Genomic DNA, 99,610 nt, shown 5'->3' with positions numbered 1-99,610 from the left:
TCCCCTCCACCATGTTCAGGGGAAAGGGGTCACCGCATCCACCCACGGCAGGGGAAAAACGCCCCCCCCCCCCCCCCCCGGGGGGGGGGGCGGGGCCCCCGGACCGCCGTCCTCGGCGGAGAAGTATTGCTACGCGGCGCAGGAAGTGAACGTCGGGCTGGTCCTGGCGGCGTAGACGCTGGCGCCGCCGCTGTCATCGCTCTTGAGCGGCACGGTGACCGTGTCCTCGGCGTTCCACGCGAAGCCCTGCGCGTCGAACGTCCACTTGCCGGTGACCTTCGTCGCCAGTTCCGACAGCGCCACCCAGCCGTACTGAGCGGGCGGCACCGCCACGGTCAGGCTGTTGCCCAGATCCTGCGAGACGCTCATGGAGACCTTGCCGCTGACCGTGGTGCCGACCTCGACCTGAAGGCCCGGGTCGGACCCGCCGCCGAGCTTGGACGACAGGGAGAAGCCGATCTCGCTCGTCCACCCCGTCTGGGTGCTGAGCGAGAAGGTCCACGGTACCGAGGCTCCGGTGCCGTTGTACCAGACCGGTGAGACGCACACCTTCGGCAGCGGCGCGGCCGGGGCCTGGCGGGTCGCGACCCACGAACAGGTCGCGGTGTTCTTCGAGCACCGGGCTGCGGCGTAGTCGACGGCCATGTTCCACGCCGCCTTGTAGGAGTCGGCCGGGAGCGTCCACTGCTGGGCCGCCGAGCCGTTGCACCCGTGACTGTCGGTCCACGCGTCGTCGTACTGGGCGCCCAGCACCACGTCCAGGCAGGCGTTGTCGCCCTCGTGACGGATCATGAACGCGTTCTGCTTGGACCCGGCGACCGGCTGGAAGTACCACTTCTCGCCCGCGCGCCCGTCACAGGGCTGCTGCCGCGCGGGGAACCCCGCGTCGAGGCACTTGCCGGTGGTGTTGTTGACGATGCTGAACGAGGCGTCGGAGGCCCCGGAGCCGATGTGCCACGACTGGTCGTAGCCGGGCGCCGAGTTGGTGACGATGATGGAACCGTCCCCGGGGGTGCCGTTCTGCACATCCAGGCGGCGGCCGTTGCCGACGGACGTGAACGTCACCTGATCCAGCTCGGAGGCGGCGGTGCCCTGCCGGGGCGTGGCATCGGCGGAGGGTGCCGTAATTCCGAGTGCCATGCAGAACGCCGCCGCGACGACGGCTGTCAATCTTCGCGAAAACACGATGTGCCATGCTGCTGTGCTGGACACAGAAGTGATCCTCTCGTGATGCCCGAAGCGGCCCGGTGGTGTGGCCGACCGTCGAACGGTAAGTGGTCGACTCCATCGCGGTCAGAGAGATATGAAAGTCGCCGGTGAAATCCTTACGAATGGCAGTGCTCGGCGGGGAGTTCGGAAGCCCTTTTGGGCCCTCATGGCGCGATGGCGGTGTTTCGGCATCCGTTCACACCCGGGCCGACAGGGCCTCCACCAGCCGGGCGGCGGAGGTCCCCAGCCCGCGCGGCGGCCCGATCGGAAGCGGTCCGGCAGGGAGCGCGCCGTTCGAGAGCGACCTGCCCGAATGGGAACCGACCGGGACCGACCCGCCCGAAAGCGACCCGCCCGAAAGCGATCCGATCGGGGCCGACCCGAGACCGGCCGCCTCCTGCCGCCCGTAGCGCCTGCGCAGACTGGGCTCCTTGTAGCGGTCGACCTCCTCGTGCCAATTCTTGATCCCGCTCATCCAGTCCTTGAGGCCGTCCACGTACCCTTCCAATTCCTTGCCGACTTCCGGGCCGTAGTCCGCGCACAGCAGCGGGAGTTCCATGGCGATCAGATGCTCGAACTGCCGCATCCGGGAGTTGATCAGATCGATCACGATCGTCGTGGCCTGTTCCGTGGTGCAGTCGAAGAACTGCCGGATCACCAGCACCCCGTTATGGATCTCGCCCTCGAACTCGATCTCCTTCTGGAACGACGTGCAGTCATTGAGCAGGGTCGCGTAATCCATGGCCGCGGCTTCGAGGTTCTTGACCGTGGTGGTCGCGAAGAGCTCGGGCGGCACCTTGCCGCCCCGGCCCAGCTGCCCGAGCAGTACGGTCATGTCCGACCCGAACGTCTTGCGCCGCATCTCGATGTAGTCCACCGGATCGGGCACCCGGTGCACCTCGGCGTTGCTGAACTCCCACCACCAGCTGTCGATGAACTCGTCGCAGGCCAGGCGGAACCGCTCCCGGTCCGCCTGGCTCATCGACGCGGTCGTACGGACCCACAGGTCCGTCAGCGCCCGGGTCGAGGCGTCGACGGGCGGCGGCGCGGGCGAACCGTCCACCGGCATGCACTGGCGCGTCTGCTCCATGTACCGCCTCAGCCCCGCCGCGTCATGGGTCGCGTTGAACGCCGGGGTGTAGTCGTCGGCGTACGTGCCCCAGGCCAGCCACCTGGCGCTGGTGATCAGGTCCTCGACGGAGGCGTTCGGGTCGAGGCCCGCCGAACACAGGGCCAAGTCGCCGGATTCCAGCACTTCCTGGGTCCACCGGCCGTCTCCGGGTACACCGGCGGCCGGTACGGTCATGCCGGTCCGCCGCGCCCACTCGGTCAGGTCCCGGCGCGCCTGGTCCAGATGCGGGTTGAGCCGTAGGGCGTACGGCATGTGGAGGTCCGGAGTGGCGGTCGGGCCGACCCGCTCGTACGCGGGGAGGTGGAAGGAGCGCGCCCGGGTGCCCGCGCCCTGGGCCGGTGCCCTGGACACCCGGGCGGCGGCGGCCCCGATCCGGGTGGTGCCGATCCCGGAGGGCCCCGGCGGCGACCAGGCGCCCGCACTGTCGGCGGCGCCGTCGCCGCCGTTCATGTACCGGCTGGAGCGCAGATGCCATTCGTGGCCGCCGCTCTGCCAGTCCGTCAGCCCCTGCGCGTACGCCAGCACCTGCGCGCGGGCGACCGGGTCCAGGCCGTGCTCCTCGAAGAGCGGCGGCAGTTCGGTGAGGACCGTGTGCTCGAACTGGTGCAGCCGAGAGGTCAGCAGGTCGTTGACCGTGTCGGCGGCCCGCTGCGGGTCGTAGCCGAAGAACCGCTCCACGACGAGCACGCCGTTGCTCAGCTCACCCTCCTCGCTGACCTCCCGCTGGTACGAGAAGAGGTCGTTGCGCAGGTGCACCCCGTCCGAGAAGGCGTCCTTCAGCACCCGCAGCGGACGGCTGCGGGCCACCGCGTCGGGCACCTCCGTCCCGTTGGCGAACTCCACGAGGTCCGCCGACCACGGTGCGCCGCCGACCTTGCGGCGCATCTCGATGTACTCGACCGGGTTGGCCACCCGGCCCGCGTTGATGTTGTGCAGCTCCCACATCGATTCCTGGAGGAGGTTGAACGTCGACTCGAAGAATCGTTCCCTCCACTGCGGGGACATCTGCGGAGCGGTCCTGTCCCACAGGTCGGCGAGCCCGGCCTCGACCGGATTGGTCGGCTCCGGCATCGGGGAGCCGTCCCGGGGCATGAACAGCGGCAGCCTGTCCAGGTACGCCTTGGCGCGGGTGATGTCGCCGGTCCGCTTGAACGTCTCCAGGAAGTGGTCGTCGAAGAAGAACACCCACACATACCAGTCCGTGACGGTGTCCAGCGTCTCGGGCGCGGCGTCGGGGTGGGTGTAGGCGCACATCAGCGGGTAACCGTGGGCGTCCAGCTCCGCCTCGTCCCACACCCCCGAGCCCTCCAGCATCCCCATGCTCCGGGCCCACGGCGCGGCGTGTGCCTGAGCACGGGGCAGGCTGGGGTTGAGCCGGGCCTGGTACGGCATGTAGAAGTCGGGAAGTTCGAAGGGCTGCACGGTGCGTGGGCCTCCAGTGAGTGCACGGATGGGCGCTAGCGACCGTAGAAGCCCCGGTGGAATCGCCGCACCGTTCCGAACGGCAAACCACTCGTACGGGTGCTGTCCCGCGCGTCGCTCATCCGGTGCTCACCCGTCGCTCATGAGGGTCCGGGCCGGCCGGCATCGCCGTGGTGAAGGTCCGGCCCTCGGCCGGGCAGCAGCCCGGCCGAGGGCGACCGCCGCTCGACGGCCCGCCGCAGTCGGCGAGGCCCAGGCCCAGGACGGCGGTGACGACCGCCGCCGCGGTCGGCGCGGTTCTCCTCCGTATCGCCCTGGGAGGCGGGCGGCTACCTCACCGACGCGCACCTCACCGACGCGCACCTCGCCCACGCGCACTTCACGGGCGGGTGCGGAGCCCCGCGCGCCCGCCTCTTCGAAGACCGCCGCGCCGCTGGGCCACGTCGCTTAGGTCTCTCACGTCTCTCACGTCGCCTACGGCGCGACCCTGCGGTCGGCGCGCCCGGTGTGCAGGAACAGCGCGTGGCCGTCCCCGTCGTCGCCGACGAAGGAGTGGATCTGGTACATGCCGTGCCGGCGCGCGACGGCGATCAGGGAGTCCTTGCGCGCCGCCGCGAGCTCTATCCGCTCCGGCGGGCCGCCGAGTTGGGCGAAGATCCCCTTCGGGGTCCGCTCGGCCCATATCCGGCCCTCGGCATCCTGGCTGACCACCGTGTCGGCGACGCCCGAGGAGTACGTGCCGACGTACCGCGCGGCGTCGATCCGCGGCGCGTCGGGGGCCGGCACCGGCAGCGCGGGCGGCTCCACGTCGGCGAGTTCGCGCAGGACGCGCCCGACGATCTCCTCGTACACGCCGAGCGGTTCGCCGCCGTTGGTCAGCACCGCCACGGCGACGTTCTGGCCCGGTACGACGCGCAGGAACGCGGACTGGCCGATGGTGCCGCCGTCATGGCCGATGACGGTGCCGCCGGGCCAGTCGAAGACCTCCCAGCCGAGACCCCACTCGTCGCCCATGATTCCCAGGTACGGGACGTCCGTCTGGGGTTCGCGCATGGCCCGGGCGCTCTCGGCGCTGAGCACGCGCGCGCCGTCCGGGCCCACGCCGTCGGCCAGGTGCATCCGGGCGAAGGCCAGCAGATCGCGGGGGCGCATGGCGAGCATGGAGCCCGCGGGGGAGGTCGAGCGGGGGAGCGCCCACGCCGGCGCCGGCTCGAACGCGGCGTCCGGCGCGGTCTGGATGTGGCCCACCGCGGCCCGGTGCAGGATCGCCTCGTACGGGCCGGCAGCCGCGTGGGTGAGGCCGAGCGGGGCGAAGAGGTGGTCCCGCAGACAGGAGTCGTAGGACTTCTCGCGCAGTACCTCGACGATCCGGCCGAGCACGCAGTAGCCGGCGTTGTTGTACGAGAACCGCTCGCCCGGCGCGAACAACTGCGCCGCGTCGCCGAGCGTGGCGACGAACTTCTCCAGGCAGTCGTCGCCCACGCCGGTGTCGGTGAAGAGGTCGCCCTCGAACCCGCTGACGTGGCACATCAGCTGCCGGACGGTGATGGCGGCCGCGGCGGTGCCGTCGGCGAGCGCGAAGTCGGGCAGGTAGTCGCGCACGGGCGCGTCGAGTACCAGCTCTCCCTCGTCGACGAGTTGCATGGCCAGCGTCGCCGTCCAGACCTTGGTGACCGAACCTATCTGGAACACGGAGTCGGGCGTGGCCTCGACCGCGGTGCGCTTGCTGAGGACGCCCGCGGCGACGTCGATCACCGCGTCGCCGACGCTCACGGCGACGGCCGCTCCCGGCACGTGGTGCTCGTCGAGCAGGGCCGCCAGGCGTCCGTTCAACCAGGTGTGGAGGGCGTCGAGCCGCGGGTTCGCGCCCGCGCCGGACGGTGACGACGTCTGCGGTTCCGACGGTTCCTGTGACATGCGCATCCTTCGTTATTTGCGGGAATTGGTGTCTGTCCAGCGGCGGGGCCGGTGACCTGTCGGCAACGCTAGGCCGCAGGTCGGCGCGGCGATTCGGCCGCACGTACGAGGCGGCTGGCCGCGATCCGCCGCCCGGCACCAGTCCGGTGAGCGGGGGCAGCGGGGGCGTCGGTGGAGCGCCGTCCGAGGGCGCGGCCGGGGTCCGCCCGGTGGGTCGGCGGGGAGGTGGCGCGTGGCGACGGCCCCGCCGTCGGGCGTGTTGGCGGGCGCGTTGGCGAAGGACCGCGGGCCGCGACGCCGGACAGGTCAATCAGGTCGGGAGTCGTCTTCTTCGCCGTGGGGGCGCGCCAGGATGTCCCGCAGCAGCGCCGTGAGCAGGGCGGTCCGCCGGGGCAGTTCGGCCACCTCGACGTGTTCGTGGTCGGCGTGCGCGCCGCCGCCGACCGCGCCGAGGCCGTCCAGGGTGGGCGTGCCGACGCCCGCGGTGAAGTTGCCGTCCGACGCGCCGCCGACGGCGACCGCCGTGAGCGGCCCGACGCCCATCTCGCGGGCGAGCCGGACGGCGCGGACGAACAGTTCCTCCGACGCGGCGCCGGGCAGCGGCGGACGGTTGGGGCCGCCCGACACCTCGACGCCGGCGCCGTCGAGGACCGGCCGCAACGACCGCATCGCGCGGTCGACACGGGCCTGTTCGGCGGTATCGCGCACGCGGACGTCGACCGCGAACCGCCCCTGTGCGGCGACGGTGTTCGACGTGGTGCCCGCGGTGAGCAGGGTCGGTGTGACCGTGGTGCCGACCGCGGCGTCGCCGAACGCGGCGACGGCGAGGATCTGATGCGCCGCCTCGATGCTCGCGTTCACCCCGAGATGCGGTTCGAGCCCGGCGTGGGCCGCCCGGCCCCGCACCGCCACCTCGTACCGCGATACGCCCTTGCGCTCCGTCTTCAACGCCCCGCCGTCCGCCGACGCCTCCAGGACCAGCGCCGCGTCGCGGCCCCGGGCCTCCTCCTCGACCAGCGCACGGGACGAGGGCGACCCCAGCTCCTCGTCGCCGGTGATCAGCACCGTCACGCCGGCCGCGCCGCCGGTCGCCGCGCCGAGCGCGGCGACGGCGTGGAAGGCCATCACCACACCGGCCTTCATGTCGAAGCAGCCGGGGCCGCGCAGCAGCCCGTTCTCGATCCCGAACGGATGCGTGTCCAGCGAGCCGATGGGCCAGACCGTGTCGTGGTGCCCGAGGACCAGGACGCGGCGCGGCCCGTCGCCGAGCCGCCAGCGCAGATGGGTGCGCCCGTCGAGGACGATGCGCTCAGGGGCCGCCCCCAGGTGCGCTGTCCCCATCTCGGCCACCAGATCGGCGCTGTGCGCCACGGCCGCCAGGTCGGCGGACGGCGACTCGCGGCGCACCAGTGCCTCGATGTCGGCGAGGATGCGCGGCAGCGCCGCTTCGAAGCCGTGGGCGGAGACGGTGTGGCCGGAGGCGGCGGTGCGGGAGCCGGCGGGGTCAGAGGCGGCGGTGCGGGAGTCGGTGGCGTCGGAGGCGGTGGGGCCGGAACCGGTGGGGCGGGGGTCGGATACGTCCCGGCCGGAGCCGGATACGTCCGGGCGAGAGTCGTGAACGGCCATGTCAGCCCACCTTCGGCGTGGCGCGGACGCCGTAGTGGACGTACTGCTCACCGGTCTCCAGCGTGTAGAAGGTGACCGGGACCCAGGTCCGCGTGCCGGGCATCCGGAAGACGAATTTCCCGTCGTCGACCGGAATGAGCTCGGCCTCCCGGGTGGGCGACGTCTCGTACGCGGCCAGTGGCCCCGTCGTCGTATGACGCAGCATCAACTTGCCATCGGCGTAAGCGATATCGGCTCGTGCGCCGGTCCGCTCGTACACGCCGGCGTGCCGGGCGGCATCGACGGCGGGCGGCTGGTCGGCGGGGGCGAGCGGGGCGGGCACGCTCACGCCCGCGACATCGGCGAAGATCTCGTGGAACAGGTCCTGGTACAGGTCGCGGGCGTTGCCGCCGTTGGTCAGCAGGGTCACCGCGAGGCCCTGGCCGGGCAGTACGCGCAGGAACGCCGACTGGCCGATGGTGTTGCCGTCGTGCCCGTACACCGGCTGCCCGTCCCAGTCGAACCGTATCCAGCCCAGCCCCCAGGAGTCGCCCAGCGTGTCCCGGTCCGGCAGGTCGGCCTGATGGGCTGCCATCGCCGCCGCGCTCCGCGCGCTCAGCACGCGCTCGCCATCGGGGCCGAGGCCGCCCGTCAGATGCAGCCGGGCGAAGGCCAGCACGTCCGCGGTCGCCGCGGTGACCAGCCCCGCGGGCCCGGCCGAACGGGGCAGCCCCCACATCGGGGCGGGCGCGGGTTCCGCGTCGCCCTCGGCGACGTGCCCGACCGCGGCCCGCAGCAGCAGCGCCTCCTCCGGGAGGGTCACCGCACCGGTCAGGCCCAGCGGCGTGAAGAGCCGCTCGCGCAGCGCGCGGTCCCAGGTCAGGCCCGTCAGCTTCTCGATGACCCGCCCGGCCAGGCTGAACCCCGAGTTGCAGTACGAGAACGTCCCGCCGAGGGGATGGTTCTGCCGCGCCCCCTCCAGCAGTTCGGTGTAGCGCTCCAGGCAGTCGTCGCCGCGCCCGGTGTCGGTGAAGATGTCGCCGTCGATGCCGCTGGTGTGGGTGAGCAGATGCCGCATCGTCACCTGCTTGGCGACGCCGGGGTCCGCCAGCCGCAGCTCGGGCAGTACGTCGACGAGCGGGGCGTCCAGGTCCAGCTTGCCCTCGTCGACGAGTTGCATGACGACCGTCGCCGTCCAGACCTTGGTGATGGACCCGATCTGGAAGACCGAGTCGTCGGTGACACTGACGCCGGTGGCGGTGGACAGGACGCCATGGTGGGCCTGGAGCACCTCGTCACTCGGGGAGACGCCTGAGGAGCCGTCCGGGGAGCCGTCCGAGGAGCGGACCGAGGAGCCGATCGAAGAGGCATCCGAAGAAGCGTCCGAAGAAGCGTCTGACGAAGCGTCCGACGAGCCGCCGGCGGGGCCGAGCCGCAGAATGCCCAGAGCCGCGCCCGGCACCCGGTGCGCCGTGGCGAGTTCGGCGAGCCGCCGCTGCCAGTGGGCCGTGTCGAAGGGCGCCCTGCGCGGTCGCCCCGGCTCACCGGCGTACTGCTCCACCCAGTCCACGACGCGCTGATTGAAGTCCGCCCGGTGGGAGGGCGGCCCGTCCAGCGGGAACATGTGCGTGCCACCCGGATACAGCACCAACTCCGTGGGCACGCCCCGGGTGCGCAGCGCGTTGAACCACTGCTCGGCCTGCCCGACGGGACAGCGCTGATCCTCGGCCCCCTGCACGATCAGGGTCGGCGTGCGCACTTCCTCGACCCGGCTCAGGGGCGACTGCCGCGCGTAGTGCTCGCGCGAGTCCCACGGCCATCCGCCCAGCAGCGCCGCGCCCAGCGTGAACGCGGTGTCCGACGTACCGGCCATGCTGGTCAGATCGGTCACCACACCGCCCCCGACGGCCGCCGCGAACCTGTCGTCACGGCTGGTCAGATAGCAGGTCATGAACCCGCCGTAGCTGTACCCGGCGACGGCGAGCCGCCGCGGGTCGGCGATGCCCTCGGTGACGAGCTGGTCGATGGGCTCGGTGAGGTCCGCGGAGTCGGACAGCCCCCACCCGCCGAGCACGGCGGTGAAGAACTCCTCGCCGTAGCCGTCGCTGCCGCGCGGATTGAGCAGCAGCACCGTCCAGCCGCGCTCGGCGAGCACCTGGTGGTAGAGGTGGGCGGGGTCCGCCGCGCCGTGCCACGCGTTGTGCGGGCCGCCGTGCACGTCCAGGAGCAGCGGCGTGGGCCCGCTCCGTTCGGGGTCGCGCACCAGCCAGCCGTGCACCACCGTGCCGTCCGACACGGTGAACTCCCGCTCCTCACGCGTGAACAGGGCGGCGTCGGCCGTGCCGTGCCGGGTGCGCACGCGGGTCGCGCCGGAGGAGAGGTCGACGGTGGCGATCTCACCGTAGGAGTCGGCGGTGGCCAGGACGATCGCGACGGTGCCGCCCGCGGTGGACATGCCGATCACATGGAGCCTGCCACCGCCGACCACCCGGCGCGGCATGCCGCCGTCGAAGCCGGCGACGTACAGGTTATTGAAGCCGCGGTCCCGCAGGCAGACGAGCACCTGGCGCCCGTCGGCGGTGCGTTGGGGGAGCGCCCCGGCGTAGCCGGGCCCGCCGGGCATCACGTTGCGGTCCAGGCAGCCGGTGAGGTCGGCGGGCCCGGCGCTCCCGTCGCCGTCCACCGGTACCCGCAGCAGCCGGGCGTGCCCGACCGCCGTACCCGTCGACCCGACGACGAGCAGCGCCGCGCCGTCCGCCGTCCACGTCACCGCCGCCACCCGCCCGGTGGCCGAGCCGGCCAGCACCGGCTCGGCGCGGTGCGGGCCCACCTCGACGGTGTACGCCGCGCTGCTCAGCGACAGGTCGGAGTCGGCCCCGCGGGCCGCGGAGAAGGCCAGCCGGGTGCTGTCGGGCGACCAGGCGGGGGCGTCGGCATTCCAGTCGCCGTACGTGATCTGCCGGACCTCGCGATCGGCGAGGCGGACCGTGTGCAGGTGGGTGCGGACCGCCCGCAGCAGCCCCACGCCGTCCGCCTTGTAGTCCAAGCGCCGCGCGACGACCGGCCGCTTGGCGCGCAGGGCGCGGTCGGCGTCGCTCTCGCCGTTCACCGCGGCCGGGTCGACCGGCGCGGTGAACGCGAGCGAGCCGCCGTCCGGACTCCACACCGGGGCGCCCGCGCCCAGCGGCAGCGCCGTGATCCGCTCGGCCTCCCCGCCCGCCGCGGGCATCAGCCATATCTGCGCGGGCGCGTCGCCCCGGGAGCGCAGGAAGGCTATCCGGGTCCCGTCGGGCGACCAGGCGGGCGCGCGGTCCGCGGGGCCGTGGGTCAGCCGGCGTGGCTCGCCGCCGTCGGCGGCGGCGCCGACCTGCCACAGCGTCGTCACGTCGCGGTCGGCGTCGCGGTCGGCGGTGCGCAGTACGTACACGATCCGGTCGCCGTCCGGCGAGACGGCGGGCTGCTCGGGCAGCGCGAGGCCGTACAGGTCGTCGATGCGGTGGCGTGGGGTCACAGTGCGATACCTCCTGGGGCGGTAGGGGCGGGTGTGGTCCGGCCGGTCAGGCAGCGGGGCGTCCGAGGCGGTCGCGGAAGAGGCGCAGCACATTGCCGCCCAGCACGCGGGCGACGTCGTCATCGGCCCAGCCGCGCCCGAGCAGCGCCTCGGTCACCAGGGGCAGTCCGGCGGGCCCTTCGAGGCCGGGCAGGAACCGATCGGTACGGAAGCCTTCGATGATCGGGTCCGCGCAGCAGGGCGGGGTGGTGTCGGCCATCACCTCCTGCACGAAGTCCGGGCCGAGCCCGACATGGCCGACGCCGGCGACGTTCGCGAGGTGCTCGATGTGGTCGACCAGGCGGCCGAGGGTGAAGTCGCTCTCGTGCAGGAACGGCGCGAAGAAGTTCACGCACACCACGCCGCCGTTGGCGGCGGTCGCCTTCACCTGGTCGTCGGTGAGGTTGCGGTGGTGGTCGCGCAGCGCACGCGCCGAGGAGTGGGTGGCGATGACCGGCCGGGTCGCCAGCTCCAGCACGTGGCCGACACCGGCCGCGCCGAGGTGGCTGATGTCGAACATCATGCCGACGCGCTCCATCTCGGCGAGGGCGGCGACGCCCGCGCGGGTGAGCCGGCTCCCGGCCGCGTCCTCACCGCTGCCGTCGGCGAGCGCCGTACGCCCGAAGTGCGCGAGGGACGCGATCCGTACGCCGAGCCGGTAGAGGGTCTCCAGGAGTTCGACGTCCTCGCCGATGCCCGGCGCGCTCTCCAGGGCGAGTACGAGCGCGATCTTCCCGTCTTCCAGGGCGGCGTCCACCTCTGCGCCGTCGTAGCAGAGCCGGACCGCGTCGGCGTTGCCGGCTGCGAGGCGGTGTGCGGCCTCGATCATGCGCAGGGTGCGCCGCAGCGCTCCCTCGGGCCGGTACGCGTCGTCGACGAACACGGGCAGCACCTGTATGTTCACGCCGCCGGCCAGCAGTTGGGGCAGCCACTGCTCGCGGAAGAACGACGCCCACTGGTCGACGGGGCGGGCCGTCACGGCGCAGAGCAGGTCGTTGTGGGTGTCGGCGACGACGCTGCGGCGGTGCAGGTCGGCGGCGTGGCTGGGGGGTGTGGTCATATTCGGGCTCCATTGGGGGCGGGGTCGCCTGTCGGGGGTACGGGTCCTTCCGTTTCCGGCCGGGCGGCGGGTCGTTCGGCGCTCGACGGGGAGGACTTACCCGCTCCGGGGCGTTTGTGATCTTTGGCGCCCGCCGGGGAGGGCTGCCCGTTCTCGATCGGCCGGGGTCTCCGGTCTCCGGCGGGTCGGAGTCCCCGGCTTCCTGGCGGTCGGATTCTCCCGCGAGGTGGCCGGGTTCTCCCGCGAAGTGGCAAGCCGCCGGTGCAGATCGCTCGGCTCGGCGTCCACGGCCCCCGCGCACAAGAAGCGCGCGGCACCTGGTATTACAGCGCAGCCGACGGCCCGGCCCGCGTACGGGTGTACAGGACGTACGCGGGGCGGGCCGTAGCGGATGCTCGTATGCGGCCATGCGGCCATGCGGCCATGCGGCCATGCGGCCATGCGGCCGTGGACCTTCAGCGTTCGGCGTGCCCCGCCGTGGAGTTGGGGCCACTGTCCGCTCCGGCGGCGGCCTCGAAGGCCGGTACGTCGAGCACGTCAGCGTGCAAGGGAATGATGGAGCGCATCAGCACCTCGTGGCGTTCCGGGTCGCCGTCGGCGCACAGGTCGCCGAGGACGAGGAGGCGGTAGTCGCGATCGGCGGCGTCCCGCAGGGTCGACAGGACGACGCCGCTGGTGAAGACGCCGCCGAGCACCAGGGTGTCGATGCCCCGTGCGCGGAGCAGCGCGTCGAGCGGGGTGGTGCTGAAGGCGCTGACGCGGGTCTTGGTGACGGTGTGCGCCCGCCCGTCGGCCCGTAGCAGGTGGTGGACCTCCGTACCCGGCGTGCCCGCGGGCAGGGCGCCGGCCCGGGCCAGGGGGGCGAACGCCTTGTTGTGCGCGGGGACGGCGGCGTGGTCCTCCGGGGTGAAGGCGACGCGCACGTGAATCTCCTGGATGCCTGCCGACCGCGCGGCGCGCTGGGCGCGCAGGGCGCGCTCCACGAGCCGCTCCGACGAGGGGAGGGGCTCCAGCAGGGAGTGCTGGAAGTCCATGAGCAGCAACGCGGTCCGGTCGGCTGCCAAGGTGGGAGTTTCGCTGGGCAAGAGTTTCCTTCCTGAAGGATTCGGACTCCTTGTGCGCCGTAGCGGACTGGACCGGACCGGTGCGGGGTGGGCGTCCCGGCACGATTTACTACAGTGCTGGATAATCCAGTAGTGTAGTAAAGGTGATGAGCGATGACCAGCTCGACTGGCTGGACCCCGACGAACTGCGGACCTTCCGCGCCCTCAACCGTGCGTGGGAGGCGGTGACGGACCGGCTCGACCAGGACCTGGAGCGCGAACTCGGCTTGCCTCGCAGCTACTTCGACATCCTCTGGCGGCTGCGCCGCGCCCCGGGGCGAGCGCTGCGCATGAGCCGCCTGGCGGAGATCACCCGCTCCAAGGCCAGCCGGATCACGCACGCCGTCGGCCGCCTGGAGAAGGCCGGGCTGGTGCGCCGCGAGGTCCCCGAAGGCGACAAGCGCGGCTGGCTGGCCGTCCTGACCCCGGAAGGGCTGGAACGGGCGGAGCAGGCCGCGCCCGTCTACGCGCGCAGCGTCCGCGAGCACGTCCTCGCCCCGCTGGCCGGGGACCTGCGCGACCAGCTCACGACCATCGGCGAGACCCTTCTCGCCCATCTCGACCCAGAAGCGCTGCCCGGCGCCGAGGACAAGGAAAGGAGGGTCAATTGACGACCCAGCCACCTGCTCGTACTCAAACCGCCGCCGCCCCGACGGAAACACCGCCCGCGAGCCACGGACGACGCCTGCTTCAGGTGCAGGCGGTCGCCGGGCTCGGCGGCTTCCTCGCCGGCGTCAACACCTCCACCATGGACGTCGCCCTGCCCACCGTCAGCCGCCACTTCGGCGCTTCGGCCTCCGGCGCCTCCTGGACCCTGCTCTCCTACATGCTGGTCACCACCGTGCTGGTGTTCGTCTTCGGGCGGGTCGCCGACATGATCGGCCGGCGCCGCATGTACCTGGGCGGGATAGCCCTGCTCACCGTCGGCAGCCTGCTGTGCGGCCTGGCGCCCGGCATCGGCTGGCTGATCGTCTTCCGCTGCCTACAGGCTGTGGGGGCGGCGGCGCTGCTGTGCAACATCACCGCGCTGATCACCGACGCCTTCCCGGCGCGCAGACTGCCGACCGCGCTGGGGATCAACGCCACCGTCGCCGCCCTCGCCCAGGTGGTGGGCCCGGCCCTGGGCGGTGCGCTCGCCTCCGGCCTGGGCTGGCGCGCGGTGTTCTGGTTCAACGTGCCCGTCGGACTGCTGGGCCTCGTCTGGGCCCGCACGGTGCTGCCCGCCGGAGCGGCGCGCACGCGAGGGGAGTCCTTCGACTACCTCGGCGCCGTGCTGTCCACGCTCGGCCTCGGCGGCCTGATCCTGGCCCTGTCCGAGGGCGGAGCGCTGGGCTGGACCAGCCCGCCGGTCCTCGCCGGCGGCGCCCTCTTCCTCGTCTTCACCCCGCTCTTCCTCATGGTGCAGGCCCGGCGGCGGCAGCCGCTGCTGGACCTCGGCCTGTTCGCCGACCGCGCCCGCAGCCTGGCCTACCTCTCGTTGTTCCTGGTGGCGATGGCCTACTTCGCCGTGGTGCTGCTGATGTCGCTCTACCTCCAGGCCGCCGCCGGTATGGCCCCCTACCAGGCCGGGCTGCACATCCTGTACGTGGCCGCCGCCATGGCCGCCGCGGCCCCGGCCGCCGGCCGGCTCCGGGAACGCTTCAGCGCACGCGCCCTGTCCAGCACCGGCCTGGCGGTCTCGGCGGCAGGGTTGTTCGGTCTGTCCGCGGTGGTCGGCCCCGACATGAACGGCGCGGCCCTCGCGGGGTGCCTGCTGGCCGTGGGCGCCGGGGTGGGACTGTTCATGACCCCGAACACCGGCGCCATCATGGGCTCGGTACGGCCCGAACGGCGCGGCATCGCCAACGGCGTGCGCCAGACCGTACAGAACGCCGGGTACGCGGTCAGCACCGCCCTCTCCCTCGCGATCGTGACCGGCGGCCTGCCCGACCCCGTCAAGAAGGCCGCCTACGCCGGCACGGTCTCCGCGCTCTCCCCGCACACCCTGGAAGCCTTCACCACCGGCTACCGCTGGGCGCTCCTGACCCTCGCAGGCACCTGCGTCCTCGCCCTCATCGCGTCCCTCAGCCGCGGACGGGCCGCCTGACGCGGTTCCGCGAGAGCCGTCGGCCGGTGAACACGCGCACCGAGCCCGCCGGATCGCAGTCGCGGGCCGCGTCCCTGGCGGCGCGTGGTGGGCCGAAGGGGGGCGGGGTGTACGACCGGCCGTACGGCGAGCCGCGAGCCGCCGCGTGCGACCGCCACACTGTGTACCGGCCGGCGCGGTACGCCCGCAGGACGCCGGCGTGCGCGCCAGCCGTTAGCGCCAGCCGTTCGCGCAGGACAGCCGACGCGTCCTCGGACGCGGCCGCCACCGCCGCGTCCGGTACGGGCAGGACTTGGACGGCCCGCAGCACGTGCCCGGAGACGACCGGATCAAGGGACGCTGAATTTCACAGCGCGATCAGCCCGGCTTTCGTCGATGTGAACCCGCAGGAATCGAAATAGAAAGACTCCAGACCGTCGTCGAAGTCGACATGCAGCCACTCGCATTCGGCGGCCCGGGCCCCTTCCGCCGCCGCCGCGACGAGCGCGGTGCCAATGCCCCGTTTCTGCCCCGCACGGGCCACGACCGTATCGAGAATGAAGGCATGCACGCCGCCGTCCCAGGCGACGTTGACGAAACCGACGAGGCGCCCTTCCTCTCGTGCGCAGACCCAGCCCAGACTGTGCTGGTGGAGCTGCGTGAGCCAATCGGTCGCGAGAGGCGGGTGGTCGAAGCCCTCGGAGTGCAGCGCCTCGATCGACTCGTTGTCGACATCGCCGCGCCACTCATAGGTGATCGTCATGCCGCGATCGTAGCCTTCTGCGGGGGAGCCGAACGGGATGGCGAACGGGCCGGCGGCATCGGCTCGTTGCCCACGTCGTGCGACCCCGTCGCCTCGATCGCGCCCCGGTGCGCCGAGGGCTCCGTGTGCGACGTCACGGCGGCGTCGGGCGTTCCCCGCGTGTGGCGAACCCTCCGTCGGCTGAGTGCGGAGCCGACCGGATCGGGGCGGCCGAATCCAGCATCCTCGACCGCCGTGGTGACAGCCCCGGCGGCCTCGTCGAGTCCGCTCCCCGACGGCTTGTCCCGCGTCGCCTTGCGCGGCCCCCGCCCGGAGCGTCCGAGGTAGGGCCACACGAGCAGCGGGAACGCCGCCGATCGTCGATTCTTCCCCACTGAAGGCGACCACTCGGGCTGTGTGTGGCCCGCGGACGGCCCGCTCTTACCGAGCGTCCCGCCGCGACGCGGTCCCCTCCGCCGAAGCCGTGCCGGAGGAGTCGCGCGGGGCAGCCACGGAACGGACGCCCTCCCCGCCCGGCGCAGACGCCGCCGGGCGCTCGGCCGCGACAGCAGCCCGGTGGCGCAGCCGCTCCGCCGCCCACACCACGACCCCAGCCGCCGACAGCGCCGCGCCCAGCGCGCACACCCCGCCCCAGCCGGCCGCGCTCCACACCACGCTGGTCAGTGCCGAGCCGACCGCGCCGCCCACGAAGTAGCTCGTCATGTAGGCCGAGTTGAGGCGGTTGCGGGCCTCGGGGCGTACGGCGTAGACGAGATTCTGGTTGCTGATGTGCAGCGCCTGTACGGCGAGGTCCAGGACGATCACCCCGGCCAGCAGCGCGACCAGTGGCCAGGCGCCGCCGGACCCGCCCAGGGCCAAAAGCCCCCAGGACCCCAGCAGGAGGAACGCCGCGATGCCGGAGACGTGCTGGACCAGCCCCCGGTCCGCCAGCCGGCCCGCCGTCGAGGCGGCCAGCGAACCGGCCGCGCCGACCAGCCCCAGCAGCCCGATCGCCGCCTCCGACCAGCCGTAGGAGGGGCCGGAGAGCAGAAAGACCATCGCCGTCCACAACACGCTGAACGGCGCGAACGACAGCGCGCCCAGCGCGGCCCGCCACCGCAGCACGGGCTCGTCGGCGAACAGCCGCAGCGTGGAGCCGATCAGCGCCGGATACCTCAGCCCCGCGGAGGTGGGCAGCGAGGGCAGCCGCAGCCTCAGCAGGAGCGCCATCAGCAGCATCAGCGCGGCGTTGACCCAGTAGACCGTGCGCCAGCCGCCGAGGTCGGCGAGCAGCCCGGCCGCCGTACGGGCCAGCAGGATGCCCAGCAGCAGCCCCGTCATGACCGTGCCCACGGTCCGGCCGCGCTCGGCCGGCGGCGCCAGGCTCGCCGCGTACGGCACGACCACCTGGGCCGCGACCGAGGCCAGCCCGGTCAGCGCGGTGCCGATCAGCAGGAACGTGCCGTTGGGGGCGCTCGCGGTCACGGTCAGGAAGACCGCGGTGGCCGCGCACAGCCCCACCGCCAGCCGCCGCCGGTCCACCAGGTCCCCCAGGGGTACGAGCAGCAGCAGCCCCAGCCCGTACCCGACCTGCGCGACGGTGACCACCAGCGCCGCGGTCGACGGACTCAGCCCCAGGTCGCGTCCGATGACATGCAGCAGCGGCTGGGCGAAGTAGTTGCCCGCCACGGACAGGCCGGTGGCGACGGACATCAGCAGCAGCATGCCGCGCCCCAGCCCAGGCGGTCGATCCGGGCCGTGCTCCGTCTTTCCCACATGTCCTCCCTGGCACCACACGCATGAACGGCCACCGGCCCCGCCATGACGGCGGGGCCGGTGCGCATGGTCCACAGTGAGCCGTCCACCATCGATGAGTCCAACACATAGCTGTCATCTCATCGATCGCGTTCCGCGATCGATCGCTATGATCCCGCCATGGAGCTCCAGCAGATGCGCTACGTCGTCGCCGTCGCCGAGACCGGCGGCTTCACCCGCGCCGCCGAGCGCTGCCACGTGGTGCAGTCCGCGCTCAGCCACCAGATCGCCCGCCTGGAGAAGGAGCTCGGCTCCCGGCTCTTCGACCGTACGAGCCGCAGCGTGCGGCTGACGGCCGCGGGGGAGGCGTTCGTCCCCGTCGCCCGGCAGACCCTGGAAGCGGCCGAGCGGGCCCGCGCCGAGGTGGAGGCGGCGGCCGGCGAGGTGCGCGGCCGGCTCGCCGTCGGCGCGATCTCCACCGTCGCCGCCGTCGACCTGGCCAAGGAGCTGGGGAAGTTCCGCGCCCAGCACCCCAAGGTGCGGATCAGCATGCGGGTCGATATGAGCGAGGAGCTCATCGAACAGGTCCGGCAGGGCACCCTGGACATCGCGTTCGTGGGCGTGGTGCCCGGTGAGCGCATCAAGGGGGTGCGCGAAAAGTTGCTGGCGCACGGGGAGTTGGTGGCGGTGGTCTCGCCGGGCCACCCCCTCGCGAATCAGGAGAGGGTCGGTCTGCGGCGGCTGGCACGGGAGACGTTCGTGGACTACACGGCGGGCTCGGCGGCCCGCCGCCAGACCGAGGAGGCGTTCCTCGCCGCCGGGCTGCGGACCGAGGTGGCCTTCGAGGTGACCACCGTGGAACTGCTGGCCAAGCTGGTACGCGCGGGACTGGCGGTGGGCATGGTGCCCGAGGCCATCGCCTCCGACCTCACCGGGCTGCACATCCTGCGCGTATGGGGCGCTCCCGCGCGCACCGAACGGCTGGTGTGGAGCCGGCTGGGCCCCTCACCGCCCGCCACGGCGTTCCTGCGCGGACTCGGCGTGACCCCGGACGGGCAGTGGTCCCGGCCGGGGAGCGGCCAAGGGCGGGAGTGATCCCGGAAGGGGCGCCGCGCCCCCTCCGGGATCGCGCCGGATCAGCCGGCAGGCCGCGCGTCCGCTGCCTCCGGTTCCCTTGCCTCCGGTTCCCTCTCCGTACGGGACTGGGCCACCACCTGCGGCTGGGCGGCGGGGGCCGAATGGCCGCCCAGCCCGAGGCGTACGTGCAGGATCCGCGACAGGTCGTCGATGGTGCCGTTGCTGCGCAGCAGCTCCATGGGCGGGATGTCGACGCCGTACCGCTGGTGGACGGTGACCAGGATCTGGGCGGCCATGAGCGAGTCCATGCCGTAGTCGTCGAGCCTGCGGTAGTGGTCCAGCTGATCGGCCTCCGTGCGCAGCACCTCGGCGAGCAGACCGGCGAGGGCGGTCCGGAGGTACTCCAGCGCGTCGTCCGCGTTCATGGCGGCGAGTCGGGCCATCAGCTCGTCCCGGCTCAGTGCGTCGCCGGCCCCGGCGGGGGCGAGGTCCCGCAGCCGGGGCGCGGCCATCTGCGGGATCAGGGCGGGCAGCCGGCCCCAGTCGACCCGCAGGACCGAGGCCACATCGGCACCGGAGGTGAGCAGGGGGGCCGCCGCGGCGAATGAGTCCGCCGCGGTCGTCGGCTTGATGCCCATCTGCTCCATGCCGTCGCCCAGTTCGTTGCGGGCGACGTACCCGGTGTCGGCGATGGGCCCCCAGCCGATGGCCAGCGCCGCCTCCCCCCGCTGCCGGCGCCGGCGGGCCAGTGCCTCCAGATAGAGGTTGGCGCCCACGTAGGGGGCCTGCTTGATGTTGCCGACGACGGCGGTGCCCGAGGAGTGCAGCAGGAACAGGCCGAGTTCGGCGCCGCTCTCCTTCGCCACGGACTCCAGGACCTGGGCGCCCGCCATCTTGGGCGCGAGCGCGGCGCGGATCCGGTCGGGGGTCAGCTCGCTCAGGGACGCGTCGTCGAGGTGCATCGCCGCGTGCGCGATCCCGCGCAGCGGCCGGCCCGCCGCCTCCAGCTCCGCCAGGACGGCGCGCACCGCCTCCGGGTCGGTGGCGTCCGCGGCGTGCACGCTGACCTGCGCGCCGCGTTCGGCCAGAAGCGCGGCCGTACGGGCTGCCTCCGGGGCCCGCTCGCCGCGTCGGCTCACCAGGGCGAGGTGCCGGGCGCCGAGGTCGGCCAGCCAGCACGCGGTGGCCGCGCCGAACCCGCCGGTGCCGCCGGTGACCAGGTAGCTGCCCTCGGGGTCGAGCCGGGGCGCGGCCGGGCGTTCCTCGATGAGCAGTGGTTCGTCCAGCGGGTCGTAGGTGATGACGACCTTGCCCAGGTGGCGGGAGTGCTGGAGGAGCGCGAAGGCCTCGGCGACGCGGGCGGCGGGGAAGACGGTATACGGGACCTTGACGTTTTCGCCCCCACTGGCCAGTTCCCCCATTTTCGCGCGCATGCGCGGGAAGCAGTGGTCCGGGACCTGCGAGACGTCGGCGCCGAAGAAGGCGATGTTCTTGGTGAACGGCCGCAGCAGCAACGGCTTGTTCTCGTAGAAGTCGCGCTTGCCCAGCTCCACGAAGCGGCCGCCCGACCGCAGGAGTTCCAGGCTGCGGGCCATGGCCTCCCCGGCGAGGGAGTTGAGCACCACGTCCACGCCCTGCCCGCCGGTGATGTCGCGGGCCTGCTCGGCGAAGTCCAGGGTTCGCGAGTCCAGGACGTGTTCGACGCCCAGGCTCCGCAGGAACGTGCGCTTGAGGTCGCTGCCCGCCGTCGCGATCACCCGTGCCTTCTTGTGCGTCGCGTAGCCGACCGCGGCCAGGCCCACCCCGCCCGCCGCGCCGTGGATCAGCACGGTCTCCCCGGGCTGCAGCCGTGCGAGCTCGCCCAGGCCGTAATGGACGGTACTGATCGCGATGGGGGAGGCCGCGGCCTCGGCGAAGGACACCGAGTCGGCCAGGCGCCACATCTTGGCCGACTGCAACACGGCGTGGCTGGCGCACGCGGAGTACGCCATGCCCACGACCCGGTCACCGGGCGCGTAATCGGTCACGCCGGGGCCGCAGGCCAGGACCACGCCCGCGCACTCCAGGCCGGCCCCGGCCGAGTCCGCGGCGCTTTCGAACACTTCGGCGGGCAGGAGGCCGACCGCCTTCATGATGTCGCGGTAGTTGAGGGCGCTGGCGCGTACGTCCACCAGCACCTCGCCCGGTCCCGGCGGGGCCGGGGCGGGCGTCTCCTCCCACACCAGCTGGTAGGAGAGCCCCGGTTGGCGGACGCGCAGCGCGAACGGGGTGTCTCCGGCGGGCCGGGCGCTCGCGGGACGGGGCCGCTCCCGGGGGACGAAGCGGTCGGACGCGGTGAGGACGATCTCGTCCTCGTCGCCGGCCGCGAGCATCTCCCGGGCCAGCCGCAGGGCATCGGCCGCCGGGGCGCCGCGGCGCAGACTCACCCGGCGGCCCACGAGGCCGGGGTGCTCATTGGCCAGGGTGCGGGCGACGCCCCAGATGGCCGCGTCCTCGGGGTGGGTGATCTCCTCCAGCGCCGGCAGGGCCCCGCAGGGGCGGGTGACCAGCCACAGTTCGGCGTGGGCGCCTTCGGGCAGCCGCTCGTGGGCGGTGGCGAGGGCGCCGAGAGCGACGGCGCGGCGAGTGGCCACGGCGACGGTCCCGTCGGGCCCGGCGGCCTCCTCGCCCCCGAGAAGGACGGTGACGACGACCGTCTGCGCGGGCTTCGCGCCCGTGACCGCCTCCGTGAGCAGCGCCTCCCATCCCTCGGGCCGGTCGGCCAGCGGAACCGTACGAACCGCTCCCGCACCACACGTCTCCAGCGTCTCGCCGAGCGCCTGGGCCAGGGGCAGTTCGCTCTCCCGCTCAGTGGCGATGAGGTAAGTGCCGGCGCTGTCCGCCGCGGGCAGGAGCGCCTCCGGTGCCTCCGGTGCCTCCGGTGCGTCGGGGGCGGCGGCGAGGAAGACGGACCACTGGTCGCGGACCGGCGGCTCGTCGTCACCCGTCAGCGCCACCGAGGCGAAGCCGCACTCCGTGAGCAGTCGCGGCCACGCGTCCCGGGGCAGCAGGAGGGAGTCGGGGCGCAGCTCGTGGTCGGTGTGGGCGTAGAAGCTGTCCAGGGCGCCGAACACGGGGGCCAGCACCTCCGCGTCATGCGCCTCGAACGCCAGCAACTGCCCGCCGGGTGCCAGCAGGGAGCGCACCCGGTGCAGCGACTCCCGCAGGTCGGCGGCGGTGTGCAGCGCGTTCGAGGCCACGACGAGGTCGAATCCGCCTGCGGTCAGCCCCTGCTCCGCCGGGTCCTGGTCCAGATCGAAGGCGGCGTACTCGATGAAGTCGTACGCGGCGAAGTGGGTTTCGGCCCGGGTGAGGAAGTAGGTGGAGACGTCGGTGAACGTGTAGTGGGTGCGGTCGGCCGGCAGCAGAGGCAGCAGGGCCGCCGTCATACCGCCCGTACCGGCGCCGACTTCCAGCACCCGCAGCGTACGGTCCGCGGGCCAGGCGCCGGCCACCTGCTCCATCAGCGCCTGCGCCAGCCGGTTGTGGAACCGGCAGAGCGGCGCCACGTCGTAGTACTGCTCCAGCATGCGCGCCGTGGAGTCGGAGACCGTCGCCACCGCGGCGTCCTCGCCGCCGTGGCAGGAGTCCGCCAGGGTCTGGAGCTGCCGGGCGGCGAGGGCGGCGGCGGCGCCGGAGGACGGATGGCGGCCGACGAAGTCGGCCAGGAGCGACTGCGACGGCGCGGCCGGTACGCACAGCCGCCACCGGTCGTCCTCCGCCCGCCAGACGCCCTGCCGCTCCAGGAACGGTCCGAGCAGCGCGAAGAGGCGTTCGTGCTGTGCCGGAAGGCCCCGGGCGATCAAGTCCTCGACGGCGAAGGGCTTGTCCGTGTCGTCGAGCAGCGCGGCGATCAGCTCTCCGTACCGCGCGGCGGTGTACCGGTGCAGGCTCTCGACGGCCTCGCCGTAGCCCGTGCCGTGCCACGCGGCGCGCAAGCGCTTGATCCGCCGGTCCGCCCGTTCCACGAGCTCCGCCGGGGCGGGCAGCGGTACGGGCGTGCGGGGCAGTTCCTTGAGCGGGGCCGCCCGCAGCACGGTCTCCATGACGCCTACCTGGGTGACCTGGCTGATCTGTAGCCGGCGCAGCCGGCAGCCCTCCAGTTCCGCGGCGACGGCGCCGTCGTCGTCGGTGATGAGGATGTCCCAGCACACCTCCTCGTCGGTACGGCCGCGTTCGCGTACGAGCATGAGGCCGTGCGGCGCCGGGGTCTTCCACACCCGGAGCGCGGCGATCGTCGACGGGAGGTAGGGGCGCCCGGCGGCGATCCGGTCCAGCAGGAGGGCCACCCCGGTCTGGAGCGCGCCGTCCAGCAGGGCGGGGTGGACCGTGTAGGGGTCGCCGGGCGCGTCGTGCCGGTAGGCGGCCAGCGCGGTCCCCGGCCCGCGCCACATCTCCTCCAGCACCCGGAACGCCGGTCCGTAGCACAGGCTGACGGCGTCGCAGGCGCCGTAGAACCGCTCCGCCGTCAGCGGCTCGGGGCAGTCCCGGCGGGCCCGGCCGACATCGAGCGGCGCGGGTTGCGGGCGCAGTTGGGCGCGGACGCGCGCGCGGGCGTGGGGCCGCGGTTGCTCGGAGTTCTCGGTGGTACTGGTCAGGCAGAACGTTCCGTCGTCGGGGTTCAAGGACGTCTGTACGCTCGTGCCGCCCGCGTCGGGCCAGGGTACCACCAGCGCGTTGCTGATGTCCATGTGCTGGACCTCGACCGCCGTGTCCAGCACCGACCGCCCCGCGGCCAGGGCCATCTCCAGATAGGCGGTGGCGGGCATGACGACGGAGCCGCCCACCCGGTGACCGCTGAGCCACGGCGCCAGCACGGGCTCGATGGTCCCCTGCCATACGGGCTGGGGGGCGGGCAGCCGCTCGCCGAGCAGCGGGTGCCGCAGCACGCCGTCGCCGCTGGAGCGCACCCAGGACTGCGGGGTGCCCTTCCAGTGCCGCTGCCGCTGCCACGGGTAGGCGGGCAGGTCCACCACCCGGCCGGGCGCCGGCAGCAGGCGCGACCAGTCGAACTCCGCGCCTGCGGCCAGCAGCGCCGCGCACGTGGTGTCGAGCGCGTGCACGGCGTCCGCCGCGCGCCGCATGGTGGGCAGTACCGCTACGTGCTCGGTGGGGCGGCCCGCGACGACGCGGCGCAGCGAGCCGCGCAGCACCGGGTGCGGGCCGATCTCCAGCAGGATGTCGGCGCCGTCGTCCAGGGCGCGTTCGACGGCGGCGGCGAAGCGCACCGGCCGGCGCACGTTGTGCCACCAGTACCGCGCGTCCAGCTCCGGGCCCAGGACGCGGTCCGCGGTGACGGTGGAGTACATCGGCAGGGCCGCGACGGACGGCTCCAGACCGGCCAGCGCCTCGGTGAGGGCCTCGCGCCGCCCGTCCATGGCCCTGCTGTGGAAGGCGTAGTCCAGACCGAGGTCGCGGAAGAACACCTCCCGCCGGGTCAGTTCCTCGCCGAGAGCGGCGAGGGCCCCGGCGTCGCCCGACACGGTCACCTCCCGGTCGCTGCCCACCGCCGCGATCTCCAGCAGTTCGCCGTACGGAGCCAGCAGCGCCCGCGTCTCGTCCGCGCCCAGGCCCACGGCCGCCATCCGGCCCTGGCCGGCGGTGGGGGCCTGCGCCGCGCCGCGCTCCGCGACGACCCGCGCGGTCTGGGCCAGGGTGAGCGCTCCGGCGAGGTGCGCGGCGGCGACCTCGCCGACGCTGTGGCCCACGACCATGGCCGGTTCGATGCCCTTGGCGCGGAGCGCGGCGGAGATGCCCAACTGCACGGCGCACAGCAGTGGCTGCGCGACCTCGGTGGCCGCCAGCCGCCAGTCGTCGGGGGGAGAGGCCAGGCAGTCGGCCACCGACCAGCCGAGCCGGGGCGTCAGGTGCGCGTCGAACTCCTCGACCGCGGCATGGAAGGCCGGGTCGTGGGCCAGGAGGTCGGCGCCCATGCCGGCCCACTGGGAGCCGTTGCCGCACAGGACGAACGCGACCCGCCCGCTGCGCACCTCCTGCGCACGGGCGCCGACGGGGCCGCCGGGCTCGGGGCACGGCGGTGTCCGCTCGGCGTCGGCCAGTTCGGCGAAGGCCCGGGACGCCTCGCCCGGGGTGCGGGCCAGCACCAGGGCCCGGTGCTCGTGCCGGCCGCGCCGTCGGCACGTGGTGTGGGCGACGTCGTAGAACTCCTCCTCGGGCACGTCGGCGAGATGCTCCGCGAAGGCGGCCGCGGCCTCGGCGAGGGCCTTCTCGTCGCGCGCCGAGACCAGCACCGGCAGCGGCGCTTCCGGCCGGCGGCCGGGGTCCGCGGGGGCCGGCGCCGGGGCGCCGGCGACGATGGCGTGCGCGTTGGCGCCGCCGAAGCCGAAGGAGTTGACCCCCACCACCGGCCGCCGGCCGGCGGCGACGGGCCGGGGCGTGGTGGTGAGCTCCAGGCCCAGCCCCGCGAAGTCGATGTGCGGGCTGGGGTCGTCGGCGTGCAGGGTGGCGGGGATGGCCCCGTGCCGCAGGACCAGCAGTGCCTTGCAGAGCCCGGCCATGCCGGACGCCGGCTCCAGGTGGCCGAGGTTGCTCTTGACCGATCCGAAGGGCAGGTCCCCGGTGATGCGGCGGGTGCCCAGGGCCCGGCCGATGGCCAGCGCCTCCAGCGGGTCGCCGGCCGGGGTGCCCGTACCGTGCGCCTCGAAGTACACCAGATCGTCGGGGTCGACCCCGGCCCGCGCGTACACCTCCCGGAGCAGGTCCTCCTGGGCCCGCTCATTGGGCAGCGCGATGCCCAGGGTCCGGCCGTCGCTGTTGGCCCCGGTGCCCAGGATCACTCCGTGCACCCGGTCGCCGTCGGCCAGCGCCGCGTCCAGCGGCTTGAGGATCACCACCCCGCCGCCCTCGGCGCGTACGAAGCCGTCGGCCTGCGCGGAGAAGGGCGCCGGCACTCCCCGTACCGACAGCATCGACGCCTGGGAGAAGCCCACGTAGTGGTACGGGGAGATCAGCAGGTTCGCGCCGCCGCACACGGCGACCCGGCTGGTGCCGTCCCACAGCGTGTGGCACGCGCGGTCCAGGGCGATGAGCGACGACGAGCAGGCCGTGTCCACGGCCATGCTCGGCCCCCGCAGGTCGAAGGCGTACGAGAGGCGGTTGGCGGCCAGCGCCGAGGCCCCGCCGGACATCGTGTACGGGCCGATGGACCGTTCCGCCATCAACTGCAGCGCACCGTATGAGGCGTCGGAGATCCCGACGTACACGGCGGTGTCCGAACCGGCCAGCCGCCGGGGGGCGATGGCCGCGTCGTCCAGCGCCTCCGCGGCGAGTTCCAGCAGCAGCCGGTGCTGCGGGTCCATCTGCTCCGCCTCGGCGGGCGAGATCCCGAAGTAGGAGGCGTCGAAGGAGGCGACGTCCGCGAGGAATCCGCCGGCGGCCGTGTAGCTCTTGCCCGGCCGCGGCACGCCGGTGTCGACGAAACGGTCCGCCTCGAACCGGTCGGGCGGCGCCTCGCCGACCAGGTCGCGCCCTTCCTCCAGCGCCGACCACAGCGCGCGGAGCGAGTTGACCCCGCCGGGCAGTCGGCAGGCGGCCCCGACCACGGCGATGGGCGGGTGGGTCGCCGTGTTGCTCTGCTGCATCGATCCTCTTCTCGTCGGCGGAGGACGGCCGCGCGCCACTGTCAGGCGACGCACCGTAGTGGCAGATTGCTGTCAAGAGCGGTGGAAGTCGCCCATCAGGGTCGAATGTCGCTGGAATCAATGAAAAGGGTGAAATGGGCGTGCATTGTCGCCTTCACTCGTCGGAGTGGTTCCGCGAACGCCCTGCCGGACGTGCCACGCCCGGTCCCCGGCGCCGGGTACGGGACCCCGGTAGCCCGGTGCCGGAGCGGGCCCCGTAGCCGCGGTGATCGGATCGGCCGGTGTATGCCGCCCCGGGGCGGCGCCGAGGCAGGAACTCGCAGAGGGAGCGCGCTGTGTCAGTCGTCATCACAGGAGCAAGTGGATTCCTGGGCAGCCGCGTCCTGCGGCGCCTGCTCGCCGAGGAGACCCGAGAGCCCGTCACCGTGCTCGGCCGCGGTGCCCTGAACGGTCTGCGCGAGCGCGTCGAGGCAGCCGTCGCCTGGCTCGACGGCCCGCCCGTCGAACCAGACGCGTGGCAGCGCGTGCGATACGTCGGCGCCGACCTGACCCGGCCGACGCTGGGCCTGACGCCCCAGGAGCTCGCCGAAGTCGCCGCCGATGTCACCCAGCTGTGGCATTGCGCAGCGCAACTCAACCTTGCGGGCGACCAGTCGGAACTGTTCAGCACCAACGTCCGCGGCACCCGGGCCGTCCTGGACCTGCTCGACCGGGCCCCGGACGCCCACCTCGTGTACGTGAGCACCGCCTTTGTCGCCGGCAGACGGGACACGGGCCACATCATGGAGGACGACCTCAGCGACGCCGACGGCTTCCGTACCCGGTACGAGGAGACGAAATACACCGCCGAGCGCATGATCCGCGCCTGGACCGCGGCGAAGGGCCGCCGCGCCACCGTCGCCCGCCCCAGCCTGCTGGTGGCCGACCGCTCCACCCCCGCCGGGCTTCCCGCGCAGCCGCTGGACTACATGGCCCGGCTCGTCGACGACACCCTCCGCCCCCGCACCGGCCCGATCCCCGAACTCCCCGTGCGCGGCGGCATCCTGCCCCTGCGGCTCCAGGGCGATCCGCACGGCACCATGAACCTCCTCCAGGCCGACTACGCCGCCGAGGCCCTGATCCGCGTGGCCGCCGCCGGCCGCGCCCGGACGGGCATCGGCGTACGTACCGTGCACGTCACCCACCCCCGAGAAATCGCCTTCTCCACGGCCCGCGAAGCCTTGTGCAACCTCCACCGCGGCCTGCGCCTCGCCATGATCCCAACGGTGCGCAACCCCTCCCGCCACGAGGCCCTCGCCATCGAACACGCCGGACACCTCCTCGACTTCAGCGCGCAGCAGCGCACCTACGACCGGACCCATCTGCGCGAGGACGTGGGCGACCTGCCCGACCCGCCGGAGGTGGACGCGGCGTATCTCACCCGCGCCTTCGACCGAGCCGGCGCGCACCCCCGGGCGGCGGTATAGCGCTGGGGCCACGGTGCGGCGGGGGATCCTCCGTCGCGAGCGAGCCGAGGAGGAGCAGTGGCTCGGTGAGATCGAGGGCATCGACCTGACCCTGGCCTTCGTCCGCCCAAGCATGCCGACGCGGCCCGCCTCACGCGCCGAACCCCCGTCGGCCTCAGCATCCCAACCGTCCCATCCCCGAACCGATGACGACCAGAGGTGATCGGGTGCCGGCGGTGATACGCCCGAAAGGCGAAGGTCACGGCGTGAGTGAATAAGGGCATGCTCTTCGACTTCACGCACGACCACGACGGTGAACGGCTCAGCGGTGTATACGGCGGTGATCCCTCCGGGGGCACCGCCGTGGTGCTGCATGGCGCGGGCAACAGCAGCATGGAGCGACTGCTCCCGCTGGTGCGGGAGTTCGTGGCCCACGGCTGCCGAGGGGTCGCCTTCGACTTCTCCGGGCACGGCGAAAGCACCGGAAAGCTCGGCGAGTTGAGCCTGCGGCGACGGTTCGAGCAGGCCGTCGCGGTGATCGACGCGTATGGCGGGGCGGATGGGCGGACGGCCCCCTGTGGGAGCGGGCCGTCGATGTGATCCGCCGCGATCCGCCGCCGTACGACGGCTGCTTCCTGCACCGCGACTTCCACCCCGGGAACGTACTCTTCACGGGAGCCGGCCCCAAGTTGCGGATCACCGGTGTCGTGGACTGGGTCGAGACCTCGTGGGGACCTGCCGACCTGGACGTGGCGCACTGCTCGACCGCGCTCGCGCTGCTGCACGGGCCGGCGTACGGGCTGGACTTCCGTGAGCGGTACGAGGCACACGGCGGCCGCGGCCTCGCCGACAACCCCGACCACCTGTACTGGCGGCTGCTCGACGCCCTGCACTACTGCCCCGACGCGGCGAAGATGGCCGGGCCGTGGCGTGAACTGGGCCGGGACGATCTGACCTCCGATGTGCTGGCAGAACGGCTGGAGGCGTACGTGGACGGACTGCTGCAGCGATACGGCTGACCGACCGTGGAGCACTCGTCTGACACCGGAGCCTCCGATTGCGCTCGGTCACTCCTACGGCGGGTCTGTGATCACTGGGCTCCGCGGGGCGGGGCACCTGGTCTATCCGGCGGCCTTCGTGCCCGGGCCTCCCGACACCTACGCACACCAGGCCGACTGACGCGCAGACTTCACTACGCACCGTGCTCAATAAGCGCCGGCCCCAGCTCGGGCTGCTGCCGAGTCACCGGTCAGGGGCCCGGGTCCGCGCGTCGTCGCGGATGACGTGGCCCACCTCTATCGATCCTTCCGCAATCGCGGCGGTCGTGTACCTCGGTCGCGGCGGAGACGATATCCCTCATCCCTAAAACTATCTTGACACGTTTCTGACATGCGCGGCTTACGGTCGAAGCGTGCCGCGGCACCGGTCAACAGCACGGTCGACGAGCTGCCCCCTTTGGATCGAGACATCCGGATGGAGACATCATTTTGCGGACAAGTAGATGGCTGGCGCTGGCTGCCGTTGCCGGGCTGGCCCTGACAGCGACGGGTGAAGGCACAGCCGGCGCTGCAACGGATATGACTCAGCGGGCCTTGGTGGGAAACACGCCCCTGTGGACCGCGTCGGCTGAGCACCTCGGGCATGCGGACTCGGGTGGGACTCTCAAAGTAAACATACTGTTGGCCGGCCAGGATCCCGCAGGGCTGGCCCGTCATGCTCAAGAGGTTTCGGATCCGCACAGTCCCTCCTACCGGCATTTCCTGACCGCACAGCAAGCTCTTGACCGGTATGGGACCAGCCATGCGCAATGGGAACGGGTCACGACGTGGGCGCGTGCCGCGGGCCTGAAGGCTACGGTCAGCGGACCTCACTCGATTTCCGTGCGGGGAAACACAAGCCGGATTGAGGCAGCATTTGGCACCCGCATCGACGAGTACCGCGTCGACGGGCGTACGGTGCGGGCGCCCGCCCGTTCTGTCAGTGTTCCGCATTCCCTCGCAGGCGACGTCTTCGGAATAACCGGACTGGACACGAGGCAGCAAGCACACCCTATGAGTGCTCACAAGAACGCCTCTTCCGCAACCGACAGCAAATGCTCGTCGTTCTACGGGGAAAAACAAGCGGCCAACCTCCCGCAGGCTTACGGGCGGACCGTCTCATGGGAACCGTGCGGCTACACGCCGGCGCAGATACGCAGCGCCTACGGCATCAAGGGGACTGGGCTCACCGGCAAGGGCGCCAAGGTCGCGATTCTCGCCTCCCTGGTCTCTCCCACCCTTCTGGCGGACGCCAACACCTACGCCGCTCACCACGGTGAGCAGCCCTTCGCCCCGGACCAGCTGACACTGCGCCTGCCGCCGGGCGCGCCTCAGATCGTGGGTGACGACGAAGGGGCGATGGATCTCGAAGCGGTGCATGCCGTCGCTCCGGACGCCGCGGTCACCTTCGATGTCGGGACAGGCGACGTGACCGGTAACGCGGTGCTGGACGCGCTGACCGACGTCGTCGACCACCGGCTCGCCGATGTGCTGACGAGCTCCTATGTGGAGGGCGTTCTGCCCGGTGGACAGCAGGGTGAGGACCCGGTGGATCCGGCGATTGTGAAGGCGACCGAGCAGTCCCTCCAGCAGGCCGCCGTTGAAGGCATCAGTACGAACTTCTCATCGGGCGACGGCGGCGGGTCCCACCACGGCGACGCTTCCTCCCATGAGGCTCCGCAACTGGAATATCCCAGTTCCAGCCCCTGGACCACCGCTGTCGGCGGGACGAGTCTGGCTATCGGGGCCAAGAACGAGTATGAGTGGGAGACCGGTTGGGAGAGTGACGCTTCGACACTGGCCGCCGACGGTAAGTCCTGGGCTCAGCCTTTGCCCGGAACCTTCTCGGCCGGTGCAGGCGGCGGTGTGAGTACTGTTTTCCCCCAGCCTGCTTACCAGCGCAATGTCGTACCTGCCGCGCTGAGCTCACCGGGCGGCAAGAAACCGATGCGGACCATGCCCGACATAGCTGCTGTGGGCGACTTCCATACCGGCATCCGCGTCGGCGTGTCACACCCGTCCGCTACCGGCCAAAAGCCCGAGTACCGCGAACAATCCGACGGAGGAACAAGTCTGTCATGTCCCCTCATCGCCGGCATGGAGGCTCTGGCCGTCCAAGCGGGAGGCGGCACATCTCTGGGTTTTGCGAATCCGGCTCTCTACGCTCTGCAGGGGACGGGGGCCTACCATGACGTCACCGACCACCCCAGTGGGGCGCACGAGAAAGAATCCTACGCTGCGGAGATGGTGAAGCCTCGAACGCAAGAAAAGTACACTCAGCTGTTTACTGTCGGACAGGCGGCCGACTCGGGTCTGGTATCAGGCACCGGTTATGACACGGTCACCGGTCTGGGCTCGCCGACAGGAAACTTCTTCAAAGCCCTGGCAGGTAAGTAACGCACATAAAGTTGTACGCGCGTGAAAACAGGGCCTCTTGGTAACTCGCGGTTGTCAATTCCAGCGAGCGGCAAGAGGCCCTGTGCCTCCATCTGGCGTGTGAGCTGCACCGAGTTTCGCAGAGTCGGCGATCTTGTTTCAGCCCGGATCCACCGGCTTGATTCCGGAGTGATCGTCTCGGGGGCGTGGAGGCCGCGTCGGGGCGGTGCGGGATGAGCAGCACCGCCCGCCCGGCCACCTGCGCCGATACCGGAGCGACAGCCTCGGCATCGGCCTGGACCTGCTCGGCCAGGCGGTTCAACACCCGCTCTGGGAGCGCCAGTTCGCCCCGCTCCCCCGCTCGACCGCTCGGCCGTTGGAGGGCGACCCATCGGCCGACTCCGCGTCTGCGCAGCGCTCGTACGACGAAGAAAGCGGAGGCAGGCCACTGACGGCGAACCTCCCGTACCCGGACGAGCAGCCGCCTTTGGGGCCCTGAGCAGTGGGCCCGGCCGTGACACGGACGTCTTCACGCCGGTTGGAGGGGCGCACGCCCGCCGTGGGCCCGCGCACCGGCGGCGGGTCCACGGCGGCCGCCGACGGTCAGAAGGGTGTCAGGGTGAGAGTGATCGCTGTCGGCGCCGTGTCCTGAATGTACGAGGCGAAGCCCGCGACGTCGTCGAAGGCGAAGCCGTACGCCTTGCCGTCGGTGGTGGCCGCGTGCATCGCCTTGGCGTAGTGGTTGGTCGTACGCGCCCGGTAGAACTTGGCCGGGTCGGTGGTGGGCTGAGCGGGCGTGTCGTGCAGGGTGGTGCGGTTGAAGCCTGCGCCGAGGACGGCGGCGACCGGCCCGGTCCGCCCGTCGTTGGGCGCGGCCAACGTGCCGTCGCAGAAGAGCACGTCACGGGTGGTGGGCTTGGCGAAGGAGACGGCGGCGGGGCCGTTGAAGGCGAACTTCCCGCCGCTCACTCGACCGGTGAACTTACCGGCGTCGGTGGTGACCTTGAGGTCCTTGGACGCGTACGCGTTCCACACCTCGTCGATGTAGGGGGCGAAGTAGTCCTTGGCGAACAGGCCGGCGTCCAGGCCGTGGCCGGGGGCGATGACGCGCAGGTCACCGCCGACGATCAGCGGCGCGAACGCGTCGACGGCGGCGAGGTCGGCGAAGACCTTGGAGCGGGCGCCGGCCTTGAGGGTGCCGGTCGTCTGGTCCTTGGCGCCGTTGAGGCGGATGGCGAGCGGGACGCTGAACATGTCCACCATGGTGGTGTTGCAGAACATGCCGCCCGCGTTGAAAGTGAACTCGGCGCAGTCGTGCATGATTTTGTAGTTCGGATCACCGGAGACCCACCCGGCCGGGTATTGCAGGGCGGGCTTTCCCGCCCCGTCCTTGACGACCTTGAGCTTGAGCTTGGAGCCGAGGGAGACGTAGATACGGCCGGACATCTGAGGCAGCGTCAGCTTGGTGTCCCCGCCACCGCTGAGCGGGATGGCGTAGTCGGTCCAGCCGTCGGGCCCGTTGTCGGCGAGCTGTACGGGCGCGATCTTGCCGTCCCTGGTGACTCGGACCTGCCGGTTGTCTTGATTGCCGACTATGTAGACCCATATCGACGAATTGCCGAACTTTCCCGTCTTGTTGATGATCGAGAGAGGCAGGGATCCGGCCCCCTGCGGGGCGCCTATGGCGCGTGGGCCTCCGAGGGCGAAGCTGGTTCCGGCAGCGGCGACGGTGGCCGCGGCCCCTCCGAGCAACTTCCTGCGGCTGAGATGCATGCTCATAAAGTGGCGCTCCTCGGCGAAGTGGGGGGCTCGACCCCTGACCGACGGGCCGGGAGGCCGAGAGCCCGAGAAACAAGGCACTACAGAAGCTAGCGCGCGGGACCCGTGTTGCGGGAGGTGCTGTCAGGCGATCTTGCTTCGGATCTCCACTGGGTCCGAGGCGGCCCCGACCGTTGGCCCTGACATGTTCCGCTGTATGAAGATATTGGTGATCGGGGCTACAAGAACGATCGGTAGCGCTGTCGTCGGCGCGCTGAAGGCTTCTCATCAGGAGGCCAAGGCTTCTCGCAGAGGGCCGGTGGCCGCATCTGCCCGGCGCCCGCGACCTGGTCGCCGCGTTGAGCAAAGCGACGCCGCGCTTGAACCCCAAGTGCTGCGGCGACGGGGCGGCGCTGACGGCGCGTGGCCAGGTCGTTCCAGCACGTCCTGAGCGTGCTGTACCGAGTCACCCGTCCGGCTCGCGTGGGAAAGGCCCTTGAACTCGGCAAGGTGTGAAGGATGGCGCCATGAATCACTCCACCCGAGCCGTCGCTACCACGCTCGTCTCCCTCGCCCTGGCGACCGTGGGCATGGCCACTACCGCCTCAGCCTCCCCGTCGGCGGGCGGTTCCTCCGCCCCTGCGGGCTCTGCCTGGTGCTGCAACTCTGCGCAGGTCCCCAGCAGCGCGAATGTGCGGAAGGCCGGCGAGCTGGTCGGCGAAGAACTGAAAGATGTTCCGGAAGGCGTGATCGGATTCAACTGCGACCCGGCCGCCGCGACAGGTTCCGTGCAAGGGACGCCTTGCGGAGGGCAGCCGGTGGAGTGCACCGGAGACAATAAATACAACGGCGTGATCGTCCTGGGCTGTCGCCCGATCAGCCTGGAGGACTAAAGCATTTCGGCGGACGCCGGGTGCCCTTCACCGCCGGTCGGTGGTGAAGGGCACCCTTTTCGTGCCGGTGGCCGCAGGAGCGGGCGGTCAGGCGGCCAAGTCCACTGCTCCACGTGCCTTGGCGAGTGACCAGGCGTGACGGCCCACGTCATCGAACCGGAAGCAAGATGGCGGTGCCGCCGCCAAAACCCATTCCAGCCTCCCCGACGCGAGCGGAGCCCGCCCTGGTGACAGTGGTCACGGTCAGTGGTCACGGTCAGGCGCTGACTGCCTCGACCGACCACAGGCCGCCTGCCGCGTCGGTCAGGCCGACCGGCGATTGTCAGTACCTGCTGGCAGGATCACCGGCATGACGCCATTGCTTCTCACCGACATCGAACGAGCCGTTCGCAGCAGTTGGAGTGCCGAGACGTGCACGCCTGAGTTCCGGTCGCGCTGGAGCGCGGACAACCCGGCGCGGGATCAGTGCGGTGTGACCGCCATGGTGCTCAATGACCTGCTGGGAGGCGAACTGCTCCGGGGAGAGGTCCACGTCAATGGAGAGCGTGTGGACTACCACTGGTGGAACCGCCTCGGCGTGGGCATGGGCCCGGGTTGGGAGGTCGATCTCACCCGCGAGCAGTTCGGGCCGGAGGAGACCGTCACCGAGGGCACCGTCGTACCCCGTCCGCCCGAGAGCGAGTGGCGCAGGCTCCGTGAGGAGTACGAGCTCCTCCGCGAACGGGTCGTGGAGAAGCTCGGAACCTGACACGCGGTCCGATCCCGGCGGGTCGATCAAGACCGCTTCACGGGCAGGGACCCGAGGAAGTCGCGTACGTGCCGCAGCCACGTCATGCGGCCGGCCTCGTTCAGGAGATGGCCCGCGCCGGGCAGTTCGATCAGTTGGGCGTCCGGAATGTCGGCCGCCAGACGGTACGAGCTCTCGGGCAGCACCAACCGGTCGCCGGTAGGCGCCATCACCAGAGTGGGGGCGGACAGGTTCCCGAGATCCGCCCGGACATCGACGCGGGACACCAGGTCGAAGTGGTCCACCATCCCGGGCGGCAGCTCGGCCCGGGTCTGGGCCACCTCGGCATCGAGGTCGGCCGGTGCGATGCTCGCCAACTCCGCCGGCGGCATGCACGACAGGCGGGCGAACCGGGCCACTTCGTCCCACCGGCCCGCACCGGCCAGGGCCTTGATCAGCTGGGCGCCCAGCGCCAGTACCGGATCCGCGACGGGGAACCCGGCGGTCAGGACGAGCGCCGTGACCCGCTCGGGATGCCGGGTCGCGACCCGTATGGCCACGGCGCTGCCCAGCGACTCGCCGAGCACGGTGAACGACTCCTGCCCCGCCGCGACGGCGGAGACGACGAGTTGGTCGGCGAGTCCGTCCAGGTCCAAGGGCTCGGTGGCCACCGGGGTGCCGCCCGCCCCTGGGTAGTGGGGACCGATGAGCGTGTGGTCACGGGCGAGATCGTCGAGTACGAGGCCGAAGTTGCCGTGGACGCCCCCGCCGGCGCCGTGGGCGAGCAGCAGCGCGGGGCTGCCGCCCTGCACGATGACGTCGAGGTGCGGGGTGGGAAGCACGTGCTCAGCGTTCGTGTCGGCGAAGGTCATGTCGACGAAGCTAAACTCCGACATCAATGTCAGAGTCAAGTCGCGAGCCGGGAGGCAGGCCACATGCGGATGAAGGAGATGGTCCGGCGCACGGGGGTCCATGAACGGCTGCTGCGCTACTACGAGCAGCAAGGGCTGCTGGCCCCGGATCGGCTGCCGAGCGGTTACCGCGTCTACAGCGAGCCGGACGTGGAGACGGTGCGCCGCATCCGCTGCCTGCTGGCCGCGGGGCTCCCGACCTCTCTGATCGTGCGGGTTCTGCCCTGCGTCCGCGCGGACGACGACCAGCCCGTCCCCACCTGCCCGGATCTCGTCGCCCAGCTGCGGCACGAAAGCGAGCGGATCACCCGCAGCATCGACGAACTGCGGGCATCCCGCACGATGCTCGACTCCGTCATCTCCGCCGCGCCCCCTCAGAGCGCCGAGGAACCGCGGTCGACCTGGCCCGGCCCTGATGCGACCGCGGCACGATAGCCCGCGGAACCCCACAGGGCCTCCTTGTCATACAGACGCCATGCAGACGTCACACAGACGCCGAGGCTCGGGCGTGTGGGGTGTCGGAGCGGTGTTCAGCGGTCCGCCGAGGCGGCCGCTATAAGATCCGGTTCAGCTCGTCCTCGTCTCCGTCCGACTCCACGCACCGCCCGTCGAGCGTGGTGAGGCCGTGGACGGGGTAGCGCTTACCTCGCCAGGTTCACCGACCGTACGTCAGGCTCACCGTCCATGACCGCCAGGTCCGCAGACCACACTGATCGGACCCCGATATCCCACAGAACGACTCCATGGCCAAGAACAGCACCTCCTCGACCACCGCCCCCGACACCGCGTGGCTGGCGTGCGGGCGCCACCTCGGGCCCGAGCCCGAGCAGGACGCCCGGCGCAACCTGATCGCCCTCAAGGCGGCCGGGGTGCTCGACGGCTTCCTGGACCTCGACCCCGTCGAGGCGGCCCGCTCCACCGTCCTGCACCCGCGGGACGAGTCCGCCGACCCCGGCCCCGCGGCCCGCCGCCTCTTCGAGGCCCGCTGGCGCGTGGCCGACGACGTCACCGTACGCGCGCAGCTGACCACGTACGATCCCGAGGCCCGCCGCAAGAAGGGCGAGGGCGTCACCTGGGTCCTCGCCGCCGAGGCGGAACGGGCGTGGGACGCGCACTGGCCCTCGCCCGCCACCATGTTCTGGCCCGACAGCGACCGTGTCCCCTGGGACTACGACATAGTGCCGGACGTGCGCCTGCGGACGGCGAACCACCTGCCGAAGGACGACGACGAGCTGCGCCGCCGACTGCGGGACTGCACCCGGCAGAGCTGGTACATCCACGTCGTGGTGCACGAGGCGATGACGCCGGACGCGAGGGGGCAGCAGCCGGTCTCCACGTTCCTGCCGCCGAGCCTGCGGCACCGGGTGGTCGAGCACCGGGGCACGCCGGAGCAGGCGCAGATCGCCGACTTCGCGATGAAGCGGGAGCTGAGCGTGCGGATGCCGCGCGGCGGCGCCGTCGTCCTGCCCGCGGCGGAGCAGGACCCGGGCGGCGACGCGGAGCGTTTCACGGTGCGCAACGTCTTCCTGGACGGCTCGGAACCGACCGAACTCCTCGACCGGATCAAGGAGTTCGCGGCGCTGCCCCGGCCTCTGCCGGCCGACGCCGAGCGGGCCCTGAACCGGCTGCGCCAGGGCTGGCACCTGCTCACCCCGGACGAGGAACTGGTCCATGCCCAGGGCCTGGTCACCAAGTACGCCGAGGCGCTCGACGCCATGACGAACTCCCGCGATCTGTACCAGGAGGCGGCCGAGGCGGCGCAGGCCGCGCTGGCCGAGTCGAGCGGCGGCGACGGTGCGCCCCGGCCGTCCGTACTGGGTCCGGTCAAGACGGACGGCTCACCGCTCGGCGCCCTCACGAAGGCGTTCGGCCGCTTCCGCAACCCGAAAGATTGACGTGCTCCGGGCAGGCGGGCCGGCCCGACGTGGGTCGGCCCGCCTTTCGTACGCACGGGAGTCGTACGCGCGGGAGCTGTCCGATTCAGCCGTCACCCGGCTCTGGGCGCTGGGCGGCAATCGGGGTCCGCCTCAGAATCCGGCGGGCGTGGAGGCCGGAATGACGCAGCAGTCCACACCCTCTCGCGAGGTCGAACGCCTCAGGAGCGGCACCGATGCTCAGCGCCGCCAGCGGATGTCCGCGCGGCCCGAACACGGGGGTGGCCGCGGCAGTGATGCCCAGTGGGGATTCGCGCTCATCGAGGGCGATGCCACGCCGTCGAATCCGTGCCAGTTCGGTGTCGAGGGCCGACTGCACGGCGAGTGGAGCGGGGCCGTTCCGCGGGCTGAGCGCCGGCGTGAACTGCGCCGGAGGGTACGCCAGTAGAGCCTTGCCGGCGGCGCTGTCGAGCAGCGGCGCCGGCGTTTCGAGCCGCCCGATCATGGAGGTGTACTGCTCGCTGTGGACCAGCTCGATGAAGCGCACGGTATCCCCGCTCTGCACGCCGAGACCGACCAGATACCGCGTCTTCTCGTACAGGGAGAGCAGCAGCGGCTTCAGTGCGTGTCTGAGGAACTTGGCGTGCTGCTCCTCCTTGGGGACGGCCAACTGGCGGATCGCGTCCCCCAGTCGGTAGTACTCGCCGTCCCGGCTCACCATGCCCAGGTCGTGGAGGTCCGCCAACAGCCGGTGGACCGTGGACTTGGCCAAGCCGGTGAGCTGCACGACCTGGGAGAGCGTAGCGGATTCGCCGCTTACCCGGATGGCTTTGAGAATGATCAGTAATCGGTTGGCGAGCCGCCCGCCATTGGCCGTGCCAGGGGTCGATAGCGGCGGCATTTCGTGTTTGCACGCGTGTTTGTGCACCAGTGAGAAACCTCCCTTTCCTGTGTCACATCGCGGGGATTCGCCCGGCGGGCTGTGTTTGGAGGGGCTTCCTCTCCATCAAGCGCCACCCATCCCACGCGCGGTAGGCAGGTGAAGGCCCTTGAGCGTGAATGTGTTGAACGCTCGTGAGCTTGCGCGTCCGTCCGCTCACGTGCTTGAGGGGGATCCGGTCGGAGGTCGCCCGTCCGCCGCTGAGGGGGCATGGAGACGGCGGTTCCCCGACGGCGCTCCCCGGCGGCGGGGCATCGAGCCGTCGACCGTTACGGGGACCGCTTCGACATCGTCCTCGTCGACCTCGGAACCCACCACTTCCCCGCCGAGTCGCCCGAGGCCACCGCCAAGCTCCTCGCCGAGGTGGCGATCCGGTAGCGAGCGGCGCCCACCGGTGGGACCGGCGCCCTCCCGCGCGGGTGGTACCGCGTTCGGGACGCGCGCCCCGGGGCCGGTATGCGGATTACGGTCAGGGCTGATCGCGAAGTGATCTCGCGCGAAACCGGTGACGCGCCATATGCCGCGGCCTGTCGGCCTGTCGGCCTGTCGGCCTGTCGGCCGACCCGTCAGCGGCGGCGTCGGGCGTTGAGCCGGGCGGCCTGGCGCGTCAGGTGGTCGCGCTCGGCGAGGTTGGGCGCCTTCGCGGCCGCCTCGGCGTACAGCCGTGCCGCCGTCGCCGGGTCGCCGTCGCGTTCATGGAGGTAGGCGGCCACCGCGGTGTGGCGGGGCAGCGAGCCGTCCAGCGTCGCGAGCGCCGCCAGGCCGGCGCGCGGCCCGTCGGCCTCGCCCACGGCCACCGCGCGGTTGAGCCGGACGACCGGGCTGTCGGTCAGGAGCGCGAGCTCGTCGTACCACTCGACGATCTGCACCCAGTCGGTCTCCTCGGCGGTGGGCGCGTCGGCGTGGAGCGCCGCGATGGCGGCCTGGGCCTGGTATTCGCCCAGCCGGTCGCGGGCGAGGGCCGCTTGCAGGACCTCGACGCCCTCGGCGATCGACTTGGTGTCCCACCGGCCGCGATCCTGCTCGGCGAGCGGCACCAGGCTGCCGTCCGGCGCGGTCCGGGCCGTACGCCGGGCGTGGTGCAGCAGCATGAGGGCGAGCAGCCCCGCCACCTCGGGGTGGTCGACCGCGGCGGCGAGCTGCCGGGTGAGCCGGATGGCCTCGGCGGCGAGGTCGACGTCACCGGAGTAGCCCTCGTTGAAGACCAGGTAGAGGACGCGCAGCACGGTGGCGACGTCCCCGGGCCGGTCGAACCGCACACCGGAGACGGTGCGCTTGGCCCGGCTGATCCGCTGTGCCATGGTCGCCTCGGGCACCAGGTACGCCTGGGCGATCTGGCGGGTGGTCAGCCCGCCGACGGCGCGCAGCGTGAGTGCGGTCGCGGACGCCGCCGTCAGCGACGGGTGGGCGCACAGGAAGTAGAGCTGGAGCGTGTCGTCCACCGCGGGCGCCGGCCCGGGCGCCGGTTCCTCGTCGACGAGGCCCTCACGCCGGCGGCGGCCGGCGTCCGCCCTGGTCGCGTCGAGGAACCGGCGCCAGGCCACGGTGACCAGCCAGCCCTTCGGGTCCCGCGGAGGGTCGGCCGGCCAGACGCGCACCGCCTCGATGAGCGCGTCCTGCACGGCGTCCTCGGCCGCCGCGAAACCGGCTCCGCGGCGGACGAGGATTCCGAGCACGCCCGGGGTGAGGTTCCGCAGCAGAACCTCGTCCATCTCGGGGGTCACTCCGTGATGCAGGGCGACGCGGTCAGGAACGGGCGGACCTCCAGCCACTCGTGGATCGGCTTCCCGCCCGCCCCAGGAGCGGCCGACAGCTCCCCGGCCAGCTCGGTGGCGCGCTCGTAACTGTCGACGTCGATCACCATCCAGCCGGCGATGAGGTCCTTGGTCTCGGCGAACGGGCCGTCGGTGACCGGCGGGCGGCCCTCGCCGTCGTACCGGACGAACGTCCCCTCGGGGGCGAGCGCCTGGCTGTCGACGAACTCGCCGCTCCCCTCCAGCCGGGCCGCGAAGTCGTTCATGTACCGCATGTGAGCCGAGATCTCCTCCGGGGTCCACTGGTCCATGGGCACGTCGTTGACCGCGGTCGGGGCGCCGCGGTAGTGCTTGAGCAGCAGGTACTTGGCCATCGTGGATCTCCTCGATGTCGGTGCGACCCATTGTGGCGGCGTTGTGGTCGCGTTGTGGTCGCGTTCACTACGGGGACGGAGCCGGTCACGGATTCTCGACATCATCGGCCGAATCTTTTTTCCGGGCCTCGCTCGCACCGGCGTCCGGCGGTCGTCGAGTGGTCGATCGGCCCGCCGGTCCGGTCCGGTACGCGGCACGGCGGCGGTCTGAGGGCCGCGGTGTGGAGCCGGGCGGTGCGGTCAGAGCCTGTGTCCTACCCCTGGTCGAATCGGCGAGCAGCGCTGACAGCTTCTCCGCCTCCTCGGTCAGAGACTGCCACACGGCCCTGCCCATCTCGTGGAAGGCGGGCGGCTCCAGCACGCCGCCGGAAGAACGGTCGCGCGCCGCACTCGGGCGGGCCTGCCCGTCCCTGATCCGTACGGCCCGGCCCCAGCCCGGCACCGCCGCTCGTACGGGCACCGGCACGGCCGCGCCCCTATGCGCGGGTGACCTCGACCGGCAGTGTCTTGAGGCCGTTGACGAAGTTGGAGCGGATGTGGCGGGGCTCGGCCGTGAGGCGGATGTCCGAGAGCCGGGGGAGGAGTTCCTCGAACATGACGCGCAGTTCCAGGCGGGCCAGCGAGCTGCCGAGGCAGAAGTGCGGGCCGCCCTTGCCGTAGGTGAGGTGGTCGTTGGGGGCGCGGGTGACGTCGAAGCGGTAAGGGGCGTCGAAGACGGCCTCGTCGCGGTTGCCCGAGGCGAACCAGAGCACGACCTTCTCGCCTTCGGCTATCCGCCTGCCGCCCAGCTCGGTGTCGCGGGTGGCGGTGCGCCGGAAGTGGTAGACGGGGGAGGACCAGCGCAGGAACTCCTCGACGGCGCCCGGCATCAGCGACGGGTCCTGACGCAGCTTCTCCCGCTGCTCCGGGTGGTTGATCAAGGCGAGCATGGCGTGCGAGATGGCGTGCCGGGTGGTCTCGTTGCCCGCGACGACCAGCAGCAGGAAGTAGTTGTCGAAGTCCTGCGCCGACAGGGGCACCCCGTCGGACGGCGGCTGGTTGACGAGTCGGCTCACCAGGTCGTCGCCGTCGGCCCCGCTGCGCCGCGCCGCCAGCTCCCGCCCGTACGCGAAGACCTCCAGCGCCGCGGGGCTGCGGAAGGGCAGATCGCGGTAGCGCTCGCTCGCCTCGGTGCCGAGCAGGACATCCGCGTAGTCGGGGTCGGTGTTGCCGATGATGCGGTTGCCCCAGTCGATGAGCCGCTGGGTGTCGTGCTCGGGGACGTCGAGCATGCGGGCGAGGACGTTGATGGGGAAGTCGGCCGCGATGTCCTGGACGAAGTCGAAGCGGTCCTTGGCGAGCGCCGCGTCGAGGGTCCGCGCGGTCAGCCCGCGCAGGAACACCTCGTACGTGGCGACGGAGCGCGGGGTGAACTGCCGCTGAAGCAGCCGCCGCATGGCCCGGTGGCGCGAGCCGTCGGTCTCCAGGAGGGAGCGACGGCTCTCCCGGTGCTCCTCGTCGACCTCTTCGAGATTGGTGAACCGAGTGGAGGTGAACGTCCCGGGGTCGCTGCCGGCGCGCACGATGTCGGCGTGCCGGGTGACGGCCCAGAAGCCGCTGTTGGGCGCGGGCTCCGGCTGCCAGTGGACGGGGTCCTCACGGCGCAGCGTGTCGAACATCCGCCAGGGCAGCTCGCCGTCGGTGAAGTTGTCGTGGTCGGCGAGGTCGACCGCGTCGAGGGGGAGCGGTTCGGGTGCGGTGGACGTGACGGTCATGGAGAGCTGTCCTTCGGAGCGGGCGGGCGGGCGGCGGTCCGTGCTGATCGGCCGTCACAGGAGGAGGGCGTACTCCTTGAACTCCCAGTCGGTGACGTACCGCTGGAACCGCTCGATCTCATTGCGCTTGTACGCGAGGAAGGAGCGGGTGAACTCGGCCCCCAGCACCTCGGTCAGGTCCGTGTCCTCCTCCAGCGCGTCCAGCGCCGCGCCGAGCGTGCCCGGCAGCCGCGCCGCGGCGCCTTCCCGGTAGCCGTAGCCGCACAGCGGCTCGGGCGGCTCCCGCTTCTCCCGCAGGCCGAGCCCCACGGCGGCGAGGGTGCCCGCGACGGCGAGGTAGGGGTTGGCCGTGGCGTCGCCGAGGCGTAGTTCCAGGCGGGTGCCGGGGCCGCGCTCCGGCGGTATGCGCACCATCGCGCTGCGGTTGTCCAGCCCCCAGTCGATCAGCCACGGGGCGAGGGTGTCGGGGCCGAAGCGCTTGTAGGAGTTGACGGTCGGGTTCAGCAGCGCGGTGAGCGCGGGCGCGTGGGTGAGGACGCCGGCGATCGCGTGCCGCGCGATGGCGGACAGGCCGTGCGCATCGTCCTCGCTTGAGCCCTTGCTTGAGCCCTTGCTTGAGCCCTCGAAGACATTGCGTCCGTCCGCGTCCACCATCGACAGGTGCAGATGGAAACCGGAACCGCCCTCCGCGTTGAAGGGCCTGGCCATGAAGGTCGCCAGCCGCCCCTCCGTGCGCGCGATCTCCTTGACGGCCGACTTGAAGCGGAACGCGCGGTCGGCCGCGTCGAGCGCCGCCGAGTGGTCGAGGTTGATCTCGAACTGGCCGCTGCCGAACTCGCGGTTCCCGGCCGTCGCGCCGATCTCCAGCTCCCTCAAGCGCCGCAGGGTGCGCAGCAGATGGCCGTCGGGGTCGCCGCGCAGCCCCGCGCTGTAGACGTTGCCCGGCGCCTGCCCGTACGGCGACCAGCCGGTGGCCGAGCCCTCGTCGCGTTCGCACAGGTAGTACTCCAGCTCGGGGCCGATCACGGCGTGCGGCTCCTCTCCGGTCCGCTCGATGACGCCGCGCAGCAGGTCGCGCGGGGACTCGGTGGCCGCCTTCCCGGTCGCCGGGTCCAGGGCGTCGCCCAGGCACCAGGCGACGCCGGGCTCCCAGGGCAGCGCGTGCAGGGTGTCCAGGTCGGGCCGGACCGAGATGTCCGGCATCCCCGCCGACAGGCCCCCCGGCATGGGAACGACGTCGCTCTGGGGGCTGGTGTGGTAGACCGCGCGGCAGAAGGTCAGACCGTGGCGCACGGCGGCCGGCAGGTGGTCGACGAGGACGTCGCGGGCACGGTCGGCGCCCAGCAGATCGGGGTAGACGACGCGCACCACGTCGATGTTCTGTGCTCGCAGCGCCGTGACGGCCTGACGGGCCTGTTCGCCGTGTGCGGGGCTCTCTTCGCTCACCCTGTCCAGCCTTCCTGCGGGGCTCGTTCGCGGGCTCACTCGGCAAGTCGTTTGGGGTCGAACAATATGAAGGGGCCGAGTGCCGCGCAAGGGGTCGCGGCGAATCGGCGGTGATCCGGGCCCGCTCGTGACAACTCGGGGTCGAGGCCATAACGTACGGGCCCAAACGATGAATCCGGCGAGGAAGTGAGGAGTCCGCTGTGCCCACCGTGCCGACCGTCCGAGGATTCTTTCCGCCCAAGACCGCCACGGGGCGGGCGTCGCTGATCCCGGCCCCGCCCTGGTACTACTCGGGCGACCTGCTCACCATCGAATACCGCACCGATCCCGCGCGGGTCCGCGAACTCCTCCCCCCGCCGCTCGTCCCCGCCGCCGAGGACCCGGGCGCCGTCGCGCTGATCTGGGCCGACTGGCAGTCCTGCGGCGCGGGGAAGGAGGAGCTGCTCGACCCGGTGCGCAGCCAGTACAAGGAGTGCTTCGCGGTCGTACGCTGCGGCTACCGGGGCCGTACGTACTCGCGCTGCGTCCACATCTGGGTCGACAAGGACTTCGCGCTCGCCCGCGGAATCCATCAGGGCTACCCGAAAAAGCTCGGCTCCATCCAGCTGACCAGGCCCCATCCGTACGGCCCCGCGCCCCGCGTCGAGCCCGGAGCCGTCTTCGGCGCGACGCTCGCGGCGGGGGACCGGCGGCTGGCCCAGGCGGTCGCCACCCTGCGCGAACCGTCGGCGACGGGCGGCTTCGTGAACGGCCATCCGATGGCCCACCACCGCTGGATGCCCTCGATCGACGGAACGGGGCTCGCCCTCGATGAACTCGTCGAGAGCGGGGCCGCGTCCTTCGAGGGCGGCCAGGCGTGGGCGGCCGACGCGGAGCTGGAACTCTTCGAGTCGCCCACGGAGGAGCTGGCGGCCCTCGCCGTCGAGGAGCCGATCGGGGCCTACTACCGCCAGGTGGGGGTGTGCTGGGACGGGGGGACGGTACTGGAGCGGGGCACGGGTAAGGGAGCGGGTATGGCTACGGGTACAGGCGTGGGCCGAACTCCGCGGCGATGACGCCCGTCAGCATGGCGGCGCCCGCCTTGGACGCGGCGTACGCGCCCGCGCCCGCGGCGGCGCGCAGCCCGGCGACGGAGCCCACCGTGACGAACGCGCCCCGCGCGGCGGCGAGATGGGGGAGGGCCGCGCGTGCGAGCAGGAAGACGGCGGTGAGGTTGGTGCGCAGCGTGGCGTCCCAGTCCTCGTCGCTGAGTTCGAGCAGGCCGCCGGGGCGCATCACACCGGCGTTGGCGACCACGCCGTCCAGCCGGCCGTGGTCCCGCACCACGGCCGCGACCAGCTCGTCGACTTCGCTCCGTACGGTCACGTCGGCGACGTAGGGCGTCGCGCCGCACGCGTCCGCGACCTCGCGCAGCGCACCGGCGCGCCGGGCGCACACGGCGACGCGGGCCCCTTCGTCCGTACCGCGCGCGGCGACGGCCGCGCCGATCCCGCTGCTGGCCCCGGCCACGAGCAGTACGGGCCGATGGGGCTCGGTGGGCTGGTTCATGGGGAACTCCCTTTCGCGAGAAGGCGGTTCAGGGTTGATCAGGCGGGTGCGCCGGGGAGGGGCGGAGAAGGCGGTATCGGACAGCGGGGGAGAACGGGACCCCGGCAACGGGGCGGGTTATCGTTTGAGTCCGTAAGGGTCGCGAACGGCAACGGTCGTACAGGAGCGGACGGAATCCGGCAGGGGCCTGCCGGAGGCCCGGCGGGGGTTCGCGGGAGGCGGCGAGAGATGCGGGAGAACACGACGTGACGGTGCACCGTTCCATCCGGGAGACCGAGAAGGCCGTACAGGCCAAGCTGGGCGACACGCCGGTACGGCACGAACAGATGGTCGCGGTGGCGAACATCTACCGCGCCGCCGCGGCGGTGCGCCAGCACTTCGAGAACTCCGTACTGCGGGGGGCCGAACTGACCTGGACCTCGTTCGTCGTGCTGTGGGTCGTATGGATCTGGGGCGAGATGGAGACCCGCCACGTGGCGGAGGAGGCGGGCATCTCCAAGGGCACCCTGACGGGGGTGGCCCGCACGCTCCAGAACCGGGGCCTGCTCGAACGCGGCGGCCACCCCTCGGACGGGCGCCTGGTGCTGCTGCGGCTGACGGACAAGGGCGAGGAGCTGATGGCCGAGGTCTTCCCCGCCTTCAACGCGGAGGAGGTCTTCGTCGCCGACCGGCTGACCGACAAGGAGTGCGGGACGCTGGCCGATCTGCTGCGCAAGATCGTGACGCAGACGGAGGAGTACGGGGAGGAGCGGCGGCTCACCCTCCTCGACGGCGCCGACCCCCGCCCGCGGCGCAGCGGACGCCGCCCTTCCCGGAGCTGAGCCGCCCGGCTCCGTTCCCGGCCCGTCACCGGAGCCCGGACCGCCCGTCAGGAGCGCCCCGTCACCGGAGCCCGGACCGCCCGTCAGGAGCCGCGGCCCGCTCCGGCGTCCACCAGGGCGTCGAACAGGCCCTGCTGGGCGGGGTCGCGGCGGGCCGTGTCCTCGGGGTGCCACTGGACCGCCGCGAACCACGCGCGGCGGTCCGGCAGTTCGAGGGCCTCGACGATGCCGTCCTCGGCGCGCCCGGTGACCGCGAGCCCCTCGCCCAGCCGGTCCGCGCACTGGTGGTGGTAGCACGACACCTCCACTTCCCGGGCGCTCCCGGCCCCCATCGACGGTTCCACACCCGCCGACGGCTCCACCGCCGTCGCCGCCGCCGGTCCCGCGGGTCCCGTCGGCTCCATCGCGGCCGCGACCGCCGAGCCCGCCGCGAGCGCGACGCGGTGGACGCGATGCCGGTGGTCGGCCCGTTCGCCGCCCATGTCCTGGCGCAGCGTCCCGCCCAGGGCGACGTTGACGACCTGGAGCCCGCGGCAGACGGCCAGCAGCGGCAGCCCGCTCGACAGCGCGTGCCGCGCGACCGCGAGGTCGAACGCGTCCTGCTCCGCGTCGACGTCGTAGACCCTGTCGTGGACCTCGGCGCCGGTGTCGTAGAGCCGCGGTGCCACATCGCCGCCGCCCGGCAGCAGCACGCCGTCGCAGCGGGCCAGCCGCCCGGCGGCCTCCTCCGGCGGGCCGGGATGCATCATGAACGGCTCGCCGCCCGCGCGCAGTACGGCCGCCGACAGCGCCCGCGCGGTCACCACGGCCCCGTAGCGCAGCGCCGAGGCCGTGGCGGAGAAGCGCTGGGGGAGCGCGATAAGAGGTCGGGCGGCGCCGCGCGCGCCGGTCACCACTGGATCCAGACCGTCTTGAGCTCGGTGTACTTCTCCAGCGCGTGTACGGACTTGTCGCGCCCGTTGCCCGACTGCTTGTAGCCGCCGAAAGGGACGGAGAGGTCGCCCTCCTCGTAGCAGTTGACCCAGACCGTGCCCGCGCGCAGGGCGCGCGAGAGGCGGTGGGCGGTGCCGAGGCCGGCGGTCCACACGCCCGCGGCGAGGCCGTACTCGGTGTCGTTGGCCAGGGCCACCGCCTCCTCCTCCGTGTCGAAGGTGAGGACGGACAGCACGGGGCCGAAGATCTCCTCCCGCGCGAGCCGCATGCCGGAGGTCACCCGGTCGAAGACCGTCGGCTCCAGATAGCTGCCGCCCGGTACGCGCTCCAGCCGGCCGCCGCCGGTGCGCAGCCGGGCGCCCGCCTCCCGGCCCGCCCGTACATGGCCGAGTACCGCGTCGGCGCGGGCCTCGCCCGCCACCGCGCCCATCTCCGTCGCCGGGTCCAGCGGGTCTCCGACGCGCAGCGCGCGGGCGCGCTCGACCACGGTGTCCACGACCCGCTCCGCCACCGAGGAGTGCACGAGCAGCCGGGAGGGCGCCGTGCACATCTCGCCCTGGTTGAAGAAGATCCCCCAGGCCGCCGTGGCGGCCGCGGTCCGCAGGTCGGGGGCGTCGGGCAGCACGATGTTCGGCGACTTGCCGCCCAGTTCGAGCCAGACGCGTTTGAGGTTGGAGTCGGCGGCGTAGCGCGGGAAGTGGCGTCCCACGGCCGTCGATCCGGTGAAGGCGAGGACGTCCACGTCCGGGTGGAGCCCGAGCGCGCGCCCCGCCAGGGGGCCGTCGCCCGCGACCACGTTGAGCACGCCCGGCGGCAGCCCCGACTCGTCCGCGAGCCGGCCGAGGAGCAGCGCGGACAGGGGCGTCAGCTCGGACGGCTTGAGTACGGCCGTACAGCCGGCGGCGAGCGCGGGGGCGAGCTTCCAGGAGGCCAGCGAGAGCGGGAAGTTCCAGGGCACGACCGCGCCGACGACGCCGGAGGGTTCGCGCGTGACGAGCGCGAGAGCGCCGGGGTCCGTGTGCGGGGACTCGTCGCGCAGCTTGTCCGCGAGCTGCCCGTACCAGCGGAACGCGGCGATGACGGCGTGCAGTTCGACGCCGTACGCCTCGCTGATCGGTTTGCCGTTCTCCAAGCTGACCGCGAGGGCGAGCTCTGCCCGGTGCTCCTCGATCAGGTCGGCGAGCCGGAGCAGGGCCCGGCCGCGCTCGGCCGGGGAGAGGCGGGGCCAGGGGCCCGTGTCGAAGACGCGGCGGGCGGCGTGGACCGCGCGGCCGACCTCCTCTTCGCCGGCGTCCGCGACGACCGCCAGCTCACGGCCGTCGCGCGGGGACAGGACGCGGAAGGACGCGCCCGAGCCGTCCTCGTCCGCGCCCGCGATGCGGTGGCGGGTGGGCGGCGCCCACCGGTCCGCCCGGCGCAGCCACGCGCCGTGGTCGATGTCGCGGTAGTCGCCGTGGTCGACGCCGCGGTCGTGGTCCTTGTCGCTGTCCGGCATAGGCGTGTCTCCCGTGTCTCCCGTGTCTCCTGCGTCGGATGGGTCGGCGGTCTCGGCTGAACCGGAGGTGCCTGCGGTGCCCGAGGGGTCGGCGTGGACACCCCCGACAAGATGTTTGGGGCCAAATGATAGCCCGGGGGCGCCGCCGGGGAAGAGGGTTGACCGCCTGGAACGAGGTCGCCTATTTTGTTTGGCCTCAAACGAATTGGAGGCTGCGATGGCTCGCCCCGCGCCCGCACCAGGACCCCCGGCGCATCAGGCGGCCCCGGCGCCGTCGGAGCACCGGGACCGCCCGCCCACCGCCACGGTGGCCGGCGTCACCGTCGACACCCGCCACTGGATCGGCGGCGAACGCCTCGCCTCCGCCGCCACGTTCACTGACCGCTCGCCCATCGACGGGACGCCGCTCGCCGAGATCGCCCGAGGCGGCGCCGCGGAGGCCCGGGCGGCCGTCGCCGCCGCCCGCGCCGCCTTCCCCGGCTGGGCCGCGACGCCGCACCCGGAACGCGCCCGGCTGCTGCACGCCGTCGCGGACGGCATCGAGGCGCGCCTGGAAGACCTCGCCGCCGTCGAGACGGCCGACAACGGCGCGCTGCTCCGCTCCCACCGGCGCGGCGTCATGCCCCGCGCCGCGCACAACCTCCGCTTCTTCGCCGACCGCCTGCTCGCCCTCGGCCACGACGACTTCGCGACCCGCGGCCACACCAACCACGTGACCTGGGACCCGGCCGGCCCCGCCGCGCTCATCACGCCCTGGAACGCGCCGCTGATGCTGGCCACCTGGAAGATCGGCCCCGCGCTGGCCGCCGGCGACCCGGTGATCCTCAAGCCCGCCGAGTGGACCCCGCTCACCGCCTCGCTCCTCGCGGACATCGCCGCCGAGGCAGGGCTGCCCCCGGGGGTCCTCAACGTCCTCCAGGGGTACGGCGACGAGGCCGGCGAACCCCTCGTCTCCGACGCGGGCGTGCGCCGCATCAGCTTCACCGGGTCCGTGCCCACGGCGCGCCGGATCGCCCGGGCGGCGGCCGAGCACCTGGTGCCCACCAGCTTCGAACTCGGCGGCAAGTCCCCGCTGCTCGTCTTCGCGGACGCCGACCTCGACCTCGCCGCCGACCTCGCCGTCGAGCAGTACGACAACGCGGGCCAGGTATGTCTGGCCGCGACCCGGCTGCTCGTCGAGGACTCCGTACGGGACGCCTTCCTGGAGCGCTTCCTGAACCGGGCCCGCGCCCTCGTCCAGGGGGACCCGCGCGAGGACTCCACCGGCATCGGCCCCACCATCCACCCCCGCCACCTGGAGCGGGTCGACGGCTTCGTCCGACGCGCGCTGGCGGACGGCGCCACCGCACTCCTCGGCGGCGGCCCGCACACCGAGCTGACCGGCCGCATGGGCGGCACCTACTACCGGCCGACGCTGCTGGCCGATGTCGCGCAGGACTCGGAGATCGTGCAGGAGGAGGTCTTCGGGCCCGTGCTCACCCTTCAGACCTTCTCCACCGAGGACGAGGCCGTGGCCCTCGCCAACGGCACCCGGTACGGACTGGCCGCCACCCTCGCCACCGGGGACCGCGAGCGCGCGGCCCGCGTCGGCGCGCGGCTCGTCGCCGGCACGGTCTGGACCAACTGCTTCTTCGTCCGCGACCTCGCCGCGCCCTTCGGCGGCTCCCGCGAGTCCGGCATGGGACGCGAGGGCGGCGACTGGAGCTTCGACTTCTACTGCGACCTCAAGAACACCGTCACCGCGCCGACGGGATGGCAGCACCATGGGTGAGATCGTCGGGGCCGGCCTCCTCGCCCACGTCCCCACCATCGTCCTGCCCGGAGCGAGCCGGCGGGAGCTGAACGCCGGCCGCGAGGTCAGCCTGGTGCCGGGGCTGCGCAGGCTGCGCCGGAACGTCTTCGAGACCCCCGGCTACGACACCGTCGTCGTCCTCGACTCGCACTGGGCGACCACCGTCGAGTTCGTCATCGCCGCGCAGTCCCGCAGGGCCGGGCTGTTCACCTCCGAGGAACTGCCGCGCGGCATGTCCCGCATGCCCTACGACTTCCCCGGCGACCCCGAACTCGCCCGCTCCACCGCCGCGTTCGCCTCGAAGCGCGGCACCTGGATCACCCCGGTCGACGACCCGTACCTGCCGATCCACTACGCCACCGTCAACCTGTGGACGTACCTGGGGCGGGGGCTGCCCGACAAACGGTGGATCTCCGTCGGGGTGTGCCAGACCGGGGACGCCGAGGACCACCTCCGGCTCGGCCGCGCGCTCGCCGACGGCATCGCCGCGCTGCCGGACCGCAAGGTGCTGCTGATCGCCTCCGGCGCGCTCTCCCACACCTTCTGGCCCCTGCGCGAACTGCGCGACCACGAGGCGAGCGACCCCGTGCACCTGCGCACCCCCCAGGCGCGCGCCGCCGACGAGGAGCGGATCGGATGGCTGCTGCGCGGCGACCACGCGCGCGTGCTGCGCACCATGCCGGAGTTCGCCGCCCACCGGCCCGAGGCGGGCTTCGGGCACTACCTGATGATGGCGGGCGCCCTGGGCGAGGAGCGCCTGACCGCGCCCGCGCGCGCCTACAGCGCGTACGAGAACTCGATCGGTACGGGACAGGTCCACCTGTGGTTCGACCGCCCGGCCGGCGGCTGGACCGGCTAGCCCGGTCCGGCGGACCGCTAGCCCGGTCCGGCGGACCGCGTGTCCTGGCAGGGGCGCCCCGCGGGGGCGCCTCTCGATCCCTTGAACCCCCGAGGAGGACCAACCGAGATGAGCGACACCCGTGAGCACCGCCGCATCCTGCTGGACGGCGCCGCCGTCCAGGTCGCGAGGGAAGGCGGTGAACTCGTCGCGGGCGACGGCCGCCGCGTGAAGGCGGCCGACGCACGGCACCTGCCGCCCGTACAGCCCTCGAAGGTGATCGCGGTGCACCTCAACCACCGCAGCAGGGTGGAGGAGTTCCGGATCTCCCTGCCGTCCGCGCCCACGTACTTCCACAAGCCGGTCTCCGCGCTCAACGCGCACGGGGGCGCGGTGGTGCGCCCCGAGGGCTGCCGGTACCTCAACTACGAGGGCGAGATCGCGCTCGTCATCGGCCGCGTCTGCCGCAACGTCGCGCCGCGCGACGCCGGGGAGTACATCGCCGGGTACACCGTCGCGAACGACTACGGCCTGCACGACTTCCGTGACACGGACGCCGGTTCGATGCTCCGGGTCAAGGGCTCCGACACGCTCTGCCCGCTGGGCCCCGGGCTGGTCACGGGGTGGGACTTCCACGGCAAGTACCTGCGTACGTACGTCAACGGGCAGCTGGTGCAGGACGGTTCGACCGACGAGATGACGTGGGACATGGACTATCTCGTCGCCGACATCGCCCGTACCATCACCCTCGTCCCCGGCGACGTCCTCCTCACGGGGACGCCCGCGAACTCGCGCCCTGTGGAGCCGGGCGACGTCGTGGAGGTCGAGGCGGAGGGCCTGGGGCGGCTGACCAACCACATCGTGACGGGCCCGACGCCCGTACGGGAGGACTGCGGGGCGCAGCCGACCGCCTCGGAGGAGGTCCGCTCCACGGCCTTCGGCGGCGACTGGGAACACCGCGGCGTCCGCCCGCCCCGCCGCTCCTGAAGCGCTCCGGGCAGGGGCGTGCCCGTGGGTCAGGTCCGGGCCGGCCCGGGCGGCGCCGCCGCGGCCTCTCCGGGCGCGGCCGGCGTGCTGGAGACGGCCGTGGCGGCGAACAGCTCGGAGACCCGCCGCCCCTCCACCGCGCTCTGCGGGAAGAGGTACGCGCAGGCGATGTATATCGCGAGGTTGAGGGCCATGCCCACGACGCCCGAGGTGAGGCCGTCCAGCCAGGGGATGGACGTGGGGTAGGCCGCTGAGAGCCCCGCGGCGGTGCAGAAGCCGGCCACGGTTCCGGCGACCGCGCCGATCCGGTTGCCGCGCTGCCAGAAGAGGCCCAGGAACTGCGGCACGGCGAGCTGCACCACCCCCTGGTACGCCATGATCGACAGCGTGATGAGGTTGCTGAGCCCGATGTTGGCGACCAGCGCCGAGGCCGCCGTGTAGACGGCGATGGAGATCTTCGCCGCCAGCAGCCGCCCCTTGTCGTTCATCGGCCGGTACACCGACACCAGGTCGTTGGAGATGAGCGTCCCCACCGACTGGAGCACCCCGTCGGCCATGCCGATCTGCGCGGCCAGGACGCACAAGGCGATCGCGATGATGATCCACGGGCCGCCGATGTGCTGGGCCAGGGTGAACAGGGCGCGGTCGGGGTTGTCGGAGACGCCGGGCAGCGTCCCGGACAGCAGCGCGACGGTCAGCAGCAGCCCGGCGAAGACGAGGGAGCAGGGCATGACGAACACGGCGGAGCGCTTGACGCTCCGCACCCCGTCCGCCGTGAACAGCCGGACGAACATCCCCGACAGGCACCAGCCCCCCACCGCGCCCGTGAAGGTCAGCGCGAAGAGGTAGAGTCCGCCGCTGCCGCCGCCGTCCATGGGCAGCGACAGCCGCTCGACGGGCAGCCGGTCGAAGCCGTGGCCGTTGACGGCCAGATAGATGATGAGCCCCAGGAGCAGGGCCGAGCCGAAGACATACGCGATGATGCCCTGGTAGAAGTCCGTGACGACGACTCCGCGCATGCCCATGCGCACCGTCCAGAACTGCCGCGCCACGAGGACCAGCACGCCCGCGAGCACCGACTGCGAGTAACTGAGGTGCCCGAAGGAGATGTAGTAGAAGATCAGCCCCATGGCCTGCATCCCGAGCACGGTCATCGGGAAGTTGACCAGGACCTGGATGAGCGCGGGCACGGTGCGCGACGCCGTTCCGCCGTAGCGCAGCCCGAACAGGTCGGACTGGGTGCGCAGCCCGTTCAGCTCCCCCCACATCCACACCCGCCGGGACATCAGATACATCAGCAGGTAGGCGAACAGCCCGTAGACCAGCAGATGGAAGCCGATCACGCCGCTGCGCGCGGCCAGGCCGGCGTCGGCGATGAAGACCGAACCGGGGAACCAGGTGTTGAGGACCGACATGGTCTGATAGCCGCTGCCGAAGCTGCGCCCGCCCACGGCGTAATCGGTGAAGTCGGCGTCGCGCCGGCGGTGCATGTACAGCGTGAGGAGCACTCCGGCGAAGAAGAGCACCACCATGCTGTAGCCGAGGAACACATTCACTGGGGGCGAACCCCTCTCAGGTCCGAGGAGGTGTCGGTCGAAGCCGCGGTCAGTCGATCTCGCCGCGGGCCGCCTCGACGCAGTACAGCGCGATGACGCCGGCCGAGACGTGCGCGCCGATGGCGAGGAAGTACCAGAAGGACAGCGGGATTCCGCTCTGGAACGCGGGATCGCCCGCGACCCAGTACACCGGCGGCGCCAGCGCGACTACGGCGTCGAGCGCGAACCAGGAACCGAAGATCGCCCACTTCCGCCGCGGGGAGAGGGTGAGGGCCCAGCGGGCGAACCGCCGTGCGAGCGGCCCCTTCCGGAACGGCCGCGGCGGCCCCTCACCCGTGCCGCCGGGCGCCGCGCCGCCGGGCGTCAGGTCACCGGGCATCATGGACGATCTCCCCGTCGAAGACCGTCATCGCCACCGGCATCGCCGCGATCTCGTGCGGGTCCGCGTGTGCGAGATCGCCGTCCACCACGCAGATGTCGGCCGCCTTGCCGGGCTCCAGCGACCCCTTCCAGCTCTCCGCGAAGTCCTGCCACGCGGCGTTCGAGGTGTACGCGCGGATCGCGGTCTCCAGGTCGACGCACTGCTCGGGGCCGCTGCGCCGCCCGCTCGCCTTCGACTCCCGCAGCATCATCGACGCCACGCCCCGGCGCCAGTCGGGGTAGGTGATGGGCGCGTCCGAGCTGGCGGTGACCGGGATGCCGGCCTCCGCGGCACTGCGTACGGGCCACTGGTAGGCGGAGCGCTCGGGCCCCACGATCCCGTCCATCAGATCGGCGATGGCGTCCTTGACCCCGGGGTTCATATTGATGCCCCAGCCGCGCTCGGCCAGCGTGGCCAGGGAGCGGGGCGAGGCGAAGTCGCCGTGGATGACGTAGTGGCGCGGGTCGGGGCGCGGGGCGCCGGTCTGCGCCGCCTCGAAGGCGTCGACGACCGCGTCGATGCCGTGGTCCCCGGTGATGTGCACGCCGAGCTGGTGGCCCTCCGTGTGGGCGTAGCGCACGATCGCGTCCAGCTCGTCGACGCGCTGCGCGTCGTTGTGGCCGTGCAGGCAGAGGCCGCCGTACCCGCCGCCCACGTACTCCTCGTGCATCCAGGCGGTGCGGCTCGGCGGGATGCCGTCGGCGAACAGCTTGACGCCGAGTACGCGCAGCCGTCGGGGATCGGCCCCCGCGCACACCCCTTCGAGCCGGGCCATCCGCTCGGGCAGGTGCCGGGCCGCGCCGCCCATCTCCAGGGGGAGCAGCAGCACGCTCACGCGCGCCCGGAGTTCACCGGCCGCCTCCAGGCGCGCGTACATCCGGAGCGTCCCGGTGTCCGCGACCCCGAGGAAGAGCGAGGTGCCGCCGGGGCCGAGGCCCGGCTCGGTGAAGCTGGTGATGCCCTCGGCGTGGCAGACCGCGACGGCGGAGCGGATGGCGGCCTCGCGGGCGGCGTCGTCCATCAGCGGGACCACGGCGTTCACCAGGTCCTGCGCGCCCTCGCGCAGGATGCCCGTGGGGGCGCCGTCGGCGTCGGCCTCGATGACGCCGCCGGGCGGTATCTCGGTGGTGCCGGTGATGCCCGCGGCCTCCAGGGCGCGGGAGTTGAGCCAGGAGGTGTGCCCGGAGAACTCGTACAGGAGCACCGGGTGCTCCCGCGAGACCTCGTCCAGGTCCTGGCGCCGCGGGGTGCGGCCCGGCTCGGCCAGGCACTCCTTCAGATAGCCCACGTCCCAGCCGTTGCCGAATATCCAGCCACCGAGCGGTAGTTGAGCGGCCTTGAGGCGTACGGCCTCGCGGATGTCGGCGATCGACGAGACGGCGGGCGAGGCCACGTCGAGGGCGAGCGGCGGCCGGGTGGCGCCGAAGGCGGCGGCGTGCAGGTGCGAGTCGTTGATCCCGGGGAGTGCGGTGCGCCCTTCGAGGTCGATGACCTCGGTGCCGGGCCCGACGAGTGCGCGGATCTCGTCGTCGCTCCCGGTCGCCGCGATCAGGCCGTCGCGCACGGCGACGGCCTGCGTGGTGCGGAACGCGGCGTCGACGGTCAGCACCGTGCCGTTGACCAGCACGAGGTCGGCGGCGTGAGGCATGGATGACCTCCCTCCATTTCGTTTGGGCCCAAACATAAGCCCGGGAGCTGTCCCCGGCGCAAGGGTGCTGCACGAATTCCCGGCCCCCGCACTGCCGCCGTGCCCCGTGCCGCTACCGCGTCACCCGGCGAGCCGCTCCACCCGCCGCATCACCTCGCGGCAGAAGTCCCCGACCCCGTCCGGGTCGTCCGTGAACTGCGACGGCTTGATGCAGAACGTCGTGAAGCCCTGCTCCATCTGCTCCGGTACGGCCTCCAGCGCCCGTTCAAGACCGGCCACCGACGTCCCGTCGGGGAAGACGGCGCGCGTGCCGCCGACCATCTCCAGTTCGGACATGTCCCGACCGGCCTCCGCCATCGCCGCGCGCAGCTTCTCCAGCTCGGCCGGCGCGGGGCGCCCCAGCGGGTTGAAGCCGTGCCCGTACGCCACGAGGCGCCGCAGGACCGCGCTGTGCAGTGTCGAGCCGCCGAACCACAGCTCGGGGCCGCCCGCGCGGTATGGCTTCGGCTCCAGCCAGGCGTCGCGGAAGCGGTAGTGCTCGCCCTCGAAGGCGGCGGGGCCGGGCCGCCAGAGCAGCTTCCAGGCGGCGAGGTGCTCGTCGAGCAGCCTGCCCCGCCGGGCGAAGGGGACCTGGAGCGCGGCGTACTCGTCCTCGCTCCAGCTCACCGTCGGAAGCACGACGAGCCGCCCCTTGCTCAGCAGGTCGAGCGTGGCCAACTCCTTGGCCAGCAGCAGCGGGTGGCGCAGCGGCGCGAGTACGGCCGCGGCGGCGAGCCGGATCCGCTCGGTGACGGCGGCCATGGCGGCGAGCAGGACGACGGAGCTGGGCCACGGTGTGTCCGGGGCCTGGTTGCCCGGCAGGGCGTACTCGCGCGGGTTGGGCATCGGGCCCCCGGCCCCCGCGTCCGGGCCGAGCACGATGTGCTCGCTGAGTATGACCGAGTCGAACCCGGCGTCCTCCGCCTCGCGGGCCCAGCGCACCATGGCGTCCAGGTCGCAACGGCCGCCGGTCATGGTCCAGTTCTCGGTCAGTACGAGCGTCATACGGGGGTGGGGCTTGGACATCCGGGCTCCCGACTGCGTTCGAGGTATTGTTTGGCCTCAAACGTTAAGCCGGTCCGGCGTCCTCCTCAAGAGCCGTGCCGGATCCGGGCCCCGCCCCATGCGGAACAGGGCGACCCGGCCGTCTTCTCGTGATTCAGCGGACGCGGTCCAACGGCTGCCGGCTGCCCTCGCGCAGCAGACCGGCCGCCTGCCGGGCGGCGGGCACGCAGGTGGCGATCTTCCCGCCGAACAGCGCGACGGTCCGCTCGTCGAGCCGCCGCACCAGCGTCGGGCGGTCGTCGGTGGTCTCCACATGGGGGAGGACGGCCCGCACCGTGAAGTACGAGCCCAGGTGCGCCGCTTCGGCGAAGCCGGTCACGAACCGGCGGGCGAAGCGCTGGAAGTCGGGGAAGCGGGTCACCTGGGGGCGGCGGACCAGCCCGGCGTTCACATACCGCATGAGCGGGCCGGGGATGAGCGGGTACGGTCCGACCGTCGTCGCGTGGATGGCGTGATCGACGTTGCCCAGCAGGAAGTCGCGGGTGCCGGCGACCTGGTCCAGGCACATGAAGGGGCCGTCCATGACGACCAGGCTGTGGCCGAGGTACATGGACGGGAGCGCCACCAGCGGCTTCTCGCATACCTCGAACTGGTACTCCGGCATGGCGGAGACGGGCCCGGGGTGCATGGCGTTGATCGAGGAGTAGGTGGCCAGCACCACGTGGTCGAACTCCCGCAGCGCGCGCCGGTCCGCCCGGGTCCGCAGCCGCACCTCGACGCCCGCGGCGGTCAGCTTGGCCGCGCACAGCCGGCGCAGTTCGTCGATGTCGATATGGGACTCCGCGATGCGCACCGACAGTTCGACCGAGGACCTCCGCAGGAACGGCGGGTACTCCTCGCGGTACGGCAGCCCGACGCGGTCGCAGAAGGCGAGGTACCGCTCCGCGGTCACCAGGCTGTTCCTGCTGGCGATGGCCACGTAGTGGGCGGATCCGTCGTGGATGGCCGCACCGTACTCGGCCTTGAAGGCGCCGAAGGCCCGCAGCACCGCGGCGACGGTGTCCATCCCCCGCGGGTAGTGGTAACCGCGGTGCAGCCGCCGCTGGTTGGCCCTGCTCGCCGACGACAGCAAGGTGGGGGACTGCTCGAAGAGCACCACGGAATATCCCGCCCGGGCCAACTCCACCGCCGTGGTCGAACCGAATATCCCGCCGCCCACCACTGCGACGCGCTCAGCCTGCACCATGCTCCTCCGAATCCTTCGTGAAGCGGTCTGCGCGGCGGCAAGGGTATTTCTGCCCGGTGGCGCTCTCCGGAAAACGGCGCCCGCCGTCATCACGGGCATCGCCGCGGAAAGGCCGATGGGAGTGCGACGGCGGCCGACTCCGCAGGAGTAGACTACAAAGAGCCAAGTGGCGCAAGGCTCTTGCAGTGCATCGGAATTATTTCGGAGAGAGCCGGCGGCACTGCCGAGGAAGGTGTCCGCATGTCCCAGCCCGTGCAGATCGTCGAGTACGACCCGCGATGGCCGGTGATTTTCGGACGGCTGGCCGCCGTTATCCGCAATGGGCTGGGCCCACTGCTCCTGCGTATCGAGCATGTCGGGAGCACGGCGGTCCCCGGCCTGCCGGCCAAACCCATTGTGGACATGGACGCGGTCATCCCCGCCGGAGCGGATCCGGCGGCAGCCATCGCGGCCTTGCGGCCCTTGGGGTACACGCACGAGGGCGACTTGGGCATTTCCGGCCGGGAGGCATTCGCCGCTCCCGAGGGAACGGCCGCGCACCATCTGTACGTCTGTGCGGCCGACAGTCCGGAGCTCGCCCGCCACGTGGCCTTCCGTGACTTCCTGCGCGCGCATCCGGACAGCGTGCGGCGCTATGGCGAACTCAAGCGGGAGCTGGCGTCCCGGCACCGCGACGACCGGTCCGCGTATACCGAGGGCAAGTCCGCGTTCATCGGGAACGTCCTGGTCCGGGCGGACGAAGAGGCCCGTCGGTCGGTCGGCCAAGGCTGACGACGCCGCCCTGGACGCGCCCGCGCGGGCCCCTGCCGAGTCCGTTCGCGCACCCCCGTGCCCCGGTGGACCCGCACCGGACCCGGCCCGTCCGATGGCCGGAAGTCGCTTGTGCTGATCCACTGGCGGTGCCTTAATTGAGTGGTGCCACGCCCATGTATGACTCAATGACTGATACATGCGTTCGATTGAGGAACACCAGTAAGGAACACCAGAGGCAAACCTCCACCGAGGGGAGTTGCAGGTGGCGCTGGTCGGCGTCAGTTGTCTCGCGCACGACGCGGGATTGGCTGTCCTCAGGGACGGCCGAATCGTATTCGCCTCGCACAGCGAGAGGTACAGCCGAAAGAAGAACGACCCCCTTCTCAACGGCGCTCTGCTCGACGACGCACTGCGGTACGCCGATGAGATCGAGGGCATTGTCTACTACGAACGCCCTTTACTGAAAAGGCTGCGCCAGGTATCGGCGCGGAACTGGTCCGCAGCCCTGACGGTGAGCCCCAAGCGCTATTTCGAACGCTTCCCGGCGCTGCGCGGGAAGCCGGTGCACTTCGTCTCCCATCATAAGTCGCACGCCGCGGGCGCCTATTTCACCTCGCCGTTCACCGACGCCGCGGTGGTCGTGGTCGACGCCATCGGGGAATGGGACACACTGACCGTCTGGCACGCACGCGGCCGCCGTCTGCGGAAAGTGCATTCCGTCCGCTACCCGCACAGCCTCGGACTCTTCTACTCGGCCCTCACCCAGCGGGCCGGACTCAAGCCGAATGAGGAGGAGTACATCCTCATGGGCATGGCGGGCTACGGAACCCCCCGCCACCGCGCGCTCCTCGAAACCGAGCTGCTGGCCGGCCGTGAACCGCCGGACTTCGCGCTGAAGCGGAGCCTGCACCGGGGGCTCGGCCCGCGCTGGCACCCGGAACTCACCCACCCGCCCGACCTGGCGAGCAGCGCCCAGGCCGTACTGGAGGACGTGCTCACCGGCCTGTTCCGCTGGGTCGCACGGAACGTTCCGTCCCGGAACCTCGTCTACACCGGCGGCGTCGCGCTGAACTGCCTCTTCAACGGACGGCTCGCGGGCATGGGGCTGTTCGACGACATCTGGATCCCGCCCAACCCCGGGGACGCCGGCTCGGCGGTGGGGGCGCTGGCCGCCCACAGCCGCGAGTTCCTCCCGTGGGAGGGGCCCTACCTCGGACACGACATCCGGCGGGAGACCGATCCCGCCCGGATCGTGGACGCCCTGCTCAGCGGAACCGTCGCCGGACTGGCCAACGGGCGCGCGGAGTACGGCCCGAGAGCCCTCGGCAACCGCAGCCTGCTCGCGGACCCGCGGGACCCGGCCACCAAGGACCGGGTCAACGCGATCAAGAAGCGGCAGCGCTACCGGCCGTTCGCGCCCGTGGTCCTCGCCGAGTACGCCGACAAGCTCTTCGAGATGCCCGTGGCCGAGGCCCCGTACATGCAGTACGTGGTGGCGTGCCGGGAGCCCGGAACGTACCCGGCGGTGTGCCACGTGGACGGGACCAGCCGCGTCCAGACCCTGCGCCGCGAACAGAACCCCCTGCTCCACGAGGTGATCTCACGCTTCCACCAGCGCACCGGCTGCCCGATGCTGCTCAATACAAGCCTCAACATCCGGGGCCAACCACTGGTCAACACCTGGCAGGACGCTCAGGACTTCGCCAGGAAGTACCAGGTGCCGGTTTTTTGACGTGCGGTCCGATGTGCGCGGAAGGGCGGTGGGAAAGTGTACGTCTACGCCAATGGCTGCTCCATGACCTACGGATCGGAGCTCGCCGACGACCCGGCCACGAGGGTGTGCCGGGACCATGAGTACCGCTGGCGCTACAGCTGGCCGGGGCGGCTGCACGCCTCGCTCGACGCCGACGGCAGCTACAACGACGCGATGCCCAGCGGGTCCAACGACCGCGTCGTACGGACGTCCATCGACTTCGTCGCGCGCTGGCTGAAGGAGGGCCTGCCGCCGCGGGCGCTGCTGGTCGTCGTGGGGTGGACGCACCCCGCCCGGCGCGAGTTCCACGTCGCGGGCGACTACCGGCAGATCGTCCCCCACCACGCGTACGACATCAGGGCGCTGGACCGGCTCGTATCGGCGTACCGGAAGACGGCCGACTGCCCCGACGAGGCCGAGCAGCGCTACGCCACCCAGGTCGCCTCACTGCACGCCTTCCTGGAACAGCACGGCATCGCGCACGCGTTCTTCAACGGCATCGTGGCCCCCGGGCTGCCCCGGCACCTGCACGGTACGTGCGTACAGGAAACCCTCACGGGCGCGCCCTTCGCCCCTCACGATCCGGCCGAGCCGACCATGGCCGACTTCCTGCGCCGGCGGCCTCACACGGTCAACGTCCAGCACCCCAACGAGAGCGGCCACCGGCTCTGGGCGGAGTCGCTGGCCGCTCACATCGGCTCCGCCGGGTTCGGGACCGCGGGGTTCGGGACCGCCGGGTTCGGGACCGCGGGGTTCGAGGACGTCGGCCACGCACGGCTCGCCGCCGCCGGACTGCCCGTGCTGGGCGGCGCCCGAGCGCTGAGACGGCACGACAGGAAGGGCGCCGAGCGGATCGGGAGATTCGTGCGGGCCCGCCGCACCCAGTCGCGCGTCCGGCGCTCCGACCGGTCCGACCCCTACATCTACCCCTGACCCCCGGGGCAGCCCCCGCGACCGGAGGAGCGACCTTTGACGACACCCGACACGCCTGCCAGCGGCCGGGTCCCCTTCAACGACCTGGGACGGACGGCCCTCATGGACACCCTCCGCGCCGCCGTCGACGAGGCCGTCACCGCGGGGGACTTCATCCACGGCCGTGCCGTCGACGCCTTCGAGCGGCGGTTCGCCGCATACAACGGCACCGCCCACTGCGTCGGCACGTCCTCGGGGACCAGCGCCCTCCAGTGCGCCCTGGCCGCCGTCGGCTGCGGCCCCGGCGACGAGGTCGTGACCGTCTCGGCCACCTTCGTCGCCACCGCGGCCGCGATCGTGCACACCGGCGCCGCACCGGTCTTCGCGGACATCGACCCGGCCACCCGTACCGTCCGGCCGGACCAGGTGAGAGCGGCGATCACCCCGCGGACCCGGGCCATCGTCCCCGTCCACCTCTACGGTCACCCGGCCGACCCGCGGGAACTGGCCGCGATCGGCGCCGAGCACGGCATCCCGGTCGTCGCCGACGCCTCCCACGCGCACGGGGCCACCTGGGAGGGCCGGCCGGCCGCGGCGTACGCGGACGTGAGCTGCTTCAGCTTCTACCCGTCGAAGAACCTCGGCGCCTTCGGCGACGCGGGAGCGCTGGTCACCGACGACGACGCCATCGCCCGGCGCGCCCGGGCGCTGCGCGACCACGGCCGGGAGGACGGCGAGGTCGTCGCGGTCGGCCACAACTGGCGGTTGGACACCCTCCAGGCCGCAGTGCTCGGGGCCAAGCTCCCGCACCTCGACGAGTGGACCGCCTCGCGGCGGCGGGCCGCGGCCGGGTACCGGCGGCTCCTCGACGACACCGGCCTCGCGCTTCCGGCCGTATCCGCGGAAGCCGGTCACGCGTACCATCTGTACGTCGTCCGGCACCCCGAACGCGACGCGCTGCGGGCCGAGTTGGCGCGGAACGGCATCGACGCGCGCGTCCACTACCCGCGGCCGGTGCACCACCTGCGGCCGTTCCGCGCCTTCCGGACCGCGCCGGAGGGGCTGCCGGAGACCGAGGCGCTGGCCCGGGAGTGCCTGTCCCTTCCCCTGTTCCCCGGCCTCACCGACGAGGACGCCGACGCGGTGGCGCGGGCCGTACGGGCGGCCCTGCGCACCGTGGGCGGACGTGCCGCCGCGAGCACCGCCCCGGCGGGCACGGCGAGCACCGCCCCGGCGGCGGACACCGCAAGCACCGAACCAGCAGACGGGGCCGCTCCGGCCCGCCACCGACCGACCGAGACAGCAAGGAACTGACGGCCATGCCTGCTCTGCGCGTCCTCGTGATCTGGCCACCCCAGGTCCTCAGTTACTTCAACGCCGGCCATCACAACCTGCTCTACAGCGTGGCCGACTATCTGCGCCGCCGGCCCGAGGTCGACCAGGTGGACACCCTCGACGCCTCCGTGGAATCCCGTACGTGGAAGGAGGTCGGCGACCTTCTGCACCAGGGCGGCTACGACGTGGTGGCGGTCACCAACGACCTGGACGGGGTGGACGGGCTGACCCGCTTCCTCACCTACGCCCGCCAACTGGCCCCCCAGGCGCGGCTGGTGACGTTCGGTCGGCTCAGCGGCATGCTTCCGCAGATGTTCACCAACTTCGACCTGGACGCGATCGTCGGCTCGGGCGACTACGAGCCGGGGGTGGCGGAGTTCGTCCGCGCCGTGGGCGAAGGCGCGCCGACGGCCGGCGCCCTGCCCGGGGTCTGGCTGCGCACGGACGGCGAGTGGAGCGCGCCCGCCAAGCCCGGCGCCGTGCTCTCCGCCCAGGACTGGGTGATGCCCGACGTCTCCGAGATCCCGTACCACGCCTACGACTGGCTGTACCGGGACGACCAGAACAAGTTCTGCGGCATTCCGGGCCGCCGGGAACTGGTGGTCCCGGCGGCCCGGGGCTGCCCCGTCGGCTGCGACTACTGCGAGGTCCCCGCGGTCTTCGGCAAACCGGACCGGCGCGCCACGGTGGAGCAGGTGGTGCGGTACATCGAGGAGTCCTTCGCCGCGCTCCCCTTCGAGTACGTCGCCTTCTACGCGCCGACGTTCACCCTCAACCGGTCCTGGACCAGAGAGCTCTGCGAGCGTCTGGTGGAGCGGGGCGCCCGGTACCCGTGGAAGTGCGCGACCACGGTGCACCACCTGGACGAGGAGCTGGTGGCCCTGATGGGCCGCAGCGGGTGCGTACGGATCAGCGTGGGAGTGGAGACCCTGGCGGAATCCGGACACGCCGCCCTGCCACGGCTGAAGCGGAAGGGCGAGGACGCCGTCGAGGCGCTCTCGGCCTGGTGCGAGCGCGCCGGCGTCGAGCTGAACTGCTTCGTCATCGTCGGACTGCCGGGCACCTCCGTCGCCGACGCGGAAGCGGCCATCGCCGGGGTCCGGGCCGTCGGCGGACGCGTACGGCCCACCATGTACAGCCCGCACGAACAACTGCACCCGGGGATGTCCGTGGACGCCCTCTCGCTGCACAACCGGCAGATCCTGCCCGACGACACCTTCACCGACCCGGCCGAGCGGCAACGGGCCTATGACATCGTCTTCGGCCGCGAACGCCGCCTGACGCGCGTCGGCGAGCAGGTGGGGGAGCGGCGCGGCACCGCCCCGGCGGCGGGGTCCCGGTCATGACGGCGCGGACTCCGGAGCGCTCGCTGCGGGACTGGTTCCCGACCCAGGCCGCCGTATGGGCCCTCGACGCCCGTAGCCGGAACCACGTCGCCGGTCAGCTCAACCTCAAGAGCTGCGAGCTGCTGCACCCCGCGGTGGCGCGGTGGCACGCGAGCCAGCTCGGCGGCCTCGCGCCCGCCACCGCCGTCGAGTACCCCCTGACCGGCCCGGCCCGCGACGCCGTCGCCGCCCACTTCGGACAGGATCCGGCGCGCGTCCTGCTCACCCCGGGCTCCGACCACGCCATCAACCTGGTCTGCGAGGCACTGGCCGCCCCGGCCGGACGCCTGGTCGTCGCCCGCCCGCACTTCGACAGCTGGACCCGGTGCGCCGCCCGCCTCGGCTTCCGCCTCGACGGCGTCGACATGCCGCACCGGGCGCCGATGGCCGCCACCGCGCTGACCGAACGGCTACTGTCCGGGCCGCCGGCGGTACTGGTGATCACCCAGCCCGACAGCATCACCGGCCGGCTCCACACCCGGGAGCAGCTGACCGAGGCGGTGGCGGCGGCCCACCATCACGGCAGCGTCGTCGTGGTCGACACCTGCTACCTGGCCTACGCCGACGACGGGGAGGCCACCCTCCAGGGCCTGGAGGCGTGGGACAACGTCCTGCGGATCAACAGCTTCTCCAAGAGCCACGGCCTCGCCGGCGCCCGGGTCGGCGCGGTAATGGCTCAGGCGTCGATCATCGACTACCTGGCCCGATGGGCGCCCGACGGCATGCTCTCCCACATGAGCCTGGCGCTGCTGGAGCGCGCCCTGGCCGAGCCCGAGGTCTTCCGCACGGCGCGCGCCGAGGTGCGGACGGCGAGAGCGGCGCTGGCCCGCGCCGTCGAACAGGCGCTCCCGGGCTGGTCGGCCCGTGCCACCCAGGCGAACTTCGTGGCCTTCGACGCGGAACCCGACGATGCCGCGCGGGTGCACGCGGCGCTGCTCGCGGACGGCATCCGGACCAGACTGCTCAACGGGGAGACCGGCTTCTCCGGCGGGCTGCGCGTCGCCACTCCGAGCCTCGCCGCCGTCCGCCGGGTGACGGACGTCCTGGCCGGCCTGCCGACCCCGGCGAGGAGCTGAGATGACCTTGCTCGACCTCACGGCCATCGGCTCCGCGCCGCTGTCGACGGAGCCCTACCCGTACGCCGTGCTGCACGACAGCTTCGCCGGCCACCAGGACGCCCTGGTCGAGGAGTTCCCCACCGAGGGCTTCCACTACGACGTACGGGACTCCGCCGAGGCGGGCGGCAAGCGCTACCGGACGTACAACTACCAGCTCGTCAGGTTCGGGGCGCCGGACCGGCGGAACATCGGCAGGCTCTCCCCGCGCTGGAGACTGCTCCTCGACGACCTGACGAGCACCGCCTACCGCACCGCCGTCAGCGCCGCGACCGGCACCGACCTCGCCGGGACCGTACTGGACATCCGGTTGGTCCGCTACGCGGACAGCTGCTGGATCGAACCCCACGTCGACCGCCCCGACAAGGTGGTCACCCATCTGTTCTACCTCAACGAGGAGTGGCACCCGCGGTGGTCCGGCGCGCTGCGGGTGCTGCGCTCCGCCGACATCGACGACTGGAGCCAGGAGGTGTACCCCCACGCCGGGACCTCGGTGCTGATGGTCCGCACGGACCGCGCCTGGCACGCGGTCCCACCGGTCACCGGCGCCGGCCCGCACGACAGGAAGACGCTGCTGGTGCACTTCGCCCGGCCCGCCGAAGCCGCCGCGGACACCGGGCAGCGATGAGATGCCCAACATCGTGATCGTGGGCATCTGCGGCGCGGGGAAGTCGACCCTGGCCCGAGCGCTCGCGCGGCGGCTGGGCCTGCGCCACATCGAAGTCGACGCGCTGCGGCACGGCCCGCGGTGGGGCGTACGGGCGTCCTTCGCGCACGACGTCACCGCGCTCACCGCGGCGGACGGCTGGGTCGCCGACTCGACCGCCTACCCGGAAGTGCTGCCCCGGCTGTGGGCCCGGGCGGACACCGCGATCTGGCTGGAGCTGAGCCGGGGCGTGGTGCTGGGCCGGGTACTGCGCCGCACCGCGCGGCGGCTGCTGACGCGGCAGACGCTGTGGGCCGGCAACCGCGAGACCTGGCCGGGCGTGCTGAGCCGCCGGCACCCGGCGGTGAAGGTGCTGCTCGACTTCCGCGACCGCCGGGAGAAGGAGAGGCGGATGCTGGCCGCGTTCGACGGCACCGTGGTGCGGCTGCGCACACCGGCCGAGGTCACGGCGTACCTGGCCGGGGTGCGGGCGCAAGCCCCGGGGGAAGAGCACAGGGGGAGCGATGTTCTTGGTGGTCGCTGACGAGTCGGCCCACGAGCGGGGCCTGCCGGGCGTGCGGGTGGTGACGGACGACCGGGTGACGGTGCTCGGCCGGACCGGACACGACCTCCTCCTCTTCGACGGAGTGCTCCACCCGGACAGCGGCATGACCCCCGCACGGCTTCTGCGGATGCTGCGCGGCGCCGCCGACACGGGCACCGCCGCCGACTGGGCCCCGGTCAAGGGCAGTTACGCCGGCGCGTACCTGCGCGCGGAGCCGGGCGGTACCCGGGTGCTGGCCTTCAACGACCACCTGGGCGTCGCCGACCTGTACTCCTGGACCGACGGCCCGGACCGGATGGCGCGCGGCTTCGCCGTCGGCAACGACTTCACCGAGCTGCTGACCCGGATCCCCGCCTCCGCCCGGCGTCTGGACGAGCGGGCGGCGGACGCCTTCCGCGTGCTCGGAGCCACGGTGAACGGACGTACCTTCGCCCGGGGGGTCCGCCGCCAGCCGCCGGGCACACTGCTGTCCTTCGGCGGCGCGATGGTGCGCAGGGCACGCAGCTGGCGGTACCGCTTCGAGCCGGCGGCACGGGACATGGACGAGGCCCTGGACAGGTGCTGGCAGCTGATCGAACAGGCCGGGCGGCGGATCGGGGCGTGCGCACCACGGGGCGGGCCCGCGCTGCTGGGGGTCAGCGGGGGGCACGACTCGCGCGTCACCGGCGCCGCCTGCGTCACCGCCGGCATGGAGCTGACCGGCTACTTCTTCGGCGAGCGGCGCAGCACCGCGGGGCGGTCGGCCGGCCACGTCGCCCGGGCCCTCGGCGTCCCGCTCGACTTCCCCGGCCGCAACCGCGAACTGCCCCGGTACTTCGCCGCCTCGCTGCACCACCGGCCGATGGCGGACCTGGAGTGGTGCAAGTACCTGCCCGGACGGGACGCCCTCGTCGCGGACTCCCGCGCGCTGCTGTCCGGCAGGCTCGGCGACCACCTCTTCAGCGACAAGGGGCACCAGCCCGAGGACGGCCCGCAGGACGACCACCAGATCGCCGCCGGGCTCTTCCACGAACTCGCCAAGGAGGAGGCGAGCGCGGCCGCCGCCGAGCGGATCGTCGACGACATCACCCAGGAGCTGTCGGGGCTGGGCGGTTCGGGCGTCCAGCGCAGGCGCGGCTTCAACTTCCAGAGCATGAGCATGTCCGTCAAACAGGGCGGACTGTTCCACGCCCTCGGGGAGATCCCCCACTACTCGGTATTCGAGGACATCGACGTGTTCGAGTCCGCGCTGGACCTGCCCAACGCCTGGCGCGTCGGCAACCGCTTCTACGACACCCTCCTGGAGCGCAAGCGGCCGCGGCTCGCCCGGAACCGGATCGACGCCCCGACGACCAACGAGCACAAGCCGATCGAGCGCTGGCTGCGCGGCAACGCGGAATTCGCCGACCAGGCGGGGCGGCTCCTCGACCTCGCCGAGGACATGGCGCTGCACGGGCGCAGACAGACCTTCGGCCAGGCGCTCGACGCGATGCTCGCGGGCCGGGCGACGCGCAACGAGATCCATCGGTACTTCCGGCGGGCCACCGTCAAGGCGTATGAGCGCACGCACGGATAGCCCCGCCGGGCGGGCGCGAGGCCGCGCCGGACCGGCCCGCCGCGGACACCGCCCGGCCCCGCCGCCGGTCCGGCCGGGCGCGCAGACCACGGAAGCGGTCCGCGGCGTCGGCCCCGCACCACCAACGAGCCCGATGGCGCAGAGCCGGTCCGGGCACCGCACGAGACGGAGCACGTATGAGCCAGGAGAAGCCGCGTCAGCCCTCCGCCGTCGCGGAGGCATGAGCGTGTCCAGCCCACCGTCCCGGACCGCGACGGGTTCCCGGGTCGTCCCCGGCGCGCCGAACGCCCGGGACCTCGCGGGCCTGCGCGCCGATGCCGGGCTGCGCGTGCGGCCCGGCCTGCTGTACCGCGGGGCCGGGGCCGCCGTCGGCCCGCTGACCGACCGCGCCGGCCTGCGCGTCGTCGTCGACCTGCGGGACGGCCGCGAGAGCGGCGGCGAGAAGCCGCCCCCGGGCGTCACCGTGCTGTCCCGGCCGCTGGTCGCGGACCGGTCGGCGATCAAGTCCGGCGGTACGCCCCAGCCCTCCCACTACCTCGCCTACTACCGCCAGTTGGCCCGGCCGGCCGCGCCCACCGCCGCCGAACTCGTCGGCCTGCTCGCCGAGCCGGACCGCCTGCCGCTCCTGGTCTGCTGCTCGGCCGGCAAGGACCGCACCTCCGTGGTGTGCGCGCTCGCCCTGCGCGCGGTGGGCGTACGTACGGCGGACCTCGCCCGCGATCACGCCCTGACCGGCCGGCTGTTCCGCAGGGACCCGGCCGCGACGCGGCTGCTGCCGTGGGCGCGCGGCCTGGCCCCGTACGAACTGGCCGCGCGCACCGCCACCCCCAGCCGCGTCCTGTGGGCGCTGCTGGCCGGTCTGGAGCACGAACACGGTTCGGTCCGGCGGTTCCTCATGGACCACGGACTGCGGCCGGACACCGTGCGCCGCGCCCGCCACGTCCTCCTCGGCGATCCCCGCGCGGCCGCCACCGGCGGCGGCCCACCCCGACCCGACAGCGACAGGAGCTGACGTGACCCCACCCCGCGCCCGGCGCGGCTACCTCACCCACGCCTTCAACCACGACGGCGCCGACTACCTGCGCATGGCCTACTGCCTCGCGCTGTCGCTCCGCCTGACGCAGTCCGCCGTCACCGGGCTGAGCGTCATCGTGCCGAGCTCCCAGCCCATGCCGGACCGCTACCGACGCGCCTTCGACCACGTCATCGCGATCCCGGACGTCCGGCCGGACTTCGTCGACAAGTCCTGGCGGGTGGACAACTACGTGCGGATGTACGACCTCAACCCGTATGAGGAAGCCGTCACCGTCGACGCCGACACCCTCTTCTTCGACGACGTGTCCCCCTGGTGGGAGGTGATGGCGTCGGCGGACCTCGTCGGCGGGACCGCGGTCACCTACCGAGGGGAGCCGATCACGCACAACCCCCTGCGCAAGGAGCTGTACCGGATCGGCCTGCCCGACCTGCACAACGGCTTCTGCTACTTCCGGCGCGGACCGGTCGCCGAGCGGCTGTTCGCCACCATGTCGGGCTATCTGGAGGACTGGGCCGGAACCTGCGACCGGCATTTCGGCAACCCCCAGGTGCCGTTCTCCTCCGACTCCGCCTTCCTGCTGGCCATCCGGGACACCGGCCTCGAAGACATCGCCGCCGGCCCCCGCCCCGGCACCCCGCATTTCGTGCACATGAAGGCATGCGTCCAGGGCTGGCCCGGGGTGCCGGAATCGGCGCGCGAATGGCGCCCCTACGTCAGCCACACCTTCGACGACCGGCTCCGGCTGCGGATCGACGGAGTCCGTATCGGCGCACCCCTCCACTACCACGTACGGGACTTCGTCACCGACGAACTGCTGCTGGCGTACGAGAGCGCGGTGGAGGCCCGGCATGGCGCCGCCCGGGGCTGACGCGCGGGCCGCGGGCCCGCGACACCGCCCGCCCGCATGCCTCCCCGCCGCCACACAGCTACCCACCGGCACGCACACCGATACGCACACCAGCAAGCCCGCCAACGAGGAGGTCGGACCGTGCAGCTCCGGGCCAGGTCTTTCGACGAGTTCGCCGAGGAATACGAGCGTCCGCACAGCCTGGCCGGTGACCCGGTCGGCGAGTGGCCGGCCGGGCGCCCTCCCGCGCGCGGGGGCAGCGCCCTCGCCGCGGCCGGGCCGGCCGTCTCCGCTGCGCGGACGGCGGTGAACCGATGACGCTGTTGAAGAAGTTCCCCGCCGACTTCCTGGTCTCGGAGAGCATGGTGCTGCCCACCAGCGGCCCCGACGCCGAAAGCACCCCCTACCACTATGTGCGGCTGCGCAAGCGCGGCTACACCACTTTCGAGGCGATCGACGCGCTCTCCGCCTTCTGCGGCCGGGACGCGCGCGAGATCGGTTACGCGGGCCTCAAGGACGAGGACGCGATCACCGACCAACTGGTGTCCCTCGCAGGCGCATTGGCGCCCGAACGTATCGAGCAGTTCAACACCGCGCACGGCGCGGGAGAACACCAGCAGGGCCACCCGCCGTTCCTGATGCTGCGTCACCACGGTTACGGACCACTGGCGCTCGGGGTGGGGGAGCTGGACGGCAACAGCTTCCACATCGTGGTGCGCCATCTGGACCAGGCACAGGCCGAACTGCTCCAGGGCATCCGCGGCCGGCGCAGCCTGTACTTCGTCAACTACTACGACACCCAGCGCTTCGGCGTGCCCACGGGCCCCAAGCGCACCCACCTGATCGGCCAGGCGCTCCTCGACGGCGACCACGGGCGGGCCCTGGAACTGGTCAGTGAGTCCGGCTCCCCCGAGGCGGACGCCGCGGGGCGGTTCACCGGCCCCGCCGCCGAGTTCTTCTCCGCGCTGGACCAGCGCCGGGTCGCCTTCTTCCTCTCCTCCCACGCCTCCTTCGCCTGGAACCGCCAGGTGGGCGACCTGGTGCGGGACCGCTGCGCCGACGCCGTGGCCTGGGAGGAGCGCGACGGCATCCCGTATCTCTTTCCCACCACGGCCGACGGGGTCCTGGCGGTCCTGCGGGACGGCCTCGGCCTGCGCTACGACAGCTGGCGCTGGCGGGACGGGCGGATGGCCTCGTCCGCCTCGGCCCGGCCGGCCGCCGTGCAGACGCAGATCCGCGTCGGGGAGGTCACCGAGGACGAGAGCGCCCAGGGGGCGTGGAAGTGCGTGCTCAAGTTCTTCCTCGGCTCCGGCTGCTACGGCACCACCGCGGTCAGCCAGTTCTTCCACCAGCTCCAAGCGGCCGCGCGGTGAGCGCCGGTCCTCCGTCCGAGCTGCTGGTGCGGGGTGGGCGCGAACTGAGCGGAGAGGTCCGGGTACCGGGGTTCAAGCACGCGTTCGTCACCGTCCTGGCCGGCGCGCTCACCGGACGCTCGGTGGTGACGATCGAGAACTGCCCCGCCATCGAGGAGACCAGGGTGCTGCTCGCGCTGGCGCGATCCCTCGGGGCCGAGGCGCACAGCGACGGGCGCACGGTGCGGGTCGACCCCTCGGGCCTGACCGGGCGGACACTGGACCCGCGGCTGGTCGACCGCATCCACGGCGCCGTCTACCTGCTGCCCGCCCTGCTGGCCCGCTCCGGCCGGGTGCACTTGCCGGCCGCCGGAGGCTGCCGCATCGGCGACGAGAGCGCCGGCGCTCGTCCGGTGCGCCAGTACGCCGAAGTGCTCCAGCGGTTCGGCGCCGAGGTCACCGTCGGCCCCGACGGCTCCCTGACCGTACGCGCCGACCGGCTGACCGCCTGCGAACTGGATCTGCGCGACTGGACGACCGACCGGGGGCTGCGCAGCGGTCCGCTGTACTCGGGGGCGACCAAGATGGCGATCCTCACCGCGGCCTCGGCGCGGGGCACCACCCGGCTGCGGCACCCCTACCCGAAACCCGACGTCACCGAGTTGGTCCGGCTGATCGACGCCACCGGCCGCCCCACGAGCTGCACGCCCGAGGGCGATCTGCTGATCGAGGGCCGGCCGGACGGCGGGCACGGCCGTTCCGTGCGGCACGTGCTGGTCAGCGATCTGATCACGGTGGTCACCTGGGCCACGGCCGCCGCCCTGACCAAGAGCACGATCCGACTGACCGGGCTGACACCGGACCGCCTGGCGGCGGGCCTGGCACCGGAGATCGACGTCGCCCGCGACATGGGTCTGGACTGGCGGCCCACCGCCGACACCCTGGAACTGACCGGCGAACCGCCGAGCGCCCCCGTCGACGTCACGGTCGCCTCGCACGGCATCTACAGCGACAGCCAGCCCTTCTTCATGCTCCTGGCGACGCTCGCCCCGGGCGTCTCGCACCTGAGGGAAACCGTGTGGCGCCGCCGCTTCACACACGTGCCGGAACTCCGGCGGCTCGGCGCGGACATCGAGGTGACCGACGCCCGGGCCCGGGTGGGCGGCGGGCGCCCGCCCAGCCGTCCGGACCAGTCCGTGACGGGCGGCGACCTCCGCGCCGCCGCCGCCCTGCTGCTCGCCGCCCTCGCGGTGCCCGGCCCGGTCCGGGTGGGCGGGGCCGGCCATCTCGTGCGCGGCTACGAGGACTTGGTCACCGACCTCGTACAACTGGGGGCGGACGTCCGGCCCGCGGTCTGAAGGGCGGCCGGTGCGCATCCCCGCTCGGGTGCGCACCGGCCGCGCCGAGAGCCCCGGAGACGGCCTCCCCTGTCAGCCCCGCGTGAGCAGCACCGGCAGGGAGCGCGGACTGTTGCTGACGATGGAGGGCAGCGGGACCAGCTCCTCGGCCGGCACCGCGAGCGCGAGCCCGGGGAAGCGGTCGAAGAGGGCGGGCAGGGCGATCTCGACCTCCAGGCGGCCCAGTGCGGCGCCGAGGCAGAAGTGCGGGCCGTGGCCGAAGGCCAGGTGCCGGGAGGAGTCGCGGCTGATGTCGAAGCGCTCGGCGTCCGGGCCGTGCAGGACCTCGTCGCGCCCGGTCGCCCCGTAGGCGGCGAGGATGGCGTCCCCCTTGGGGATCACCACACCGCCGACCTCGATGTCCTCCAGCGCGAACCGGAGCGGGAAACGGCCCACGGGCGCGTCCCAGCGGAGGGTCTCCTCGGTCACCGCGCTCCACGGCCGCGCACCGCCGCGGGCCAGGGCCAGCTGGTCGGGGTGGGTCAGCAGCGCGCGCACGGCGTTGGTGATCAGATTGAGCGTGGTGTTGTGCCCCGCCACGAACATCAGCAACAGGGTGCCGATCAGCTCCTCCTCGGTCAGCCGGTCGCCCGCCTCCCGGGCGGCGATCAGATCGCTCGTCAGGTCGTCGCCCGGCTTCTCGCGCTTGGCGGCGATCAGGGAGCCGAGCCCCGCGTAGATCGCGCGCTGGACCTCCAGAACCCCCGCACGGTCCATGGTGGTGTCCGTCATGACGGCGGACAGCCCGTGGAGCTCCTCGCGGCGGTCCTCGGGTATGCCGAGCAGCTCGCAGATCACGCTGATCGGCAAGGGATAGGAGAACCTCTCCCGCAGGTCCACCGGCCCGGGTACGTCCGAGACCAGCCCGTCGAGGAGGTCCTCGGTGATCCGGCCGATGCGCGGCCGCAGCGCTTCGATGCGGCGGGCCGTGAAGCCCTGGGCCACGAGCCCGCGCAGCCGGCGATGGGCCGCCCCGTCGGTGGCGGTCATGGCCCGGACCGACACGAAGCTCAGCATCGGCCAGCTCTCGGGCACCTCGCCCCGCGCCCACGCGGCCCAGTGGTGCAGGTCCTTGACGACGCGCGGGTCGCCCAAGAGGCGCTGCAACTCCTCGTGGCGGGTGATCGCCCACGCCGTGACACCGTCCGGCAGCTCCACCTCCACCGCGGCTCCGAGCGCCCTCAGCCGCGCGTTCTCCCCATGCTGGTCGACGCCCTCCGGAGAGAGGCGAACGGGAACGCGGTGCGCCTGCCGGGTCTTACCCATGAGATCTCCCCCTTGGAACGGAGCCCGGGGGCCGCACGATCGGCTCCGGGAGAGCCGTGGCGCGGCCCCCGGGCCGGTCGTCAGCCTCCGGACGGCATCATCACTTTGAGGTGGTACGAACAGCTTCCGGTGTGGGCCATCTGGCACAGGCCCACAGCCGGATCGAGCGCGGTCGGCATGTCCATGGCCTGCAACCAGCCGGTGAGGCGTTCCCCGGGTCCGCAGTGGTAGACCTTGTCGATACCGGCCTTCTTCACGCCCTTGTAGGCGAAGCACACGCTGACGTTCATGGTGTGCACGTCGCCCTCGATGGTCTCCTCCGCCTCGAACAGCGAGCCGAGATAGAGGTCCACGGCGGTGGTGAAGAGCGTCCGGTACTGCTCGACGCTCTCGACCTTGGTGATGCCGAGGCTGCGCATGAGCCGCCGCATCTCCTGGCGGCCGAACTCGCGGACGACCTGGATATTGGCCTCATTGGCGCTGTCGATCCCGCCGGCCTGCGCCGTCTGGTAGTACCAGAGGCCGTCGGTGGCCATCCACGACCGCCGCAGAAGATCCTCTCGCTCCGTGGCGGTCAGGGGGGCCGGGTCCTGGGGGGCTGCGGTCATCGTCCTACTCCAAGATGGCTTGGTCGGTGGTGACGGCCGGCTCCGTGCCCGGAGCGGCCGAGGCCCACTGCTGGTAGACGGCCTGAACTCCGTGCCGCAGCAGCTTCCCACTCGACGTGCGCGGCAGCCGGCCCTTCTGCACGAGGACGACTTCCCGGGGGGCGATGCCCAATTCGCTGGAGACCGCATACCGTACGTGCGCGACGAGTTCGGACCGAGCGTAAGTCTCCGACTGCGTGGTTTCCACCATGACGACCAGACCGTCACCGTCCGCGAAGGGTACGGCCGCGGCCAGAACGCCGTGATTCGTCACCCCCGGCAGCCTGCCGACGACCGACTCGATGTCGTGGGCGTAGTAGTTCTGCCCGAAGACAATGATCATTTCCTTCTTGCGGCCGGCGACGTACAGTTCGCCGTCCTTGCGGAAGGCGAGGTCGCCCGTGGACACCCAGCCGCCGTCGTGGACGGTGGCCCGGGTGGCCGGCTCGTTGGCCTCGTAGCCGCGCATCACCGAGGCGCCGCGGATGTGGATCTCGCCCACCGCGGCCTCCGAGTGCAGCACGCCGCCGCCCTCGCCCACGAGCCGGACCTCCGTGCCCGCCACCGGCGCCCCCACCGAGGCGATCTCCCGGCAGAGCCCGCTGTCGCGGTCGCCGAACTCCACGATCCCCTCGCCGAGTGTGTCGCGCCGCACCCAGATGGTCCGCACCTCCCGTGCGATGGGCGGGAAGGTGACCGCGAGCGAGCCCTCCGCGAGCCCGTAGACCGGCAGGAACGCCGTCGGCCGGAAGCCGGCCGGAGCGAAGTGCGCGGCGAACCGCCGCATCAGCTCGGCGTCCACCGGCTCGGCGCCGTTGAGCGCCAGACGCCAGGAGGACAGGTCGAGTTCGCGTACGGCCTCGGCCGGGACCTTGCGCAGGGCGTGCAGATAACCGGAGTTGGGCGCGGCGCTGATGGTCGCCCGGTGGCGGCTGATGACGCGCAGCCACCGGCCGGGGTCGCGCAGGAAGTCCTCCGGCGGCATCAACAGCGCGTCGGCGCCGGCCAGCACCGCCGACAGCAGCGTTCCGATCAGCCCCATGTCGTGGAACAGCGGCAGCCAACTGCAGCCCACGTCCGCGTCGGTGAGGTCGATCCCCTTGGTGATCGCCTCCACGTTCGCCAGCAGGTTGGCGTGGCTGAGCACCACGCCCTTGGGGTCCTCGCTGGTGCCCGAGGTGTACTGGACCAGCGCCGGAGCGTCCGGGGTGATATCGGCATAGACCGCGGACGAGGCCGGTACGGTCGCGATGTCGAGGACGCCGAACTCGGGTAACTCCGTGCCGCCGCCGCCCAGCACCGGCCCCAGAAGGCTCCCCAGCGTCTCGTCGGTGAGCACGAACCGGACCTTCGACTGGCGCATCGCGATGACGATGCGCCGCATATGGATCTCCAGCGACGCGAATCTGGCCGGGGGCGGCACCGGTACCGGCACCGCTCCCGCCGCGAGCACGCCGAACAGCGCGCGGGCGAAGTCGATCGAGGTGGGCAGCGCGATGGCCACCCGCTCACCCGGTCGGACGCCGCGCTCCAGCAGACCGCACGCCACCCGGCCCGCCTGGGCGTAGAGCTCGTCGAAACCGACGCGCTCCCGCTCCTCGTCCCCGCGGAACAGGCGTATGCCGTGCCCGGTGCCGCGCTCCGCCACGTCCCTGAGCGCCGTCGTGAGGGTCACGTGGCGGCGCCTTGCTTGCAGAGACTCTCGACCAGGTCCTGGAATTCGCCGATGGTCTGCAGCCGGAAGGTGGCGTCGTCGTCCATCTCGATGTCGAATGCCTTCTCCGTCTCCAGAATGATTTGCAGGATGCGCATCGAGTCGACGTTCGGCAGGGCCCGGAAGTGCCGGTCCGCGGTGAGATCGCCCTCCGGCACGGACAGCTGCTCACTGATGATGGCGCAGACGCGCGTACGGACGTCCATGATGATCAATCCCCCTGTGGCGCAGGCCCGTTGGCGGAGCGCAGCACCTTGATGAGTTCTGCTGGAATGCGCTCGGAGTTCTGTCCGAGCACGTCGTCGGTCAGTAGATAGAACGTGCCGTCCGCCACGGCGACGGGCTCCCCGTCACCCGTTTCGATCCGGCCGGAGGCCCGTACCGAGACCTCGTCGCGCTTGACGACCTCGGCCCAGGCGCGGTACTCCGTGTCGGTCTCCACCGGCCGCGCGTAGCGGATCCGCAGACCGGTGGTGAAGGCCGACACGCCTCCGGAGCGGTACACCGCCTGGGCCAGCGTCTCGTCCAGGATCGAGGCGACGATGCCGCCGTGGACGACCCCGGGAAACGACTCGTAGTCGACCCCGAGCTTGACCCGCGTGGTGAAGACGTCACCGTGGCGTTCGAAATCCAGATGCAGTCCGATGGGATTTCCCGGGGCGCAGCCGAAGCAATTGGATTGGGCTTCTGTAGTCGTGGACTCGGGCATACCGGCTCCTCTCGTCAATTCCTGTGGTCGTGTGGCGGATCGACGAGAAGAATCGGATCGGAACGTACTGATGTCCGCTGTTCATTTCCCCCGTCGGACCTTTCTGGCACGCGGACGCCCGCCAGCCGGACCGGAGCCCGGGGGTTCCCCGACGGCTCCGGCCCCGTGCGGGACGGCGCGGTGGCGCGGACCGGTGGCAACCGGCATCACACAGGCCGGAAGCGGGCCGCGCCGGTGGCATGCGTCGTCGGCCGCGGCGCCGGATCGGCGCAGATGACCGGACGTACGCGGCTAGATGAGCGTGCGCAGCTTCCGCTTGATGTCCGTCGACGTCTCGATGGTGTCGTCCTCGGCCAGTCGGCGGACCATCGACAGCACCTTCTCGTCGGCGGCGTCCGTCGCCCCCGCCTCGACCGCCTCGATCCGCCGGATGCCGCCCGCGGAGGTCGAGTGCGGGTAGAAGTGGCCGGCCGGGTGCTTGAGGCCCTGGCTGCGGTCGGCCAGCCAGATGTAGGCCATCTTCAGGGCCGCGACCTGGCTCTCCTTGCTGCCGTCGCACAGCTCCTGGGAGAAGACGTAGAACGCCCGGGCGTGCCGGGACTCGTCACGGCCGAGCAGCTTCCACACGCGCTTGATGACGGGCTCGGTGGTGTCCGCCGCGAGCGCCTTGTACAGCTCGGCCGCGCGGCACTCGGAGATGATGTTCATCATGAGCGTGCCGGCGCGGGTGTCGCCGATGGGATACGGCTCCCGCTTGTACAGCGCGTGCTTGGAACGCACCTTCACGCCCAGCCGGTCGAGGCACCGGGCCTGTACGAGCGAGTGCCGGGCCTCCTCGGCGCCCCACATCAGCGCCCAGGAGGAGAAGCTGGTCTCGCCCTCCCACTCCCGCAGGAAGTTGTGGGCGCCGGGGAGGGTGCCGAATTCGATGATCGCGGCTTCCGTGAGGAAGTCGATCTCCTCTTCGTCGAGCATCTCCGGCTGCATCCGGTCGAGATCGAGCTCTTTCCAGTCCCACCGAGTGGTCTCGAACCAGTCGAAGATCTTGTTGTACGTCATGTCCAGGTAGTAGTCCGTGTAGTTCTCGTCCTGGACCAGCGAGTGGTATGCGCGCATACCGATCTCGGCCTTGTCGGTGAATCCGTAACCGGCGAAGTCCGACGGAGCGAGGATGTCCTCGACGTCCAGCGCTTCGGCCCAGCCCGGTACGCGCCCGCCCGCGCTCTCTCCTACGACGTACACACGGGTCTTGGCGAACTCCTTGTGGTCGCGCAGTTTCCGTACGGCGTCCGGAGCGGAGGATCCGCTGCCGCCGACGAAGACCGCCGCGAGGACGTCCCCTTCGCCGAGCTCGTGCAGATAGCGCTCGAAGACATCCGGCCGGGGCCGGTCGAGATCGATCTCGCCGAACCTGGCCAGGGACAGCTGGCCTTCCGGCCGGATGTCGGGCAGACAGTCGACGTAGGCTATTCGGGTGTGCTTGCGGTTCATGAGGCTTCCCCCTTGACCTCGGATGACAGGTTTCTTTGCGCGCGCAGTAATTGAGCTCTACGCGGAGTTCGGAGTTTTGCGCGGAGTTCGGGATGGCACGTTCCGTCGGCGCGGAACCGGCGACATTCCCACGGCCGTCAGTGCTCCCAGGAGCATGAACACGCCGATGGCGATCCAGGCGTGCCCGAAGGCCCGCTGGGTCTCGTCGTAGGTTTTCGGGGAGCCCAGCAGCGTCACCAGCAGGCTGATACCCAGCACGCTGCCGATTTGCCGGCTCATGTTGACCACCGCGCTGCCGGTGGAGAAACGCTCCTGTGGCAGATCGGAGGTGGCCGTGGACAGAATGGTCGGTAGAGCGAGCCCGACTCCTATTCCCCCAACGAGCCACCCGGGCAGAAGAGTTCCCGCGTAATCGGGTTCCCGAGCGAGTTGTTGCCACATCATCAGCACGCCGCCGGCGCACAGGAGGCAGCCCGCGGTGGCGAGCCGGCCGGCCGGTATCCGGTGGGCCAGCTTGCTCGCCGCGATCGCCCCCAGGGGCACCATGAGCGGGCCGGGCGCGATGCCCAGGCCCGTACGCAGGGCGGAATAGCCCCAGACGTTCTGCATCCACAGGATCGCGCAGAGCAGGTTCGCCGCGAACGCGGCGCTGAAGACGATCGCCGTCGCGTTGGACCAGGCGAATACCGGCACCCGCAGCAACGCCGGTTCGATCAACGGTGCGGCGTGGCGCCGGGAGCGCAGCCAGAAGCCCGCGACGCCCAGGGCCGCGACCGCCAGGAGAACGGACACGGGCGCCGCGGACCAGTCGTTGATCTTCACCAGGCCCAGGGCCAGCAGCCCGACGGAGACCGTCAGTATGCCCGCGCCCGTCAGATCCGGGATCTTCGAAGGCGTCTCGTCCCGGGAGGACGGCAGGCGGCGGGCCGCCAGCACGAGGGTCAGCAGCCCGATCGGCAGATTCACCAGGAACACCCAGCGCCATGACGCGGTCACCAGCAGACCGCCGAAGACGGGCCCCGCGGCCGCGGCGAGCGCCGCGCTGGCCGACCAGATGCGCACCGCGCCCGAGCGCCGCTCGGGCGGGAAGACCGACAGCAGCAGCCCGAGGCTGGCCGGGGTCAGGGCCGCGGCTCCCACGGCCTGCAGCACCCGGCAGGCGACCAGCATCCACAGCGAGTTCGAGGCGGCGCAGGCGCCGGAAGCGACCGTGAAGAGCGCGACGCCGAGCAGGAACCCCTCTTTGCGCCCGTACCGGTCGGCGAGCCGGCCCAGAGGGACCAGCAACGCGGCGAAAATGATCGCGTATCCGTTGAGAATCCAGGAGAGATTCGACAGTGACTCACCCTGGAAGTCACGTCCGATGTCATCAAATGCAACGTTGACGATGAAAAGATCCAGACCTGCCATGAACGCTGCGATCGAAAGGATCGATAAAAGTAGGCGGGATTGACCCGGCGTCAGCATGGCAGGGATGGTAGTTGACCGGGAAGTAAGATCACAACGTTTTCGTTTAGAACGGTACTTCGAGATTAGCGGAGGCGTGTATTCACCGCTGCCGCCGTCAAGCGGGAGAGTCGGTCGAATGTACTTCGAGATTTGCGGAACCGGAAGGGAGCGCGTCGGCGCGGCGCCGTGGCGCACGGCCGCGCCGGGGCCGGCCCTCCCCGGCGGGGCCCAGGGCGCCGGCGGGCGAGGTCGTGCGGGACGGCCCTCACCTGCGGGGTGTTGCCGGTGCGCAGCGGGGAGGCGGCTTCGCCGCAGGCGGCGTGACGGGTCAAGGGGAGGCGGTCCGCGACGCTCCGGCGTCCGCGCGTACCACGATCTTGCGGTACGGGCCCGAGCCCGGGACGGCGGCCGGCCTGGGCGCCGCGCCCGAGCCGTACGGTCGTCGGCCGAGCCCCGCCGAGGTGCGCCGGGCGCCGCTACAGGTTGACGCCGCCGGAGACGTCGACCTTGGTGCCGGTGATCCAGCGGGCGTCGTCGGAGGCCAGGAAGGCCACCGCGTCGGCGATGTCCGCTACTTGACCGACCCGGCCGAGCGCGGTCCGGCTGATGGTGCGCTCCAGGTGCGCCGGGTCGGCCAGCGCGTCGGCGGTCATGTCGGTGTGTGTGAAGCCGACCGCGACGGCGTTGACGGTGATTCCGCGGGGGCCGAGGTGCTTGGCCAGGGTGCGGCTGAACACATCGAGCGCGCCCTTGGTGAGCGGATAGCCGATGCTGCCTCCCGACGAGGCCACCCGGGTCGAGACGGACGAGATGTTGATGATCCGTCCGCCCTCGCGCATCCGCGGCAGCAGCCGCTGGGTCAGAAAGAACGGCGCCTTGACATTGACCGCGATCATCTGGTCGAACTCTTCGGGGGTGAGAACCTCGATCGGCCGCCCCATGAAATTGAGGCCCGCATTGTGCACGAGGATATCGATCGCCGATTCCCCCCGCGCGCCCATTCCTTCGTCCAGCCCCGCCACGAGCTTCTCCACATCCCCGGCGCCGCCCAGTTCGGCGCCCACGGTGAATGCCCGGCCGCCGTCCGCCACGATGCTCGCGACGGTCTCCTCGGCCGCCGCCTTGTTGGTGCCGTAGTGCACCGCGACCAGCGCGCCGTCCCGGGCCAGGCGTTCGGCGATACCCCGCCCGATTCCCCGGCTGCCGCCGGTGACCAGGGCGACCTTTCCACAGAGATCTTTCATGCGTTCACCGTAGTCCGGTGAAGAGAGGTCAGAAAGAACTGATAAAGCAACCCTGGGTTGCTCCGGACGTCAATCCATCAGCGGGTTCGGATCAATGGATTCCACCTGGCGCAACTCTCGATTCACCCCGGCGTACGCGTCGAATGCCGTGGCCGGACGTCCGAACCACCGCCCAGGGCGAGGACGCACGCGTGCCGGCGGCCTCCCGCAGGCCGTCTCGATGTCACGCCGCAAGGCGGGGCGTGAAGGCCCGCCCTCACCCCGGGCGCAACTCGGCCCCGCGGTCGGCGACCTCGCGGCGCAGGGCGTCCCGCACAGCCCGTACCGCCGGGTGGGTGACCGCCTCCCGGCGCACGGCCAGCGTGATCGGCAGCCGGATATCGACCTCGTGGGGCAACAGCCGTCGCAGCTGCGAACGGTGGGTGAGAAAGGCCGGCAGTACGCCGATGCCGGCTCCCAGGCGGGCGGCTTCGAGCTGGGCGAAGACGTTCGTGGAGGAGAACGCGGGGGTGATTCCCGGCAGATGGCGCTCGATATCGAGATCGCCGACCTGGAGCATCGACTCGATGTAGAAGATCAGCGTGTGGTCGCGCAGCTCGGCGGCCGACTCGGGAGCCCCGTACCGGGCCAGGTACTCGTCGCTGGCATACAGCCCCAGCGTGTAGTCGGTGAGGTGCTCGGTCACCAGGCGGTTGCCCGCGGGCCTGCCGATGGCCAGAGCGAGATCGAAGCCTGCCGGGTGGAGGGTCAACTGGCGTGTCGCCGTGATGAGTTCGACTTCCAGGTCGGGGTGGTGCCGACGGACCCGAGCCAGGGCGGGGGTGGCGATGACGGTGCCGAAAGCATCGGGTGCGCTCACCCGCACGGTGCCGTGCAGCGAGGGCGAGTCCTGGCCGGACACCGCCTCGGCGACGCGGGCGAGCGCGTCCTCGATCGCGCGAGCGCTCTCCGAGACGGCCTTCCCGGCATCGGTGAGCGCCCACCCCTCGGCGCCCCGCTCCATCAGCCGCAGCCCGAGGCTCTTCTCCAGTGCGGCGATACGCCGGGAGACCGTGGTGTGGTCCACGCCGAGCGCATCGGCCGCGGCCACCAGCCGTCCCGTACGGGTGACCGCGAGCAGATAGCGCAGGTCGTCAGCGCGGATCCTGCGGGGGTCGACCGTGCCGCGACCGGCCTGCCGGGAAGGCGGGCTCATGTCGGCAGGGCGGGAGCGAGGGCGCATCGGAGCAGGCTATCTGCACAAACGCACATCTGGTCTGCATGATTGGTGCTTGAACGCACATCGTCCGGGGCGTCACAGTCGAACAGCCGAGAGCACCCCGCCCTCCGCGGAGCGCTCCCCTCCTCCCACCATCGAGAGGTTCCCCATGACTGCGACCCTGTCACTGCCACGGATCATGCGTATCGGCCGCGGAGCCTCCGACGAGTTGGGCGAGGTCATCACCGGACTGGGGCTGAGCCGCCCACTCGTCGTGACGGACGCGTTCCTGGTCGGCACAGGCGCCGCCGAGCGCCTGACGGACACGCTGAAGAACGCGGGGCTGCACCCGCGGGTCTTCTCCGGCACCGTGCCCGACCCGACGACCGACTCCCTGGCCCCGGGCGTACGGGCGTTGAAGGAGCACGGCGCGGACTCGGTGATCGGGTTCGGCGGCGGCAGCCCGATGGACACCGCCAAGGCCCTCGCCCTGCTCGGCGTTCAGGGCGGCCATATGCGCGACTACAAGGCCCCACGCGCCAACCTCGGCCCGGCCCTGCCCATCGTCGCGGTGCCCACCACCGCCGGCAGCGGGTCCGAGGCGACCCAGTTCACCATCGTCACCGACAGCGACTCGGACGAGAAGATGCTCTGCTCCGGCCCGGCGTTCCTGCCGATCGCCGCCGTGATCGACGTCGAACTGACCATGTCGATGCCGCCCCGGCTCACCGCCGACACCGGCGTCGACGCCCTCACCCACGCCGTCGAGGCGTATGTGAGCCGCAAGGCCAACCCGTTCGCCGACAGCCTCGCCCTCACCGCGATCGGCACCATCGGCCGCCACCTGCGCCGCGCCTACGCCGACGGCGGCGACACCGGGGCCCGCGAGGCGATGATGCTCGCCGCGACCCAGGCCGGCATCGCCTTCTCCAACTCCAGCGTGGCGCTCGTCCACGGCATGAGCCGTCCGATCGGCGCGCACTTCCACGTCGCCCACGGCCTGTCGAACGCCATGCTCTTCCCCGCCGTGACCGCCTTCTCCGTGCACGCCGCGCCCGGCCGGTACGCCGACTGCGCCCGCGCGCTCGGAGCCGCGACCGCCGGGGACGGCGACGCCTCGGCCGCGGACAGGCTCGTCGAAGCGCTGCGCGCCCTCTGTACGGACCTGGAAGTCCCCACACCCGCGGCCCACGGCATCGACAAGGACGCGTGGTACCGCCTGACGCCCCTCATGGCCGAGCAGGCACTCGCGTCCGGGTCCCCCGCCAACAATCCGAAGGTCCCCACCGCGGAGGAGATCCAGCGTCTCTACGCGCAGATCTACGCCTGAGCGGCCCGAAGGGCGCGGAAGGCGCGTACGCCTCCCGGTTGGCGCGGCAGCCACTCCAGCCGCGAGCCGCCCGGCCGACGACACGTCCACGTCCGCAACCTCCACAACGGCGACGTGGAAGCCGTCTTCGAAGGCTCGCAGGGCGACGTCGAGTGGCTGGTGGGCTGGGCCGCCGAGGGACCGGGCGCCGCCGAAGTGACCGAGTGCTCCGTGGCTGCCGAGGACCCCGAAGGCGACCGCGTCTTCCGTGTCCTGGACGACGCCCCGGCCGCGTAGCGCGAGTCGGCCGCCCGGTGCGCGTACCGCCTGTCAGGACTCGTAGCGCCGTTCCAGCTCGTCGTATTCGGCGCGGCGGACCAGGCGCTGGCGTTCCGCCCAGGGGGCGAGCCGGTCCATGACCGGTGCGAGGGAACCGGCGTCACGCAGGCCGGTCAGTACGGTCTGGGTGCCGAGAATGGCTCCCTGCATCGCGGCGTTGGCGTATAGGAGGACGGAGTAGCCCATCGCCGTCAGCTCGTCGCGGGGCAGCAGCGGCGTCTTGCCGCCCTCGACCATGTTGGCCAGCTTGGGCACGTCCGGGACGGCCCGGCCCCCGGCGAGCAGTTCGTCGCGCGAGCGCAGCCCCTCGACGAACAGCACGTCCGCCCCCGCCTCGGCGTACGACGCGGCGCGGTCGAGGGCCTCGTCGAGACCGTGCCGGGCGCGGGCGTCGGTGCGGGCGATGACGAGGGTGTTCGCGCTGCGGCGGGAGTCGACGGCGGCGCGGATCTTCTGGGCCATCTCATGGGCCGGGATGACTTCCTGGCCGTCGAAGTGACCGCAGCGTTTGGGGGCCACCTGGTCTTCCAGCTGAACCGCCGAGGCGCCGGCCTTCTCCAGTATGCGGACCGTGCGCCCGACGGCGACCGCGTTGCCGAACCCGGTGTCGGCGTCGACGGCGACCGGGATGTCCACCGCGTCGGTGATGGACGCGACGTGCGCCGCGATCTCGGGCAGCGACACCAAGCCGATGTCCGGCAGGCCGAGGTAGGTGTTGGTGACCCCCGCCCCGGTGATGTAGACGGCACCGAAGCCGAGGTCTTCGGCGATGCGGGCGGTCAGCGCGTTGGCCACGCCGGGCAGGAGCAATCCGCCCTCAGCGGCGATCAGTTGCTTGAGGGAGGGACGGGCGGGGGCGTTCATCGGCCGGTCACCGCCGGTCCGGTTGGCGTGCGGCGAAGGACGCCGTTCATGAGTCCGCCTTTCTGCTGTGTGCCGCCGAGGCGGCGCCGGGGGACGACCGGGCACGAGATGCCGTTGATCGAGGGGCGCGTCGGGACGGTGCCGATGTTCACGAGGTGTGCGGTTCCCGGCCTGGTACGCCAAGTGCGGCGCCGTTTCCCAGGAGACCGCCGCCCACGTCCTCGGCCATGACGGCCAGGATGTTGCGCAGGCTGTTGTTGATGTGGACCGCGGTCGCCTCGGCGGCCCGGGTCTCGCCGCCCTCCTCGATCGCGGCGCAGATCGCCAGGTGTTCGGAGACGGTCTGCAGCATCCGGGCCGGCCGGCGGCGCGCGATCTGCCGCAGCCGTTGCAGGTGGCCGCGGAGCCCGGAGAGGCTGGTGGCGAGGTACGGGTTGTCGGCCGCCTCGTCGATGGCCGTGTCGAGCCTGCCGATCAAGTCGTAGTAGTGGGCGTAGTCGCCGTCGGCGGGGCCGCCGCTCTCCAGCTCGCCGCGCTGCGTCTCGAAGTCGGCCCGCAGCGCGGCGAACCGGGCGCGGTCGGGCCGGCGGGCGCACAGCCGGGCCGCGTACGGCTCAAGCGCCTCCCGCATCTGGAAGAGACGCACCACATCCCGCAGCGCGATCTCGCTGACCTGCGCACCTCGACCGGGAGTTATCCGGATCAGGCCCTCGTGGGAGAGCCGTTGGATGGCGTGGCGCAGCGGTGTCCGGGACACCGCGAGGCGTTCGGCGAGCTGGACCTCGCTGAGATGTGCGCCGGGCGGGATCTTCCAGTGGACGATCTCCGATCGCAGCAGTTCGTAGGCCCGTTCGCTCTGTGTCACCGCGAGACTCCCTTGATCGAAGGCAGTGCCTTGATCTGTTGACGATGGCTCGACGCTGACTGTACTCCTCTGGAATGCGAGCGAAAAACACCCTGTATACAGAGTGGGCGCATCGCTGACCGACCGCGACGGAGACGACCGGATGGCCGGTCCTCGCTGCCGGCGGCCAGGCCCTCCGGGGGGCTTGCTACAGCAGTTCCAGGATCTCTCTCAGGTCCTGGGCCGTGGGAGTCCACTCTCCTGCCGCCGCGTTGGCTCTCGCCTGTTCCGGCTTCGTGGCCCCTGCTATCACCGAACCGCAGCCCGGGAGCGCGGCGAGGCCGCCGATCGCGATCTCCAGGAGACTGCGGCCGTTCCGCACGCCCCAGGCAGTCAATGCCTCTACGGTGTCAAGCCGTGCCTCCGTCACCTGGTACGCGCTCGCCGCGATGCGGGTCCCTTCCGGGATGGGCTTGCCGCGCCGCACCTTGCCCGTGAGCAAGCCGTTCGCCAGCGGGAAATACGGCACTACTCCGAGTCCGAAGCGACGTGCGGCCGGGACGACCTCGTTCTCGATGCCGCGGTTGAGCAGCGACCAATGGTTCTGCGCGGAGATGAACGGCTCGAACCCTCCGGAACGGGCGGCACACGCCGCTTCGACGATCTGCCAGCCCGCGAAATTGGAATTCCCGATATAGCGGACCTTGCCTTCCCGGACCAGTTCGGTCAGAGCGGCGAGAGTCTCCTCTATGGGGGTGTGCGGGTCGGGTGTGTGGATTTGATAGAGGTCGATGTAGTCCGTACGGAGGCGCCGGAGGGACGATTCGACGGCGCGGCGAATGTAATGGCGTCCGCCCTTCGCGCCGGCCGCTGGACCAAAGCCCATCTCCATCGTCTGATGTCCGAACTTGGTCGCCAGGACGACATCCCTCCGCCGCCCCTGAAGGCATTCGCCGAGCACGGATTCGGATTCTCCGTAGACATCGGCAGTGTCGAGCAGCGTGATCCCGGCATCCAGCGCGGCGCTCACCACCGTACGTGCCCGGTCCAGCCCGACGGACCTCCCCAATTCGTTGCACCCCAAGCCGACTGCGGAGACGCGTAACCCTGAAGTGCCCATGGGGAGATAGCGCATGGTTTCTCAGTGTACGGAGACTTGACGCTCGTTCAAGAGGGGACCGATCAAGTCGGTGGCCGCCGATCCGGGAGGTGACTGACCCGGGAGGCGACTGATCCGGGAGTCAACCCAGCGGCGCTGTCTGTATCTGGCCTCCGAGGGCTCGGCAGGGCCCTGCCGGCGAGCTGCCCTGAGCCGAATCGCCGCCTCCAGCCCGGCCGTTCGCCGGTGGGCAGCCCCTGCTGGGGCCCTCAGGGCTCCCTGCCGCCCGTCGAGATCACGACCGAAACGAGCGTGATGTGTCCGCTGCACACCGGACACAAGGGGCGGCGGTGACGCGGGAGACAAGAGGGTTGGCGATTTCCGTATCGGAGCCTGGCTGAATCATCGAGCCATGACGCCGCCGCTCCTTGACGGTTTCCCATGGTCGCCGATAATCAAATCGGTTGGCCGCTGTGTTGCTCTCACTCCATGCAGATGCCTCGGCCGCGGTAAAGCACATGTGAGCCCACTGAGGTAGGGCGGTGTGACCGAGGAGGGCGTATCATGATCGAGGCGTTTTCCAGGATCGATGTACGCTGCGTCGCGGGGAGGATCGGGGCTGACATTCGAGGTGTGGATCTGACGGATTCGGCCACAGGCGAATCCGACGCCATGATGGAGATCCGTGCCGCCCTGCTCCGCCACAAAGTGATTTTCTTCCGTGGGCAGGATCTGAGCCACGCCGCGCACGTGGCTTTCGCGCGCCGCTTCGGCGAGGTGACCCGTCTGCCGGGGGCGCAGCACGGAACGCACCCGGAGGGATTCCCGGAGATCCTCATCGTCGATCCGGATGCGAAAGGCGCCCGGCGCGGCCTCAGGTTCGAGGAGCGGCTGTATCGCAAATCGGAGCGCCATGATTCCGGTTGGCACGTGGACATCGCCTCTGCCGTTAATCCGCCGGCGATTTCGGTGCTCAGATGCGAAGTGGCCACGGAGTGCGGTGGCGACACCCAGTGGACCAACCTCGTCGCCGCCTATGAGGGGCTGTCCCGCCCCCTGCGGCAGCTGGCCGACAGCTTGCGGGCCGAGCACGCTCTGCACGCCGGGGTGCGGCTGCTGTTCTCCGATGACGAGGACCTGGAGATCATCCGGAAGAGGGTCAAGGACACGCTGGTGTCCCTCCACCCGGTGGTGCGCGTGCACCCGGAGACGAGGCAGAAGGCGCTCTTCCTGCCCCCGGCGTCCGTGTCGCATGTCGCCGAAGTGCTCCCCTGGGAGAGCGACGGCATTCTCGCCCTGCTCTTCGCCCACATCAGCCGCCCCGAATACACCGTGCGGCACCACTGGGAGCCCGGCGACGTGGCCGTCTGGGACAACCGCGCGGTAGCCCACCTCCAGCCCGCCGATCTCCACTACACCGACTACCGGCGCAGGATGTACCGGATATTGATCCTGGGGGACCGCCCGGTCGGCCCGGACGGCTTCGTGTCCGAATCCGTGCGCGGCGAACCGCTCAAGCCCTGCACCGGCACCGGAGAGCGCGACACCACCGGACCGATGCGGGGATAGCGCCGGGACGAGGCGAGGGTACAGCGTCGGTGAGCCCATTCCGTGGGCCGCGGGCCCCGGCCCCTTCCCGGATGTGGTGCCGTTTCGCGCTCACCCCCGCTGTCCTCGCCCGATGTCGGTGATCAGCGCGTCATCCGGCTGTTCCGCGCCCCTCAGCGCCGCATGCTCGGCCATCGCCGCGAGTCCGTTCGCCAGCCGGGTACGGGGCCGGAAGCCGAATCCGCGGGCGGCGACGGTGATGTCGGCGCCGGTGTGCCGGGCGTCGCCCGGCAGGGCGGGCCGCCGGTCGAGGGCGACCGGCCCGGCGACCCGCTCGACGACGGCGATCGCCTGCCGCATGGACACCGGCCGGCCCCCGCCGAGGTTGGCGATCCCGGTGAAGTGGGAACAAGCGGCGTCCCGCATGGCCGCGACGACATCCTGTACGTAGGTGAAGTCGCGGGTCTGCCCGCCGTCGCCGTAGAGGGGGAAGGCGGGACCGCCGGACGCGGCGGCGATCAGGCGGGCGAAGGCCATGTCGGGGCGTTGGCGCGGGCCGTAGACGCTGAACAGCCGCAGGGAGGCCGTGGGCACGCCGTAAGTCGTCCGGTACAGCTCGCACAGATGCTCGGCGGCGAGTTTGGTCACGCCGTACGGAGACACCGGACGCGGGCAGGCGGTCTCCGGCGTCGGGAAGCGGTGGGCATCACCGTAGACCGACGAGCTGGAGGCGTGGACGAACTTCCGGAGCGGACGGTCGCGCACAGCCTCCAGCAGGCGCTGAGTGGCCAGTACGTTGCGGCGGGTGTAGAGCGCGAACTCCCGCCCCCAGGAAGGCCGTACGCCGGGCTGCCCGGCCAGGTGATAGACGACGTCGACGTCGTCGAGCAGGGCGTCGAGCCGCGGGTCCAGGACGTCGACGGGGTGGAAGGAGAAGGCGGGGGAGCGGCGCGCCCCGGCCAGGTTGCGCCGCTTGCGCGTCGGGTCGTAGAAGTCGGTGAGCGCGTCGATACCGATGACGGTGTCTCCGGCGGCGAGCAGATGATCGCAGAGGTGCGACCCGATGAAGCCGGCAGCGCCGGTCACGGCCGCCCGCATCAGCCGCGCCCTCGTGCGGACGCGCTGCCCGGGCGGGGCGGGGCCGGGTCCATGCGCGGCAGGACGCGGTCCACGCGGCCCCGCCAGGTGTGTTTCTCGCGCAGTTGCCGTTCGGCCGCCCGGCCCAAGGACGCACGCTCCCCGGGGGCGTCGGCCAGGCGCTTGACAGCCGCCGTCCAGGCCGCGACGTCCTCGGGCGGGCAGAGCACGCAGTTGACGCCGTCCGTCAGGACCTCCCTGAGCACCGGCAGGTCGGAGGCGATGATCGCCTTGCCGTACGACATGTACTCGAACAGCTTCATCGGCGAGACCCAGCGGCTGATGTCCCCGGCGCCCCCGGCGCAGGCGACGCGCCGCTGGTAAGGGGCGAGGACGAGGTCGAACGCACGGTAGTAGGGGTGCAGTCGGGCGGGCGGGCGGTGGCCGTGGAAGTGCACGTTGGGCGTACGGGGCCGGCTCAGCCAGTGCGCCAGGTCCTCGTCCGTGCCGCCGACGAGGTGGAAGTCGGCATCGGGCACGGAGGCGGCCAGCGCGAGGATGACGTCGACGCCCCGGCCCGGGTAGAGGTGTCCGACGTACCCGATCTTCAGCGCCTCCGGCCGGCCCGGCAACGCGGCCGTCGGCCCGGTGGCCGGCGGGAGGTCGGCGCAGTCGGAGACGGTCACCACCTCGGGCCCGCCGGGCCGTCGCAGCCGGGGGACGGTGCGGCGGTAGTCCTCGGCGAGCGCCTGGGTGACGGTGACCACGCGGCGCAGGCCCCGCATCCGGAACAGCAGCCGTTCCACGAGGCGTTGGTCCCTCCCGGGCCTGAGGAGGTGGGTTTCGTAGACGAGCGGCGCCAGCCCCGCCGTGGCGATCAGCGCGTACAGGTCCCGGCCGTAGAGGAGGTCGACGCCGCCGGAGCGGCGCACGGCCCGGCGGATCCGACAGGCCCGGATCCAGAGGCCGAGTACCGGGATGCGGGGCGCGCCGAAGATGCGCACCGGGAAGCGGTTGCGGGTGCCGTAGTACGCGTGGATGTCCTCGGCGGGCGTGGAGCCCGTCGCCGCGTAGAGGGTGATGTCATGCCCCGCGTCCGCGAAGGCGTCGCACATGCGCATCACATGGACTCCGTTGGCGAAGACCGAGGGAATCTCGCACGCGTGCAGATAGACGATCCGCATGAGGGCCTCACTTCGGCAGTTCGTACTCGGGGAGTTCCTCGGTTGTCCGCTCGATCTCCTCGTGCTTCCATGGCGGACCTGTCCTCTCGCGCCGGCGGTCCGCCCCCGCCGCTATTTACGCGGCCATTCCCGCAGCGTCCGTCCGGCTGCCTCCCGTGACATTCCGACAACGCGGATCTGAGCATTACCGCTGGTGAGGTACTGATCGTGGGGAGAGGCCATGGTGCGGGCGAGTCGCGCGGTGCGGAGTTCGGCCACCGTGCCGACGCCGAGCGGCCCGGCGAAAACCACTCCGGTGATGTCTCCTGACGCGGTCCGCGACGCGTTGCGGACCTGACCGTACGGATTCGCTGGGCGCGTCGACATTCCGGTGTCCGTCCTGTCCTCGGATGGTGGGGGAGAGGGGCGGATCAAGCCCAGTGCAGGACGGTTGTCGCGTCGATGAAGCCCATGCTCCACAGGACGTTGGAGCGATTGGCCGTGTCGTCGAGTTTGCGGCCGACGGCGTGGACCTTGGAGGAGTCGAAGACGTAGATGTCACCCGCCCGGACGGGCACGGTGAGCTTCTTGAATTTCCGTAGGGACTCCAGCGGGTATCCGACGCCGTCGTATGGGAAACCCAGGGAGTCGCGGGTTTCTTGGTCGGGAGTGATGTTCCAGTACTGAAGTTCGCCGCCGGTCCCGTTCTCCACACAGGCGACGACACCGGCCACCCGCTCGATCTCACCGGCCTCGAATCCCGCGAGGCGCGGGGACCGCAGCACACGGGCGTCGTCGTGGGGTACGAGGACGAATTCCCCGGTGTTCCGCCAGGACCGCATCTTGAACATCTGGGCCCGCTTGCCCCGGTGTTCCGCGAGGCGGAGCCGGCAGCCGTCGGCGGCCAGATGATCGCCGTAGTCGTGGAGCAGCGAGACGAGGGCGTCCTCGGTGCCGTCGAAGAGCGCGTCGATATCGGCGCGGATCCGTTCGGCCTCGTCCAGGTAGATGTCCAGGTCCGTGGAGGCGATGGACGCGCCGACGAAGCCCCGCGCGTGGGCGGGCAGTCCGGTGCCCGGGTGCTTCAGGATCGGGCTGGACCAGAAGTTCCGGCAGATCCTCTCGCACACCCGGCCGCTCAGCACGCCACGGAAGATGGCGCCGGCGATGTCACCGCGGAGGACGTCGGACCACAGGCCCCAGTCGAGCGCGCTTCTTTCCTCGAAGCGGAATTGCGCGTCGGGCTGGACGGCCCCGTGCAGTTCGACGGCGGCACCGGACTCCGAGCTCTCGGTCATCGGGCCTCTCGCTTTCATGATTCGATTTCATGAATCGCTTCATGGGTTCGGCCGCTGATCCACGATGGCGGCGGTGGTGGCGCCGCCGTCCAGGCGCGCGGCAGTGGCCGGAACACATCACAGTCCGCGGGGGAGTAGGGGGATTTGCGGGGCCGATCCTTCATCCAAGACCAATCCGGCCGGCCCTTACGGCGGGTAGCAGCCGCTGGGCTTGGACTTGCGCGTCGGTCTCGATCTCCTCGCCCCACCGGGAGGGACCGCGGTGACCGACTCGGGATATGTCCTGATCGCCTGCACGATCCAGAGGCGCCCGGCCCGGGCCGTCGGCGAGGATACGGCCGGGCAACTGCCGGGACACCAGCACCAAGAGGCTGCCGGAGCAGTGTACCGCCGCTGCCCAATTCAGCGACCGACCAACACCGGCGGCCTGTGGTGCGATGCCGCCGAACTCGGTGCCATTGATCTCGGAGCGGATCGCTACCGAGAACACAGGACGTGTGCAGTACATTGTCGGTGCCTGCCAAGGACACCACACTCAGCCGAAATCACCGGCGCCGGATGAGGGCGGTCGGATGGGGGCGGTGGTGCGAACGGCGACGCGTGGTGCGGATTTCGGTACGCGAGAGATCGGATACGGTCCGGGTTTCCTCCGAGGAATTCATGCGTGAACGGTCGGTGGGGCATGTGCCGAAGGGCGAGTTGAACGTGGTCCGAGGCGATCGGCGCCGGTCCGAAACCAGATGGCCGCCGCCGTCGCACCTCGGCACCAGCCCTATGCAGCACGGAGACTGTGGTTTACCAAGTGAAGAGCGTGCCCGCCGGATGTCCATGGACGGAGTTGGGAGATCCCCGGTTGCCGGACCGGACACAGAGGACGTATCGAAACACAGAGGACGTATCGAACACGCGTGGATGGTGAGGCCTCGTGGGTCGATTTGAGCAAGCGGGTGACGATCCGGCGCCACGTGCTGCCGGGCAGACTCCCGGGCAGCGGATGCGGGCGGCCGGAATGACCGTGCTGCCGGTGCGACGCATCGCCGGTGGGGACGTGGGCGCCCTGCGCCGGGCCGTCGCCGACCGGTCCGGGCCCGTGCTGTGTACCGGGCTCACGGACGGCTGGGGCGCACTGGACACATGGAGCCCGGCCGGGCTCCGCAGCCGCTACGGAGAACGGCGTGTGACCGCTCTGGTCGGCCTGCCGGACACGGGCGTGCTCCTGCCACAGGACCAGCGGTTCTACGAGAAGGAGCTCACCTTCACCGAGTTCGTGGACACCATGCTCACGGCCACCGTCTCCGCGCCCTGTTACCTCGCCTACCAGCGGGCCCATGAGATCTTCGACCCCGCCGACTACGACTTCGGCTCTCTCGTCCCGCCCGACGGGCGGCACCACACGGACACCAGGGTGTGGATCGGCTCGGCCGGCACGCGTTCGATGCTGCATTCCGACCTCAAGGACAACCTGTTCTGCCAGGTCTGGGGGGAGAAGGACGTCACGCTTCTGGCGTGGCGGGACAGCAGAGCCGCCTACCCCTTTCCCGACAATCTGGTGAACAGCCAGGTGGATCTCGGGGACCCGGACCTCAAGCGGTTTCCCCGGCTCGGCCGGGTGTCCTTCCACCACGTACGGATGGGGCCGGGCGATCTGCTGTACATGCCGCGCGGCTGCTGGCACGACGTCCGCGCGCGCACCCCTTCCATCTCCATCAACCACTGGTTCGGGGAACCCGTGGGTCTCGGCCAGTATCTGCGGCTGCTGGCCGTGCTCGGGCCGGACTACTGGAGGAGCACCGTCCGCGACTTCGTCGGCCATGGACTGCTCCACCGCCAGGAGGCGACCCGGTTCTTCTTCAGCCCGGCGTCCACCGGAAAGCGGCTGTACGACGCGGTGCGGTCGAGGAACTTCTCCCGGCACAACGACCCGAGCGCCACCCGGTAGCCAAGAGACGTGAAGAGGCGGGGGAGCCCCGTATGTCTGCCAGCGAACAGCCGCGCCGCGTGCTCGTCACCGGCGGAGCCTCGGGCATCGGTGCCTCGATCACGCGGCGCTTCGTACGGGACGGCGACCGGCTGGGCGTCATCGACCGCGACCGCGCCGCGCTGGCCGCGCTCGCCGAGACCGATCCCCGAGTGGAACTGCTGCTGCACGCGGACGTGTCGGAGGCCGCGGCGGTGGCCGAGGTCTTCACCACCGTGGACGAGGAGTGGGGCGGAGTCGACGTGTTGTGCAACAACGCCGGGATCAGCATCCGCAGCCCGTTTCTCGACACCACGCTCGCTGATTGGGAGCGCACCCTCAGCGTGAACCTCACCGGCGTGTTCCTGATGGCCCGGGAAGCGGCCCGCCGCATGGTCGACGCGGCCGGCGGGGCGATCGTCAACACCGCGTCCGTCAGCGGGACGGTGGGCATGCCCTGCTATGCCGCCTACAACGCGAGCAAGGCCGGCGTCATCGAACTCACCAGGACCATGGCCCTGGAACTGGCCCCTCGCGTCCGGGTGAACGCGGTGTGTCCGGGCTATGTGCTGACCCCCATGCAGCGGGCCGAGTACGACGAGCGGCAGTTGGCCGAGCAGGCCGAGGTGATTCCGCTGCGGCGCCTGGGCGACCCCGCGGAGATCGCCTCCATGGTCGCCTACCTGGCCTCCTCCGACGCGGCGTTCGTCACCGGCCAGTCCTTTGTGATCGACGGAGGCGAGACGGCGGGAGGACTGGCCAGCGCCCGCTGAGACCGGCACGCCACACCTCGCGCAGTGCCTTCACCCACGCCTTCCCGCCGCGGAACGCCGGGCTCCCGCCCGAGGGAACCGAGGAAACGTACGGAGGAGCAGTTGAAAGGGAAACGGACTGAGACAGGGACACGGGCAGGGGCGTCCGGCACGCCCGGGGAGGAGGCCGGCGAATCCACCGTGGCGCTCAACTCGTACACCGAGTGGGAACCGTTGCGCGAGGTCGTCGTCGGGTCCCTCGCAGGCGGGGTGTTCCCCGGCTGGCAGGAGTCCATGGCGCACACGTTGCCGGAAGCGGCCTGGCGCTTCTGCCAGGAGGAGGGCGGGATGCCGCTTCCGGCCGCCCACCTCAAGGCGGCCGAGGAGGAACTGGACACGCTGGCGGAGGTCCTGGAGGCCGAGGGGGTCACCGTCGCGCGGCCCGACGCCGTCAGCCACCGGCGGCCGTTCCGGACCCCGCACTGGGCGTCCGCGGGCGGCCTGTACGCGGGCATGCCCCGGGACATGCTGATGGTCGTGGGGGACGCCGTCATCGAAGCGCCCATGTCCTGGCGTTGCCGCTACCACGAAGCGGATGCCTTCCGCACGCTGATCAAGTCCTGGTTCCGGCGCGGCGCCCGATGGATGCCGGCGCCCCGTCCGCAACTCACCGACGAGCTGTACCAGACGCCCGGCGGCCCGGAGTCCCCCGATGCGGAGCGGTGGGCGGTCACGGAGTTCGAGCCGGTCTTCGACGCCGCCGACTTCCTCCGGTTCGGCGAGGACATCGTCGTACAGCGCAGCCATGTCACCAATGAGTTCGGCATCGACTGGGTCCGGCGGGCCCTCGGACCGGACTTCACCGTTTCGGTGGTGGGGACCGACGACCCCCACGCCATGCACATCGACGCCACCTTCGCCCCGCTGGCCCCCGGCAAGCTGTTGGTGAACCCCGAACGGTACGTACCCCACCCGCTGTTCGAAGGCTGGGAGATTCTGCCGGCGCCGGGCCCGACCCTGCCGGCGGACTGGCCGATGTACTTCTGCAGCCCGTGGGTGAGTGTGAACGTGCTGTCCCTGGACCCGGAGACCGTCGTCGTGGAGCGCCAGGAGAAGCCGCTCATCGACGCGTTGACCGCCTGGGGCTTCCGGTGCGTACCGGTGGACTTCCGGCATGTCTACAGCTTCGGCGGATCGTTTCACTGCGTGACCCTGGACACCGTGCGCGACGGGGGGCCCGCCAAGTACCTGGCATCGTGAGAACGGGCCGCTGGCCTTCCGGAGGCGTCGCCGAGCGTGACCGTGGCCTGTCGAAGGCTCTCACGGTCCGCTCGGCGCACGCGCTCCGCTCAGGGGGAGAAGAGCAGGCGCGTGTAGTCCGGACGCAGCAGGACGTTGTTGTCGTGCACGCAGTACTCCACGGCCAGCCGCGGGGGCGACCCGCCCCCGGGGCCCGTCAAATCTTCCACGGCGCGCGTCAGATCCCCCACCGAGGCGAATCGCCCGGCCAGCACGGAGCAGACGTCGTACGGGCTCCAGCGGGACCGCTCGCTCCAGTACCCGGCCAGGCCGATCTCCTCGAACACCTCCTCCGTCCGCTTCAGCCGGGTGTCCACGACCAGTTCGACAAGGGACCGGGTGAGGTCACCGAGGGCGGCGGTGCCTCCGGCCGGGACGTCGTCGGAGGGGGGTGCCAGGATGCGCCGGAGCAGGGCCTCGACACCGTCCGCGAACGGCCGTACGAGCGTGCCGGCGTCCAGAGCGCGGGCCAGGAAGGCGGGCCAGTCGCGCGTGGTGCGGTAGGCCCGGGAGAGGAAGGTCTCCTCGGCGTAGGCGAAGAACTCGTCCACGGCCCGGTTGCTCCCCAGCTCCGAGACCAGCGCCGGCGGATAGCCGAAAGTGGGGTAGAGAAGATCGATCTCGTCCAGCCGGCCCTGGGGCCCCACGGAGTAGGCGGCGTCACCGGAGTCCCCGATCACCCCGCCGCCGAGGTCGAACAGCCGGGTCGCGCGCGTGATCAGGGAGTCCTCGAAGTGCTCTGCCAGCCGCAGTTCGTTGACCGCGCGCAGTGTGGTCGAGACGGTTTCGGCGGTGGCATAGGAGTTGCCCAGGAACATGTCGAGGCGCCGGGGCGGTACGGGCTGCCCGCGGTCGCGCCGGAACTTCTCCTCCTCTTCCAGCCAGTACAGCTGGGCCTGTACCGCGTGCCGGGCCCGGTAGGGCACGTGCGTCCGCTTCAGGTTGTCGTCGTCGTAGGAGGCGAACTGGTTCCAGCTGGGCTCGAAGCGCGCCTCCAGCAGCAGCCGGATCTCGTCGCGCTCCAAGGCCGGGTTGGGCAGCAGATAGCAGGTCCAGCCCACCGGCTCGGCCCGGCCCTGGTTGAGCCTCCGCATCCGCTCGGCCATCGTGAAGAGCAGCGCGTTGCTACCGATGTTGATCTCCGAGCAGACCAGCCATATCCGGGTCACCCCGCGATCGGCCAGAAAGCCGATGTCCGACATCACCACGTCGAGGTCCCTGACGCGGTGCTGCCGGCCTTTGACCACCGGCTCGGTGCAGAAATAGCAGCGGTACGGGCAGCCGCGCTGGATCTCCACCGGGACGTGGACGGTCTCCAGGCTGCTGAGCTCGTCCTCTCCGTAGAAGGCGAAGAGATCGTCCAGTACGGCGTCGGAGTACTCGGTGTGGTCCGAGGGGGGCAGAAACACCCGCGGGCCGAACGCCCAATCGTCGCCCGAGGGGTATACGAGGTTGGCTATCCCCTCCAGCTTCCGGTGCGCCAGGACATCGTCGAGGCGGGCTATGACCTCGTCCGGCTCGCCGACCACCCCGAAGTCGGGGCGCAACCGGTTCATCAGCGCGCGCGGCTGCGTGGAGAACCCGAACCCGCCCACCATGACCGGAGCGTCCGTCAGAGTGCGTAGCTGGGCGACGAGTTCCACGGTGTCGTCCACCGGCCAGTAGCTGTTGCGTACGACTTCCGGTGCACCCGGCAGGGCGCTCTCGGCGTAGTTCCAGATGAAGATGGAGTCCACCTGGCGCAGGTGGATCCCGATGAGTCGCGGCCTTGTACGGTCCAGGGTCCGCCGCAGCACCTCCCGCCACCGGTGTCTGGGCGTGTGCAGCAGGTCGAGCCGCCCGGTCGTCAGGCCGTGCCGGGCGGCGACCGCCGAGACCTGCACGAAGGCGTAGGGGTAGATGGGCAACGCCGGGTAGTTCGAGCCGCTGAGGAGCAGGATGTCCGTGGTGTTCCCCGGACCAGCCGCCGAGTCGTCGACCGACATACGTCGCCGTCCTTCGGAACGTGAGGTGGCTCCGCCACGATGTCCGCGCGGGGCTACCAGACCTACCGAAGCGGGCGGCCCCGCACAAGGGCCGGTCCCGGACAGCACATCCGCACACCGCAGCCCACCCGGCCCTTGAGTGTGCCGGCGTGCGGCCCTGCACAGAGGAACGGCCTTGACGGGGCATCACCGGCCCTCACTATGGAGTCGGGTACTCATCGTCGCTTTCTGTCCTCGACGCAGGAGTGGAAGCATGAACTCACCTGTCATCTCGGCGGACTCGCATGTCGTGGAGCCTGTGCGGCTGTGGACCGACCGGCTCGAACGCGGCATCAGGGACAGAGCGCCTCGCGTGTTCTGGGACGCCGGACGCCACGGGTGGTTCTTCTCGTGCGACGGGCTCCAGCCCGCGCTGATCAACTCCCTCTACGCGACGGACAAGTCACCCGATGAGTTCGCCGGCACCTTGGACTCGGGCATCGAAGCGGCCCGGCCCGGCGGCAATGACCCGGTCGCGCGGCTGAAGGACATGGCACAGGACGGAGTCTCCGCGGAGGTCCTCTACCCGAGCCTGGCCATGAGCCTGTTCTGGCTGCGGGACGCCCCCTTCCAGCGTGCGTGCTTCCGCGCCTACAACGACTGGCTGGCCGAGTTCGTGGGTCACGCCCCCGACCGGCTCGTCGGCCTGGGCCTGATCTCGCTGTGGGACGTCGACGAAGCGGTCAAGGAGCTGGACCGATGCCGCGCCATGGGTCTGAAGGGGGCCGCGATCTGGGCGTCTCCGGCGCCGGAACGGGATTTCGCGGGCGAGGTGAACGACCCCTTCTGGCGAGCGGCCCAGGAGCTGGGAACGCCGGTCTCGATGCACTGCCTGACCGGATACCGGGACAGCCCCAGGCTGTTCGACTACAGCACGCCACTGGGCCGGATACAGCGGAACATGGCGTACCCCGAGGAAATACAGCACTCTCTCACCGACGTGATCTTCTCCGGCGTCCTGGAGCGCTTCCCACGCCTGCAACTCGTCCTCGCGGAGAACGACATCGGCTGGGTCGGCTACCACCTGCTGCACGCCGACCGCATCCACGACAAGCTCGGCCCCGTCCTGAACACCACGCTCACCATGGCGCCCAGTGCGTACTTCCGCCGCCAGGTCCACACCACCTTCACCGACGACGAGATCGGCATCGCCACGATGCGCCTGCTCGGCCCGGGGAATTTCCTCTGGGGGAGTGACTACCCGCACTACGAGGGGAGTTGGCCGCATTCCCAGGAGCTCATCGCGCGGTCCTTCCGGGACGTTCCCGATGAGGAACGGCGCCAGGTGGTGTCCGGCAACTGCGCACGACTCTACGGATTCGACCCGGCGACACTGACCGCCGAATAAGGGAGCCGACATGGGCGAGCGGACCACGAACCCCTGGTACCGGTTCATCGACGAGGACATCGAGAACAGGACGAGGGAGTCCATCGGCTTCACCAACCTGATCGCCGACCGGCCCTACGCGCTGGACGCCCCGACGCTCCGCGGACTCGTCGAACGCAACGCACTGATCCGCGCCTACCAGCGGATCAGCCGCGACCTGTTCATGGCGAGCGTGCGCGGCGAAGCGGATCCCGCCGTCGCCGAGACCATCCTCTCCGGCCAACCGCCCGAGCGCGGCGCCGAGTACCACCGCGGCCTCAGCGAGCGCCAGCTGGCCCTGCCGGTCTATTTCCGCACGGACGAGGCCGCCCCCGGAGCGATCGCCGAAATCCAGTGCATAGCCTCCGGCTGGGAGATCGCCGAGCAGTTGCACAGCCTGTACCAGG

Annotated in this window: 79 protein-coding genes and 4 pseudogenes (1 of these 83 cut by a window edge); 41 read left to right on the top strand and 42 right to left on the bottom strand. The window is 71.6% G+C overall.

Annotated elements, in window-relative coordinates:
• Positions 1-129 precede the first annotated feature (129 nt).
• From AC07AB_RS20890 to AC07AB_RS20860, 7 genes are all read right to left on the bottom strand, one after another.
• Positions 130-1,140, bottom strand: coding sequence for an RICIN domain-containing protein (locus tag AC07AB_RS20890; RefSeq protein WP_478568982.1), 1,011 nt, complete (start codon positions 1,138-1,140; stop codon positions 130-132).
• A gap of 265 nt (positions 1,141-1,405) precedes the next feature.
• The gene (locus tag AC07AB_RS20885; protein WP_478569230.1) at positions 1,406-3,733 is read right to left on the bottom strand and encodes a terpene synthase family protein; all 2,328 of its coding nucleotides are present in this window, start codon (positions 3,731-3,733) and stop codon (positions 1,406-1,408) included.
• 504 nt (positions 3,734-4,237) lie between these two features.
• Positions 4,238-5,680, bottom strand: coding sequence for a serine hydrolase domain-containing protein (locus AC07AB_RS20880; protein ID WP_478568979.1), 1,443 nt, complete (start codon positions 5,678-5,680; stop codon positions 4,238-4,240).
• A gap of 306 nt (positions 5,681-5,986) precedes the next feature.
• A complete protein-coding gene (locus AC07AB_RS20875; protein ID WP_478568976.1) occupies positions 5,987-7,306 on the bottom strand; it encodes a M20 family metallopeptidase in 1,320 nt (439 codons plus the stop codon).
• A gap of 1 nt (position 7,307) precedes the next feature.
• On the bottom strand, positions 7,308-10,796 hold the full coding sequence (locus tag AC07AB_RS20870; RefSeq protein WP_478568973.1) for a serine hydrolase: 3,489 nt from the start codon (positions 10,794-10,796) through the stop codon (positions 7,308-7,310).
• Between the two features lie 46 nt (positions 10,797-10,842).
• Complete coding sequence (locus tag AC07AB_RS20865) at positions 10,843-11,895, bottom strand: dipeptidase (RefSeq protein ID WP_478568970.1); 1,053 nt, start codon at positions 11,893-11,895, stop codon at positions 10,843-10,845.
• 455 nt (positions 11,896-12,350) lie between these two features.
• Positions 12,351-12,959, bottom strand: coding sequence for a cysteine hydrolase family protein (locus AC07AB_RS20860; protein WP_478568967.1), 609 nt, complete (start codon positions 12,957-12,959; stop codon positions 12,351-12,353).
• Between the two features lie 146 nt (positions 12,960-13,105).
• On the opposite strand from AC07AB_RS20860, the gene AC07AB_RS20855 reads away from it, so the two are divergent.
• Positions 13,106-13,609, top strand: coding sequence for a MarR family winged helix-turn-helix transcriptional regulator (locus AC07AB_RS20855; protein ID WP_478568964.1), 504 nt, complete (start codon positions 13,106-13,108; stop codon positions 13,607-13,609).
• Positions 13,606-15,084, top strand: a complete 1,479-nt coding sequence (locus AC07AB_RS20850; RefSeq protein ID WP_478568961.1) for an MFS transporter — start codon at positions 13,606-13,608, stop codon at positions 15,082-15,084. The genes AC07AB_RS20855 and AC07AB_RS20850 overlap by 4 nt, the downstream gene beginning before the upstream one ends.
• Here AC07AB_RS20850 and AC07AB_RS20845 read toward each other — a convergent pair.
• From AC07AB_RS20845 to AC07AB_RS20835, 3 genes are all read right to left on the bottom strand, one after another.
• Positions 15,062-15,394 (bottom strand): hypothetical protein, encoded by a 333-nt coding sequence (locus tag AC07AB_RS20845; protein ID WP_478568958.1) that lies wholly within the window; start codon positions 15,392-15,394, stop codon positions 15,062-15,064. The genes AC07AB_RS20850 and AC07AB_RS20845 overlap by 23 nt on opposite strands.
• Positions 15,395-15,430: 36 nt before the next feature.
• Entirely contained in the window at positions 15,431-15,826 is a 396-nt protein-coding gene (locus tag AC07AB_RS20840; protein WP_478568955.1) for a GNAT family N-acetyltransferase, read from the bottom strand.
• Positions 15,827-16,246: 420 nt separating this feature from the next.
• A complete protein-coding gene (locus AC07AB_RS20835) occupies positions 16,247-17,530 on the bottom strand; it encodes an MFS transporter (protein WP_478569228.1) in 1,284 nt (427 codons plus the stop codon).
• Between the two features lie 210 nt (positions 17,531-17,740).
• On the opposite strand from AC07AB_RS20835, the gene AC07AB_RS20830 reads away from it, so the two are divergent.
• On the top strand, positions 17,741-18,655 hold the full coding sequence (locus tag AC07AB_RS20830; RefSeq protein ID WP_478568952.1) for a LysR family transcriptional regulator: 915 nt from the start codon (positions 17,741-17,743) through the stop codon (positions 18,653-18,655).
• A 41-nt stretch (positions 18,656-18,696) separates the two neighbouring features.
• On the opposite strand, the gene AC07AB_RS20825 is transcribed toward AC07AB_RS20830, so the two are convergent.
• Positions 18,697-26,277, bottom strand: a complete 7,581-nt coding sequence (locus AC07AB_RS20825) for an SDR family NAD(P)-dependent oxidoreductase (protein ID WP_478568949.1) — start codon at positions 26,275-26,277, stop codon at positions 18,697-18,699.
• 335 nt (positions 26,278-26,612) lie between these two features.
• On the opposite strand from AC07AB_RS20825, the gene AC07AB_RS20820 reads away from it, so the two are divergent.
• The 6 genes and pseudogenes from AC07AB_RS20820 (at position 26,613) to AC07AB_RS20795 (ending at position 31,634) form a co-directional block, all read left to right on the top strand.
• Positions 26,613-27,743 carry an SDR family oxidoreductase gene (locus tag AC07AB_RS20820; RefSeq protein WP_478568947.1) on the top strand — a complete coding sequence of 377 codons (1,131 nt, stop codon included), beginning with the start codon at positions 26,613-26,615 and terminating at the stop codon, positions 27,741-27,743.
• Between the two features lie 452 nt (positions 27,744-28,195).
• A pseudogene (locus AC07AB_RS20815) lies at positions 28,196-28,741 on the top strand (phosphotransferase family protein); the annotation flags it as partial.
• Positions 28,683-28,862: pseudogene (locus AC07AB_RS20810) on the top strand (hypothetical protein); the annotation flags it as partial. The pseudogenes AC07AB_RS20815 and AC07AB_RS20810, both read left to right, overlap by 59 nt.
• A gap of 437 nt (positions 28,863-29,299) precedes the next feature.
• A pseudogene (locus AC07AB_RS20805) lies at positions 29,300-29,743 on the top strand (protease pro-enzyme activation domain-containing protein); the annotation flags it as partial.
• A 30-nt stretch (positions 29,744-29,773) separates the two neighbouring features.
• On the top strand, positions 29,774-31,156 hold the full coding sequence (locus tag AC07AB_RS20800; RefSeq protein WP_478569226.1) for a S53 family peptidase: 1,383 nt from the start codon (positions 29,774-29,776) through the stop codon (positions 31,154-31,156).
• Between the two features lie 205 nt (positions 31,157-31,361).
• On the top strand, positions 31,362-31,634 hold the full coding sequence (locus AC07AB_RS20795; protein ID WP_478568944.1) for a hypothetical protein: 273 nt from the start codon (positions 31,362-31,364) through the stop codon (positions 31,632-31,634).
• A gap of 104 nt (positions 31,635-31,738) precedes the next feature.
• On the opposite strand, the gene AC07AB_RS20790 is transcribed toward AC07AB_RS20795, so the two are convergent.
• On the bottom strand, positions 31,739-32,914 hold the full coding sequence (locus AC07AB_RS20790; protein WP_478568941.1) for a glycoside hydrolase family 64 protein: 1,176 nt from the start codon (positions 32,912-32,914) through the stop codon (positions 31,739-31,741).
• Between the two features lie 506 nt (positions 32,915-33,420).
• Between AC07AB_RS20790 and AC07AB_RS20785 the strand changes: the two genes are divergently transcribed.
• On the top strand, positions 33,421-33,786 hold the full coding sequence (locus tag AC07AB_RS20785) for a hydrophobin family protein (RefSeq protein WP_478568938.1): 366 nt from the start codon (positions 33,421-33,423) through the stop codon (positions 33,784-33,786).
• A 349-nt stretch (positions 33,787-34,135) separates the two neighbouring features.
• The gene (locus AC07AB_RS20780) at positions 34,136-34,534 is read left to right on the top strand and encodes a YunG family protein (RefSeq protein WP_478568935.1); all 399 of its coding nucleotides are present in this window, start codon (positions 34,136-34,138) and stop codon (positions 34,532-34,534) included.
• Positions 34,535-34,560: 26 nt separating this feature from the next.
• Here AC07AB_RS20780 and AC07AB_RS20775 read toward each other — a convergent pair whose 3' ends face one another.
• Positions 34,561-35,409 (bottom strand): alpha/beta fold hydrolase, encoded by an 849-nt coding sequence (locus AC07AB_RS20775; protein WP_478568932.1) that lies wholly within the window; start codon positions 35,407-35,409, stop codon positions 34,561-34,563.
• A 39-nt stretch (positions 35,410-35,448) separates the two neighbouring features.
• Here AC07AB_RS20775 and AC07AB_RS20770 point away from each other — a divergent pair, with 39 nt between their 5' ends.
• A complete protein-coding gene (locus AC07AB_RS20770; RefSeq protein WP_478568929.1) occupies positions 35,449-35,859 on the top strand; it encodes a MerR family transcriptional regulator in 411 nt (136 codons plus the stop codon).
• A gap of 308 nt (positions 35,860-36,167) precedes the next feature.
• Positions 36,168-37,319 (top strand): hypothetical protein, encoded by a 1,152-nt coding sequence (locus AC07AB_RS20765; RefSeq protein ID WP_478568926.1) that lies wholly within the window; start codon positions 36,168-36,170, stop codon positions 37,317-37,319.
• Positions 37,320-37,404: 85 nt separating this feature from the next.
• Here the strand turns inward: AC07AB_RS20765 and AC07AB_RS20760 are convergent, their stop codons facing one another.
• On the bottom strand, positions 37,405-38,199 hold the full coding sequence (locus AC07AB_RS20760) for an IclR family transcriptional regulator (protein WP_478568923.1): 795 nt from the start codon (positions 38,197-38,199) through the stop codon (positions 37,405-37,407).
• A gap of 249 nt (positions 38,200-38,448) precedes the next feature.
• Between AC07AB_RS20760 and AC07AB_RS20755 the strand changes: the two genes are divergently transcribed.
• On the top strand, positions 38,449-38,616 hold the full coding sequence (locus AC07AB_RS20755) for a hypothetical protein (RefSeq protein WP_478568920.1): 168 nt from the start codon (positions 38,449-38,451) through the stop codon (positions 38,614-38,616).
• Between the two features lie 188 nt (positions 38,617-38,804).
• Here AC07AB_RS20755 and AC07AB_RS20750 read toward each other — a convergent pair whose 3' ends face one another.
• The 4 genes from AC07AB_RS20750 to AC07AB_RS20735 all read right to left on the bottom strand — a co-directional run bounded on the left by AC07AB_RS20750 (position 38,805) and on the right by AC07AB_RS20735 (position 43,566).
• Positions 38,805-39,950: an RNA polymerase sigma factor gene (locus tag AC07AB_RS20750; RefSeq protein ID WP_478568917.1), complete on the bottom strand. Its 1,146-nt coding sequence runs from the start codon at positions 39,948-39,950 to the stop codon at positions 38,805-38,807.
• An 8-nt stretch (positions 39,951-39,958) separates the two neighbouring features.
• Positions 39,959-40,366, bottom strand: coding sequence for a YciI family protein (locus AC07AB_RS20745; RefSeq protein WP_478568914.1), 408 nt, complete (start codon positions 40,364-40,366; stop codon positions 39,959-39,961).
• 476 nt (positions 40,367-40,842) lie between these two features.
• A complete protein-coding gene (locus AC07AB_RS20740) occupies positions 40,843-42,120 on the bottom strand; it encodes a cytochrome P450 (protein ID WP_478568911.1) in 1,278 nt (425 codons plus the stop codon).
• A 54-nt stretch (positions 42,121-42,174) separates the two neighbouring features.
• Positions 42,175-43,566, bottom strand: coding sequence for a glutamine synthetase family protein (locus AC07AB_RS20735; RefSeq protein WP_478568908.1), 1,392 nt, complete (start codon positions 43,564-43,566; stop codon positions 42,175-42,177).
• A gap of 209 nt (positions 43,567-43,775) precedes the next feature.
• Here AC07AB_RS20735 and AC07AB_RS20730 point away from each other — a divergent pair, with 209 nt between their 5' ends.
• Entirely contained in the window at positions 43,776-44,621 is an 846-nt protein-coding gene (locus AC07AB_RS20730) for an acetoacetate decarboxylase family protein (RefSeq protein ID WP_478569224.1), read from the top strand.
• On the opposite strand, the gene AC07AB_RS20725 is transcribed toward AC07AB_RS20730, so the two are convergent.
• The gene (locus AC07AB_RS20725) at positions 44,584-45,114 is read right to left on the bottom strand and encodes an SDR family oxidoreductase (protein WP_478568905.1); all 531 of its coding nucleotides are present in this window, start codon (positions 45,112-45,114) and stop codon (positions 44,584-44,586) included. The two genes, AC07AB_RS20730 and AC07AB_RS20725, sit on opposite strands and share 38 nt — an antisense overlap.
• Before the next feature lie 245 nt (positions 45,115-45,359).
• Between AC07AB_RS20725 and AC07AB_RS20720 the strand changes: the two genes are divergently transcribed.
• Entirely contained in the window at positions 45,360-45,935 is a 576-nt protein-coding gene (locus tag AC07AB_RS20720) for a MarR family winged helix-turn-helix transcriptional regulator (RefSeq protein ID WP_478568902.1), read from the top strand.
• Between the two features lie 83 nt (positions 45,936-46,018).
• On the opposite strand, the gene AC07AB_RS20715 is transcribed toward AC07AB_RS20720, so the two are convergent.
• Together AC07AB_RS20715 and AC07AB_RS20710 are read right to left on the bottom strand one after the other, a co-directional pair.
• Positions 46,019-46,828 carry a gamma-glutamyl-gamma-aminobutyrate hydrolase family protein gene (locus AC07AB_RS20715; RefSeq protein WP_478568899.1) on the bottom strand — a complete coding sequence of 270 codons (810 nt, stop codon included), beginning with the start codon at positions 46,826-46,828 and terminating at the stop codon, positions 46,019-46,021.
• Positions 46,825-48,363 (bottom strand): aldehyde dehydrogenase, encoded by a 1,539-nt coding sequence (locus tag AC07AB_RS20710; protein ID WP_478568896.1) that lies wholly within the window; start codon positions 48,361-48,363, stop codon positions 46,825-46,827. The genes AC07AB_RS20715 and AC07AB_RS20710 overlap by 4 nt, the downstream gene beginning before the upstream one ends.
• A 217-nt stretch (positions 48,364-48,580) precedes the next feature.
• Between AC07AB_RS20710 and AC07AB_RS20705 the strand changes: the two genes are divergently transcribed.
• The 3 genes from AC07AB_RS20705 to AC07AB_RS20695 all read left to right on the top strand — a co-directional run bounded on the left by AC07AB_RS20705 (position 48,581) and on the right by AC07AB_RS20695 (position 51,980).
• On the top strand, positions 48,581-50,134 hold the full coding sequence (locus AC07AB_RS20705) for an aldehyde dehydrogenase (RefSeq protein WP_478568893.1): 1,554 nt from the start codon (positions 48,581-48,583) through the stop codon (positions 50,132-50,134).
• Positions 50,127-51,014: a DODA-type extradiol aromatic ring-opening family dioxygenase gene (locus tag AC07AB_RS20700; protein WP_478568890.1), complete on the top strand. Its 888-nt coding sequence runs from the start codon at positions 50,127-50,129 to the stop codon at positions 51,012-51,014. Before AC07AB_RS20705 ends, AC07AB_RS20700 begins: the two co-directional genes overlap by 8 nt.
• A gap of 108 nt (positions 51,015-51,122) precedes the next feature.
• On the top strand, positions 51,123-51,980 hold the full coding sequence (locus tag AC07AB_RS20695) for a fumarylacetoacetate hydrolase family protein (RefSeq protein ID WP_478568887.1): 858 nt from the start codon (positions 51,123-51,125) through the stop codon (positions 51,978-51,980).
• Between the two features lie 29 nt (positions 51,981-52,009).
• Here the strand turns inward: AC07AB_RS20695 and AC07AB_RS20690 are convergent, their stop codons facing one another.
• The 5 genes from AC07AB_RS20690 to AC07AB_RS20670 form a co-directional block, all read right to left on the bottom strand.
• Entirely contained in the window at positions 52,010-53,536 is a 1,527-nt protein-coding gene (locus AC07AB_RS20690; protein WP_478568884.1) for a sodium:solute symporter family protein, read from the bottom strand.
• A gap of 49 nt (positions 53,537-53,585) precedes the next feature.
• Positions 53,586-53,918 carry a hypothetical protein gene (locus tag AC07AB_RS20685; protein ID WP_478568881.1) on the bottom strand — a complete coding sequence of 111 codons (333 nt, stop codon included), beginning with the start codon at positions 53,916-53,918 and terminating at the stop codon, positions 53,586-53,588.
• Positions 53,905-55,605: an amidohydrolase gene (locus AC07AB_RS20680; protein ID WP_478568878.1), complete on the bottom strand. Its 1,701-nt coding sequence runs from the start codon at positions 55,603-55,605 to the stop codon at positions 53,905-53,907. The genes AC07AB_RS20685 and AC07AB_RS20680 overlap by 14 nt, the downstream gene beginning before the upstream one ends.
• 120 nt (positions 55,606-55,725) lie before the next feature.
• The gene (locus AC07AB_RS20675; protein WP_478568875.1) at positions 55,726-56,670 is read right to left on the bottom strand and encodes a TIGR03619 family F420-dependent LLM class oxidoreductase; all 945 of its coding nucleotides are present in this window, start codon (positions 56,668-56,670) and stop codon (positions 55,726-55,728) included.
• A 133-nt stretch (positions 56,671-56,803) separates the two neighbouring features.
• Positions 56,804-57,895, bottom strand: a complete 1,092-nt coding sequence (locus AC07AB_RS20670) for an FAD-dependent oxidoreductase (RefSeq protein ID WP_478568872.1) — start codon at positions 57,893-57,895, stop codon at positions 56,804-56,806.
• A gap of 240 nt (positions 57,896-58,135) precedes the next feature.
• Here AC07AB_RS20670 and AC07AB_RS20665 point away from each other — a divergent pair, with 240 nt between their 5' ends.
• From AC07AB_RS20665 to AC07AB_RS20600, 14 genes are all read left to right on the top strand, one after another.
• Positions 58,136-58,666, top strand: a complete 531-nt coding sequence (locus AC07AB_RS20665) for a GrpB family protein (RefSeq protein WP_478568869.1) — start codon at positions 58,136-58,138, stop codon at positions 58,664-58,666.
• A gap of 244 nt (positions 58,667-58,910) precedes the next feature.
• Complete coding sequence (locus AC07AB_RS20660; protein ID WP_478568866.1) at positions 58,911-60,380, top strand: carbamoyltransferase family protein; 1,470 nt, start codon at positions 58,911-58,913, stop codon at positions 60,378-60,380.
• Between the two features lie 63 nt (positions 60,381-60,443).
• Positions 60,444-61,334 (top strand): DUF6071 family protein, encoded by an 891-nt coding sequence (locus AC07AB_RS20655; protein WP_478568863.1) that lies wholly within the window; start codon positions 60,444-60,446, stop codon positions 61,332-61,334.
• A gap of 36 nt (positions 61,335-61,370) precedes the next feature.
• The gene (locus AC07AB_RS20650) at positions 61,371-62,627 is read left to right on the top strand and encodes a DegT/DnrJ/EryC1/StrS family aminotransferase (protein WP_478568860.1); all 1,257 of its coding nucleotides are present in this window, start codon (positions 61,371-61,373) and stop codon (positions 62,625-62,627) included.
• Between the two features lie 5 nt (positions 62,628-62,632).
• On the top strand, positions 62,633-63,994 hold the full coding sequence (locus AC07AB_RS20645) for a B12-binding domain-containing radical SAM protein (protein WP_478568857.1): 1,362 nt from the start codon (positions 62,633-62,635) through the stop codon (positions 63,992-63,994).
• On the top strand, positions 63,991-65,109 hold the full coding sequence (locus AC07AB_RS20640) for an aminotransferase class I/II-fold pyridoxal phosphate-dependent enzyme (RefSeq protein WP_478568854.1): 1,119 nt from the start codon (positions 63,991-63,993) through the stop codon (positions 65,107-65,109). The genes AC07AB_RS20645 and AC07AB_RS20640 overlap by 4 nt, the downstream gene beginning before the upstream one ends.
• 1 nt (position 65,110) lies before the next feature.
• Positions 65,111-65,776 carry a 2OG-Fe(II) oxygenase gene (locus tag AC07AB_RS20635; protein ID WP_478568851.1) on the top strand — a complete coding sequence of 222 codons (666 nt, stop codon included), beginning with the start codon at positions 65,111-65,113 and terminating at the stop codon, positions 65,774-65,776.
• 1 nt (position 65,777) lies between these two features.
• A complete protein-coding gene (locus AC07AB_RS20630) occupies positions 65,778-66,338 on the top strand; it encodes a P-loop NTPase family protein (protein WP_478568848.1) in 561 nt (186 codons plus the stop codon).
• Entirely contained in the window at positions 66,325-67,914 is a 1,590-nt protein-coding gene (locus AC07AB_RS20625) for a hypothetical protein (RefSeq protein ID WP_478568845.1), read from the top strand. The genes AC07AB_RS20630 and AC07AB_RS20625 overlap by 14 nt, the downstream gene beginning before the upstream one ends.
• Before the next feature lie 226 nt (positions 67,915-68,140).
• Positions 68,141-68,926: a tyrosine-protein phosphatase gene (locus AC07AB_RS20620; RefSeq protein WP_478568842.1), complete on the top strand. Its 786-nt coding sequence runs from the start codon at positions 68,141-68,143 to the stop codon at positions 68,924-68,926.
• Between the two features lies 1 nt (position 68,927).
• On the top strand, positions 68,928-69,818 hold the full coding sequence (locus AC07AB_RS20615) for a hypothetical protein (RefSeq protein WP_478568839.1): 891 nt from the start codon (positions 68,928-68,930) through the stop codon (positions 69,816-69,818).
• 120 nt (positions 69,819-69,938) lie between these two features.
• The gene (locus tag AC07AB_RS20610) at positions 69,939-70,115 is read left to right on the top strand and encodes a hypothetical protein (protein ID WP_478568836.1); all 177 of its coding nucleotides are present in this window, start codon (positions 69,939-69,941) and stop codon (positions 70,113-70,115) included.
• Complete coding sequence (gene truD / locus AC07AB_RS20605; protein ID WP_478568833.1) at positions 70,112-71,170, top strand: tRNA pseudouridine(13) synthase TruD; 1,059 nt, start codon at positions 70,112-70,114, stop codon at positions 71,168-71,170. The genes AC07AB_RS20610 and truD overlap by 4 nt, the downstream gene beginning before the upstream one ends.
• Positions 71,167-72,507 (top strand): hypothetical protein, encoded by a 1,341-nt coding sequence (locus AC07AB_RS20600; RefSeq protein WP_478568830.1) that lies wholly within the window; start codon positions 71,167-71,169, stop codon positions 72,505-72,507. The genes truD and AC07AB_RS20600 overlap by 4 nt, the downstream gene beginning before the upstream one ends.
• Positions 72,508-72,579: 72 nt before the next feature.
• Here AC07AB_RS20600 and AC07AB_RS20595 read toward each other — a convergent pair whose 3' ends face one another.
• The 9 genes from AC07AB_RS20595 to AC07AB_RS20555 form a co-directional block, all read right to left on the bottom strand.
• Positions 72,580-73,812 (bottom strand): cytochrome P450 family protein, encoded by a 1,233-nt coding sequence (locus AC07AB_RS20595; RefSeq protein ID WP_478568827.1) that lies wholly within the window; start codon positions 73,810-73,812, stop codon positions 72,580-72,582.
• 80 nt (positions 73,813-73,892) lie between these two features.
• Positions 73,893-74,420 carry a DUF6125 family protein gene (locus AC07AB_RS20590; protein ID WP_478568824.1) on the bottom strand — a complete coding sequence of 176 codons (528 nt, stop codon included), beginning with the start codon at positions 74,418-74,420 and terminating at the stop codon, positions 73,893-73,895.
• Between the two features lie 4 nt (positions 74,421-74,424).
• Positions 74,425-76,134: an AMP-binding protein gene (locus AC07AB_RS20585; protein ID WP_478568821.1), complete on the bottom strand. Its 1,710-nt coding sequence runs from the start codon at positions 76,132-76,134 to the stop codon at positions 74,425-74,427.
• Positions 76,131-76,379: an acyl carrier protein gene (locus tag AC07AB_RS20580; protein ID WP_478568818.1), complete on the bottom strand. Its 249-nt coding sequence runs from the start codon at positions 76,377-76,379 to the stop codon at positions 76,131-76,133. The genes AC07AB_RS20585 and AC07AB_RS20580 overlap by 4 nt, the downstream gene beginning before the upstream one ends.
• A gap of 5 nt (positions 76,380-76,384) precedes the next feature.
• Entirely contained in the window at positions 76,385-76,882 is a 498-nt protein-coding gene (locus tag AC07AB_RS20575; RefSeq protein ID WP_478568815.1) for a PaaI family thioesterase, read from the bottom strand.
• Between the two features lie 291 nt (positions 76,883-77,173).
• Positions 77,174-78,373 (bottom strand): ferritin family protein, encoded by a 1,200-nt coding sequence (locus tag AC07AB_RS20570; protein ID WP_478568812.1) that lies wholly within the window; start codon positions 78,371-78,373, stop codon positions 77,174-77,176.
• A 57-nt stretch (positions 78,374-78,430) separates the two neighbouring features.
• Positions 78,431-79,840: an MFS transporter gene (locus AC07AB_RS20565; RefSeq protein WP_478568808.1), complete on the bottom strand. Its 1,410-nt coding sequence runs from the start codon at positions 79,838-79,840 to the stop codon at positions 78,431-78,433.
• Between the two features lie 458 nt (positions 79,841-80,298).
• Positions 80,299-81,066, bottom strand: a complete 768-nt coding sequence (locus AC07AB_RS20560; protein ID WP_478568805.1) for an SDR family oxidoreductase — start codon at positions 81,064-81,066, stop codon at positions 80,299-80,301.
• A 256-nt stretch (positions 81,067-81,322) separates the two neighbouring features.
• The gene (locus tag AC07AB_RS20555; protein WP_478568802.1) at positions 81,323-82,261 is read right to left on the bottom strand and encodes a LysR family transcriptional regulator; all 939 of its coding nucleotides are present in this window, start codon (positions 82,259-82,261) and stop codon (positions 81,323-81,325) included.
• Positions 82,262-82,433: 172 nt separating this feature from the next.
• Between AC07AB_RS20555 and AC07AB_RS20550 the strand changes: the two genes are divergently transcribed.
• Both AC07AB_RS20550 and AC07AB_RS20545 read left to right on the top strand, forming a co-directional pair.
• Positions 82,434-83,594 (top strand): iron-containing alcohol dehydrogenase, encoded by a 1,161-nt coding sequence (locus AC07AB_RS20550; RefSeq protein WP_478568799.1) that lies wholly within the window; start codon positions 82,434-82,436, stop codon positions 83,592-83,594.
• Between the two features lie 99 nt (positions 83,595-83,693).
• Positions 83,694-83,870 (top strand): annotated as a pseudogene (locus tag AC07AB_RS20545) (acylphosphatase); the annotation flags it as partial.
• Positions 83,871-83,903: 33 nt separating this feature from the next.
• Here the strand turns inward: AC07AB_RS20545 and AC07AB_RS20540 are convergent.
• The 3 genes from AC07AB_RS20540 to AC07AB_RS20530 all read right to left on the bottom strand — a co-directional run bounded on the left by AC07AB_RS20540 (position 83,904) and on the right by AC07AB_RS20530 (position 86,740).
• The gene (locus AC07AB_RS20540; RefSeq protein WP_478568796.1) at positions 83,904-84,776 is read right to left on the bottom strand and encodes an isocitrate lyase/PEP mutase family protein; all 873 of its coding nucleotides are present in this window, start codon (positions 84,774-84,776) and stop codon (positions 83,904-83,906) included.
• Between the two features lie 148 nt (positions 84,777-84,924).
• Complete coding sequence (locus AC07AB_RS20535) at positions 84,925-85,641, bottom strand: GntR family transcriptional regulator (protein WP_478568793.1); 717 nt, start codon at positions 85,639-85,641, stop codon at positions 84,925-84,927.
• Between the two features lie 187 nt (positions 85,642-85,828).
• Entirely contained in the window at positions 85,829-86,740 is a 912-nt protein-coding gene (locus tag AC07AB_RS20530) for an aldo/keto reductase (protein WP_478569222.1), read from the bottom strand.
• Between the two features lie 543 nt (positions 86,741-87,283).
• On the opposite strand from AC07AB_RS20530, the gene AC07AB_RS20525 reads away from it, so the two are divergent.
• Positions 87,284-88,288, top strand: a complete 1,005-nt coding sequence (locus AC07AB_RS20525; protein WP_478568790.1) for a TauD/TfdA dioxygenase family protein — start codon at positions 87,284-87,286, stop codon at positions 88,286-88,288.
• 90 nt (positions 88,289-88,378) lie between these two features.
• Here AC07AB_RS20525 and AC07AB_RS20520 read toward each other — a convergent pair whose 3' ends face one another.
• The 3 genes from AC07AB_RS20520 to AC07AB_RS20510 all read right to left on the bottom strand — a co-directional run bounded on the left by AC07AB_RS20520 (position 88,379) and on the right by AC07AB_RS20510 (position 91,805).
• Positions 88,379-89,353: an NAD-dependent epimerase/dehydratase family protein gene (locus AC07AB_RS20520; RefSeq protein ID WP_478568787.1), complete on the bottom strand. Its 975-nt coding sequence runs from the start codon at positions 89,351-89,353 to the stop codon at positions 88,379-88,381.
• A gap of 11 nt (positions 89,354-89,364) precedes the next feature.
• Positions 89,365-90,528, bottom strand: a complete 1,164-nt coding sequence (locus tag AC07AB_RS20515) for a glycosyltransferase family 4 protein (RefSeq protein WP_478568784.1) — start codon at positions 90,526-90,528, stop codon at positions 89,365-89,367.
• A gap of 410 nt (positions 90,529-90,938) precedes the next feature.
• Complete coding sequence (locus AC07AB_RS20510) at positions 90,939-91,805, bottom strand: hypothetical protein (RefSeq protein ID WP_478568781.1); 867 nt, start codon at positions 91,803-91,805, stop codon at positions 90,939-90,941.
• 1,024 nt (positions 91,806-92,829) lie between these two features.
• On the opposite strand from AC07AB_RS20510, the gene AC07AB_RS20505 reads away from it, so the two are divergent.
• The 3 genes from AC07AB_RS20505 (at position 92,830) to AC07AB_RS20495 (ending at position 95,774) form a co-directional block, all read left to right on the top strand.
• The gene (locus tag AC07AB_RS20505) at positions 92,830-93,744 is read left to right on the top strand and encodes a cupin-like domain-containing protein (protein ID WP_478568778.1); all 915 of its coding nucleotides are present in this window, start codon (positions 92,830-92,832) and stop codon (positions 93,742-93,744) included.
• Between the two features lie 32 nt (positions 93,745-93,776).
• Entirely contained in the window at positions 93,777-94,535 is a 759-nt protein-coding gene (locus AC07AB_RS20500; protein ID WP_478568775.1) for an SDR family NAD(P)-dependent oxidoreductase, read from the top strand.
• Between the two features lie 180 nt (positions 94,536-94,715).
• Entirely contained in the window at positions 94,716-95,774 is a 1,059-nt protein-coding gene (locus AC07AB_RS20495; RefSeq protein ID WP_478568772.1) for an amidinotransferase, read from the top strand.
• Between the two features lie 89 nt (positions 95,775-95,863).
• On the opposite strand, the gene AC07AB_RS20490 is transcribed toward AC07AB_RS20495, so the two are convergent.
• Positions 95,864-97,798, bottom strand: coding sequence for a B12-binding domain-containing radical SAM protein (locus AC07AB_RS20490; protein ID WP_478568769.1), 1,935 nt, complete (start codon positions 97,796-97,798; stop codon positions 95,864-95,866).
• Positions 97,799-98,051: 253 nt separating this feature from the next.
• Between AC07AB_RS20490 and AC07AB_RS20485 the strand changes: the two genes are divergently transcribed.
• Positions 98,052-99,185 carry an amidohydrolase family protein gene (locus AC07AB_RS20485; RefSeq protein ID WP_478568766.1) on the top strand — a complete coding sequence of 378 codons (1,134 nt, stop codon included), beginning with the start codon at positions 98,052-98,054 and terminating at the stop codon, positions 99,183-99,185.
• A gap of 10 nt (positions 99,186-99,195) precedes the next feature.
• Positions 99,196-99,610, top strand: partial view of a hypothetical protein gene (locus tag AC07AB_RS20480; RefSeq protein WP_478568764.1) — the 5' end (the start) only. Its footprint extends 848 nt past the window's final position; 415 of the gene's 1,263 nt are visible here — the first part of the coding sequence; its start codon is at positions 99,196-99,198; its stop codon lies off the right edge, out of view.

Source organism: Streptomyces sp. NPDC044033, from assembly GCF_056434425.1.
This window is presented reverse-complemented; position numbering and strand designations above follow the sequence as displayed.

Excerpts from the sequence above, each read along its gene's own strand:
- AC07AB_RS20490 (WP_478568769.1), bottom strand. The coding sequence starts at position 97,798 with ATGTCGGTCGACGACTCGGCGGCTGGTCCGGGGAACACCACGGACATC.
- AC07AB_RS20655 (WP_478568863.1), top strand. The coding sequence starts at position 60,444 with ATGACCTACGGATCGGAGCTCGCCGACGACCCGGCCACGAGGGTGTGC.
- AC07AB_RS20840 (WP_478568955.1), bottom strand. The coding sequence starts at position 15,826 with ATGACGATCACCTATGAGTGGCGCGGCGATGTCGACAACGAGTCGATC.
- AC07AB_RS20765 (WP_478568926.1), top strand. The coding sequence starts at position 36,168 with ATGGCCAAGAACAGCACCTCCTCGACCACCGCCCCCGACACCGCGTGG.
- AC07AB_RS20725 (WP_478568905.1), bottom strand. The coding sequence starts at position 45,114 with ATGAACCAGCCCACCGAGCCCCATCGGCCCGTACTGCTCGTGGCCGGG.
- AC07AB_RS20825 (WP_478568949.1), bottom strand. The coding sequence starts at position 26,277 with ATGCAGCAGAGCAACACGGCGACCCACCCGCCCATCGCCGTGGTCGGG.
- AC07AB_RS20570 (WP_478568812.1), bottom strand. The coding sequence starts at position 78,373 with ATGAACCGCAAGCACACCCGAATAGCCTACGTCGACTGTCTGCCCGAC.
- AC07AB_RS20635 (WP_478568851.1), top strand. The coding sequence starts at position 65,111 with ATGACCTTGCTCGACCTCACGGCCATCGGCTCCGCGCCGCTGTCGACG.
- AC07AB_RS20540 (WP_478568796.1), bottom strand. The coding sequence starts at position 84,776 with ATGAACGCCCCCGCCCGTCCCTCCCTCAAGCAACTGATCGCCGCTGAG.
- AC07AB_RS20550 (WP_478568799.1), top strand. The coding sequence starts at position 82,434 with ATGACTGCGACCCTGTCACTGCCACGGATCATGCGTATCGGCCGCGGA.
- AC07AB_RS20800 (WP_478569226.1), top strand. The coding sequence starts at position 29,774 with ATGAGTGCTCACAAGAACGCCTCTTCCGCAACCGACAGCAAATGCTCG.
- AC07AB_RS20755 (WP_478568920.1), top strand. The coding sequence starts at position 38,449 with ATGGAGACGGCGGTTCCCCGACGGCGCTCCCCGGCGGCGGGGCATCGA.
- AC07AB_RS20640 (WP_478568854.1), top strand. The coding sequence starts at position 63,991 with ATGACGGCGCGGACTCCGGAGCGCTCGCTGCGGGACTGGTTCCCGACC.
- AC07AB_RS20890 (WP_478568982.1), bottom strand. The coding sequence starts at position 1,140 with ATGGCACTCGGAATTACGGCACCCTCCGCCGATGCCACGCCCCGGCAG.
- AC07AB_RS20670 (WP_478568872.1), bottom strand. The coding sequence starts at position 57,895 with ATGGTGCAGGCTGAGCGCGTCGCAGTGGTGGGCGGCGGGATATTCGGT.
- AC07AB_RS20750 (WP_478568917.1), bottom strand. The coding sequence starts at position 39,950 with ATGGACGAGGTTCTGCTGCGGAACCTCACCCCGGGCGTGCTCGGAATC.
- AC07AB_RS20835 (WP_478569228.1), bottom strand. The coding sequence starts at position 17,530 with ATGCTGCTGCTGATGTCCGTCGCCACCGGCCTGTCCGTGGCGGGCAAC.
- AC07AB_RS20760 (WP_478568923.1), bottom strand. The coding sequence starts at position 38,199 with ATGCCGCCGCTATCGACCCCTGGCACGGCCAATGGCGGGCGGCTCGCC.
- AC07AB_RS20560 (WP_478568805.1), bottom strand. The coding sequence starts at position 81,066 with ATGAAAGATCTCTGTGGAAAGGTCGCCCTGGTCACCGGCGGCAGCCGG.
- AC07AB_RS20555 (WP_478568802.1), bottom strand. The coding sequence starts at position 82,261 with ATGAGCCCGCCTTCCCGGCAGGCCGGTCGCGGCACGGTCGACCCCCGC.
- AC07AB_RS20525 (WP_478568790.1), top strand. The coding sequence starts at position 87,284 with ATGATCGAGGCGTTTTCCAGGATCGATGTACGCTGCGTCGCGGGGAGG.
- AC07AB_RS20880 (WP_478568979.1), bottom strand. The coding sequence starts at position 5,680 with ATGTCACAGGAACCGTCGGAACCGCAGACGTCGTCACCGTCCGGCGCG.
- AC07AB_RS20700 (WP_478568890.1), top strand. The coding sequence starts at position 50,127 with ATGGGTGAGATCGTCGGGGCCGGCCTCCTCGCCCACGTCCCCACCATC.
- AC07AB_RS20855 (WP_478568964.1), top strand. The coding sequence starts at position 13,106 with ATGAGCGATGACCAGCTCGACTGGCTGGACCCCGACGAACTGCGGACC.
- AC07AB_RS20500 (WP_478568775.1), top strand. The coding sequence starts at position 93,777 with ATGTCTGCCAGCGAACAGCCGCGCCGCGTGCTCGTCACCGGCGGAGCC.
- truD (WP_478568833.1), top strand. The coding sequence starts at position 70,112 with ATGACGCTGTTGAAGAAGTTCCCCGCCGACTTCCTGGTCTCGGAGAGC.
- AC07AB_RS20780 (WP_478568935.1), top strand. The coding sequence starts at position 34,136 with ATGACGCCATTGCTTCTCACCGACATCGAACGAGCCGTTCGCAGCAGT.
- AC07AB_RS20705 (WP_478568893.1), top strand. The coding sequence starts at position 48,581 with ATGGCTCGCCCCGCGCCCGCACCAGGACCCCCGGCGCATCAGGCGGCC.
- AC07AB_RS20510 (WP_478568781.1), bottom strand. The coding sequence starts at position 91,805 with ATGACCGAGAGCTCGGAGTCCGGTGCCGCCGTCGAACTGCACGGGGCC.
- AC07AB_RS20530 (WP_478569222.1), bottom strand. The coding sequence starts at position 86,740 with ATGGGCACTTCAGGGTTACGCGTCTCCGCAGTCGGCTTGGGGTGCAAC.
- AC07AB_RS20565 (WP_478568808.1), bottom strand. The coding sequence starts at position 79,840 with ATGCTGACGCCGGGTCAATCCCGCCTACTTTTATCGATCCTTTCGATC.
- AC07AB_RS20865 (WP_478568970.1), bottom strand. The coding sequence starts at position 11,895 with ATGACCACACCCCCCAGCCACGCCGCCGACCTGCACCGCCGCAGCGTC.
- AC07AB_RS20590 (WP_478568824.1), bottom strand. The coding sequence starts at position 74,420 with ATGACCGCAGCCCCCCAGGACCCGGCCCCCCTGACCGCCACGGAGCGA.
- AC07AB_RS20885 (WP_478569230.1), bottom strand. The coding sequence starts at position 3,733 with ATGCCGTACCAGGCCCGGCTCAACCCCAGCCTGCCCCGTGCTCAGGCA.
- AC07AB_RS20740 (WP_478568911.1), bottom strand. The coding sequence starts at position 42,120 with ATGACCGTCACGTCCACCGCACCCGAACCGCTCCCCCTCGACGCGGTC.
- AC07AB_RS20770 (WP_478568929.1), top strand. The coding sequence starts at position 35,449 with ATGCGGATGAAGGAGATGGTCCGGCGCACGGGGGTCCATGAACGGCTG.
- AC07AB_RS20875 (WP_478568976.1), bottom strand. The coding sequence starts at position 7,306 with ATGGCCGTTCACGACTCTCGCCCGGACGTATCCGGCTCCGGCCGGGAC.
- AC07AB_RS20630 (WP_478568848.1), top strand. The coding sequence starts at position 65,778 with ATGCCCAACATCGTGATCGTGGGCATCTGCGGCGCGGGGAAGTCGACC.
- AC07AB_RS20695 (WP_478568887.1), top strand. The coding sequence starts at position 51,123 with ATGAGCGACACCCGTGAGCACCGCCGCATCCTGCTGGACGGCGCCGCC.
- AC07AB_RS20710 (WP_478568896.1), bottom strand. The coding sequence starts at position 48,363 with ATGCCGGACAGCGACAAGGACCACGACCGCGGCGTCGACCACGGCGAC.
- AC07AB_RS20485 (WP_478568766.1), top strand. The coding sequence starts at position 98,052 with ATGAACTCACCTGTCATCTCGGCGGACTCGCATGTCGTGGAGCCTGTG.
- AC07AB_RS20775 (WP_478568932.1), bottom strand. The coding sequence starts at position 35,409 with ATGTCGGAGTTTAGCTTCGTCGACATGACCTTCGCCGACACGAACGCT.
- AC07AB_RS20665 (WP_478568869.1), top strand. The coding sequence starts at position 58,136 with ATGTCCCAGCCCGTGCAGATCGTCGAGTACGACCCGCGATGGCCGGTG.
- AC07AB_RS20575 (WP_478568815.1), bottom strand. The coding sequence starts at position 76,882 with ATGCCCGAGTCCACGACTACAGAAGCCCAATCCAATTGCTTCGGCTGC.
- AC07AB_RS20785 (WP_478568938.1), top strand. The coding sequence starts at position 33,421 with ATGAATCACTCCACCCGAGCCGTCGCTACCACGCTCGTCTCCCTCGCC.
- AC07AB_RS20515 (WP_478568784.1), bottom strand. The coding sequence starts at position 90,528 with ATGCGGATCGTCTATCTGCACGCGTGCGAGATTCCCTCGGTCTTCGCC.
- AC07AB_RS20790 (WP_478568941.1), bottom strand. The coding sequence starts at position 32,914 with ATGAGCATGCATCTCAGCCGCAGGAAGTTGCTCGGAGGGGCCGCGGCC.
- AC07AB_RS20675 (WP_478568875.1), bottom strand. The coding sequence starts at position 56,670 with ATGTCCAAGCCCCACCCCCGTATGACGCTCGTACTGACCGAGAACTGG.
- AC07AB_RS20595 (WP_478568827.1), bottom strand. The coding sequence starts at position 73,812 with ATGGGTAAGACCCGGCAGGCGCACCGCGTTCCCGTTCGCCTCTCTCCG.
- AC07AB_RS20645 (WP_478568857.1), top strand. The coding sequence starts at position 62,633 with ATGCCTGCTCTGCGCGTCCTCGTGATCTGGCCACCCCAGGTCCTCAGT.
- AC07AB_RS20685 (WP_478568881.1), bottom strand. The coding sequence starts at position 53,918 with ATGATGCCCGGTGACCTGACGCCCGGCGGCGCGGCGCCCGGCGGCACG.
- AC07AB_RS20680 (WP_478568878.1), bottom strand. The coding sequence starts at position 55,605 with ATGCCTCACGCCGCCGACCTCGTGCTGGTCAACGGCACGGTGCTGACC.
- AC07AB_RS20745 (WP_478568914.1), bottom strand. The coding sequence starts at position 40,366 with ATGGCCAAGTACCTGCTGCTCAAGCACTACCGCGGCGCCCCGACCGCG.
- AC07AB_RS20580 (WP_478568818.1), bottom strand. The coding sequence starts at position 76,379 with ATGGACGTCCGTACGCGCGTCTGCGCCATCATCAGTGAGCAGCTGTCC.
- AC07AB_RS20830 (WP_478568952.1), top strand. The coding sequence starts at position 17,741 with ATGGAGCTCCAGCAGATGCGCTACGTCGTCGCCGTCGCCGAGACCGGC.